The following is a 101,470-nucleotide window of genomic DNA, read 5'->3' as shown; positions in this document are numbered from 1 at the left end:
CGCCAAAAAGCCAGGGGCAACCCGAACATCAATGGGGCAGAGACGGCGGATACCAAGCTGCGCGCCTCGATGCGGGTGCGGATCACCGACCTGCACAAGCGCCTGAAGGCCGAGGGCCGCCCCTCCACGGTGGTCTATGTCACCCACGACCAGACCGAGGCGATGACCATGGGCGACCGCATCTGCGTGATGAAGGACGGCCACATCATGCAGGTCGCCACCCCCAAGGAGCTTTACGACCGCCCGGCCAATCTGTTCGTCGCGGGCTTCATCGGCTCGCCCGAGATGAACGTGATCGACGGCGAGATCGAGGGCACCGACTTCCGCCTTGGCGGGCAGGTGATCTCGCTCGACGAGGCGGTGCTGAACCGGATGCAAAGCAAACCGCAGGAGGCGGCGCTCGGCATCCGCCCGCAGCACATGAAGCTCTCGGCAGGCAACGGGCTGACCGCGCGCCTGCGCTCGGCAGAGTTCATGGGGCATGAGGTCTATCTGCACGCCATGCTCGAGGGCAAAGAGATCACCACCGTCGCCGGAGCCGCCGAATATGACGCGCTCGACCGGTCCGACGAACGCATCCGGCTGACGCCCGACCTTGGCCACGCCCATATCTTCGACCGCACCAGCGGCGCGAATGTATCCCTGCCCCTCGCGGGCTGAACCGAAAACTAGGAGGAGGAGTTTTCAAAATGAAATCAACGATCAAAAAGGCGCTGCTCGCCAGCGCACTGGTGCCTTGCGCGCTGTCGTCGGCAAACGCGGCAGACCTGCGGATGAGCTGGTGGGGCGGCGAGTCTCGCCACGTCGCCACCCAAGAGGCGCTCAAGCTCTGCGGCGAGAAATACGGCCACACCATCGCGCCTGAGTTCACCGGCTTCTCGGGCTATCTCGAAAAGCTCACCACGCAGATGGCGGGCGGCACCGAGGCCGACCTCATCCAAGTGAACTGGCCGTGGCTGCCGCTCTTCTCGCGCGATGGCACCGGCTTTGCTGATCTTGCCACGCTCGAAGCGGTGGACCTGTCGCAATACCCGCAGGCCGATCTTGATGGCGTCACCGTCAAGGGCCACGTGCAGGGCATCCCGGTCTCGACCACGGGCCGCGTGTTCTTCTTCAACACCACCACGCTGGCCGAGGCGGGCATCACCCCGCCGACCACATGGGAAGAATTCTTTGGTGCCGCCGAAGCCCTGCGCGACAAGGAGGGCGAGGATTATCGCCTGTTCAACGCCGTCGCCGAAAGCGCGCAGCTGCTGGTCTCGCTCGCCGTCACGCAAAAGACCGGCAAGGACCTCGTCGATCCGGAAACCAACCGCGTCGCGTGGACGCCCGAGGAGCTCGTCGAGGGCATCACCTTCTATCAGCGCATGGTCGACACCGGCGCCATCCAGTCGCGTCAGGACGAGGCCGCCGAGGGCAACGTGAAGCTCTACGAGAAACAGGCTTGGGCACAGGGCAAGATCGCTGGCTCTTATGAATGGGACAGCACCTACTTCAAGTTCTCGGACCCGCTGAACGAGGGCGAGGAATTGACCGCCGTGCCGATGATCACCTTCGAAGGGGCCAAGACCCAAGGCGTCTATCGCAAGCCCTCGATGCTGCTGGCGGTGTCGAAGAACTCGGACAATCCCGAAGCCGCGGCCGAGATCCTCAACTGCCTCGTCAACGAGCCCGAGGGCATCGACGCGCTTGGCGTGACCCGCGGCCTGCCCGCCTCGCAGGTGGCGCTCGAGCGGCTTGAGGGCGCGGGCGAGATCAAGCCCGAACTGCTCAAGGCGCATGAGATCATGATGGCCTCCGAAGGTCCCGCGGTCTCGCCGTTCAACGAGCATCCCGAACTGCGCGCCACCTTCGTCGATACGCTCGAAGAGTTCTCCTACGGCATGGTCAGCGCCGAGGAAGCCGCCGAATACATCATCGAGGGGGCCAACGACGTGCTGAGCCAGTTCGACTGACGCCAAAATTCCTCCCTGTGGGCGGCCCATCACTCGGGGCCGCCCGCGCCGACCCAAGACGAAAGCCCGACCCATGTCCCTGATCCGATGCGCCGCGGTGACCCCGCGCATGGCCGTGCTGTGCCTCGCGCCGCCCCCCGCCCGCTACACCCTGAGCCCGGCGCGCCCTTGGCGGCTGCGGCTGGATGGCCAGACCGTCGCGGAAGGCAGTGCCGCCACCGTGGTGCTGCCGCTGGGCCCGCTGCAGCCGGGCAGCGCCTATACGTTCGACTGCGGCGGCGAGACCCTGAGCTTCACCACCCCGCCCTGCCCCGGCGCGCTGGACGTCACCGACTTCGGTGCCCGTGACAGCCTGCCAGACACGCCCGAGGCCGCCGCGCAGAACGCCGCCGCCTTCGCCCGCGCCATCGCCGCGCTGCCCAAGGGCGGCACGCTGATCGTGCCTGCCGGACATTGGCTCTGCGGCCCCGTCGAGCTGCGCTCGGATATGATCCTGCACCTCTCGACAGGGGCCACGCTCGCCGCGCCTTCGGACCGCAGCGGCTGGCCGATCCTGCCCGCACATCGGCCCGACGGGACAATGCTCGGCTCGTGGGAGGGGCTGCCCGAGCCCTGTTTCCGCGCCCCGCTGCATGCCATCGCCACGCGCAATCTGACTATCGAAGGCTTCGGCACGCTCGACGGCGGCGGCGACCGCGGCGACTGGTGGACATGGGCCAAAGAGCGCCGCGATGGTGCCCGCCGCCCGCGCGGGCTGCATCTGATCGACGCCGAGGCCACGCGCCTCATCGGCTTCACCATCCGCAACGCGCCAAGCTGGACGATCCACCCGCAGGGCTGCCGCGATCTCTTTGCCGCCTGCCTGAGCATTCAGGCCCCGCACGACAGCCCCAACACCGACGGTTTCGATCCCGACATGTGCGAGGATGTCACCATCCTCGGCACGCATTTCTCGGTCGGCGACGATTGTATCGCGATCAAGGCGGGCAAGCGCGGCGATGCGGGCGAGGAGGGCCACCTGCGCCCCACCCGCCGCGTCACCGTGCAGCACTGCCTGATGGAGCGCGGCCACGGCGGCTGCGTCATCGGCTCGGAGATGTCCGGCGATGTGACCGACGTGACCATCTGCGATTGCGAGATGGTCGGCACGGACCGGGGTTTGCGCCTCAAGACACGTCGCGGACGCGGCGGACGGATCGAGCGTATCGCCATGCGCAATGTGACCATGGACGGCGTGCTCACCGCGTTTTCGGCCAATGCGCATTACTACTGCGACCACGATGGCCACGCCGATTGGGTGCAGTCCCGCGCGCCCGCCGCCGTGACCCATCTGACGCCGCATGTGGGCGAGATCACCGCAGAGGAGGTGGAGATCCGCAACCTCGCCCATGCGGTCGGCGCCTTTCTCGGCCTGCCCGAAGCGCCCATCGGCCCGATCCGCCTCTCACGCATCACGCTGCTGTCGCATGATGCCGCCGCCCGCCCCGAGCCGCCGCTGATGGCCGATGGCATCCGCCCGCTGCGCCACGCCGGCGTGCTGGCCGAACACGCAGAGATCAGCGGCGACCTTGCCGCCGATCCCGCCCCGCTCAGCATCGAAGACGTTCTAAACCGGAGCCCCGCCCTGCCATGACCCGTCCCACCGCCCTGGAGTATTTCGACGCCTTCGCCAGCCGCTACCGACATTACAAGGGCGGCAGCTGGTGCTACGAGGATGGCTGCATCTATCGCGGGCTCGCCCTGCTGCATCAGGCCACCGGCGAGGCGCGCTGGTTCGCGCATCTCAAGCGCCTGACCGACGCGCAGATCGCCCCGGACGGCAGCCTTGCAGGCTATCGCATCGACGAGTTCAACATCGACCACATCCTTGCCGGGCGCTGCCTGTTTCACCTCGCCGACGAGACCGGCGATCCGCGCTACATGAAGGCCGCCGACCTGCTGGCCGAACAGCTCTCGCGCCATCCGCGCACCAAGGCAGGCAACTACTGGCACAAGCAGCGCTACCCCGATCAGGTCTGGCTCGACGGGCTTTATATGGGGCTGCCGTTCCAGATCGAATACGGGCAGCGCAGCGACCGTCCCGACTTGGTGCAGGACGCGCTGACCCAATTGAGCCGCGCGCTGGAGCTGACGCGCGGGCCAGCCGGGCTTTACGTGCATGGCTATGATGCCGCCAAAGTGCAGGGCTGGGCCGATCCCGAGACCGGCAAATCGGCCTCGGTCTGGGCGCGCGCAGTCGGCTGGCTGGCGATGGCTTTGGTCGACATCTGCGCGCTGGAGCCTACGAGCGCGCCAAGCCGCAAGACGGTCGAGCTGTTGCAGGCGGTGGCAATGGAGCAACGCCGCTCGGGGCTCTGGCCGCAGGTGCTCGACGCGCCGGGGCTTGAGGGGAACTACGAGGAAAGCTCTGCCTCGGCGATGTTCGCCTATGCGCTGATGCGCGCCACCGAGCTTGGTCTTGGCGAGTGGTTCGACGCGGGCGAGCACGCCTATGACGCGCTCATCCGCACCCGGCTCGAAACCCACGGCGGGGTCACACGGTTGACCCGCATCTGCCATGTGGCGGGCCTTGGCGGGTTCGACGGCAAGATGCGCGACGGCTCGCAGGGCTATTATCTGACCGAGGATATCGTCGAGGATGATGCCAAGGGCGTCGGCCCGCTGATGATGGCGGCGGCCCAAAGGCTGTCGGCCCGCGCGCCGGCTGAATAATCAGAGACCCAGAAGCGCGCGCACCGGCTCTGCCAGTGCCGCGCCGATCGCCCGCGTGTTGGCCGCATCCAGATGCACCCCGTCGAGCGGCGAGGGCTGCGCCACCCGCCCCGCATCGAAGAAGGCCACGCCTTCCTCTTCGGCCAGATCGGCGTAGAGGCTGCCGAAGAGATGCGACTGCTCGACCCGGAACGGGCTGTCGAGATCCCCGCGCGAGGGCGAGATGCAATAGGGCGGCGCGACGATCAGCACCTGCGGCATCACCGAGGCGGGTTTGAACGGAAAGCCCCGCACCAGCTGAATGAGCCGCCGCATCCCGGCCTGCGCGCCGCTCGCCACCGCGCCATGTTTGGGCTTGAGGTCATTGGTGCCCAGCATGATCACCACCAGATCAAGCGGCATATGCGCCGCCAGCGCCACCGGCAGCGTGCGGGTGGCGTTGCGGTCGCAGGGCGCGGCGTGATCGTCAAACGACGTGCTGCGCCCGTTCACCCCATCGGCCAGCACCGTCGCCTCGGGGATCTGCGCCGCCAGCACCGAGGGCCAGAGATCCGCAATTGGGTGCCGCAATCCGCCGTTGGCGGGGTCATGCCCCCATGTGAGACTATCGCCGTAGCACAGGATCCGCGCCGTTTGCTCTGCCATGGTGTCTCTGCTCCTCCTCAGGTGATCTGCGGAAAACCATAGAGCGCCTGAGGGGTCTCCACCAGCGCCTGCCGCTGCGCCGCCTGATCCGGCAGCCAGCTCATCGCCAGATCCAGCAGATGCGCGTCATCGGGATAGTCTTCGGTGCGGCTGGCGTGGTTGTGCGGCCAGTTGGTGCCCCAGACGATGCGTTCGGGCGCATGCGCCCCGATCTCGCGGCTGAGCGCGGCGATGTCGGGATAGTCGGGGCCAGAGGTGGTGGTGGCCTCGTAGCAACCGGCAAACTTGAACCAGCACTTGCCGCCGTCGATCAACCGCTTGATGCTGGCCACATGCGCGGACGTGATGCCGCCGAAGATTTTGCCGTGGTGGTCGAGCACCCAGTTGGATTTGAGCTTTGCAAGACGCGGCTCCAGATCCGGCAGCGCGGTGCCGTCGAATTGCACCGCCATCATCCAGCCCGCCGCATGGGCGCGCGCATCCACCGCCTCGAGCTGATCCAGCCCCACCGCCCCGCCGGGCAGGTCCATGATCCGCGCCCCCACGATGCCGCCCTCGGAAAGCCGGAGCATCTCGGCATCAGGGGTCTCACCGGTGATCACCGCCACGCCGCGCGCGCAATCGCCCATCTCGGCCACGCAGGCGAGCAGGCTGGAATTGTCCATGTGATGCCCGTTGCCTTGGGTGATCACCACCCGGTCGATGCCGAGCCAATCCATGGCCTTGCGGTACATGTCGGGCGTCGGCAGGGGCTCGGCAGGCACACCCTTACCGTCCTCGCGCCACGCATAGCCGGGCAGATACATATGCATCTGCGTGTCGCAGGCCCCCTTGGGCATCTGCGTCTTTGGCTTGGGGCCGGTGAGTTTGCGGTCGATCATTGGAATCCTCCTGAAGACGGGCGGTTTGCCTCCCGCGCAGATCCGCCCGCAACAAAGGCGAAGCCGCCGGGCAAGCGGTCGTTCATCGTGGCGCCATCGGTTCGAGCCCGATGGACGACGCCGTCCCGGCGGGCTGGCGCTTTGGTTATGTTGCGCGGCGCTGGGATGTCGAAAGAGCGTGGCAGGCATAAAGCGCAGACCACAATCGTCGCAGCGCCACCCCACGGGCAGGCGCTCGCCCGGCTCCGCACGTCACCCCTTCGGCGCGAACTCCTTCAGCGCGTCCCGGTCAATCTCGATCCCCAGCCCCGGCGCATCGGGGATGCTGACCCAGCCATTCTCATGCTCGATGGGCTGTTTCACCACCGCTTGGCGGAAGGGGTTATGGGTGCGGTCGAACTCCATGATCGGCTCGATCGGCCCCCGCCTCACCGGATCGGGCACCATCGCCGCCATGAACTGCAGCGCCGCCGCGATCTGCACCGCCGTGCCCCAGACGTGCGGCACCACGCGCACCCCATGCAGCGTCGCAAGATCGGCCACCCGCTTGGCCTCGGTGAAGCCGCCCACCCCGCAAAGATCGGGCTGGGCGATGTCGATCACCCGCCGCCGCATCGGCTCGGCAAAGCCCCAGCGGGTATGCCACGTCTCGCCGCCCGCCACCGGGATCGGCTGGCGTGCACGGACCTCGGCATAGGCATCGAGCTGCTCGGGGATCACCGGCTCTTCGAACCAGTCGATGCCATATTCAGCCGCCGCATTGCCCACGCGCACCGCCTCGATCACGTCATAGCCGTGGTTGCCGTCGATCATCAGGCGGGTGTCCGGCCCGATGGCCTCGCGCACCGCCTTGATCACCTGCAGATCCTCCGAAGGATCGAACCCGATCTTGATCTTCACCGCGTGGAAGCCCGCCGCCGCGTGGCCGCGCATCTCTTCGGCATTGTCCGAGACCCGGTCGACCCCGTCACGCTTGAACGAGCCGGTGGCATAGCAGCGCACCTTCTCGCGGAACCGCCCGCCCAGCAGCGTGGAGACAGGAACCCCAAGCGCCTTGCCCTTGATGTCCCACAGCGCGATGTCGATACCGGAAAGCGCGCAGACCGAGATCCCCCGCTGACCCTGATCGCGCAGCGCGTTGTAGAGCACCGCCCAGTGTTTCTCGGTCTCCAGCGGGTCCTTGCCCAGAAGCCACGGCTTATAGGCCTCGACCATGGCGCGGTTCGGGCCCGCCGGGCCGAGGCATTCGCCCCAGCCCGTGGTGCCATCGTCGCAGATCACCTCGACCAGCAGATGCACCCGCCGGTCGAAGCGCATGGAGGCGCTCTCGAAGGCGGTCTCCAGCTTGTGTTCCAGAAGGTGGGTGCGGATCTCGGTGATCTTCATCTTGGGTCCTCGAACTTACTGATGCGCGTCGATCAGGGCTTTGAGGATTTCCTCCTCCTCGCCCGTCAGGTCCGACAGCGGCGCGCGCACCGGACCTGCATCAAAGCCAACCAGACGCACACCTGCCTTGATCGCCGACACGGCATAGCCCTTGCGGCGCGAGCGCAGGTCCATGAACGGGTAGAAGAAGCTCTTGAGGATGTCCTCGCAAGTGGCCCGATCCCCGGCGCGCAGCGCGGCATAGAACTTGTTGGCCAGAGCGGGCACGAAGTTGAACACCGCCGAGCTGTAGGTGGTGAAGCCCGCGCCAAGGTAGGCTTCGGCAAAAAGCTCCGCCGTCGGCATCCCGCCGAGGTAGATCAGCCGGTCGCCCATCTTGGCGGTGATCTGCCGCACGAGGCCAATATCGCCGGTGCCATCCTTGAAGCCCACGAGGTTCGGGCATTCGTCGCAGAGCCGCGCCAGCGTGTCGGGCTGCAGCACGGCGTTGTCGCGGTTGTAGACCATGACGCCCATGCCGGTGGCGTTGCAGACCGCTTTGACGTGCTCAAAGAGCCCTTCCTGCGGCGCGTCGATCAGATAGTGCGGCAGCAGCAGGATGCCGTCCCCGCCCGCCGCCTCGACCGAGCGCGCGATGCCCTTGGCGATCTCGGTGCCATAGCCGCAGCCCGACACGATCGCGGTCTTGCCCGCGCTTTCCTTCGCCGCCGTCACGATGGCCGGGATCTCCTCCGGGGTCAGCGAGAAAAACTCGCCCGTGCCGCCCGCCGCAAAAAGCACCGGCGCGTCAAAGCCCGACAGCCACTCGACGTGCTTCTGATAGGGATCGGCGGCAAACTTGTTGTCCGCGTCGAAGGGCGTGACGGGGAAGGAAAGCAGGCCGGAGCCGAGCGCTTCTTTGATCTGTTGCGGGTCCATGCGTGGGTCCTCTTGCTTGGGGCTATTAGGGGCGCGCGCGTGCGGGCCTATGGGAATGGAATGAAGGTCAGCTTTGGTGGATGGGCTCGTCGGTAAAGACGCCGCCCTGATATTTCGCCACCGAGTCCTCGGGGCCGGGGCGCGGCACGGTCCGGCGGATTTCCTCGGCGTAGTCCTGAGAATTGTCCTGCGGCACCCAGCCAAGGAAGGCGGCGTGAGAGTTGTCCCACCAGCCCATGTCATTGGCCGATTGCCCCCAGATCACGGTGCAGCCAAGGCGCGGCGCGGTGAAGGCGGCCATGATCAGCGCGGTGAAATCGCGCGGGCTAATCCAGGTCGACAGCATCCGCCAATTCTCGGGCTTCGGGGTGCAGGAACCGATGCGCACCAGCGCGCTCTCCTGCCCGAATTTGTCGTGGTAGAGGCTGGCCACTGCCTCGCCGAAGATTTTCGACACACCGTAGAGGCCATCGGGCTTGAACGGGTCGGTATGCTTCAGGCGCTGCTCCTGCTTGTAATAGCCGATCGTGTGGTTGGAACTGGCAAAGATGATCCGGGGCTGACCATGCAGCCGCGCCGCCTCATAGAGGTTGTAGACGCCGCGCAGGTTGGCCGCTTCGATCAGGTCGAAGGTCTTCTCGACCGAAATACCGCCCAGATGCACCACCCCGTCGCAGCCCTCGACCAGCGATTTCACCGCCTCGCCGTCGGCGATGTCGCAGGCTACGAAGCTCTCATTGGGGCCAAGGTCGGTGATCTCGGCGATGTCCGACAGGCGCAGTTCCTCGGCGTGGGGCTTCAGCGTCTCGCGCAGGATCTTGCCAAGCTGGCCCGCCGCGCCGGTGATCAGGATACGTTTCATCTTCATGTCTCTCACTCCATCAGGCTTGGCAGGAACATGGAGAAGGCCGGGACATATGTCACCAGCAGCAGCGCCACGAGGATCGCCGCGTAGAACGGCAGGATCGTCTTCACCGCATGTTCGATCCGCACGCCGCCCACGACGCAGCCCACGAAGAGGCAGGCGCCCACCGGCGGTGTGCAGAGGCCAAGGCCGAGGTTCATCATCATCACGACGCCAAACTGGATGGGGTCCATCCCCAGCCCCACCGCAACCGGCAGGAAGATCGGCGTACAGATCAGGATCAGCGCCGCCATGTCCATGATCATGCCAAGCACCAGCAGGATCAGATTGAGCAGCAGCAGGATCACAATCGGGTTGTCCGAGATGCCGGTCACCGCGTTCGCCAACAGATCCGGCACCCGGTAGAGGGTCAGCAGGTAGGAAAAGGCCGAGGCCGTCGCCACCAGCAGCATCACCAGCGCGGTTGTGCGCACCGAGCTGACGACGGCGGTCTTGAAGCCCTCCCAGCTGAGTTCGCGGTACACGAAGGTGGTCACGAGGATCGCCCAGATCGCCCCGAAGGCGCCGGACTCGGTGACAGTCATCACCCCCGACAGCACCCCGCCCACCACGATGATCGCGGTCATCAGGCCCGGCAGGGCGACGATGAACGACAGGCCAAGCGCTTTCCAGCCGGGAAAGGTTTCAGCCGGGTAACCGCGGCGCACGGCGACCGCATAGGCCACGATGCCAAGGCAGAGGCACATGAGGATGCCGGGGATCACGCCCGCGATGAACAGCTTCGACACCGACACGCCGCCCGCCGCAACGGCAAAGAGGATCATGTTGTGCGAGGGCGGGATCACCACGCCCGCGACCGAGGAGGTGACGGTGACATTCACCGCGTAATCAGGGTCATAGCCCTTTTCCTTCATCACCGGGATGAGGATCGAGCCAAGCGCCGAGGTGTCCGCCACCGCCGAGCCCGAGATACCGCCGAAGAGCATCGAGGAGGCCACATTGACCACGCCCAGCCCGCCGCGCATGGCGCCCACCGCCGAAGAGGCCAGCCGCACCAGCCGCCCGGCGATGCCGCCGTGCATCATCAGCTCACCGGCGAAGATGAAGAAGGGGATCGCCAGCAGCGAGAAGACCGAGATGCCCGACAGCACGCGCTGGAAGCCGATGAACAGCGGCAGCCCCTCGTAGACGAAGCCACCCACCGCCGCGAGACCGATGGCAAAGGCCACGGGCATGCCGCAGATAAGCCCGCCGGCGAAAACCCCGAAAAGAATGATCAAACCCATGTCAGTACCCGCGGCCCTTCGCCAGTTCGGCCATTTGATAGAGAGTGAAAAGCGCGCTCAGCGCGCCGCAGATCGCCATGGGCACGGCGCGCATGCCCTCGGAGATGCCGAGCATCGGCACGGTGCGCGCCCATGTGTTCTCGGCGAGGATGTAGCCCTGCCAGCCAAGGCAGAGGGCGAAGATCAGCACACCGAGGAGCGCCAGCCACTTCATCGCCATGGCGATGGGGCCGGGAAAGGCGTCGCGAATGAAGTCCACCGACAGGTGGGTGCGGCTCCAGACCCCGGCGGCCGCGCCGAGGAAGGTGATCCAGACCACGAGGATCAGCGCCAGCTGCTCGACCCATGTGGGGGTGTCGTTCATCACGTAGCGGCCCCAGACCAGCCAGCCGAAGATGGCGATCAGCAGCACCAGCCCGCTGCCCGCAACGAGCACGCACAGACGTGACAGAAGATTGAGCAGGCGATAGATGGCCCCTGCCCCGGCCGGTTGCGCGTGCGCCATGAACCCCTCCCGGACATGACGTGTCCCCGCGGGGACACGTCTTTTTCAGATCAAGCGATGGCCGATGATCACTGCACCGACTGGATATCGCGGATCAGGCTTTCCAGATCGGGATTGGCGGCGATGAAATCGGCATAGACCGGCTCCATGGCGTCCTGAAACGCCTGCCCGTCCTCGACCTCGTTCACCGCCACGCCGCTGTCGATCACCTTCTGCTTGGAGGCTTCCGAACGTTCGGCCCAAAGCTCGCGCTGCAGGTCTGCGGCTTTCACCGCCGCCTCGGTGACGATCGCCTTGTCCTCATCCGACACGCCGTCCCAGACCTTGGTCGAGACGCAGATGCACTCGGGGATGATCAGGTGGTTGGTGATCGAATAATACTTGGCCACCTCGTAGTGGTTCGAGCTTTCGAACGAGGGGTAGTTGTTCTCGGCCCCGTCGATCACGCCGGTCTTCAGCGACTGATAGACCTCGCCATAGGCCATCGGCGTGGCGTTGCCTCCCAGCTTGTCGACCATCTGCACGTAAAGATCGTTGTTCATCACGCGGAACTTCAGACCGTCCATGTCGGCGGGCGTCTCGATCGGATGCTTGGTGTTGTAGAAGGAGCGCGAGCCGCTATCCATCCACGACAGCGCCACGAGGCCTTCTTCCGACAGCGCGTCCGAGAAACGCTGACCGATCTCGCCGTCCATCGCCGCGTGCATGTGGTCCACGTCGCGGAAGATGAAGGGCAGCGACAGCACGTTGGTCGCCGGAACGATCTCGCCCATCGGGCCCATGTTGAAGTTGCCGACCGCGATGGCACCGGCACGCACCTGCTCGATGGCATCGGGCTGCGCGCCCAGCACGCCGTTGGCGTAGACGGTGGGCTCGATCCGGCCCTCGGTCTTTTCCGTCACCTCGTCGGCGAACTGCTGCATCGCGACGACGTTCGGATAATCCTCGGGGTGAATGGCCCAGGCGCGCCAGGTTTCGGCCTGCGCGGCACCGGCCAGAAGGCCGCAGAGCGCGACGGTGGCGGTAAGAGCCCCGGTCTTGGTGAATCGCATGATGATCTCCTCCCTGTAGATGCATATGACGTCACGCCGCGGTTATGACCGACTTGTATGATGACTGTCAATATTTTCGTATGACAGAACTGTGAGGGCGTTGGGCTGACGCTCTCGCCCCCGCGAAACGCTCGCCTATGGGTTGCAAGCCCTGCGCCCTTGGGGGGCGACACATTCGCGCAGAAGGCCCGCAAACGTGCTAGTGTATGGGCGGAACACCGCGACAAGATTGTATTAAAAATAGATTTTTCCCGTATTTGGTGTACGCTCTATGACATAGCTCCGTCCGTGAAAGGACCTTCGATATGTTGATTGGACTGCTTCGAAAGATTTCCACCGTATCTCTGTCCGCCGCTTTTCTGGCTTCCCCGACACTCACACTGGCTCAGGACGAGGCCGCACCCGGCCCCACCGCCTTGGTGCAGACCATCGCCACCCAGAGCATCCGCCCCTCGTTCACTCACCCGGCCCGCATCGAGGCGCTGAACACCGCCTCGATCCGGCCCACCGTGCAGGCGCAGATCACCGCCATGCACATCACCGCAGGGGCTTTCGTCGAAGAGGGCGAGTTGCTGGTGGAGATGGACGAGACGCATTACCGCATCGCCCTCGCCCAAGCCCATGCCGCGCTGAAACAGGCCGAAGCCGCAGCGATCAAGGCCGATCTCGATCTCGACCGGGCGACGCAGCTGTCGCAGAGCAACACCGTCTCGAAGCGCGAGGTGGAATACGCGCAGGCGCAGGCGGATGTGGCGCAGGCGCAGGTCGATGTGGCCAGCGCCCAGATCGCGCAGGCCGAAGAAGACCTCGCCGATACAAAGGTTTACGCCCCGTTCAGCGGCCGCATTTCGGCCCCGCAATATTCGGTGGGCGATCTTTTCACCGTCGGCGATCCGACGCAGATCGGCTATATCGCCACCATCGTTTCGCTCGATCCGATTTACGCGGTCGGGCTGGTGGATCAGTCCAATTATTTCGGCTTTCTGGCCAAGCGGCTGGAGATCGAAGAGGCGGGCGGCTCGATCCCTCCGCTGGAGCTTGAGGCGATCCTGCCCGGCGGCGAGGTCTACCCCGAGAAGGGCACCTTCGAGAATTGGGACAACACCGGCGTTGCCAGCACCGGTACCATTGCGGCGCGGGTTCTTTTTCCCAATCCCAACGGCCTGCTTTTGCCGGGCCAGAACGTGACGATCCGCGGTCAGGTGATCGAGCCGGTTCAGGCGCCCTTGGTGCCGCAGCGCGCGGTCAGTCTCGACCAGCAAGGGCATTTCGTCTGGGTGGTCGGCGACGGCGACGTGGTCGAGCGGCGCAACATCACCGTGGGCGTGCGCAATGGCGCCGACTGGACCGTCACCGAAGGGCTTGCAGATGGCGAGCGGGTGGTCGTGGAGGGGCTGCAGCGCATGCGTCCGGGCCTCGCCGTCACCCCGCAGCCCTACGACAGCTGATCCCCGGCAGCGGAGAATTTCATGGGACCCCTATTTTTCATCAGGCGACCCAAGTTCGCCTTCGTCATTTCCCTGCTCATCACGCTGTTCGGCCTGCTCACGCTTCAGGTGATGCCGATCGACCAGTATCCCGACATCGCCGCCCCCAAGGTGGTGGTCCGCGCCAATTATCCCGGCGCCGATGCGCAAACCGTGCTGCAGGCCGTCGCCACCCCCATCGAGGATGAGGTGAACGGTGCCGAGGGCATGGCCTATATGGAATCCAAGGCCGCCGCGGACGGAAGCTATACGCTGACGGTGACCTTCGAGACCGGCGTCGATGCCGATCTGGCGCAGGTCGACGTGCAGAACCGCGTGGCGCTGGCCGAGCCGGGGCTGCCCGCCGAGGTGCGCCAGCGCGGCATAAGGGTGCGTAAGCGCAACCCGGACATCCTGATGGTGGTGAACATCGTCTCGCCCGACGGGCGCTTCGACGGGCTGTTCTTGTCGAACTACGCCTCGATCAACGTCGAGGGCGAACTGGCCCGCCTGCCCGGCGTCGGTGCCGCCGAGAACATCGGCGCGCTGGATTACGGCATGCGCGCGTGGCTCGATCCGGTGCAGATGGCCAACCACAATATCACCGTGAACGAGATCGTTCTGGCGGTGAAAGAGCAGAACGCGCAGGCCGCCGTGGGGCAATTGGGGGCCGCTCCGGCTGCCGAAAACACGCAGTTCCAATACGTTCTGACCACGAAAGGCAGGCTGGAGACCGAAGAAGAGTTCGGCGACATCATCCTGTCGGCCAATGACGCGGGCTCGGTGATCCGGCTGCGCGACGTGGCGCGGATCGAGCTCGGCGCTTTTGCCTACAAGGGCTATGGCGAGTTCAACAACCAGCCCGGCGTGCTGATGGCGATCTACAAGCTGAGCGAAGCCAACTCGCTGGTGGTCGCCGAGGCGGTCCGCGAGAAGATGGAGGAACTCAAGGAGTATTTCCCCGAGGGCGTCGATTACGTCATCGGCCATGACACGACGCTGTTCATCGAAGCCTCGCTCGAAGAGACGGTGATCACCATGATCTTCACCATCCTGCTGGTGGTGGCGGTGACCTATATCTTCCTTGGCTCGATCCGGGCGACGCTGATCCCGACCATCGCCGTGCCGGTCTCGATCATCGGCACATTGGCGGTGCTCTACGCCTTTGGCATGACGATCAACACGGTGACGCTATTTGCGCTGATCCTTGCCATCGCGCTGGTGGTGGACGACGCGATCATCGTGGTCGAGAACGTCGAGCGCATCCTGCACGAGAACCCCGAACTGGACGCGCCCGAGGCCACCCGCCGCGCCATGGCAGAGGTGACCGGCCCCATCGTCGCCACCTCGCTGGTGCTGGCGGCGGTCTTTGGACCCACGCTGCTGCTGCCCGGCATCACCGGGCGGATGTTCAGCCAGTTCGGCGCGACGCTGACCGTCTCGGTGCTGATCTCTATGGTCAACGCGCTGACCCTCAGCCCGGCGCTGGCCTCTGTGCTGATGAAGCCGGGGATGCATCCCAATTTCGTCATCCGGGGGTTCAACAAAGGGTTCGACTGGGTGACGCGGGTCTATGCCGCCACGGTCGATTTCCTCGCCAAACACGCGCTCATCGCCATCGCCATCGTCGCGGCGCTGTTCTTTGGCATGTACACGCTCTTTACCACGGTCCCGACCAGCTTCATCCCGACCGAGGACAAGGGTTTCTTCATGGTCGATGTGCAGCTGCCCTCGGGCGCCTCGCTGAACCGGACCGAAGTGGTCATGGACGGGCTCACCGACGCGCTCGGCGAGGATGAGGCGGTGGAGAACGTGCTTCCAGTGAACGGCTACTCGATCCTCAACTCGGCGCTGCAGGCCAACTCGGGCATGATCATCGTCAAGCTCAAGGAATGGAGCGAGCGCACCACGGTCGAGAGCAGTCAGGCCTATCTGCAGCGCAAGTTCACACAGCAGTTTGCCGATCTGCCCGAGGCGCAGACGATCATCTTCGGCGCGCCCGCCCTGCCGGGCATCGGCGCGGTCGAGGGTCTGGCCTTCGTGCTCGAAGACACGCAGGGGCGCGGGCCGGAAGAGATGACCGCCGCGCTTCAGGGCTTTCTCGCCCCGGCCAACCAGCTTGACGAGATCGCGCTGGCCTATTCCACCTTCAAGGCCGATGCACCGCAGCTCAACCTCGAGATCGACCGGGTGCGGGCCAAGACGCTGGGCGTGCAGATCTCGGACATCTTCCTCACCCTGCAGGCGCAACTTGGGGCGCTTTACATCAACGACTTCAACGTCTTCGGTCAATCCTACCGGGTGATGGTGCAGGCGGACGCCCAGTTCCGCCAGAACGAGCGGGCGTTCGACACGCTCTACGTGCGCAACCGCGAGGGCGGCATGGTGCCGCTGTCGACGGTGATCACCCCGGTGCCCACCACCGGGCCGGACGTGCTCTATCGCTACAACACCTACAACTCGGCGACGATCACCGGCATTCCCAATGCCGCCGGTGGGTATAGCACGGGCAATGCGATGGATGCCTTTGAAGATCTGTCCGCCGAGGCGCTGCCTGCGGGCTTCCGCTACGACTGGACCGGCTCCTCGCGTGAGGAACGCTCTTCGGGCAACGCCGTGCCGATCGCACTGGGACTGAGCCTTGTGTTCACCTTCCTCTTCCTCGCGGCGCTCTATGAGAGTTTCCTGACGCCGGTGGCGGTGCTGCTGACGGTGCCTTTCGCGGTGCTGGGGGCGCTGATCTCGCTGCGCATCGCCGGGGAGCCGCTCAGTCTTTACGGGCAGATCGGCCTTCTGATGCTGATCGCGCTGGCGGCGAAGACGGCGATCCTGATCGTCGAGTTTGGCAAGCAGCAGCGCGAGGCGGCGGAACTGGACCTGCATGAGGCCGCCATGCAGGCGGCCAAGCTGCGCTTCCGCCCGGTGATGATGACGGTGCTGGCCTTCGCGGTGGGGGTCTACCCGCTGGTGATTGCCAGCGGCGCGGGCTCGGCGAGCCGGGTGTCGCTGGGGCTTGCGGTGTTCGGCGGGGCGATTGCCTCGGCGGTGCTCGGGGCGATCTTTGGCCCGGTGTTCTTCAAGCTGATCCAAGGGCTGCGCGAGAAGATCCACAAGGGCCGCACGCCCCCGGTGACCTGAGGCGCGGCGGAGACAAAGCGAAGGCCCGAGCGATGTGCCCGGGCCTTTTGCGCTTGCGGAGGCAGGGTGCCATGGCGCGGGGCGACCAGCCCCGGGCCGCGCCCGACCCTCCCCCAGGGAGGGCGCATTTGCGGTGCCGTGCCCACCACGCGCGTCGTTCGGGGTGAGGCGATAAAGCGCCCCGCTTCAACGCCGAGACGCGCCCACCCAGGGTCGGGCGCGTCCCTTTGCGCGCAACTCAGACCGCCACTTCCTGCGGCTCGGCGCTCAGCCTGCCCGAGGTCAGCGCGGCCAGCGCCACCATCAGCGCCGCCGTGCCCAGAACCAGCGGCAGCCCTCCGATCTGGTAAGTCAGACCCGACAGCAGCGTGCCGATCAGCCGCCCCGCAGCATTGGCCATGTAGTAAAAGCCCACGTCCATCGTCACCCGCTCGGATTTCGTGAAGGCGAGGATCAGGTAGGAATGCAGCGCGGAGTTCACCGCGAAGATCGCCCCAAAGACCAGCAGGCCGATCACCAGCACCCCCGTCAGCCACATCTGCGGCGCGGGCGACAGCAGCACCGCCACCGTCAGCGCCGCGGGCACCACGAAAAGCGCCGCGGCCCAATTGCGGGCGGCATGGATCAGCTCGCTTTCGGGCCGGGATTTGGCTTTCAGGATACGCGGCGCGCTGGCCTGCACCGCGCCATAAAGGATCACCCAGACCGCCATGAAACTGCCGATCATGAAGAAGGCCGCGCGGTTGCCCGCCTCGCTGCCGTCCGAGAGCACCGCGTAGAAGTAGATCGGGATGCCGACCACGAACCACACGTCGCGCGCGCCGAAGAGGAACACCCGCGCCGCCGACAACCAGTTGACGTTGGCCGATTTCGAGAAGACCTCGGAGAACTTCGCGCCCTTGCGGCCCTTGGGCAGACCGCCCGGCATCAGCAGCGCCACGGCGATCAGGATCACCGCCAGCACCAGCGCCATCGCCAGCACCGCCCATGTGAAACCAAGCGTCGCCAAAAGCGCCGCGCCAAGCAGAAAGCCGACGCCTTTGACCGCGTTCTTCGATCCGGTCAGCACCGCCACCCAGCGAAACAGCCCGCCACCCTCGGAAGGGGCCAGCAGCTTCACCGCTGATTTGGAGGACATTTTCGCCAGATCCTTAGCCACCCCCGACGCGCCCTGCACGCACATCACAAAGGCCACCGAGGTGCCGATCGCCCAAGACGGATCAAGCTGCGTCAGCGCCAGCAACGCCACCACTTGCAGCGACAGCCCCGCATAGAGCGTCGACGTCAGGCCAAAGCGCGCGGCGATCCAGCCCGCGCAAAGGTTGGTGACCATGCCGGCGATCTCGTAGAGCACGAAGAGATAGGCCAGTTGCACCGGGCTGAACCCGAGGCTGTGGAAGTGCAGAAGCACCAGCATCCGCAGCGCGCCATCGGTGAGCATGAAGGCCCAATAGGCCGCCGTCACCGCGATATAGGCCGACAGGCCCTCGGGCCTGTCCGGAGAGGGGTGGCTCACAGCTTGTCTCCGACCATGCGCGCCACATTCACCAGACGGTGGGCATAGCCCATCTCATTGTCGTACCACGCGTAGATCTTCACCTGCGTGCCGTTCACCACCATGGTCGAGGGCGCATCGACGATCGAAGAGCGGGTGTCGTTGGTGTAGTCGCACGACACCAGCGGGCGCTCTTCATAGCCAAGGATGCCCTTGAGCGCGCCCTTGGAGGCCGCCTCGAAGAGCGCGTTGACCTCCTCGGCGCTGGTCGCGCGCTCCACCTCGAAGACGCAGTCGGTGAGCGAGGCGTTGAGCAGCGGCACGCGCACCGCGTGGCCGTTCAACCGCCCCTTCAGTTCGGGGTAGATCAGCGTGATCGCCGTGGCAGAGCCCGTGGTGGTGGGGATCAGCGAGTTCAGCGCCGAGCGCGCGCGCCGCAGGTCCTTGGCGGGACGGTCGACGATGGTCTGCGTGTTGGTCACATCGTGGATTGTCGTGATCGACCCGTGCCTTATGCCAAGGTTCTCATGGATCACCTTGACCACCGGCGCGAGGCAGTTGGTGGTGCAGGAAGCAGCGGTGACGATGCTGTGCCGCGCCGGATCATAGGTGCCGTCGTTGACGCCGAAGACGATGTTTGCCGTGGGGCCATCCTTGACCGGGGCCGAGACCACCACCTTCTTCACCCCCGCCGCGAAATAGGGGGTGAGCGCGGCTTCGGATTTGAAGACGCCGGTGCAGTCGATCACCACGTCCACCCCCTTGAGCGGCAGCGCCGACAGATCACGCGTCCCGATGAAGGGCAGCCGGACACCATCCACCGTGACGCTGTCGTGGTCGTGGTGGAACTCGGCATTCCAGCGCCCGTGCACCGTGTCGAACTCCAGCAGATGCGCATGCATCGCCGGGTCGCCCACGGCATCGTTGATCCAGGCGATCTTGGCGCCGCTGTCCAGCAGCGGTTTCAGGGCGAGCTTTCCGATACGGCCAAGGCCGTTGAGGGCATAAGTGGTCATCTGGTCTCTTCCGGGGAGGTCTGGGTCGTGTCGATCTGGGCGATGTCATCCACCGCCGCCTGCAGCGAGATGCGGTCAAGCTGCGCGAAAGGCAGCGCGGTAAAGGCTTCGATCCGGTGCTTGAGCGCGCCATAGGCCTGCTGGAAGGCGAGCATCTTCTCGGCCTCGGTGCCGGTCGCCTTCACCGGGTCGGGCATGCCCCAGTGGCCGCTGATCGGCTGGCCTTCCCATGCCGGGCATTCCTCGTTCGCGGCCTGATTGCAGACGGTGAAGACGAAATCGAGGTCGGGCGCGCTCTCGCCGGAAAACTCCGAGACGTTCTTGGCACGCAGCGGGGTGATGTCATGGCCCTTCTGGTGCAGCAGCTCGACGGCAATCGGGTTCAGCTCGGAGCTGGGCTTGGTGCCCGCCGAATAGGCGTTGAACCTGTCGCCCGCGATCTCGCGCAGCAGCGTTTCGGCAAAGATCGACCGGGCCGAATTGCCGGTGCAGATGAACAGCACGTTGTATTTGCGGTCAGGCATCGGGGGCACTCCTGTCTCGGAGAGGAAGGGGGATGGCGCGCAGATCTCGGGGCGCCCGCGACAGCAGTCGCGCAGCAGGTAATCGAAGGTCTGTCGCACCTGGGTCATGTCGAGCGAGTAAAGAAGCGAGGTGCCGAGCCGCGTCTGGGTGACCAGATCGGAGCGCATCAGCGCCGCAAGATAGGCCGAAAGCGTGCTGGGCTTCACGCCGATGGTCTCGGCGATCTCCCCGGCGGGCAGCCGGTCAGGGAAGCGGCGCATCAGCAGCCGGAAGATGGCGAGCCTCTGCGGGTGGCCGAGGGTCATCAGACGGTCGGGAATCTCTTTTTCCATATTTCACGAATATTCGAAATATGTGCGCGCGGAAAGTGAAGCTTTCATGACGGCCCCCGGCCTCGACCGCTATGCACGCGAGCGTGAACGCAAGGCTCTTGCATCACTTCCGATATATCTTATTTTTCGATATATCGAAATGAGACACAGCAAACCGCGATGACCCGCCCTACCGCAGACCATTCCCCTCCCGGCCGCAAACGCGGCAAGCGGCTTTACGGCCACGGCGAGCTGCGGCTGCTGGTTCTGGCGCTGATCGCCGAGCACCCCCGGCACGGCTACGAACTGATCAAAGAGATCGAAGAGCGCACCGACGGCGCCTATTGCCCGAGCCCCGGCGTGATCTACCCAACGCTCTCATGGCTCGAAGACATGGGGCACGCGGTGATCGAAGCCGATGAGACCGGGCGCAAACGCTCGCGCATCACCGAGGCCGGGGCGGCGCATCTTTCCGCGCACCGCGCCGCCGCCGACGAATTGCTGACCCGCAAGCCGCCGCGCTGGCATCGTGGCAACGCTCCCAAAGAGATCGTCGCCGCCATGGACGAGATCAAATCTGCCCTGCGCCTGCGCCTCTCGGTGCCCGGCGCAGACGACACGCTCATCGCCACGCTTTCCGCGCAGCTACGAGACACCGCTCGGGACATCCGCGAGGCCATGCCCCGCGATGGCTCCGATGACTGACACATACGCAAGGACCTGACATGGAAAGCATCATCACCCGCCACCGCCACGAGTTGAAACGCCGGACCCTGACCGTACGCGAAAGCCAGCGCCTGACCCCGCACATGCTGCGCATCACGCTCGAGGGCGAGGATCTGGCCGATTTCACCAGCCTCGGCGCGGACGATCACGTGAAGCTGTTTCTGGACACCGACGGCGACGCGCCCGTTGCCCGCGACTATACTCCACGCGCCTTTGACGCGGAGGCCCGCACGCTGGTGCTAGATTTTGCGCTGCATGACGCTGGCCCTGCCACCGCATGGGCCGAGGCCGCGCAGCCCGGAGATACATTGCTGGTCGGCGGCCCGCGCGGCTCGGCGGTGGTCGCCCCGGTGTTCGACTGGTATCTTCTGATTGGCGACGAAACCGCCCTGCCCGCCATGGCGCGCCGCGTCGAGGAACTGCCCGAAGGCGTCGCCGCGATCACCCTTGCCGCCGTGCCCGGCCCTGAGGATCAGCAGGAGTGGCAGAGCGCAGCGGCGCAGACCGCGCTTTGGCTGCACCGTCCGGTCGAAGACGCGCATGATCCGGCGCCCCTGCTCGATGCGGCGAAGGCGCTCGATCTGCCCGAGGGCAAGGGGTTTGTCTGGATCGCCGCCGAGGCGCAGGTTGCACGGGCACTGAAGCTGCACTTCCTGCAGGATCGCGCGCATCCGGCACCGCACCTCAAGGCGGCAGGCTATTGGGTCAAAGGTGACGCGGGCAGCAGCGACAAAGCGCTGGACTGACCTGACTGGCCTGACCGACCGGCTCCAACCGCATCCGGTCACATAGTTCTCCGGTCACCTAGTGCGAAGGCACGAGAAAACCGGGCGCCCCCTCCAAGGCGCCCGGCTTTCCCGTTTCAACCGGTCAGGGCTTGGCCAAGCCCGCCGGGAACCCGCCGCCGCGAACCGGGGCACGCAGGCCGCCGCGCGGCGGTGTGCCAGCCTCTTTGCGGCGCGACATGATGCCCACAAACAGAACCAGCGCGATCACCGGCGACATAATGAGAAAGCCAATCAACAGGCCGACCAGAAAAAGATGCATATTCGTTCCTCCCTACTTAGGAGGCTATCACGGATCCGTGGCGACACAATGCCGCATTTCATTTTTCTGATCATGCCGCGACGCGGCGGAATTTACGCTGCGTCGCGGCGCGCCTTTGGTCTTCTGTCGCTGTGGCTTGCGGCTGTCCCGGCCTGAACGGGCCGACGCGCCCACAGATCCACCCGCAGTCAGGCCTGACAGTCGACCAGCACTTTCACCGCGTCGGAGGTCGGGTCGGTGACCAGATCGAACACATCTCCGGCCCCGCTCAGCGGCACCACCTGCGTCACCAGCCGCAGCAGCGGCTCTTCGAGCTTGGCGACCAGATCGACCGCGCGGCGGAACTCTTCGCGGGTGTAGACGCGCGAGCCGATGAGCCGCAGCTCCTTGAAGCTCATATCGAGCAGCGGCACCGGCACAGGCGCCTTGTAGAGCGACGCAAGACACAGCGTGCCCCCGGTGCGGACGAGCCGGGTCATCTCGAGCGCCACCGGCGCCGCGCCCGAACATTCCACCAGCACATCCGCGCCATCGCCGCCGGTGGCTTCGGCCACCGCACCGGCAAGACTCTGGCTGCTGACGTTCACCGTCTCCAACCCCAGATCGCGTGCCAGTTTCAGACGGCCCGGCGCGATGTCCGACACGAGGATGCGCCCCGCCCCGGCGTGGCGCAGCATCAGCGCGGTGATCAGCCCGATCGGCCCGGCACCGGTGACCACGCAGGTGTCGCCCATGGTGACGCCCGCCCGGTCCGCCACGCGCAGACAAACGGCCACAGGCTCGATCAGCGCCGCCAGTTGGTCGGACACGTGGTCCGGCACCGGCACCAGAAGCTCGGGCTGGACGATCATCTCTTCGGCCATGCCGCCGTCCTGATCGATGCCCAGAAGGCGCAGGCTGGCGCAGATATGCGGGCTGCCGGTGCGGCAGGGGTGGCAGCTGCCGCAGGACAGCAGCGGAAATGCGGTGACACGTTGCCCGGCGGTGAACCCGGCAGCATCCTCGATCACCTCACCGATGAACTCATGGCCCAGCACCAACGGCGCCTGCGCGCGCGGGTGACTGCCCGAATAGATGCCGATGTCGGTGCCGCAGACCCCGCAATAGCGCAGCCGCAGGCGAACGCCCTGCCCCTCTGGCGCTTTCATCTCGCGCACGGAAACCGTGCGCGGCCCTTCATAGACCAACGCCTTCATGTCGTCCTCCTGACTTGGATCAGTAAATGCGCGTCACGCGATGGCGTAGCCGCCATCAATGGGGATCACCGTGCCGGTCATGAAGCTCGCCAGCGGCGTGGCAAGGAACATGGCAGGGCCGGCAAGGTCTTCGGGCTCGCCCCAGCGGCCCATCGGCGTGCGCCCGAGGATGGTGGCCGCGCGGCCCTCGTCGCCCTGCAGATCGGCGGTCAGCGGCGTGCGGATCCAGCCCGGCGCGATGGCATTGACCCGAATGCCGTCTTTCGCCCAAGCGATGGCCAGCGATTTCGTCAGCTGCGCGATCCCGCCTTTCGAGGCCGAATAGCCTGGCACCAGCCCGCCGCCAAAGAACGACAGCATGGAGGCGGTGTTGATCACGCTGCCGCCGGTGCGCGCGAGCGCAGGCTTGGCGGCATGGGCGCAGCGCATGGAGCCGTTGAGGTTCACATCGACAACCTGTTCGAAGACCTCGGGCTCCAGTTCCGCGCCGCGGCGGATCAGACCGGCGCAGTTGACCAGCGTGTAAAGATCGCTCTGGCCGCCGATCACCCGGCTGACCGCCTCGGCGTCGCGCACATCGAGCACGTCAAAGCCAAGCAGATCGCTCAGCCCCAAATCCGCGGCCTTGGCCGTCGCGGCCTCTGCCTCGGCGTCCGTGAGGCCGGTCGCGGTGACCTTGGCCCCGGCCCGGGCAAAGCCGAGCGCGATGCCGAAACCGATCCCCGAGGTGCCGCCGGTCACAAGGACCGAGCGGCCTTCGAGGAAAGGTGCGGCCCATCCGCCCGTCATGGCGGAGATGTCGCTTCTTTCCATGACGGTCATCTGATGAACTGGTCGAGGTAGCTCGCGCCAAGCCCGACTTCCTCATAGTGCTTGCGGCACATGTCGATCTTGGTGAACACATCCTCGAAACCGGTGTGCTTGTTGTCCTCGTCGACGTAGTACATGCAACCTTGGATGTTGAAGAAGGTGATCATCTCTTCGCAATCCTCGGGGACCGTCAGCGTGTGAATCTCGCCCGGCGGCTCGAACACGAAAGACCCGGTCTCGGCGACCCAATCATGCTCGAGGTAGTGCCAGCGGCCCTTGATCACATAGCCGACCACGGGGGCGGGATGCAGGTGCTTGCTCAGCACGCCCGACTTGCGCACGCGCAGCAGGTTGCACCACTGCCCGGCCATCGTGTTGAGCAGCAGCGGGCGGAACCAGACGCCCGGAGCCTGCGGGACCCAGACCCGCTCGTCCTCGGGGATCGCCATTTCGGCGATCTCGGGCGGGGCGAGCGAATGGGTCGATCCAGTCATTGAATCGTACATTAGGATTTCCCTTCGTTTGCGAGAGAACTTTGGCGGCCACCGCTGCGCCCGGAGAGGCGGCGCAGCAGGGCCAGAGCTGGCGGCGCGAGCCAGACCAGCAGGGTAATCACGCCCAGCACCCCGGCGATGGGCCGTTCGAAGAAGGCGAGCAGATTGCCGTCCGCCTTGATCATGCTGGACATGAAATTCTCCTCCACGACGCGGCCAAGCACGAGGCCCAGCACCAGCGGCGCGGCGGGGTAGTCGTTTGCCTCCATGATCCAGACCAGCACGCCGACGGCGGCCAAGGTCCACAGATCAAAGAGCGAATTGTTGGTGGCGAAAGTGCCAAGCACGCAGAGCAGCAGGATCGACGGGTAGAGCTTGCCCATGCGCACGCCCAGCAGCTGCCGCCCGCCGATGATGGCCAAGAGGCCGAGCGGGATGATCAGCAAGTTCGCCAGCACGAAGACGATGTAGATCGCATTGACCAGATCGGGCGAGGTGATGAACACCATCGGCCCCGGCTGGATGCCCTTGAGCACCAGAACGCCCACGACGATGGCGGTGATCGAGTCTCCGGGGATGCCAAAGACCAGCGCCGGAACGTAGCTGCCCGACAGCGCCGCGTTGTTGGCCGAAGCCGCGCCCGCGATGGCCTCGGGCTCGCCCTTGCCGTAGTTGTCGGCCTTCTTCGAGAAGCGCTGGCTGACCGCATAGGCGATCCACGCCGCGATATCCGCCCCGGCCCCCGGCAGCGCGCCGATGAGCGTGCCAAGAATGCTGCCGCGCGCCACCGCGCCCTTATGGGTCCAGAGATTGCGGCCCTGCCCGCGCAGGATCGAGAGCCCGGCCTTGGCGGGTTTTTCGGGCGTCTCCAGCGGGTTCTGCGCCGAGCGCAGGATCTCGGCCACGGCGAAGGCACCGATCATCACGGCGATCAGCGAGATCCCCGCCTGCAGGTCGATCAGCCCGAAGGTGTAACGCGGCAGGCCAGTGGTGACGTCGAGGCCGATCATCGTCAGGAACAGCCCCAGCAGCAGCGACACCGTGCCCTTGAGCCGGTCGCGCCCCGCCACCAGCGTGGCGCAGGAGAGGCCCAGCAGCGCCAGCCAGAAGTATTCATAGGTCGAGAAGAGCAGTGCCACCTCGGCCAGTTGCGGCGCGGCGACGACAAGGATCGCGGTGCCGATGAGGCCGCCGATCACCGCGACCATCATCGAGGTGCCAAGCGCCAGATCGAGCCGCCCCATCTGGTTCAGCGCATCAAGCTCGCGCATATAGGCGGCAGAGGCGGGCGTGCCGGGAATACGCAGCAGCGCGCCGGGAATGTCGCCCGCAAAGATCGACATGGCCGAGCAGGAGACGATCGCGCCAATCGCCGCGACCGGGGACAGAAAGAAGGTCACCGGCACCAGCAGCGCCACCGCCATGGTCGCGCTAAGGCCCGGAGTCGCGCCGACGAAAAGGCCGAAGGCCGAGCCCAGCAGGATCACCCCCAGCACGTCGAAGGCGAACACCATGTGAAAGGCGGAAATCAGAACATCCATGCGGGTCTCCTCAGAACAGCGCGCCGGGGAACGGCCCGGTCGGCAGCGGCACGCGCATCACTTCGATGAAGAAGAGCGTCACGGCGAGACAGACGCCGACCGCCACAAGCGCCGCCGCAAGCGGGCGTTCGTCCCAGAGCAGCGCGCTGACGAAGACCAACACCACCGACACCGGCAGCGAGCCCAGCAGCGGCGCCAGCAGCCCGTAGAGCACGATCGCCAAGGGGATGAAGACGATCCGCGCCAGCCGCTTGGGGCTGCGCATCCAGTCTTCCATCTGCGGCACCAGCCGCACGTCGCCGCCCTGCAGACGCGCCGCAAGGCTGCGCCCCGCGATCATCAGGCCGAACAGCACGAAGGCGCCGCCGATGATGCGCGGGAAGAGCCGAGGCGACGCGGCCCCCGCAGGTTCGGGGAAGCCCTGCGCCTGCAGGACCACGAAGATCCCCAGCACCGCAAAACCCAGCCCGGTCCAGATATCCGGAAGCCGCATCGCCTCTCTCCTCAGCTGCCGCGCTGCGCGAGGCCGATGGCGTTCATCACCTCACCCACGCTGGTCTGCGTCTCATCGAGGAACTCGCCGAACCCGGCGGCATCCAGATAGCGGGCGCCAAAGCCCTGCTGCGACATGAAGTTCTGGAACTCCTCGCTGTCGAAGACGGTCTTCACCGCGGCTTCGAGCTTGGCGGCGGCCTCCGCATCCATGTCCTTGGGGCCGACCACGCCGCGCCATGTGCCGCCGGAATATGCCTCACCGGTCTGCTCTTCGGCGGTGGGCACATCGGGGAACGCCGGATTGCGCTCTTCGGCAAAGACCGCGAGCGCCTTGGAGCGGCCCGCGTCCATCATCGTTTTGCCCTCGGGCAGCGACGACGGGATGATCTGCACGCCGCCAGCGGCCAATTCTTGGAAGCCTGGAGCCGCGCCCTGCGAGGGCACCATGGTCACTTTCAGCGGATCGACGCCCTGCTGCTGCAGAAAGCCCGCGAAGGCGAGGTGATAGGCCGCGCCAACGGCGGTGCCGGACATCTTGAAGGTGCCTGCGGGCTCGGTCTTGATCGCCTCGACCGCGTCGCCCACGGTTTCCCAATCGCTGCCCGCCGCCACATGGAAGGCGCCGCTGTCGAAGTTCACCAGCCCGATGGGGGTGAAATCCTCGTCGGTGAACTCGGCGTTGCCGGTCCAATAATATGTGACCATCTCGGCGGTGGCGAAGCCGATGGTGTAGCCATCCGTCGGCGCGGTGACCATGGCGTTATGGCCGACCACACCGGCGCCGCCCGAGCGGTTCACCACGGCGACATTGGTGCCAAGCTCGGCCTCGAGGCCCTTGGCCAGCATCCGCGCCACGGCATCGGTGCCGCCACCGGCGTTCCACGGCACGATCATGGTGATCGGCTTTTCGGGGTATTCGGCCATAGCGGTGCCGGCCGCCGCGAGCAGTGCAATGCTCGCGAACGTCATTTTCTTCAGCATGGGGGTCTCCTCCGGTTAGCTGAATGTCTTGGTCAGTTTGTGCCTTTCCAGGTGCCGACGCGTGAACCAGATGGTTTCCAGCATCGCCTGTCGGGCAGCCGCCGCGTCCTTGCGCTCGATGGCGTCAAGCACGTTGCGGTGGTTGATCAGATTGTTGCGAAAATTTTCCATGTGCATTTCGATGGCGACCCGGAACAGCTGTCCCAGAACGGCATCGATGGCGGTGTCAAAGGCCTCGATGATCGGGTTGCCGGTCGCGGCCAGAATGGCGAGGTGAAACTCGCGGTCGGCGCGGATCGCGGCCACGGCGTCGCCGCTTTCGGCGGCGGCTTCCATCTTGTCGTAGGCGACGCGGATCGCGGTGATCGCGGCGCGGCTCGCCCGCTCGGCGGCAAAACCGGCGGCGGCGGGCTCAAAAACTTCGCGGGCCTCGTCGATCGAGCCCATCAATTCCACGTTGAACCCATCGAGCGGCATCATCCAGCGCAGCACGTCGCGGTTCAGAAGGTTCCAATGCTTGCGCGGCAGCACGCGGGTGCCGATCCGGGTGCGCACTTCGACGAGCCCAAGCGCAACGAGCGTGCGGATCGCTTCGCGCAGAGTGGTGCGGCTGACCCCCAGATCCTCCATGAGGCTGGCCTCGACCGGCAGGGTCTCCTCCACCGGATACTCGCCAGCGACGATGCGCCGGCCCAGCGTGTCAAGGGCCTCGGACGCCTTCACCGGGCGCGCGGCGGCGCCGTCATGTCCCAGATTTTCCGGCAGTTCGAAATCGCTCACGGGTCTCTCCTCCTCACCAACCTTGAGAGTTGGCCGATCGTAGCGCCTCCACACCACGATCCAACGTGAATCAGTCTTAAACCTTTTGATACGATGAATCAAATACAATGGTACGATCAAGTGATCGTGAGAATTTTAAAATTATAAAACAATGCATTACACCTCTCATCTCGACCAAAACTGAGCCGAGGCCACACGCGCAGGCTCCCCATCCCGGCAAAGACCACACGAAATCGGCCCCGGAAACCTCCGGGGCCGATCTCATGTCTAAGCCATGCCAGTGGCGGGTCCGCAGGTGGAGAAGAGGGCGCTTTCCTCCCCCTAGACCCCGATATCTAGGCGAGCGCCGCGACCTCCTCTGGCGCTGTCCCCACATCCGGCGCCGCCAGCCCAAGAAGCTCTGACCAGCCCCGGCGTACCGCATGTTCCGACCCCGCCGCCAGCACCTGCCGCGCGCTTGCCGGGAGCCCCGGAGCGTGCCCGCCGCGCAGCGCCTCGGTCAGTTCGGTCAGTGCAGCCGGTGAGACCTGCGTCACCCCCGCGCCCGCATGATCGCGCAGCCCGTCCGCGCCGCTGGTGATCAGCGGACGCCCCGCCACGCGCGCCTCGAGCGCGGCGATGCCATAGGCTTCCCAGCGCGACGGCATGGCGACCACATCGACCTCTGCCATGGCCCGCGCCGGGTCCGTCACATGGCCGAGAAAGCGGATGCGCGCGTCGCCCCCGGCCTGCGCCTGAAGCGCCGCCAGATCATCCCCGGCGCCGTAGATGTGCAGCGCCTTGTCGGCATCCGGCACCGCGCGGAAGGCAGAGATCAGCGTGTCGAACCCTTTCTGTCGGTCGAGCCGCCCGAAGGCCCCGATCACCCGCCCCTGCCCGCGCGGCGCGGGCAGCGCCGCAAAACCCGACAGGTCGACCACGGGCCGGATCACCGCGAGCCGCTCCCATGGCACCAGCCGCCGCGTCCGCAGCCAGTCGCCCTGCGCCGCGCTCACCGCCACCACCTTATCAAAGAGCGCATAGGCGCTGCGCAGAAGCGTGAAAAAGCGCGCCCGGCTCGGCACGTTCAGCGCGGCGAAACTGGCGGTATAGCTGTGCTCCACATGGATCAGACGGGCGGACGGATGCCGGGCGCGCAGCGCGATCAGCCCCGGCAGGGCGCGCCAGTTGATCGACAGATGCGAGACGATGATGCCCGCCGGAAGCGACAGCCGCCCCACGGCGCCGCGCGCCACCGGCAGCAGCACATGGTCTGCCTCTGCGGCCAAGGTGGCATCGCTGCGCAGAAACTCGAGGTACCGCATCACCCCTCCGGCAGTGGTGTCATCCACAAGATGAACCACGCGCGGGCGGTCGTGGTGGGACGCGGCGATGGCGCTGAAAAAGGTCATAGGGCGGGCTCCTCCAAGAGATTGCGAAATGCGTGCGTCAGGCCGAGGCGGGCCGGGTGGCAGCGCGGTGCAGCCTGCGGCCAAGCGGGCCATCGACGAGCAGCGCGGCGGCGATCGTGACCGCAGAGCGCAGCGGCTCTTCGATCAGCGGGCGGCGCGAGCAAAGCAGCGCGCGGCGCAGCAGCCTGCGCGCCTCGGCCCCGCGCCCGTCACTGATCGCCCGGCGCGCCAGATAGCGCAGTTGATAGGCGCGCGCGGCGGGCGCGTGGCGGGCGAAGAAATGCGGATCGAGCGGCGTCAGTTTCTCGACCATGCGCTCCCACGCCGCGTATTGCCGCTCGGTCGCCGCGCTGAGCCCGCCCGAGGTGATCCGGTAGCGGGTCAGCAGCCCCGGAATGCCCTCGATCTCCCAATCGGTGGTCAGCGCGAGCCGCAGCCAGCATTCGATGTCCTCGGACTGGCGGAAGGTCTCGTCAAAGACCCAGTCCCGTTCGCGCTCTTGCGCCGGACGCCACGCGATCGCGGCCAGCGCCTCGCGCCGCATCACCGGCACCGAGCCATTGCCCACCGGATTGCGCTTGAACACATGGGTGGCACCGATGGCCTTCAGCCGCGGCCGCTGCGCACGGCGCATGGGCGCGCCGCTCTCGGTCATCAACAGCGACCCGGCGAAGGACAGACCCACATGCGGGTTCGCCTCCAGATGCGCCACATGGGCCGCAAGCTTTCCCGGAGCCCAATGGTCGTCGGCATCGCAAAACCCGATGTAGCTGGCGCGCGCCGCCGCGATACCGCTGTTGCGCGCCCCGGCAAGGCCGCGATTGGCCTGCCGGATCAGACGCACGCGCGGGTCCGCCGCAGCGATCTTGGCGGCGATCTGCGGCGTCTGGTCCGTCGAGCCGTCGTCCACCACGATGATCTCGAGGTCCGGGAGGGTCTGCAGGCGCAGGCTGGCCAGCGTCTCGCCCAGCGTGGCCTCGGCATTGAAGGCGGGCACGATGATCGAGGCGGTGGGCGCGGCGTTGGTATGGGTCATGGGATGGGACATGGGAATGGCTCCTTGAAAGGGTCAGCGCGAGAACAGCGTGCGGCGCAGCGGTGCGGGAAGCAGCGGCGCGAGCGCCGCGCCCGCCAGCGTGCCGCCGCCCCGGTGCAGCGGCGTGAGAAAGCGCCCGGGGGCCAGCCTCAGCCCGTGCAGCGCCAGCCCCAATGCGGCCGTACCGCCCATGCCGACGCGCAGCGCCCGGCGCGCGAGATAGCGCAGATGCACGGCCTCATCGCCGGGCTGGGGCACAAACCCAAAGCGCGCCGCGCTTTCGAGCGCCACCGCACGCCCGGCCCGCATGGCCTCAAGATCAGCCGACAGACCGGAGGGCGAGACGCGGTAATGCACCAGCACGCGGTCGATGGGCTGCAGCCGCGCGCCCTGCCCCACCAGCCGGATCAGCCAGTCGAGATCCTCGTTGTGGATCATGTCGCGCCGCAGCCCGCCGCTGCGGGCAAAGACCTCGCGGCGCAGGGCGATGTTGGACATGGTGCACACCGGGTTCTCCCCCAGCAGCATCGGGATGGTCAGCGCGCTCTGCGGCACGCTCGAGAGGGTCATGGAATCCTCGGGGCGATGCTCGAAGAAGGCGATCCGCCCGAAGGCCCCATCGCAGTCCGGCGCGGCAAAGGCCCGGTCGAGGATCGTCAGTTTGTCCGCCGTCCACAGATCGTCGGCATCGCAAAAGGCGAGCACCTCGCCCACCGCTTCGGCGGCGCCATGGTTGCGCGCATCCGACGGCCCCTTGCCGGGATTGCGCAGCACCCTGATCCGCCGGTCTCCGGCAGCGGCGTAGCGCAGCAGATCGCGGGTGGCATCGCGGGAGCCGTCGTCGACGCAGAGCGCCTCCCAGTCCGAGAATTTCTGCGCCTGCAGGCTGGCAAGCGTCTGCGCGATGGTCGCCTCGGCCTGATAGCAGGGCAGGATGATCGAGAAACGGGGCATGGTTCAGCTCCTTTGCGGGCGCGGGCCGAAGCCCGCGACGAGGGCGGGAAGCGAGGCCGCGCCCATGGTGATGCAGGCGGTGGCGAGATAGCCCCAGGCCAGCGCCGTCAGTCCGAAGGGGGCCATCAGCGCGGTGTTCAGCAGCAGCGCGGCGGTGAGCAGCGCGGTCGCCTTCAGTTCCTGCCCGGTGCGCATCTCGGCGCGCAGCCAGCCCGCGGCGTTGGACCAGAGGCTCATGGGGATCGCGGCGAGGCACAGGATGCTGACCACCTCGGCGATGCCCTCCCAGCCCGCGCCGAAGAGCAGCGGCACATAGAGCGGGGCCAGCGCCGCCTGCAGCATCACCACGGGCGCAATCACCGCGAGGCTCAGCACGATGCCTTGGCGCAGCGCACCGGGGCGGTCCTCTGCGCGGCACAGATGCGGGAAGATCACCACCGACACCGCGACAGAGAAGGACGACGCGAGCCCGAGCCCGGCGTTGAAGGCCAGGAAGTAGAGCCCCAGCACTTCTGGCCCCATCAGCAGGCCGATAAGCAGCTTGTCGGCCTGCAGGCGCAGAGCCTTGACGATCTCGATCGCCAGCACCGTCACGCCAAAGCCGGTGAACTCCGACAGCGGCGCGCGGTCTGCGCGCGGCGCGGGGGGCCATGGGCGCAGGCGGCGCATGCAGATCAGCCAGATCGGCGCGGCAAGGATGCGCGGCAGCACCAGTGCGAGCGCGCCCGGCCAGAGCAGCGCCAGCGCCGCCGCCATGAGGTTCGCGCCCACCACCTGCCCGCCTGCGATGGCGGCGGTCTGCTGCATCTTGCCCTCGCGCATGGCCAGCGCCGCCTGCACCAGCCCCGCAGGCATAAAGAGATACTCCAGCGCCAGAAGCGCGATCAGCCCGGCGACCACGGCGCTGCCACCACAAAGGTACAGCCCCCCGGCGAGGGCGAGCTGCAACACGAAGAGCCCGCTGCACCATGCGGTGAAGATGCGCCGCGCGGTGGCGCAGGTGGCCTCGAGCCGATCCTCGGGCGCCGCGATGATGCGCTGGCCGACGCCGTTCTCGGTCAGCGCCTTGAGGATGTCCGCAGCGGCCAGCGCGGCGGCGGCGAGGCCGATGGCCTCTGCCTCCATGCTGCGCGCCACGGCGATCACCACCAGCAGGCGCGAGGCCTTCGCCGCCACCTCGGACGCGCCATAGGACAGCAGGTTCCGCGCAAAAGGCGCGCTGCGTGGCGCTCTGATGGGTTTGGGCAGGGACATCGGATCGGACCTTTGCTGTGTGGCCTGCCGACTGTGCCGCAAAGCCTGCCCCTGCGTCGCCTGCGCGGCGGGACAGTTGCATGCTGCCCACGGACAGCAACCAATCCGATGGGATATTCCTTTAACGCGAGCGGGAACGTGGATCCCTACGTTCAGATTGCCTAACACTTGGATCGGGCCCTGCCCGCCAGCCAGTCCTTACGGAGAGTTCGCGTGTTCCAGCCAAGTCTCAAGGCCGCCTCGATTTTCGCCCTCATGGCTGCCGCCGGCTGCGCCAGCTATGACCGGCCCGACAATCTGGCGCCGGTGGCCGAGGGGATGGACTATCAGGCGCAATGGCGCAGCCCGGAGGTCAGCCGCAGCAACGCGCAATATCTGCGCTCTCCGGCGATCAATGCGCAGGCCTGCCGCGCCCCGCTTGGCGGCGGCGGCCAAGACGGCGGCGGCAAATTCGGCGGCCTCGCCGCGGCGGCGCTGCGCGGCGAGCGGCTGACGCGCGGCGATCTTCTCGACATTCGGGTAGAGCAGGACGAGACGTTCAATGGGTCGTACGAGGTGTCGCGCGACGGAACGATCCGCCTGCCCTTCCTCGACGCGATCCGTGCGCAGGGACGCACCGTGGACGAGATCGAGGCCGAGTTGGACAGCGCCCTGCGCGCCGAGCAATTCTATGACGACAGCCCGCGCATCTCGGTGCGTATCCTCGACCTCGCGCCGGTCAGCGTGGGCGTGTCGGGCGCGGTGTTCGAGCCGCATCAGGTGGGCATCGGCGGCGTCAGCGCCGACCAGCGCGACAACGTGCGGATCACCGCGATGGGTGCCTCGACCGAAGCGCGCAACCTGTCGGCTGCGCTGCGCGCGGCGGGCGGCGTGCGCCCGGACGCCGACATCTCGGCGGTGGAATTGCGCCGCGGCGGGCAGCTTTACAAGCTCGACATGCGCGGCGTCTTCGAGGGCAGCAATGTAGTCGATGTGATGCTGATCACCGGCGACGAGATTCGCGTGCCGAGCCGCCAGTGCTTTCAGGAAGACCTCATGCGGCCCTCGCCGATCAGCCCGGCGGGCGTGTCGCTTTTCCTGTCGAACCTGACCCAGCCCGCCAGCGGCAACGCCGAATCCGCCGTCGGGCGCGACGTGCGCGAAGTGCCATGGGGCACGCGCTATTTGCAGGCGGTGGTCGATACCAATTGCGTCGGCGGGCCGCGCGCCACCAGCGCCGACCGCTCGGCGGTGCTGTTCAGCCGCAACCCGGTCACCGGCGTCTCGGCAGTGATCGAGCGCAATATCGAGGATCTGCTGCGCCGCGCCGACAGGGACGATTACGACCCCTATCTTCTGCCCGGCGATGCCATCGCCTGCTACGACAGCACGGTCACCAATATCACCGAGGTCGCGCGGCTTCTGGGGATCATCGGCGTCGTCTCTTTCCTGCGCTAAACGCTCGTCCGCCCTGCGGACTCACAAAGGCCCGGCGTGGGGGTGAACGCCGGGCCTTGCTTCCGTCGGGTGCGCGCCGCTCGGAATGCGGCGCCTTTGCTGGGGTCAATAGGCGCCGCGACCAGAAAGCACCGTCCGGAAGGTCAGAAAGATCAGCATCAGGTCGAGCAGCGTCGAGCGGCTGGCACCATAGGCAAGGTCCATGTCGATCATCTTGTCGAACGAGATGTCGGCGCGGCCCGACACCTGCCACAGCCCGGTGATACCCGGTTTCACCCGCAACCGCCCATGCGCATGCGCGGGATAGGCGGCGACCTCTTGCGGCAGCGCGGGACGCGGGCCGACGAGGGACATCTCACCGCGCAGCACGTTGAAGATCTGCGGCAGCTCGTCGACCGAGCTGCGCCGCAGCAGACGGCCCACCCGCGTCACCCGCGGGTCATTGCGCGCCTTGAAGCAGATGCCCGCCCGGTCCGACTTCGCCAGGAGCGCTGCGCGGCGTTCTTCTGCATCCATATACATCGAGCGGAACTTCAGGACCTCGAAGGGTTTGCCATCCTTGCCGACGCGGGTCTGCCGATAGAGCGCCGGACCGCGGCTGTCGAGGCGGATCGCCAGCGCCACCAGCAGCAGCACCGGCGCCAGCGCCAGCGCCGCAATCCCGGCGAGCGTGACATCCAGCAGGCGTTTGCGCAGGCCCACCGGGTCGGTGCGGCGCAGCGCATTCACCGCCGCACGCGCAAGGAAGGTGGCATTGCCGATCAGATAGCGCCCCGCCATGCGGCGCGGCTCCATGGCAAGCCGCCACACCCATTCGCAGCGTGCCCGGCGCAGCGGCTCGGGCGCCCGCCGGACGTTGCCCGCCAGAAAATCGAGCAGCGCGCCGACGCCGAGGTGAATGCGCGGCGCCAGACGCTCGGCATTGCGCGCCAGCCACAGGTCCTGCCGCGGCACGCCCATCGCCACCAGAAGGATATCCGCGCCCGAGGCATTGATCGCCGCGATCGCCTCATGTTCATGCGCGGCGCCAGCGAACCCGTCGCGGGTTCCGGCGATGCGCAGCCCCGGCAGGTCGCTGCAGAGCCGCTGCGCCGCGCGCTCTGCCGTGCCCGGCGTGCCGCCGAACAAAAAGACCGACATGCCGCGCTCGCGCGCCGCGCGCAGCAGCGCGGGCACAAAATCCGTGCCATTGAGGTTGGCCGCAAGCCCCTGCCCCCGCATCCGGGCCGCAAGCTCGACGCCGATGCCATCGGGCAGCACCATATCCGCGCGGCGCAGCGCATCGCCGTAGTCCGGGCAACGCGCCATGACATTCGCGCAATGGGCGTTGAGGAAGGCAATCGTGCGACGACCGGGCGCGAGCACGGCCTCGATCGCGCTTTGCACAGAGGCGTCGACCAGCGCAAGGTCCATCACTTCTCGGCGATCAATCGCCGGTGCATTGTCCTGAGGGGCATCGGTGGCCCGTTCGGCAAAAGCACCGAACTCTGTCTGTGCGGCATGTTTCATGGGGGCTCCTCCCTCGGCCAAAAAGCAAGTCTCGTCCGAAACTTGCCGAGTTGGCCGCGCGCATCAACGGAGCGTCGGGAGACCTGATAGCGCCTGACAGATGGAAAGCCATCAGCGCGGATCAAGAAACAATCCCACTGGATAGGTCGCCTGTTCTGGCGGATCGAAAGTCAACTTTGTGACAACCTTCGCGTGCTTTTGCGCTATCTTGTCGCGCGGTGGAGGGCCTGTTGAGAGGTTAGGGAGACCCTATGCGCATATTGATAGCCGACGATCACGACTTGCTGCGCGATACGCTGGTCATGTTTTTCGAGACCGCGAGCGACATCACCGTCGTGACCGCCGCGAGCTTTGGCGAGGCCGAGCAGATGATCAACCGCAAGGGGCCGTTCGACCTCGTGCTGCTGGATTTCAACATGCCGCAGATGGGCGGGCTGATGGGGCTTGAGACGCTGCTCAAACGGCCCGGCGCGAGGTGGCCGAAAAGGCACTGGCGCTTGGGGCCTCGGGCTTCATCCCCAAGACACTGACGGCGCGCAGCCTCGTCAACGCGGTGCGCTTCATGGCGATGGGCGAGGTCTATGCCCCGATCGACTTTCTCAACGGCACCGAAGACCAGGACCTGCATCCGCTCGCCGAGAAACTCTCGAAGCGCGAGCGTCAGGTGGCGAAAGGGCTCACCGAGGGCAAATCGAACAAAGAAATCGCCCGCGACCTCCACCTGCAGGAGCCGACCATCAAGCTGCATGTGAAGACGCTCTATCGTAAGATCGGGGCGGCCAATCGCACGCAAGCCGCGCTGATCGCACGGGATGCCGGGCTAGCTTGAAAGGGGCTAGCCCGAAGGAGCTGCCCTGAAAACCTCCGATCCCTTCGGATAGAAAATTGATGCCATCAGCGAGGCGCGGCCTCCTTCTCAGCCGCTCTCTATCCCCCCGCGAAAGCGACCGCGCCGCCACCCCAGACTAGACTGCCGGACAGAGGAGATTTTCCATGTCCGACATGACCGCCAGCGGGACCACCCGCCGCTCTGCCCCGATCCCCGGGATCCTGCGCACCCCGCCGCGCGAGCTGTCGCTCGGTCGGCTCTTTGGCGGCGGACGCCCCGGCGATATCGTCCGCCTGCCGCGCTATCTGATCCTCGCGACGCTGGGGGCGATCGCGATCTGGGGGCCGATCACCACCTACCTCAAGAAAGCGCCGCTCAGCTTCAGTTCCGAGATGTCGCTGATCCTGCCCGGCTCGGGCGCGGCGGCCTCGGTGAACCTTGCCGAGATCGGTCAGGCGTCCTCCTTCGCCAATTCCGCCTTCTCTTCCAATTCGATCAGCCCCACCGAGACTTACAAGCGCCTGCTGAGTGCGGACCGTATCCTCGACGCCGCCGCCGGTTCGCTGGGCGAGCAGATGCGCGACATTGGACGGCCAAAGGTCGAACTGGTGGATCAGACCGGTCTCATCCGGGTGCAGATGAAAGGCCCCACGCCCGTTGCCGCCCGCGCCCGGACCGAAGCGGTGCGACAGGCGTTCTTTACCGAGGTGGATGCCCTGCGCCATGACGAGCTTTCGGTGCGCGAGACCGGCGCGCTTGCCGCCATCGAGGATTACCGCGGCTCGGTCGCCGACACGCGCGAGACGATTGCGACGCTGCAGCGCGACACCGGGCTGGTGTCCTCGGCGCAATATGACCGGCTGGTGTCTGCCACCGATCGGCTGCGCGCCGATCTGGCCGCGCTCGCCTCTGACTTGGCCGAGAAGCAAGAGAGCGTTGCCGCCCTGTCGCGCAGCCTCGGCATCGCGCCGGATCAGGCGGCGGTCAGCCTCAAGCTTTATGCCGATGCCGATTACGTGGCGCTTCTGGATGAGGTCGCGCTGCAGACCGCCGCGCTGGCAGAGGCGAACGCGCGTTTCGGCACCCGTCACCCCGAGGTCACGGCGGCCCGTGACGCGCTTGCCAGCGCGCGCGAGATGGCGCGGCAGCGCGCCATGGCTCTGACCGGGCTGAGCGCCGAAGCGGTCGCGGCGCTCGATCTGGCGCAGCCCGGCGCGCGCGCCGAACTTCTGGCCGAACTGGTGCGCGAGGATGCTGCGCGCCGCGGCCTGACCTCCGAACATGAGACGATGGCCGCACGGCTGGACCGCGAGACCGCGCAACTTGCCGCGCTGGCCCCGGTGGCCGCGCGCCTTGAGGACATGCAGCGCGATTTCTCGGTCGCCGAGGCGGTCTTTGCCTCGGCCATCGCGCGCTCGCAATCGAGCAAGGCCGATATCTACGCCTCCTACCCGCTTGTGCAGGTGCTCGAGAACCCCTCGCTGCCCGACCGCCCAAGCTCGCCGAACCGCAAGCTCGCGCTCGCCGCCGGAGGGGCCGCGACCCTGATGATGCTCTTTGGCCTGCTGCTTGCATGGATCCGCCGCCCGCTGATCGGTCGCATCCTCGCCCGCCCGATGGGGGCCCCATGACCGGGCGCGCCCGACCCGAGGGCATGAGCCCGGCCGAGGCGCTGGCGTGGCGCGCCATGGTCATGACGTGGGTGTTCTATGGCCTCGGCGCGCTTTACGTCGTCGGCCCGGTGCTGGGCTGGGTGTTTGCCGGCATGGCGGCGCTGTCGCTCTACCTCGGCCCGGCGATGCGCAGCGACCTGCGGGCGACCGGTCCCGTGCCCGGTGTGGTCTGGCTGTGGATGGCCGGGATGCTGGTGATGCTGGTGGCGCTCTGGGGCGGCCATCTGGGCTGGGGGCTGGGCCTCAAGCAGACGATCAAATCCTCGATCGGATGGGCCAAGGGCTGGGCGCTGGTCGGGCTCTTCATCTTCGCGGGCGCGGTGCTGCCGATCCGGCGCGAGGTGCTGATCCGCGGCCAATGCGCCATCGGCTTCTGGACGCTCGCGCTTGCGCCGCTGCTGCTGGCTGCGCCCTATGTCGGCCTGCCCGAGCGCATCTTCACCTCGCCGCTGAAGGCCATCGGAGGACCGGGACCGGAGTATTTCTCGGTCTATTTCTTCACCTACGATCCGGCCTCATGGACGCCGCGCTGGCAGTTCTACCTGCCGTGGTCGCCCTTTGCAGCGCTGCTTGGCGTGGTCATGGTGATCTTTGCGCTCGAAGAGAAGCACCGTGGCTGGCGCGCCGCCGGGATCGCCGCCGGGCTGCTGATGATCCTCGCCTCGAAGTCGCGCATGGGGCTGGTCGGGCTGGTCGCCTGCACCGTCGCGCCGCGGATGCTGCCGCTGGTGCTGCGCAGTTCGGCTTGGCTCGCGCTGGCGGGGGTGACCGCCTCGCTTGCGGTGCTCGGCAGCTGGCTTTTGGCCAGTGCGCAGGCCGGGGTGGCCGCCTTCAAAGGGGCACGGGCCGACAGCACAAGGGTGCGCGAAACCCTGCAGCGGATCGCTTTTGAGCGCTGGCGCGAAGAGGCGGTCTGGTTCGGCCATGGCACCGTTCAGCCGGGCCCGCATCTGGTGGAATACATGCCCATTGGCAGCCACCACACATGGTACGGGCTGCTGTTCGTGAAGGGCATCGTAGGCTTTGGCGCGCTGCTGGTGCCGCTGGTGGCGCATCTGGCCGTGGCGCTTGTGGACGCCGCGCGCCATCCGCGCGGGCGGCTGCCGCTGGGCATCCTGATGACGCTGGTGCTGCTGTCCTTCGGCGAGAACCTCGAGATCGAGGCCTATATGTTCTGGCCCGCGCTGCTGTTGCTTGGGGTGCACCTTCGGGAAATGGCAACCGAGCCCCCCGGTCGTCCCACGAGGCGGCAGATTGTAATTCATGCCAAGCCTCAACAATCGACCATAACCGGCTGCAACTGAATTAAAACATGACTTCGGATACCATGGAGGTGCCTTCGAAACACTCTGTTCACCTGGGCAAAGCACTTCATTTATTCTTTGACTCGAGGCGATTTATTGCGGCTTCATACACGCTACGTCTGTGCGGTTCCGAGTAGGTTTTAGGAAATTCCACCGGAGAACGCGCATGTCTAACGTCGCCGGAAAAGCCTATGCGATGAACGTGGTAACCCCCAGTCGCCCCTATGTGACTTGGATAAACCGCCTGCTGTTCATGGCCGCCCGCGGATTGCCCTCGAACCTGATGGGGCTGCTGGGCCTCTCGCTCATCCACTTTGCCCGATGGGTCATCATCAAGCGCGATCAATGGCCCGATCTGGGTCAGGGAAAAGAGGATCCGCAGAACGATTACATGCTGTTCTGCTCGAATTTCAACGGCACATGGGACCAGTATATCGACGCTTTCTCGGACGGCATACCAAACGGTCTCAACCTGTTCTGGTATTCGGCCACGAAATACCCGCTGTCGATCCCGATCACGCCGTTCAAGAATTACATCACCTACAATCAGATCGGCACGGATTATTACTACAACGCCACCCCCGGCTCGGCGCAGCGCGACGTGAAATCCGCGCTGCGGGTCTATGACGCGGTGCTCGCGCTGGCCAAAGAGTATGGCTCCCCCGGTCCCGGCCATGTGTCTGCAAGCCCCACAGGCCCCAAAGGTCCCGGCCCTGCGCCTTCCGGGCCCGGCACGCCACAGCATTTCGCGCAGAAGTTCCGCGACACATACCTCAAGGTTCAGAACGATCTCGGCGACCCCGGCTTCGGCCCGGTCGCAAGTCTCGACACCGAGCGCGCCGATGTGAACCGTCTGGCCTATATCGCGGCGGCGCAGGCGCGGTTCAACACCGAGAGGAGCAGCTGACATGCCCGATCTCGACAGCGGACATCTGTTTCTGACCTATCTCATCCCGATCAAGCGCGGCGGCCCGAGAAACGACGTCTCGTTCAAGCAAAAGGTGCGGATCGAGCTTGCCCGTCTGCCCCCGGCACATCAGACGCCTGCCACGCAGAAGACCGAATATGCCGCGCCTTTCGCCCGCAATCTGCGCAACCATTTCGCGCGGATGTTCGTGCTGGACAATGTGGTCTACAACGGTCGCAACCGTCAGAATGCGCTCGGGGCGATCGTCAAAAAGGTGAACACCATCACACCAGAGCCGGTCGATGGTCTGCGCTCGGCCTATCTGGTGTTCACCGCCGATATCGACGCGATCGTGAAGGACGGCGATCCGCTGCCCTCGGAGCTGAGCGCGGACGCGCAGCGCCGGGTGCGCATGGCCTATGCGCAGACGCTCTGGGACACGATGGGCGAAGAGATCAAGGCGATCTTCGGCAATTGCCACGGGTTTGACGGCACCGACAGCGGGCAGGCCTTTGGCGCCTATCTGGAGCGGTGCCACGTCGAGACGACGATGCCCTATCACGACTATTACCTTGATCTGCCAGCCTTCAACGATCTGCCGCTGAAGGGCCTCATCGCAGCGGTGGGCGTTCCGGCGGTGATCGGTGTCGGCGCACTGCTGCTGCGGCTGCTGGGCCTGAGCTCACTCTTGGGGATGAACACGCTGCTGCTCGCCATCCTCGGTCTCGCGCTCACCTGCCTTGCCATTGTGCTTGCGGTGCGGTTTGCGATCGCCAACGGCGCCAAGCCGCTGCCCCCTGCCGCGCATGACGATCTGCCCACGGTGCTGAAAGCGCTCTACATCCAGCAGCGTTTTACCGATTTCATCGCCGAGCATCAGGGCGCGACCCCGGCGACGCTACACGCCGCCTTTGGCGATTTTCTCGCGCAGCATGCCCCGGCGGACATCACCGACCCGACGCAGCGCCCCGGGGTGATCTCGGACAGGGCACCGCAGCCCCGCGCCGGCGTGTGAGGAGGGCAACGAATGGCTTACGCACTGAACCTGCACGACATTCAGGGCAATGTGACGCGCGCCTACGGGCGCTTCTCCTTCCCCTTCGCGCGCTATTTCTTTTTCCAGATCCGCCATCCCGCCGCGGGCCGTGCTTTCGTCGATGCGGTGCGGCGCGAGGTCACCACTTCTGCGCGCTGGCCTGATGAGGCCGATAAACCCAACTGCACCGTCAACATCGCCTTCACCTTCATGGGGCTCTACTGGCTGGAGGTGCCGAACCGCACGCTGCAGGGCATGCCGGATGTGTTTATCTCGGGCATGCGCAGCCGCGCCTCCATGCTCGGCGACCGCGATCCCACGATAACCGCCGATGACGACCCGGACTGGGATCGCGACTGGGATCCGATCTGGCAGGGTAACCGAAAGGAGGGGCTCGGCGGCAGCGAGGACGTCCATATCCTCGTCACGCTGAATGCCCAGCCCGATCTGGCCGGGGCAGAGCCCGGCTCGCAGGACTTCCTCGCCCGTCTCAAAAATCCCCACCCCGACCTAGAGGCGAAAACCGATTGGCTACGGAGCCTCACCAGCGATGGCATTGTGTTGCTGGAGCGGAACGGCAAAGCTGGGGATGCGCCCTTCCAGTCGGCCTCGGCGGTGTTTGACGATTTCGGAGGGGTGACGCTGCCCACCGCGCGCGAGCATTTCGGCTTTACCGACGGCATCGGCGACCCGGTCTTCAAGGGCCAATATCCGCCCGCGCAGGAAAAGACCGCCGTGATCGGGCGCGGCAAGCGCATGGGCGGCGATTGGGAGGCGCTGGAAACCGGCGAGTTCATCCTTGGCCACACCGGCGAAAGTCAGGAATTGCCGCCGACCGCCATGCCGCCCGAGTTCATGCAGAACGGCACCTTCATGGCTTATCGCAAGCTGCACGAGAATGTTGCCAGTTTCCAATCGGTGGTGGACGAGGAGGCGCAAGGCTTTGCCACCAGCATGGCGGTCGGTGTGCCTCAGGCGCGCGAGACGCTGCTTGCCAAGATGTGCGGGCGCTGGTCGGACGGCGTGCCGCTGGCCGTGGTGCCCGACTATGACGACTGGATCGCCTTCGGCAAGGCGCGCGGCTGGCGGAACGAAAATGGGTCGATGCTCATGACTCCAGACGCGTGGAGCAAGCAGATCGCCTATATCCGCAGCGCCGAGGCATCGGACTTTCGCTACGCCGACGACATGGCGGGTTTCAAATGCCCCGGCGGCGCGCATATGCGGCGGATGAACACCCGCGACTACCTCGATCCGCTGAACGTTTTCGGCATCGACCCCAAAACCGGCAAGCAGTTCGAGAACGCCGGCGCCACCCACGCGCTGAACAAGCGCCGCCGCATCCTGCGGCGTGGCCTGCCTTACGGACCGCCGAATTTCGAGCCGCGCGACGACGCCTCCGAGCAAGGGGTGATCATGATGGCCATGGGCGTCGATCTGTTCCGGCAATTCGAGTTCGTCCAGCAGCAGTGGATCCAATACGGGCTCGATTTCCATCAGGGCAACAACACCTGCCCGATGCTGGGCCGCCACGATCACCACACCCGGCACATGATCCCCTCGGACCCGAAGAGCGGCAAGCCGCCCTACATGATGACCAAGCTGAAGACCTTCGTGGAATGCCGCGGCGGCGATTACTTCTTCGTGCCCTCGATGATCGCCCTTCGGATGATCGCCATGGGCATCGTGGACCCCACGTGAGGGCCGCGCCATGCTGGACCGGCTGACAGGAAGCATAGCCGCAGCGGGGCGCTGCGTGATGATGCTGGGCGACGGGATCGTCGCGCTTGGCTGGCTGATCGGCAAGGGCGGCTCGGCCTTCGCATCGGGCGGCAAGGCGGCGCTGCCGCCCCTGCTGACCGCGCCCGAGGCACAACAGAAGGTCTTTGCCGTGCTGCGCGCTTTCTGGCCCAACCTGTCGCTGAAGGCCGCCGTGGTGAAAGCCTATGACAACAGCGGCACCGTTGTCGTCACCCGGCACGAGGACTGCATCGACGTGCTGAACCGCGACGCCGACTTCGAGGTGGTCTATGGCCCGCGTATGCGCAAGCTGACCGCGGGCGAGAACTTCTTTCTCGGGATGCAACCGGGCTGGCCCTACACTCGCGACACCTCGGCGATGCGCCTCGCCGCGCGCGCCCCCGATGTCTCCGACGTCGTGCTGCCCCGCGCCGCATCGCTTGCCGAAGAGATCGTCGCCCGCTCCGAGGGCCGCATCGACGCGGTGCCGCAGCTTTTCCGGCATGTGCCGTGGGATATGACCGACAGCTATTTCGGCACCGGCGGCAACGCAGAGCAGATGCAAGACTGGGCGACGGTGCTCTTTTGGTATCTTTTCGAGGATCTGGCGGCAGACCCCGATCTCGACGCCAAGGCGATGCGCTACGCCGCCGAGCTGCGCGACTATCTCGACACCGCGATCGCCGCGCGCAAGGCCGCCCCCGACACGCGTCCGCAGATCCTCAATCGCTGCCTCGACCTGCAGGCCGCAGGCACGCCGGGGATGGATGATCTGGGCATCCGCAACAATATGCTGGGGCTGCTGATCGGGGCCATTCCGACCATCTCCAAGGCCTGCTGCCTCGCGCTCGACGAGTTGCTGAACCGCCCCGAGGATCTGCGCCGCGCGCAGCGTGCCGCCGCCGAACAGAGCCCGCAGTTCGAGCAGTTCGTCTGGGAGGCGCTGCGCTTCAACCCGCACAACCCGGTGATCTATCGCCGCGCGCTGCATGATACGGTGGTGGCGCGCTCGACCCTGCGACAGGCGCGCGTCCGCAAGGGGCAGATCGTCTTTGCGGCGACCGCCTCGGCGATGTTCGACCGTTACCGGATCGCGGCGCCGCATGACTTCCGCACCGATCGGTCGTGGGACAGCTACATCATCTGGGGCTATGGCATGCACACGTGCTTTGGCGCGGCGATCAACAAGGCGGTGATCCCGGCGATCCTGAGACCGCTGATCGCCCAGCCCAAGCTGCGCCGCGCCGAAGGTGCCGCCGGTCAGATCGACCGTGGCGGCACCCCTCATCCTCAGCATTTCCACCTGCGGTTCGACTAGGCCACCCGGCGCTGCACCGGCTGCCGCGCCGCCCCCTCGGCGATCCATGCCTGATTGGCCTTCATGTCGCGGTTCAGCTGCTTGTGCAGATCGGCAAGCTCGGCAAGCGACCACTCAAAGCTGGCGATCCGATCCGAGATCTCGAAGATCGGCCCCGACAGCGTATCGCGCCGCGCCTCGTATCGGTCCAAGCCTCCCGCCATCGCGGCCCCGGCCAGCAGCTCGGCATCGCGAAACGCATCGGTGATCCCATGCGCGGTGATCGGGTCGCGGAACCAGCTGGCATCGCCGACCAGCGCCCAGCCCGGCCCGGCGCAGCGCCGGAAATACCCCGGCAGCCCGGCAAAGACGACCGGCGCTTCGGCGGCGCGCGCGCCAGACATGTCCTCCGCCAGTTGCGGCAGGCACGTCGCGGCCAGCCTGGGCAGCGCGCTTTGGCGCAACTCGGCGGCGCGGGACTGCGGCAGCGCGAGAAAGGCGCAGGTTCCGCCACCGTTGGTGGGGATCAGCCCGCCCGCGGCCCCCTCCTCGAAGTGCCAGCGATAGCCGTCCTGCGGCAGGCCGGTGACATATTGGTAGGCGCAAGCCACGGTGCTGCGCGCCTGCCGCGTCACCTCGGCCCCTGCCAGCCGCGCGACCCGCGAACGTTTGCCGTCCGCGCCGATGACCAGCCCGGCTGAGACATCCTGCGCGGCGCCATCCTTTCCGACCAGCCGTGCCCCGCACACCCGGCCAGAGGCATCCCGCAGCAGCCCCGCGCAACTGGTTTCAAACCGCACCACGGCCCCCGCCCGCTCCGCCGCCGCCGCAAGCGCCGCGTCGAGCAGATAGCGGCGCGGTGCCATCAGCGCCTCGACGCCGTCTTCGGGTTTGATGTCGATGTCGAAGGAAGCCCGGCCATAGAGAAAGCTCGTCCGGCGCACCTGCGGCGTGCCCGCAGCCCGCAGTTCGTCCGCAAGGCCCCAGCGCTGCAGCAGCATCACCGCGCCGCGCATCAAAGCATGGGTGGACATCGTGTCCGAGCCGCGGCGGGCGCTGTCGATCAGCAGCACGCGGGCGCCCTGCCGGGCCATCAGCATGGCGGTGGCGGCACCGGCGCAGCGGGCACCGACGACAATCACGTCATAGGTCGAGGGGGTCATGGGTCATATCCTTTCGAGAATGAGGGGGTCAGGCCGCAAGGGACGCAGTGCGCCCAAGCGCGGCGGTGATCAGCGGCGCAAGCGCTTCGGCATCCTGCCCCGCGCCGTGGATGAAGCTGGACGCGCGGTGGCGCATGAACGGCAGGCCAAGCGCATAGAGCCCCGGCACAGCGGTCAGCCCGCCCTGCGTCTGCAGTTCTCCGGCGCTGTCCAGCACCGGCAGATGCAGCCATGGGTAGCTGCGGCGAAAGCCGGTCGCCCAGACCATGCTGCCGATGCCCTCACGCCTAAGATCGAGCAGCGCAGGGCCATGCTTGGGCAGATGCGGCGCAAGCCACGCCTCCAAGTCCGCAGGCAGGGCCATGCCACGCTGCGCCAGATCGGCGTCGAGATGCTCCAGCACCCGCTGGCGGCGGCGCTCGGCCGCGGCGATCTCGTGCCCCGGGTTCGGATCGAGCATAAGCGCGTTGCCCCGCACCCCGAGCGCGCGCCCGACAAGCCGCACGCCCATGGCGGCCAGCCGATCGAGCCCCAGCGCCGCCCCGCCCTCCGAACCGGTCAGCTGCAACGAAGGCAGCGACATCAGGTGCTGCGGGTCGGCATTCGCCGGGCGCGGCGCGGCGAGAAAGCCGCTGCCCGACAGCAGCGAGAAGATCTCGCGCCCCCGGTAGCTGCGCGGCATCCGCACGTGGCGGCCCACAGCCAGCGTCACCGGGCGACCCGACGCCTGTATCTCTGCGGCAAGCTGCACGCCGGTGGCCGAGGCGCCGACGACCAGCACTCCGCCCTTGGCAAGCTCCGCCGCGCCGCGATAGCGGGTGGGGCTGATCTGCGCGATCTCCTGCGGCAGCGCGGCGGCCCACTCCGGCACGGCGGGGCGGTCGCAGGCACCGGTCGCGATGACCACGGCGCGAGCCAGCCAGTGGCGCTCTCCGGCCTCGACACGGAACAGGCCGCTCTGCCGCCTCACCGAGCGCACCTCGCAACTGCCGACCACCGGCGCCGCGATTGCGGCGCGGTAGCCGATGAGCCTATGCGCAAAGCTTGCCGCCGACATAAAGCCGTTCGGGTCGCTCTCGGCCCAAGGGCCCGGCAGGCGGTTCATCCAGTTTGGCGTCAGCAGGTGCAGGCCCGGCCAGCGCTCGGACTGCCAGCGCTCCCCGACCCGTCCCCGCTCCAGCAGCAGATGATCTACGCCGCGCCGGGACAGCGCCCAACTCAGCGCGAGCCCGGCCTGACCGGCTCCGATGATCAGCACGCTTGTGACCTTCGTCATGTCTCGTCTCCATCTTGATCTGACAGAAGGATGCGGGCCGCGGGTTTCGGGCTCGCGTCGTGAAAGCCCATTCGAGGTTTCGACTGTTTCAATGCGGCGCGGCGCGCTGCCGGGCTTTCCGCACGAAAAGGCCCGCAGCGGGGTGCTGCGGGCCGGGAGGACGGGAGGATGCGCGTCAGGATCAGGCGGCGATCGGCAGGCTGTCCTCCTTTTGCGTGCGGGGCTGCCAAGGCACCTCGGCGGCAACAAGGCAGTTGCGGTCCCACCAGTTCCGGAAGTCGGCGAATGTGTCGCGCGTTGCGACCGTGTCAAAGCCCGAGCCATAGCTGTGGGCGGAAGCGGAGAAACGGGGCATGGGTCTGTCCTTTGGGTCTGGAATGTTCGGGAGAGTGGCCCGCGCCCCATCGGCGCGGGCTGTGTTTCAAGCGGCCATCTCGACCTTCACCGGCACACCGTTGCTCAGCACATCGAAGACGGCGGAGCGGGCGACCGATTGCGCCACGATCTCGCGCAGCATTTCCTGCGGGGCGTCACCGCGGATGGTCACCGCCATGCGGATCCCGGTGAAGCCGTTGCGGGCGCTCTTGTCCAAGCCGAGGATGCCGTTGAGGTTGATGTCGCCCTCGATGGCGGTCTCGACCGCGCTCAGCTTGACCTGACGGATCGAGGCGATGTTGCCGATCCCGGCGGTGATGCAGGCGGCAAGCCCCGCCAGCAGAAGCTCGACCGGGGTGACCCCGTTGTCGGCCCCGCAAAGCACCTGCGGGTGATCGCATTCGACGGCGTAGTCGCGGCGGTGCTCCATCTCCTGCATCGCGCCGTGGAACCCGGTAAAGGCGGTGCGGCTGTGGGTGCCCGAAAGCCATTCGCCATTGGCGCGGAAGGTGAATTTGGCGATGTCCGGGGTCTCGCCCACAACGCCGAGCGTGGCGAGGAAGGTGGGGACATCAACGCCGTTCATGGCGGATTTGGCGGGCTTTTCGAGGGTCTGGGTGGTCATTGTGAACTCCTGATGTTGCTTTGGTCTGTTGGCTCTGGTCGGGCACCGTGCCCTTCCGATGGACAGAAGTTCTGACGCCCCGGCGTTTCAGCGCGATTGCGCCGGGCGTTTCATTCGTTTCACCGCCCAGTTTCCTGAGCACGCCTGACGCGCCGTCAGCGCGGCAGCGCGAAAAAACTTGGAACCTTACCCCGGGGCATCCTCATTGTGCAGCCGAGACCCTGAGGGGAACCGCGCAACCAAGACGGAGGAGAAGCGCAATGACCAAACGCTTTCTGACCACCACCACCGCCGCGATCACCATGGTTCTGGCTGGCGCCATCGGCGCGCAGGCCAACAATGACGCCAGCGTCAAAGAGCAGGCCGCAGAGGCCGTCGACGCAATCGGCGATACCGCCTACGCCATCGGCGAGACCGCGACCGACACGGCGCAGGCCGGTGTCGAGGCTGTCGGCGCAGAAGAGGCCTATAGCGAAGCGTCGGACATCTCGGCGCAGCTTGATGCCGCACTGACCAATGACGCGATTGTGCGCTCGAGCGACGGCGAGATCATCGGCACCGTGCTTAAATCCGACACGAACCAAGGCCTCGTGGTCATCGACCTCGACGGCGAGATGGAAGGCGCGGACGAGCGTCCGATCGAGAACGCCGCCGTGCGCATGAGCCGCCTGTCGGCGAACGCCGATCAGGATCTGGTGCTGAACATGTCGAAGGCCGAATTCGCCAGCGCGCTGAACGCGGCGACCGAGGTCAACGTCAGCACTGACGGCTGAGGCAGAACACCACGGTGGGGCCTGCCCCCGCCCGCGTGACCAAGACCGAAAGGCCGTGACGCCAAGCGTCGCGGCCTTTCTTCTGCGCGTCGAGCCGCAGAGCCCGGCCCGACAATTGAGAAGGCTCTTGCACCAAGCCGCGGTTCCGTGAGTGATGACTGAAACAGTCGACGGCAAAAGCGGTGCACCCCCGGCTTTATAGACGGGTCACTTCATTATGCATGCAACTTTAAGAAGATAAAGACGATTCACTATCGCGCACTGTTTGTTTCCAAACCGCGACCAGTTTTGGAAGATGTGGCCGCCGCCAGACCCAAGGGCCAAGCCGCAGTGCGCCCGCCCCAAATCCCTCGCCAGCTCCCAACGGAGAACCCATGCGCTCGGCGCAGGGCAGCTTTGCGCTTGGCGAGCTTGTTCTGCGCCGCCGCATCCCCTATCTCAGGGTCACGGCACGGCGACGTGCCACGGAATTTGCCGGGCTCTCTCCTCCTCCCTGAGCCCTGCATTTCAGCGGCGGCCCCTCTCCTCCTCCCTGGGGTCGCCGCGCTCCTCCCCCCCACAAATGACGACCTGCCTGATCCGCAGAATTGCGCGCGCCTGTCAGTCTGCGCTCACGCAGTCTGCGCGCACAGGCGGCGCATCGCCTCGGGAGGCTATTTCCCCATCCACGCCACGATCCGCCCCGCTGCCAAAGCGACCAGCACGAGCAAGGGGCTCGACACCACCAGCGCCCAGACCGCGCCCTGCGTTTCGACCAGACCGCCAAGCAGCGGCGGCACGGCAAAGAGCGCCAGCAGCGAGGCCAGAGAATACGCCGCCATAGTCTTGGTCGCCGAACGGGTCGGATGGCGCATCGCCAATGAGGTCGCCACGGGCGCGCCAAGCGCCACCCCGCCGCCGACCAACGCAAAGCCGACCAAGAGGCCCGCAGCCCCAAGCCAGAGCGCGGGCGAGAAGATGCAAAGGCCAAGCCCCGCCAGAGTCGTCAGCGCCATGAGCCGCAAGAGCACGCGCACCCGCAGCCGCGCCCGCAGCATGTCGCCGCCCATCCGCGCGGCAAACATGCCGATGGTGAACGCCGCGTAGATGCGCGAGGCGCCGATTGCATCCAGACCCAGTTCTTCGCGCAGATAGAACATCGACCAGTCGTAGACGACGCCTTCGGTGATGCTGAACCCGGCGATCAGGACGAGCAGCCCCAGAACAAACGCATCGGGCCGTGCAAACCTTGGCCCGTCCACCGGCGCGGTCACGAGCGGCTCGGGATCACCCGCCCGTGCCGCCAACAGCACGACCAGCGGCAGGCTCGCGGCGCCGAGGAGCGTAAGTTCTGCCGCAGTGGAAACGCCTCGCGCGGCGGCCCAGCCGCCCAGCACCGCGCCGACGAACAGCCCCGCCGACCAGAAGCCATGGCATTTGGAGATGACATTGCGCCCGCTCTTTTCTTCGATCCGCGCGGCGATAAGGTTCTTGGCCACCTCAAGGATCGCCATGGCAAACCCATAGGCGAAAAGCGGCAGCGCCAGACCAAGCAGCCCGTCGGCCAGCCGTCCCGACGCGGCGAGCGGCAAGAGCACAAGCGCCGCCAGCAGCATCGCACCCGCCACGCGCCTTGCGCCGAACCTCTCGATCAGCCGGGCCGCGAGCGGAAAGCCAAGCAACGTTCCCAGCGTCTGCGCCAGCAGCGCGAGCCCCAGCGCCGAGGGGCTGATGCCCTGCGCCGCGGTCACGCCAGGAAGGCGCGAATAAAGCGTCACATAGAGCGTCGCATTGACGAAGAAGATCGACGCAGGGAGCGCATAGATGGGCAGAGGCAAGGTCATGGTCGGGCGAAGTCCTGAAGCAGCGCGCTCGCAGAACCACCATTCTATGGGCAAGTCCATGCGCAATTTGTTAGCGCCAGCAATCTTCATCCAGCCATCATCAAACCTTTGCAAAAGGTTAACACGGGCCGCCTATCTGCCCCGCCAGTGAGCTCGTCGACCTCCCCGGCGAGACGCCTCTGACCATTCAGGAGCCCCCCATGACCTCCCATTTCTCGCGCCGCGGTTTCCTCCGGACGGCGGCAGCTTCCGCCGCTGGCCTCGCCCTGCCCCGCATCGCATTCGCCGCCGACGGCTTTGTGAACGTCTACACCGGCTCGGACAGCAACATCTCTGATTTCTGGACCAATGTGATCCTGCCCGGCTTCAAGTCGGTGAACCCGGACGCCAAGGTCCGCGTTGTCGACGCCGGGGACGGCGCAGGACTGCGCGCCATGGCCGACCGCGCGCTGGCGGCGCTCGGCAGCGATGCCGATCCGCAGGTCGACCTCTTCGAAGCCTACACGCCCGATCAGACCGCTGGCTCCATCGACGCGGGCCTCTGGGTGAACTTCGCCGAGGCCGGGATCGAGAACCTCGACAAGGTGAACCCCGCCGCCAAACAGACCGACTTTGATCTGCCCTACCGCGGCAGTCAGGTGCTGCTGGCCTATGACGCCAGCCGCGTCGCCGCCGAGGACGCGCCGAAGACCTGGGACGAGATGACCGCCTGGATCCACGCCAACCCCGGCCAGTTCATCTACAACCGCCCCGACAAAGGCGGCTCGGGCGGCAACTTCGTGCGCCGTGCGATCCACGAGGCCAACGGCCGCGACCCGCAGAAATTCACCCTCGAGAACTTCTCCGAGGACTATGCCGCGCAGACCCTGCCGGGCGCGTGGGAGCTGCTGAACGGCCTTGCGCCGGACCTTTACGAGGGCGGCTCTTACTCTTCGGGCAACACCCAGTCGATCCAACTGCTGGCGCAGGGCGTCGTGACCATGACCCCGGTCTGGTCCGATCAGGTGCTGCAGGCGATCGCCATGGGCGTGCTGCCGGAAGACACCGGCCTTGTGCAGCTGCAGGACCTCGCGCTTTGCGGCGGCTTCAGCCGGATCACCGTGCCGACCAACGCGGCGAACCGCGATGTGGCGATGCAGCTGGTGGCCTATGTGCTGTCCGAAGACGTGCAGTCGAAGATCATCACCGAGCTTGGCGGCTTCCCCGGTGTGTCGTGGGATCACGTCGACGGCGCGCTGCGCGAGAAATACGCCGACGTCATCCCCGCCACGATCCCGACCTTCCCCGGCGGCGGCTGGGATGCGGCGATCAACGACGGCTGGTACCGCAACGTCGCGCCCGGCCTGACCCGGGGCTGATCGCGATGACCGACCTTTCGTCCTCCGGCACGCGCCGGACGGGCGGCACGGCACATAGCAACGGAAGGGGGCTCACGGGCCTCCTTCTCGTTTCCGCGCCGGTCGCCCTGCTTGGCTGGCTGATCATCTACCCGATCTTCAACGCCATCGCCCGCACGCTTGTCGCTCCGACCGAAACCGGCAGCGAGTTCAGTCTGGACACCTACGTCCGCTTCTTTTCCGACGGCTATTCGCTGGCGAACCTTTGGCTGACGCTCTGGGTGACAGCGGTCTGCGCGGCGCTGCTGCTGGCGATCTGTCTGCCGCTCGCGCTCTACCTGCGCTTTGCCAAGAGCCGCGTCGCGGGCGTGGTGCAGGGGCTGGCGCTGTTTCCGATGTTCGTGCCCTCGGTGATCCTCGCCTACGCGCTGATCCGCACCATCGGGCCGAACGGCGGCGTCGATCTGGTGCTGAACGCGCTTGGCCTGCCCAAGATCGCCTCGCCCTATCTGACCCCTTGGGGGCCGATCATCGGGCTGGTCTGGGACAATATCCCGCTCACCACGCTGATGCTGGTCGCGGGGCTTGGCGCCGTGTCCGACAACGCCGTCGAGGCCGCGCGCGATGCCGGAGCACGCCCGCTCGCCTTGCTGCGCCACATCATACTGCCGCAGATCGGCAACGCGATGCTGGTGGTGCTGTCGTTCACCGTGCTCAGCATCTTTTCCGCCTTCACACTGCCCTACGTGCTTGGCCCCGCCTCCCCCGAGATGATGGGTCCCTTCATGCAGCGCACCTTCTCGCAGGTGATGGACACCCGCATGGCGGTGACACAGGCGGTGATCACCTTCGGCATCTGCGCCGTCTTTGGCGCCTTCTACGTGCGCTCCATCGCCAAAAACCGCGAGGCCCGCCGATGACCGCCATCGACCCTTCGACCCTTTCCGCCGAGGTGCCCGTCCACCGCACCAAACGCCCCGACTGGCTGGGGCTCGCGCTGGCGCTGGCGCTTGGCATCGTGGTGGTGATCCCGCTGCTGGTGGTGGCGCTCTGGGCCTTTGCCGAGGTCTGGCGCTACCCCAGCCTCTTGCCGCAGGAGTTCGGCTTCCGCTTCTGGCAGGCGACGCTGGCCCGCCCCGACGTCTGGTCGGCCATGTCGCTGTCGCTGCGGCTGTCGGTGACGGTCACGCTGCTTTCGGCGCTGATCTGCCTGCCAGCCGCCTATGCCTTCGCGCGGCTCGATTTTCCCGGGCGCAATGTCCTTTTCCTGTCGTTCCTCGCCTCGCATGCCTTTCCGAAGTTCGGCCTGCTGGTGGCGATAGCGGGGATCTTCCTGAACCTCGGGCTGATCTCGACCTTCTGGGGCGTGGTGCTGATCCAGCTTGTCGGCACGCTGATGATGATGATCTGGATCCCCGTCGCCGCCTTTCAGAACGTCGACCGCGCCATGGAAGAGGCCGCACGCGACGCAGGCGCGGGCCCGATCCGGGTGTTCTGGTCGGTGAGCCTGCCGCAGGCCGCCCCCACCATCTTTGCCGCCGTGCTGCTGAGCTTTGTCGGCACCTTTTATGAGACAGAGGGCGCATGGCTGATCGGCGCCCCCGAGATCCGCACCATGCCGGTGCTGATGATCACCTACATCAACAACCAGATCGTCGTGCAATACGGCGCGGTGCTGTCGGTCCTTCTGTGGGTGCCGAGCTTTGTCGCGCTGATGTTCACCCGCCGCCTCGTCGGCTCGGCATCCTTTGCCAAGGGCTTCGGCGTCTGAGGAGACTGCAATGGCACAACTGACACTCAAAAATCTCGGCAAGTCCTTCGGCGACACCGATGTGATCGACAACCTCTCGCTCACCGTGGGCGATGGCGAACTGGTCTGCCTGCTCGGGCCGTCGGGCTCGGGCAAATCCACCGTGCTGCGTATGGTCGGCGGCTTCGAGACGCCGAACCGCGGCGCGATCCTGATCGACGGCGAGGATGTGACCCGCGTGCCGCCCGAAAAGCGGCCCACGGGCATGGTGTTCCAGAGCCACGCGCTCTGGTCGCATATGTCGGTCGCGGGCAATATCGCCTTCGGGCTCAAGCTGCGCCGCATGCCGAGCGCGCAGATCCGCGACAAGGTACGCGAGGCGCTGGCTCTCGTTGGCCTCGAGGGCTTCGGCGAACGCCGGGTCTGGCAGCTGTCGGGCGGCCAACAGCAGCGCGTCGCCATTGCCCGCGCGCTGGTGTTGGAACCGAAAATCCTGCTGCTCGACGAGCCCTTCGCCAGCCTCGACCAGCACCTTCGCGAGCGCCTGCGCGAAGAGCTGCGCGACATTCAGCGGCGGCTCGGCATCACCACGCTTTTCGTCACCCATGGACAGGATGAGGCGCTCGCGCTGGCTGACCGCATCGTGGTGCTGCGCGGCGGCGAGATCGAGCAGGTCGCCAGCCCCGACCGCATGTACCGCGCGCCACAGACGCGCTTTGTCGCCGGCTTCATCGGATCGATGAACTTCTTGCCCTGCGACATGCGCGGCGGCGTCTCGGATCACCCGCTCTTTCCGCTGCGCGCCACGGTGACCGACGGGCCGGTCGAACTGGCAATCCGCCCCGAGGCCCTGAGCCTGCGCCCGGCCCGCAACACCGGCGCTCGGGTCCACCGCGTCACCGACTATGGCACCCATCTGCTTGTGGATGTTGATCTGCCGGAGGGTGCCCGGATCAAGGCGATGTGCCCGCCGAGCGCGCGCTTCGAGGCCGGGCAAGAGGTTGCGCTGGAGGCCACTCACGTGGCGATTTTCCGGGGCAGCGCGAAACTGGCCGATGTGACGATAGACCGCCGGGAGATGGTTCATGTCTGAGCCGCGGCACGCCGCCACGATGGCCCCGCCCACCGTGCTCGAACACGCCGCAGGCCGGACATGGCTCAAGTGGCACCGGGGGCGTCGCCGGGTCGCGGATTTCGACTTCGACCCGCGACGGATCCGCGAGGGCATGCGCCTTGGCGCCTCGGTGGAGATTGATCTGCGGCGCCACGCGGATGGCGGCTTTGCGGTGCTGCACGACGAAACGCTCGCGCGTGCCACGACCGGCAGCGGCGCAGTGGCGCAGACCTCGGCCAGCGCGCTTCACGGCCTGATCCTGCGCGACAATGACGGCCTGCCGACGGGCGTTCCCGTGGCCCTGCTGAGCGCGCTTTGCCACGAGCTTGCCACCGCGACGGTTGGCGCGGGCGCGCTGCTGCAGCTCGATCTGAAGGAAGACAGCAGCACGCTCACGGAGGCGGATGTTGCCGCCTTCGCCCGCGATGTGGCCCCGGTGCAGCGGCACATGATCCTGTCGGGGGGCGACGCGGCGGCGGTCGCCCGCCTTGCCGCCGCGCTTCCCGATCTGCAGATCGGCCACGACCCCTGCCACTTCGGCGCTCGCGAGGCGCTGGCCCGGTCCGGCGACGACACCGGCTTTGTCTCGCGCGCGCTTGCCGAGGCCGGAGCCGCGCGGATGATCTATCTCGACATCCGCCTGATCCTGGACGCTCTGGGACGGGACTTTGACATGATCGGCGCGTTTCACGCAGCAGGACGCCGCGTCGATGCCTACACGGTGCAGGGTGTCTCGCCTGACATGGTGGCGCTGTGCGAACGGCTGATGTCGCTCGGGGTCGACCAGATCACCACGGACGACCCCGAGGGGCTGTTTGCCGCGCTGGCCTAGCCCGCCGCGAAGCCCTCGAGAAGCCAGGGATGCATCCCGGCGCTGCCCGCAAGGATGGCGCCGGGGCTGCGGATGTCGCCGCCGTCAAAGCCGGTGACCACGCCCCCCGCCTCGCGCAGGATCAGCACCGAGGCGCCGTAGTCGACCAGCGACAGCATGTCCTCGAAGAACCCGTCCAGCCGCCCCGCCGCCACATAGGCGATCGACAGCGCCGAGCTTCCCAGCCGCCGCACGCCCGACGTGTTGTCCATCGCGCGGCGCAGCGCGGCGTGATAGCACTCATCGGGCACGCTCTGCACCTGCCCGCGGATCGGCAGCCCCGCCCCGATCACCGAGTTCTCGACGTCGCCCGTCCCGGTCGCATCAAGCCGCTGCCCGTTGAGCCATGCACCCTGCCCTTTCTCGGCGGCGAACATCTCACCCATCATTGGATCATAGGTGATCCCGGCCACGACCTCTCCGCCTTCGAGCCGGGTGATCACCACGCCGAAATGCGGGATGCCCCACGCGTAATTGGTGGTGCCGTCGATCGGGTCGATGACAAAGGTCGGGCGGTCTGCCTCTGCCGTGCGGTCGCCCACCTGTTCTTCTCCGATGATACCGCAGCCTGGAAAGGCCGCCTGCAGTTCGGCGACGATCACCTCTTCGGTCTGCAAATCGCCCTGCGTCTGATAGTCGTGGCGCCCCTTGAAGATCATCTCACCGGCGTCTCGGCGGCGCAGGGTCTGGCGGGCAATCTCGCCCCCTGCAAGGGCCGCCTGCGCCATAGCGCGCAGCCCCTCGGAGGCGGTCTCGGGAAGGGCGGTATCTAGTGTCAGCGAAGCCATGGGAGTCTCTTTGTGATCGACGTGTCTGTCCGCCCTGCGATGCGTCTGCCTGAGCCCAGAGACAAGTGAAGCTTTCATGACGAGCCGGGGGCCGTTTCAGCCGTCACCTCGCGCGGTCACGCCACCGGCCAGCTGGGCAGGAACCCGGCGCGCTCGGCGGCGATGAAATCCCAGACGGTGCGCGCAGCGCCGGTGATGGGCATGTCGGCGCGATGCAGCAGGAACCAGTGGCGCATGATCGGCAGGCCGGGCAAATCCAGCGTGACCAGCCGCCCGCTGCGCAACTCCTCGGCGACCGTGTGATACGAGATGAGCGCGATCCCCAGCCCGGCGATCACCGCCTGTTTGATCGTCTCGTTGGAGTTCATCTCGGCGCGCGCATAGGGTTTGCCCTCGCCGATCCGGTCGAGAAAGCGGGTGGCGAGGATGCGCGTCCCTGACCCCGGCTCGCGCATCAGGATCATGTCGCTCAGCACCTCCTCGGCGGTGATCTCGGCGCGGCCCGCAAGCGGATGGTCGGGCGGTGCGATCAGCACATGCGGGTGATCGCCGATCGACAGCGCCTCGACCGCGGGCTCGCGCGGCGGACGCCCCATGATCGCCAGATCCAGCGCCCCGTCCTGCAGCGCCGCGATGATCCGGTCGCGGTTGCCCACCTCAAGGATGTTCTCAATCTCGGGGCAGGCCTTGCGCAGCCGCGCGACGATGCCGGGGGCGAAATACTTGCCGGTCGAGACCACCCCCAGAACCACGCTGCCCGCCATGCCCTTTTGCAGCGCGTCGATTCGCTGCAGCGCCCGGCGAAACCCCGCCTCTGCCGTCTCCCACGCCTGCAAAAGCGCCGCGCCCTCGGGCGTGGCATGGAATTTTCCCGCCCCTGCCCGCGTCAGCAGGACGCATCCGAAAGTCTGATCCAAGGCCTTCAACTGGCTGTGCACCGCCGGGGCGGTCAGCCCGAGCTCCTCGGCCGCGCGCGAAATAGACCCTGTTCTTTCAACAGCTTCCAAAGAGCGCAGTTGTTTCAGCGTCAGCGAGGCAAGTCGGCGCATTAAATTTCCTCTAATTTGAAGTCAGAAATTTTAAATTTTCTAACAAGCTCACATCGCCAAAATCAAGGCCACGTCACCCGTCGAGGAGGAGGAGGCCTTGATGACCGACACGAACGCATTCCCCGCGGAGGCGCCGATCCCGGATGCCCTGCGCCCGGCCCTCGAGGCCGTTGGCCGGGTCGCCCGCGACCTTGCCCACCGCATCGCCCGCGGCCCGCTCGACGGGCAGATGGCGGCGCATGTTGGCGACAACACCGATGGCGACGCGCAAAAGGCGCTCGACCTCATCGCCGACGAGGCCTTTGCCGAGGCGATGCGCGGCACCGGGGTGCGCTGGTACGCCTCGGAAGAGCGCGCCGATGTGCAGCTTATCGACCGCGAGGGCACGCTGGCGCTGGCCATCGACCCGCTCGACGGCTCGTCGAATATCGAAACCAACGTCTCGATCGGCACGATCTTCTCCCTCCGTGCCGCCCGCGAGACCGGGGCGGAGACCTTCCTCCGCCCCGGACACGAACAGTTGGCCGCGGGCTATGTGATCTACGGCCCGCAGGTGATGCTGATGCTGAGCTTCGGCGATGCGCTGCAGCACCATATCCTCGACCCCGAGACCGGGCGTTTCACCCTGCTCAGCGGTGCCGTCACCGTCGATGGCGGCAGCACCGAGTTTGCCATCAACGCCTCGAACTACCGTCACTGGTCGAAGCCGATCCGCGCCTATATCGACGATTGCCTCGCCGGAGCCGAGGGGCCGCGCGCCTGCAATTTCAACATGCGCTGGATCGCTTCGCTGGTGGCCGAGACGCACCGCATCCTGATGCGCGGCGGGCTGTTTCTTTACCCGGCCGACGCCCGCCCCGGCTATGAGGCCGGACGGTTGCGCATGGTCTATGAATGCGCCCCGATCGCCCTGCTGATCGAGGCCGCGCAGGGCCATGCCACCGATGGCACCACACGCATCCTCGACCTGATCCCCGACAGCCTGCACGCCCGCACGCCCTTCGTCTTCGGCTCGGCGGGCAAGGTGGATCACGTCGCCGCCTACCACGACCTGCCCGATCAGGAGGTCTCTGCCCTCTTCGGCAACCGCGGCCTGTTCCGCGCCTGAGCCGAAGCCTGAGCCCAAACCTGAGCCCAAATCTGAGCCTGCGTCCCAGACCCGAGATTCACGGAACCCAAAGACCCATGAGCAAGAAGCATCCCATCATCTCAGTCACCGGCTCTTCGGGCGCGGGCACGACCACGGTCAAGGCGACCTTCGACCAGATCTTCCGCCGCGAGGGGATCACCGCCGTCAGCATCGAGGGCGACGCCTTCCACCGCTACAACCGCGCCGACATGAAGGCCGAACTGGAGGCGCGGAAGTCTTCCGGAGATGAGACCTTCTCGCATTTTTCCTATGACGCCAATGAGCTGGGGGAGCTGGAAGAGATTTTCCGCACCTATGGCGAGACCGGCACCGGGCGCACCCGTCACTACGTGCACGACGAGGGCGAAGCCGCACGCTGGAACACCCCGCCGGGCAATTTCACCGACTGGGAAAGCTTCGACGAGGGCAGCGACCTGCTGTTCTACGAGGGGCTGCATGGCGCGGTGGCCAATGACGACGTGAACCTCGCGGCGCTGGCGGATCTCAAGATCGGCGTGGTGCCGGTGATCAACCTTGAATGGATCCAGAAGATCCACCGCGACAAGGCCAGCCGCGGCTACACCACCGAGGCGGTGACAGACACCATCCTGCGCCGGATGCACGCTTATGTGCACTGCATCTGCCCGCAGTTCATCCAGACCGACGTGAACTTCCAGCGCGTGCCGGTGGTCGACACCTCCGACCCGTTCATCGCGCGCTGGATCCCCACCGCCGACGAGAGCCTCGTGGTGATCCGCTTCCGCAACCCGCGGGGCATCGATTTCCCGTATCTCACCTCGATGATCCAGAACAGCTGGATGAGCCGCGCCAATTCCATCGTGATCCCCGGCGGCAAGATGGATCTGGCGATGCAACTCATCTTCACGCCCATGGTCCAGCGCCTCGTGACCGAGAGCAAGCGCGCCTGATTGGAGGAGACGACATGAACGTTCAGACCAAGGTCACCGCCACCGAAGACCTCATGGCCAATGCCATCCGCGCGCTGACCATGGACGCGGTGCAGCAGGCCAACTCGGGCCATCCCGGCGCGCCGATGGGCATGGCGGATGTGGCGACGGTGCTGTTCAACCGCTTCATCACGCTCGATCCGAAGAACCATCTCTGGCCCGACCGGGACCGTTTCGTGATGAGCGCCGGGCATGGCTCGATGCTGGTCTATGCGATCCACCATCTGCTCGGCTATGACGACATGCCGATCGAAGAAATCAAACGGTTCCGCCAGCTTGGCTCGCGCACCGCAGGCCATCCGGAATACGGCCACGCCAAGGGCATCGAGACCACCACCGGCCCGCTCGGTCAGGGTATCTCGACCGCCGTCGGCATGGCGCTGGCCGAGCGCATGCTGAACGCCCGTTTCGGCGATGCGCTGATGGACCATTACACCTATGTCATCGCCGGGGACGGCTGCCTGATGGAGGGCATCAGCCACGAGGCCATCGACCTTGCCGGCCACCTAAGCCTGTCGCGTCTGATCCTGCTCTGGGACGACAACCGCATCACCATCGACGGCGGCACCGAGCTTTCGACCTCGACCGACCAGCAGGCGCGCTTCCACGCCGCGGGCTGGCATGTGCAGGCGGTGGACGGCCACGACAAGGAGGCCATCGCCGCCGCCATCGAGATCGCCCGTGCCGACGACCGGCCCTCGATGATCGCCTGCCGCACGGTGATCGGCTATGGCGCGCCCACCAAGCAGGGCTCGCATGACGTGCATGGCGCCCCGCTGGGGGCCGAAGAAATCGCCGCCGCGCGTGAGGCGCTTGATTGGTCCCTCCCGGCCTTCGAGATCCCGCCCGAGGTTACGGACGCATGGCGCGCCGTGGCCGCGCGCGGCGGCGAGGCGCGGCGGGCCTGGACCCGCAGGCTCGCGGACGACCCGCAGGCCGAGGCCTTCCGCGCCGCGTTTGCCCCGGTGGATGCCAAGGCGCTCGACGCCGCCATCAACGCCTATAAGCACCGCCTGTCGCAGGACGCCCCCAAGGTGGCGACCCGCAGGGCCAGCGAAATGGCGTTGGAGGTGATCAACGGCACGCTGCCCAACACCGTCGGCGGCTCGGCGGATCTCACCGGCTCGAACAACACCCGCACCAAGGGCATGCGCCCGGTCAGCGCCGCCGATTACTCGGGCGATTACATCCACTATGGTATCCGCGAACATGGCATGGCCGCGGCGATGAACGGCATCGCCCTGCACGGCGGGCTGAAGCCCTACGGCGGCACCTTCCTCGCCTTCGCCGACTACTGCCGCCCGGCGATGCGGCTCTCTGCGCTGATGGGTGTGCCGGTCGCCTATGTGATGACCCATGACAGCATCGGCCTTGGCGAGGATGGCCCGACGCACCAGCCGGTCGAGACCATCGCCAGCCTGCGCGCCATGCCGAACATGCTGGTGTTCCGCCCCGCCGACGCGGTGGAGACCGCCGAGGCTTGGGCGCTGGCGATGGAGCAGAGCCGCACGCCCTCGGTGCTGTGCCTGTCGCGGCAGGGGCTGCCCACCGTGCGCAGCCGCCATGTAGAGACGAACCTCACCGCCCGCGGCGCCTATGTGCTGAAGGGCCCCGCCCAGCGCGACGTGACGCTCATCGCCACCGGCTCCGAGGTCGAACTGGCGCTCGCCGCCGCCGATCTGCTGGCCGAGGAGGGGCTCAGCGCCGCAGTGGTCTCGGCCCCCTGCTTCGAGCTTTTCGAGCAGCAGCCGCCCGAGTACCGCGCCGAGATCCTCGGCGACGCCCCGCGCATCGGTATCGAGGCTGCGGTCCGGCAGGGCTGGTGCCTCATGCTGCGCCCCGAGGACGGCTTTGTCGGCATGACCGGCTTTGGCGCCTCGGCCCCTGCACCGGACCTCTACCGCCATTTCGGCATCACCGCAGAGGCGGTCGCCCGCCTCGCCAAGAACCTGCAGTAAATCAGGAAAAGGATCAGGGATGACAGTCAGGGTTGCCATAAACGGCTTCGGCCGTATCGGGAGAAATGTGCTCCGCGCCATCGCGGAGTCGGGCCGCACCGACATTGAGGTGGTCGCGATCAACGATCTCGGCCCGGTGGAGACCAACGCCCATCTGCTGCGCTTCGACAGCGTGCACGGGCGCTTTCCCGGCGAGGTGACGGTGCGCGGCAGCACCATCGACCTTGGCCGCGGGCCGATCGAAGTGACCGCCCTGCGCAATCCCGCCGAGCTGCCGTGGGAGGGCGTCGACGTGGCGCTCGAATGCACCGGCATCTTCACCGACCGCGACAAGGCGGCGCTGCATCTGCAGAACGGGTCAAAGCGCGTGCTGGTCTCGGCCCCCGCCTCGGGTGTCGACAAGACCGTGGTCTTCGGCGTGAACCATCGCGAGCTGCGTCCCGAGCATGTGGTCGTCTCGAATGCCTCCTGCACCACCAATTGCCTCTCGCCGGTGGCCAAGGCGCTGAACGACGCCATCGGCATCGAAAAGGGCTTCATGACCACGATCCACAGCTACACCGGCGATCAGCCGACGCTGGACACGATGCATAAGGACCTCTACCGCGCCCGCGCCGCCGCGCAGTCGATGATCCCCACCAGCACCGGCGCCGCCAAGGCCGTGGGCCTCGTGCTGCCCGAGCTCAATGGCAAGCTCGACGGCGTGGCGATCCGCGTGCCGACGCCGAACGTGTCGGTGGTCGATCTGGTGTTCGAGGCGGCCCGCGACACCACGGTCGAAGAGGTCAACGCCGCGATCCGCGCCGCCGCCGACGGGCCGCTCAAGGGCGTGCTGGGCTACACCGATCAGCCCAATGTCTCGACCGATTTCAACCACGACCCGCACAGCTCGGTGTTCCACATGGACCAGACCAAGGTCATGGCCGGGCGGATGGTGCGGATCCTGTCTTGGTACGACAACGAATGGGGCTTTTCCAACCGCATGGCCGACACCGCCGTGGCGATGGGCAAGCTCATCGGCGCCGAGGCCCCCGCCTCGCTGCAAGACGCCTGATCCCCGAAGGGAGGAGACCCAATGCCACTTATCACCCTGAGACAGCTTCTGGATCACGCCGCCGAACAGGGCTACGGCGTGCCCGCCTTCAACATCAACAACATGGAGCAGGGTCTGGCGATCCTGCGCGCCGCCGAGGCTTGCGACGCGCCGGTGATCCTGCAGGCCAGCCGCGGCGCGCGCAGCTACGCTGGCGATATCATGCTGCGCCACATGGTCGAGGCGCTGGCGGAAATGTACCCGCGCAATCCGATCGTGCTGCATCAGGACCACGGCAACAACGACGCCACCTGCCTCTCGGCGATCCGCCACGGCTTCACCTCGGTGATGATGGACGGCTCCCTCGAAGAGGATATGAAGACCCCCGCGTCTTACGACTACAATGTCGAGATCACCGCGCGGGTCACCCGCGCCGCCCATGCCGTCGGCGCCAGCGTCGAAGGAGAGCTGGGCGTGCTGGGCTCGCTGGAAACCGGCGAGGCGGCGGCCGAGGATGGCTCGGGCGCGGAAGGCAAGCTCGACCACTCGCAGCTGCTCACCGATCCTGATCAGGCGGTGGACTTCGTGCTCGCCACCCAATGCGACGCGCTCGCCATCGCCTGCGGCACCAGCCATGGCGCCTATAAGTTCACCCGCGCCCCCGACGGCGACATCCTGTCGATGAAGACCATCGCCGCGATCCACGAAAAGCTGCCCGACACGCATCTTGTGATGCATGGCTCCAGCTCGGTGCCGCAGCATCTGCAGGACCTGATCAACGCAAGCGGCGGGCACATGCCGCAGACCTACGGCGTGCCGGTGGAGGAGATCGAGCGCGGCATCCGCATGGGCGTGCGCAAGGTCAACATCGACACCGACTGCCGCATGGCGATGACCGGCCAGTTCCGCAAGGTGGCGATGGACAAGCCCGAGGAGTTCGACCCGCGCAAGTTCATGATCCCCGCGATGAAGGAACTGGAAGCGCTCTGCACCGACCGTTTCGAGCGCTTCGGCACCGCCGGTCAGGCCGGAAAGATCACCCCGATCAGCCTCGACGACATGGCCCGCCGCTACGCCAGCGGCGCGCTCGCCCCCCGCATCGCCGCCGACCGCGCGGCCTGAGACATCCTGAGGAGGAGGACCACCCCATGAACGACATGTCCACAGTCACCGACGCCAAGAAGCGCTACTCCGCTGGCGTGATGAAATACGCCCAGATGGGCTATTGGGAGCCGGACTACACCCCCGCCGACACCGACATCATCGCGCTCTTCCGGATCACGCCCCAAGACGGCGTGGACCCGGTCGAAGCCGCCGCCGCCGTGGCTGGCGAAAGCTCCACCGCCACTTGGACCGTGGTCTGGACCGACCGGCTCACCAACTGCGAGAAATACCGCGCCAAGGCCTACCGCGTCGATCCGGTGCCCAATTCCGAAGGCGAGTTCTTTGCCTATATTGCCTATGACCTCGATCTCTTCGAGCCGGGCAGCATCGCCAATCTCACCGCCTCGATCATCGGCAACGTGTTTGGCTTCAAGCCCCTCAAGGCGCTGCGGCTCGAGGACATGCGCCTGCCGGTCGCCTATGTGAAGACCTTTCAGGGCCCCGCCACCGGCATCGTGGTCGAGCGCGAGCGGCTCAACGCCTATGGCCGCCCGCTGCTGGGCGCCACGGTGAAGCCCAAGCTCGGCCTCTCGGGCCGCAACTATGGCCGTGTGGTCTATGAGGCGCTGAAGGGCGGGCTCGACTTCACCAAGGACGACGAGAACATCAACTCCCAGCCCTTCATGCATTGGCGCGACCGCTTCCTCTACTGCATGGAAGCGGTGGCCCGCGCCTCTGCCGCCACCGGCGAGGTGAAAGGCACCTATCTCAACGTTACCGCCGGCACGATGGAAGAGATGTACGCCCGCGCCGAGTTCGCCAAGTCGCTCGGCTCGGTGATCATCATGATCGATCTGGTGATCGGCTACACCGCGATCCAGTCCATGGCGAAATGGGCGCGCGACAACGATATGATCCTGCACCTGCACCGCGCCGGGCATTCGACCTACACCCGCCAGCGCAGCCACGGCGTGTCGTTCCGCGTCATCGCCAAATGGATGCGCCTTGCCGGGGTCGATCACCTGCACGCGGGCACCGTGGTCGGCAAGCTCGAGGGCGATCCGGCCACCACCAAAGGGTACTACGACATCTTCCGCGAAGAGCGGAACCCGATGGCGCTCGAGAATGGCATCTTCTTCGATCAGGACTGGGCCTCGCTCAACAAGATGATGCCCGTTGCCTCGGGCGGCATCCACGCCGGGCAGATGCACCAGTTGCTGACCTATCTTGGCGAGGACGTGGTGCTGCAGTTCGGCGGCGGCACCATCGGCCACCCGCATGGCATCGAGGCCGGGGCGACGGCGAACCGCGTGGCGCTCGAGGCGATGGTCTTTGCCCGCAACGCCGGACGCGACATCTGGAACGAGGGGCCGGACATCCTGCGCGACGCCGCGCGCAGTTGCACCCCGCTCAAGCAGGCACTCGATACGTGGAAGGACGTCAGCTTCAACTACGCCTCCACCGACGCGCCCGACTTCGCGCCCACCCCCGAGGTCTCGGCATGAGCCACCTGCCCCTCGCCCCGGGCGCGGCGCCGCCCCTGCCGCTGGCGCATGCGCCCTCGGCCCCTCATCCCGCCACGCTGCCGTCCCGGCAGAGCCAGATCGCCAAAGGAGACCCCCGATGAAACTGAGACAAGGCCAGTTCAGCTTCCTGCCCGACCTGACGGATGACGACATCCACGCGCAGGCCCAATACGCCATCGACAACGGCTGGGCCGTATCGGTCGAATACACCGACGATCCGCACCCAAGAAACACGTACTGGGAGATGTGGGGCCACCCGATGTTCGACAATCCCGACGCCGCCGCCGTGGTCTTCGAGGTCAATGAATGCCGCAAGGAACATGGCGGGAAATACATCCGCGTCATCGCCTTCGACAGTTCCGCAGGATGGGAGTCGATCCGCATGAGCTTCATCGCGGGCCGTCCCGCCGAAGAGCCCGGCTTCCGCGTCGTCCGGCGAGAGGGCGAGGGCCGCAGCATCCGCTACACGATCGAAAGCTACGCCGTGCGCGAGCCCGAAGGCCGCCGCTACGCCTAGGCCCTTTCTACACCCGAGCCCTTCCCGCGCCCGAACCTCCTTGGGCGCGGGCAGCGGGGCGTCCTCTTCCAGTCCAAGCAGGACGCCCCACCCCAGCCCCCCGAGTTCGGAGCCCGAAATGACCGAGACCCCGCAGACTGACACCGAACCAGCCCCCGCAGAACACCCCGAGCGCCCCACCACCGTCGATCTCGCCGCCGCCTTCGAGGGCAGCGGCGTGCGCGAGGTGCTGGCCGAGCTTGACGAGACGATGATCGGCCTCGCCCCGGTCAAGGCCCGCATCCGCGAAACCGCCGCGCTGCTGCTGGTCGACAAGGCGCGCCGGCAGATGGGGCTCGCCACGGAAACGCCGACCCTGCACATGTCCTTCACCGGCAACCCCGGCACCGGCAAGACCACCGTGGCGCTGAAGATGGCCGACCTGCTGCACCGCTTGGGCTACGTGCGCAAAGGCCATCTCGTCACCGTCACCCGCGACGATCTCGTCGGCCAATACATCGGCCACACCGCCCCCAAGACCAAGGAGGTGCTGAAAAAGGCCATGGGCGGCGTGCTCTTCATCGACGAGGCCTATTACCTCTACCGCCCCGAGAACGAGCGCGACTACGGGCAGGAGGCGATCGAGATCCTGCTGCAGGTGATGGAGAACAACCGCGACGATCTGGTGGTGATCCTCGCCGGCTACGCCGATCGCATGGACCGCTTCTTCGAAAGCAACCCCGGCTTTCGCTCGCGCATCGCCCATCACATCGAGTTTCCCGACTACAGCGACGACGAGCTTCTGCAGATCTCGCAGACCATGCTGGGCGCGCAGAACTACGCGTTCGACGATGCGGCGCGCGCCGCCATGGCCGACTATATCACCGCCCGCCGCGGCCAGCCGCATTTCGCCAATGCCCGCTCGATCCGCAACGCGCTCGACCGCGCCCGGCTGCGACAGGCCAACCGGCTGTTCAACGAGGCAAAGGGCCCGCTCGGCGCCGAAGCGCTTTCGACCATCACCGAGGCCGATCTGCGCGCCTCGCGGGTCTTCCGCGGCGGCCTCGACGTGGATCGCCGCGTGCCGCAGGCCGCCGAATAGCCGCTTCGTCTAGACCGAAATATCCCGGGGGGCCCGCCGCAGGCGGGTGGGGGCAGCGCCCCCTCCCCCGCTCACCCCAAGGAGCCCGACCATGCCCTTCGACCGCAGCGTGAAAATCGCCCCCTCCATCCTCTCCGCCGATTTCGCCAACTTCGGGCAGGAGATCCGCGCCGTCGAAGCGCAGGGCGCCGACTGGATCCATGTGGATGTGATGGACGGGCACTTCGTGCCGAACCTCACGTTTGGCCCGCCGCTGGTGAAGGCGATCCGCCCGCATATCTCGACGGTGATGGACGTGCATCTGATGATCGCCCCGGTCGATCCCTACATCGAGGCCTTCGCCGAGGCTGGCGCGGATGTGATCACCGCCCATCTGGAGGCCGGGCCGCACAGCCACCGCACCCTTCAGGCGATCCGCGCCACCGGCGCCAAGGCGGGGCTCGCGCTCAACCCCGGCACCCCGGTCGAAGCCGCCGCGCCGCTGCTGGATCTGTGCGATCTCATCTGCCTGATGACCGTCAACCCCGGCTTCGGCGGCCAGAAATTCATCCACTCTCAGCTGGCGCAGATCGCCAAGCTGCGCGAGATGATCGGTGATCGCGAGATCCACATCCAGATCGACGGCGGTGTCGATCCGGAGACCGCCCCGCTGGTCACGAAGGCGGGAGCCGATGTGCTTGTGGCAGGCTCGGCGGTGTTCCGAGGTGGATCGGTCTCGGACCCCGCCCCATATGGAGAGAACATCCGGGCGATCCGCGCCGCCGCGACAGCCGCGACCGGGGCGCGCTCGGCGGCCTGACCAGAGGAGTCTTCCATGCCCGTCTCTCCCCCTGTCTGCGATTTCGGCTGGCCCGCGCCGGGCTTTTCCCTGCCCGCCACCGACGGCAAGACCTACAGCCTCGAAGAGCTTCGCGGCCCCAAGGGCACGCTGATTATGTTCATCTGCAACCACTGTCCCTATGTTTTGGCGGTGATCGACCGGATCATTCTCGACGCGACCGAATTGCGTGAGCATGGCATCCACACCGTTGCGATCAGCGCCAATGACGCTGCGAGCTACCCGGCGGACAGTTTCGAGAACATGAAAAAGCTGGCGCAGGACAAGGCCTTTCCCTTCCCCTACCTCTATGACGAGAGCCAGCAGGTCGCCCGCGCCTATGACGCCGCCTGCACGCCGGATTTCTTCGGTTTCGATGCGGCCCTTGGCCTGCAATACCGCGGCAGGCTCGACGCGTCGCGCAAGGAGGCCGCCCCCGAAGGCACCCGCCGCGATCTCTTCGAGGCGATGAAACAGGTCGCCGAATTTGGCAGCGGCCCGCTCGATCAGATCCCCTCAATGGGCTGCTCGATCAAATGGAAGGCTGCCTGACGGCCTCTCAAGCGCCGCGCTGAGCCGGAGCCGGTCCAAACCGGGGGCACACTGACCCAGCGCGCCCCCGGCACGGCTTGACAACCCCGCCCGCTCTGGATGACGGTCCCGCTCCGGAGGGAGGACGCGCCACAACAGCGGCGCGGCGGGACGGATGACAACTAGCTGGACAAGGTTTTCGCGGCAGAACCAGCCGCTGGTGGGCATTTTGCTCATGTTGCTCGCTTCGGCGTGCGGCGCGGTCGATTCCGTTCTGGTGCGGCAATTGGCGGGCGAGGTGCACCCTTTCGTCATGGGCTTCACCCGCGCGCTCTTTGGCCTGCTGGTGGTGCTGCCGTGGCTGCTGTCACGACCGGGCATCCTGCAGACCGAGTACCGGCTGCGCCACGTTTTGCGGGCGGCGCTGAAGCTGGCCTCGGTGATCGCCTTCTTCTTCGCCTTTGCCGCGGCGCCGCTGGCGGATGTGACGGCCATCGCCTTCGCCTCGCCGATTTTCGTCACGCTGGGGGCGTGGGTCTTTCTGGGCGAGCGCCCGCGCCCGGTGCGCATCCTTGCCGTGACGCTGGGTTTTGCCGGCGTGCTGATCGTGCTGCGCCCGGACGCGGGGGACATCCCCCTCGGGCTGGGCTACGCGCTGATCGGCGCGCTGCTGGTGGCGGTGATCCAGCTCATCCTCAAGGGCATGGTGGCACGCGACCGGACCGAGACGCTGGTGGCGTGGAACCTCATCGCCACGGTGCCGCTGGCGGCGATCCCGGCGCTGCTGGTCTGGCAGACGCCGACGCTGTCGCAATGGCTGCTGCTGGCGCTGCAGGGCGCGCTTGGCGCCGCGGCCATGACGCTGGCGACGCGGGCCTTTGCGCTGGCCGATGCCTCGCTGATCGTGCCCTTCGACTTCCTGCGCCTGCCCTTCGTGGCCGCCTTGGGCTATCTGTTCTTTGGGCAGGTGGTGACCGGCACCACATGGGCGGGCGGCATCGCCATCTTCGTCGCCACGCTGGTCATGGCCCATAGCGCAAGGCGTATCGGCGGGGCGCCCTAGGCCGCGCCCTGCCGCGCGGCGGCCTCGGATTGCAGCGCCGAGAGGATCGTGGCGCGCACCTTCTCGTTGAGCGGCGTGCCCCGGTTCGGCGCGATATTGAGATAGAGCGTCGAGTTGAACTCCTTGGGCGCATCAATCGCGCGGAAGACCACATTCTCCATCCGCATCGCCATGGCCGATTGCGGCACCAGCCCCACGCCGAGCCCCGCGTTCACCAGCGACACGATGGTCTGGGTCTGGCTCACCTCCTGCACCGTCTCGGGCGTCACCCCGACGGTGGCGAAAAGCGCCCGGTGAATGTCTTTCAGAAAGCCGCCCCGCTCCGAGGAATAGCCGACAAAATCCACCCCCTTGAGGTCGCGCACGCTGAGATCCCGCTTCTCGCAAAGCGGGTGATCCTGCGGCAACGCCAGCATGAAGGGCTCGCGCACCAGAAGGATGTTCTCGATCTCCTGACCATGTGCCGTCGAGCGGGTGAGCCCGAGATCGAGCTTGCCCGACTGCAGGCCCTCGGCGATCTCATAGCTCATCATCTCGATCGGCTCGAATTTCACCCCCGGCATCACCCGCTTCAGGGCGCAGGCGATCTGCGGCACGAAATGCAGGCTGGCCGAGGGCACAAAGCCCATCACTACATTGCCGACATCGCCGCGTTCGGCTTGCCGGGCGGTCAGCACCGCATATTCCGCGCGCTGCATCAGGTCGGTCGCGCTCTTGAGGAAACTCACCCCGGCAGGCGTCAGCCGCACCGACCGGTTCGACCGGTCAAAGAGTGTCAGTCCGATTCGATCCTCAAGCAGCTTGATCTGCCGCGACAAGGGCGGCTGCGTCATGTTGAGGCGCGCCGCGGCGCGGCGAAAGTTCAGCTCCTCCGCAACGGCGATGAAAAACCGAAGCTGGAAAAAATCGTATGATGCCTGAGCCATAGACAGTCCTCCCCGAAATGCCGCGCCTGCAATCAATTCAAGTATTGTATCATTTCAATCCAACTATGGAATATACAATCGCAACCTCAGGCGTATGGTTCTTTCACCTGCTCTCTCTCCATTGGGCGAGCGCGGGACAGTTTCAGCCGGTGCAGATCACCGGACAGACATGGTAATTTGGGAGGAGAACCATGACCTATCGGACCGGCCGCCTTGTCGCGGCCCTGCTCGCATCCACAATCGCCGGGCAGGCATTTGCGCAGGACGTCACCGTCGTTCTGTCGGAGGAACTCAACACCGTCGAGCCGTGCATGGCCACGCAGTCGAACGTCGGCCGCGTGCTGCTTCAGAACGTCTCGGAGACGCTGACCGAACTGGTGCCGGGCGAGGGTCTGCAGCCGCGTCTGGCCACCGAATGGGAGGACATGGGCAACGGCACGTGGCGCTTCAAACTGCGCGACGGGGTGAGCTTCTCGGACGGCACGAGCTTTGACGCCGAGGACGTCAAATTCTCGCTCGAGCGCAACCTCTCCGACAAATTCGTCTGCGAGACCGGTGCGAAATACTACGGCGGCATGGCGCTCAGCACCAATATCGTCGACGAGCACACCATCGAGATCACCAGCGATCCGGCGCAGCCGATCCTGCCGCTGCTGATGTCGACGCTGGCGGTGCTGCCGTCCGAGACCAACCCCGACGCCTTCACCGACACGCCGGTGGGCACTGGTCCCTATACGTTCGACGAATATGCCCGCGGCCAGCACATCAAACTCTCGGCGCGCGACGATTACTGGGGCGACGCGCCCGAGGTGAAATCCGCCACCTATCTCTTCCGCTCCGAAAGCGCCGTGCGGGCCGCAATGGTCGCGGCGGGCGAAGCGGACATCGCGCCGAATATCGCGCTGCAGGATGCCACCGACAAGAGCACCGACTATGCCTATCCGAACTCGGAAACCGTCTACATGCGGCTCGACCTTTCGGCGGCCCCGCTGGATGACGTGCGGGTGCGGCAGGCGCTGAACTACGCGGTCGACAAAGAAGCCTTTGTCGGCACGATCCTCGCTGATGGCACGCTGCTGGCGACCGGCATGACCCCGCCCTCGACCATCGGCTACAACCACGATCTCACCCCCTACCCGTTCGATCCCGACAAGGCCAAGGGCCTGCTGGAAGCGGCACAGAGCGACGGCGTCGACGTGGGGGCAGAGATCACCGTGATCGGCCGTCTCGAGAATTTCGCCAACGTGGTGGAGACGATGGAGGCGCTGACCTCGATGTGGCAGGACGTCGGCCTCAACGTCAAACTGCAGATGGTCGAAGTGGCCGAGTGGAACAAATACTACTCCAAGCCCTTCCCCGAGGACCTCGGCCCGACCATGGTCGAGGCGATGCACGACAACGCCAATGGCGATCCCGTCTTCTCGATGTTCAACAAATACGCCTCTGACGGCGTGCAGTCGGGCACCGCGGATCCGAAGCTGGACGAGATGATCACCAAGGCGACCACCGCAGCGGGCGACGAGCGCGAGGCGCTGTGGGAAGAGGTCTTTGCCTATATCCACGACGATCTCGTGGCGGATGTGTTCCTGTGGCACATGGTGGGCATGAGCCGCGTGAACGAGCGCCTCGACTTCACCCCGTCGATCCGCACGAACTCTGAACTGCAGCTCTCGCAGATCAGCTTCAAGTAAGGCCTCCGTGCCGGGGGCGGCGCGCCCGCCCCCGGCACGGCCCTGACGCCACCGGACAATCGAGGCAGACATGCAATCCTTCCTTGGCAAACGCGCCGTCGCCAGTGCCATCTCGCTGGTCGGCCTGATCATCCTGGTCTTCTTCCTGTCACGCCTGACCGGAGACCCCACCGACCTTTACCTTCCCGTCGACGCATCGCTGGAGAGCCGTGAGCGGTTCCGCGAGATCAACGGGCTGAACGATCCCCTGCTCATCCAGTTCTTCCACTACATGGGCGATCTGCTGCGCTTCGACTTCGGCGACTCCATCCGCCGCTCGGAACCGGCGCTCGAGGCCGTGCTGCGCGGCTTTGGCTGGACGCTGCAACTGGCCGTGATCACCATGTCTCTGGTCACCGTCAGCGCCATCGTGCTGGGCTCGCTGGCCGCCTTCCACGTCGGCGGCATCTTCGACCGGATCGCCACGTTCTTCTCGCTCATCGGTGCCAGCGCGCCGGACTTCTGGGTTGCCATCGTCGCCATCGTGATCTTCTCGGTGGGTCTGGGCTGGCTGCCGACCTCCGGCACCGGCACGCCGTGGCACTGGGTGCTGCCCGTGGCGGTGCTGTTCATCCGCCCCTTCGGCCTGATCCTGCAGGTGGTGCGCGGCGCGATGATCACCGCGCTGCATGCCCCCTACGTGAAAACCGCTCGCGCCAAAGGCGTGCGCAACCGGCCGATCATCTTCGTGCACGCGCTGCGCAACGCATTGCTGCCGGTCATCACGGTGATTGGCGATCAGACCACGGCGATCCTCAACGGCGCGGTGGTGGTCGAGACCATCTTCGGCTTTCCGGGCATCGGCAAGCTGATGATCGACTCGATCCTGCAGCGCGACTTCAACGTGATCCTCGCCGCGATCATGGTCACCGCCTTCGCCATCTTCCTTCTGAACCTGCTGATCGACATCCTCTATGCGGTGCTCGATCCCCGGATCCGGTACTGACCCATGGCCCTTGCAGAAACCGACACTCCGAAAATGACAAAGCCCACCCACCCCGCACTGACGATGGTGAGGATGCTCTGGCGGGACAAGTTCGCCTTCTTCTCGGCCCTCTTCCTGATCGTCATGGTGCTCTGCGCGCTGTTCGGCCCGATGTTCCTCGAAGACATCGCCACCAAGCAGAACCTGCGCGGACGCAACGCCCCGCCGTTCGATATCTCGAAGGCATGGGTCTACTGGCTGGGCGGCGACGCCCTTGGCCGCCCGCTGCTGGCGCGCATCATCGTCGCCGCGCAGAACACGCTCTTCGTCGCCACCGGCGCGGTGATCTGCTCGCTGACCATCGGCACCACGCTGGGGATGATCGCCGGCTACTCGCGCAAGGTGACCTCGCAGATCATCATGCGACTGGCCGATGTGATCATGGCCTTCCCCTCGCTGCTGCTGGCGGTGATCGTGCTCTACATGCTGCCGCCTTCGGTCGGGAACCTGATCGTCGTGCTGACCATCACCCGCATCCCTGTCTACCTGCGCACCGCGCGCGCCGAGGTGCTGGAGGTCCGCGGCCGGATGTTCGTGCAGGCGGCCACCGTCATGGGCGCCTCGACCCCGCGGATCGTGTTTCGCCACATCCTGCCGGTGATCCTGCCGACGCTGGTCACCATCGCCACGCTCGACTTCGCGCTGGTGGTGCTGGTGGAAAGCTCGCTCAGCTTCCTCGGCATCGGCATCCAGCCGCCCGAGATCACATGGGGCCTGATGGTCAGCCAAGGCCGCCCCTACCTGACCTCCGCATGGTGGCTCAGCTTCTGGCCCGGCCTCGTGATCATCCTCACCACCCTGTCCCTCAACCTGCTCTCGAACTGGATGCGCACCGCGCTTGACCCGGTGCAGCGCTGGCGGCTCGAAATCGCAAGGAAGAAGCAATGACCGAACATCTTCTCGAAGTCCGCAACCTGTCGGTCGACTTCCACACGGCAGGCGGCACGGTCCACGCGGTGCGCAACGTCAGCTGGCACCTCGACAAGGGCGAGACGCTTGCCATCCTCGGCGAGTCCGGCTCGGGCAAATCGGTCTCGGCCTCGGCCATCATGGACCTGATCGACATCCCCCCCGGCGAGATCGTCTCGGGCGAGATCCTGTTCAACGGCGAGAGCCTCTTTGCCATGACGCAGGAGCAGCGGCGCGAGATCAACGGGCGCCGCATCGCGATGATCTTTCAGGACCCGCTGAGCCATCTGAACCCGGTCTACACCGTTGGCTTCCAGATCGCCGAGGCGATGACCACCCACGGCATCTCCAAGGATGAGGCGCGCCGCACCACGCTTGATCTGATGAAGCGCGTCGGCATCCCGAGCGCCGAGGAAAAGATCGACGCCTACCCGCATCAGTTCTCGGGCGGGCAGCGCCAGCGCCTGATGATCGCCATGGCGCTTGCGGTGAAGCCCGACATCCTGATCGCCGACGAGCCGACCACGGCGCTCGACGTGACGGTGCAGGCGCAGATCCTCGCGCTGCTTGAGGATCTGCAGCGCGAAACCGGCATGGGGATGCTGCTGATCACTCACGACCTTGGCGTTGTCGCAGAGGTGGCCGACCGCGTGGTGGTGATGAATGCTGGCGAGATCGTCGAGAGCGGCAGCGCCGCGCAAGTCTACCGCAACCCGGTCCACCCCTACACCAAGAAGCTGATCGCCGCCGTCCCCGGCACCGGGGAGATGGCAGCGCCGCTCGCCACGGGGATCAAGCCGATCCTCGAGGTCAATCATGTGTCCAAGCATTACGGCGCCTTCGTCGCGCTCGAAGATGCCAGCCTGACGGTTCTGCCGGGCGAGACCGTGGCCATCGTCGGCGAAAGCGGCTCGGGCAAATCGACGCTGGCCAAGACGCTGCTGCGCCTCGAAGAGGCCACCGGCGGCGAGGCGCTCTATCAGGGGCGCGACCTGCTCACCATGCCCCCGCGCGAGCTGTTCGACATCCGCCGCGAGGTGCAGATGATCTTTCAGGATCCGACCCAGTCGCTCAACCCGCGCATGTCGGTCTTTCAGATCATCGCCGAGGCCTTTGTCATCCACCCCGGCATTCTGCCCAAGCCGCAATGGCGCGACCGGGTGCGCGAACTGCTCGAGCATGTCGGGCTCAACGCCTCGCATATGGACCGCTACCCGCACCAGTTCTCGGGCGGCCAGTGGCAGCGCATCGCCATCGCCCGCGCCTTGGCGCTGGAGCCGAAGCTGATCATCTGCGACGAGGCCGTCTCGGCGCTCGATGTGTCGATCCAGGCGCAGGTGATCCACCTGCTGGAGCAGCTGCAGCAGGACTTCGGCCTGTCCTATCTCTTTATCGCCCACGATCTGCCGCTAGTGCGCGACTTTGCCCACCGCGTCGTGGTGATGCAGGGCGGGCGCATCGTCGAACAAGGACCGGTGGCGCAGATTTTTGAAGCCCCACAACAGGATTATACCCGCAACCTCATGGCCGCGAGCCTGCATCCCGATCCCGAGATACAGGCTGACCGTCGCGCCGCGAGGCACCGCGCGCAGGAGGAAATGGCATGAAGAAACGTGATGTTCTGGTGGTCTACCCCGCCCGGCCCAAGGCCATGGCGCAGCTCGAAGAAAGCTACACCCTGCATCGCTACGACGAGGCAGACGACAAACAGGCCTTCCTTGCCGAATATGGCCCGCGCTGCGAGGCCATCGTCACCAACGGCCACGCTGCGCTGACCCGCGCGCATCTCGACCATCTGCCCAATCTGAAGATCGTCTGCTGCTCTTCCGCCGGGTTCGAACCCATCGACGTGGACGCGCTGCAGGAGCGCGGCATCTGGCTGACCAACAGTTCGGTCGCGCTCTGCGACGACGTGGCGGATATGGCGCTGCTGCTGACGCTGGCGACCCGGCGGCAGCTGGTGGCGGCGCATGAGTATGTGCGCTCGGGCGACTGGGGCCGCAAAGGCATGTACCCGCTGCTCTCTTCGATGAGCGGCAAGCGGGTGGGCATCGCCGGGATCGGCACCATCGGTCAGGCCATCGCGCGGCGGTTCGAGCCGCTGGGACTGGAGATCGGCTATACCGCCCGCAGCGCCCGCGATCTGCCGTGGAGCTATTTCCCCGATGTGCAGGCGCTGGCGGAATGGGCCGACATCCTCGTCGCCATCGTGCCCGGCGGTGCTGCCACACAGGGCATGTTCAACAAGCCGGTGCTCGAAGCGCTTGGCCCCACGGGCAGCTTCATCAACGTGGCGCGCGGCAGCGTGGTGGATGAGCCCGCGCTGATCGAGGCGCTCTCCACCGGCAAGCTCGGCAGCGCCGCGCTTGACGTCTATCTCAACGAGCCCAATCCCAACCCGGCGCTGACGCAACTGCCCAATGTGACGCTCTATCCGCATCACGCCAGCGGCACGGTCGAGACCCGCGACGCCATGGCACAGACCGTGGTCGACAATCTCGCCGCCTTCTTTGCGGGCAAGCCCCTGTTCACCCCTGTCTTCGATCTGCCAGAAACCGCGGTAAGCCTATGAAACCGACGCTCAGCTACTTCCGCTGGCCGCTGACCTTCACAGCGGCCGGTCTGGCCCTGTCGTTCTGGCTGGGGCAGGCCACCACCGGCACGCTTTCGGGCGCGGTCACCTTTCTCGCCGTCGGCGCGGTGCTGGCGGTGCTGGAGATCTCGCTCAGCTTCGACAACGCCATCGTCAATGCCAACAAGCTCAAGGACATGACCCCGATCTGGCGGCAGCGCTTCCTGACGTGGGGCATTCTGATCGCCGTCTTCGGGATGCGCATCGTCTTTCCGCTGGCGGTGGTATCGGTCGCGGCCCGCATCGACCCGTGGTCGGCGCTGAAGCTCGCCGCCGCCGAGCCCGAGCAATACGCCCATGTCATGCATGAGGCGCACATCTCGATCGCGGCCTTCGGCGGCACCTTCCTGATGCTGGTGGCGCTGAGCTACTTCATCGATCAGGAGAAAGAGATCGACTGGGTGCGCGCGCTCGAGACCCGCCTGCGCGCCTGCGGCTCCATCCGTGGGCTCGAGATCGCCGCGGTGCTCATGCTGGCGCTGGCCTTCTCTGCGGCGCTGCCGCAGGGCAAAAGCGCGGATTTCCTCTTCGCGGCGGTCTGCGGCATGGTCACCTTCGTCGGCGTCGACCTGCTGGGACAGGTGCTCGACCGCGCCGAGGACACCCGCAACCTCGCGGCGGGCGGCGGCTTCGGGGCGTTCATGTATCTCGAGGTGCTGGACGCTTCGTTCAGCTTCGACGGGGTGATCGGGGCCTTCGCGCTGACGCAGAACCTCTTCCTCATCGCCATCGGACTTGGCATCGGCGCGTTCTACGTGCGGGGGATGACCATCATGCTGGTCGAGAAAGGCACGCTGGCCGAGTTCCGCTACCTCGAACACGGCGCCTTTTACTCGATCCTCGTGCTGTCGGTCATCATGTACACGCAGTCGCTGCTGCATGTGCCCGAACTGCTCACCGGCCTCATCGGCGCGGTGCTGATCGGCCTCGCCCTCTGGTCCTCGATCCGCCACAACCGGCTCGAGGCCCGGGGCTGACAGCCGCACCCGCGCCCGCCGCAGGGCGCGCCCCAACCGACTTTTGGAAGGACCATCATGCCCCTGATCCCTCACGACCGTCTTCAGGCTTTCGCGACCGATATTCTGGCTGCGGCAGGGATGGAGGCCGACAAGGCTCAGACCACCGCGAGCGTGTTGCTCGAAGGCGATATGATCGGCCATGACACCCATGGTGTCTCGCTGATCCCAATGTATCTCAAGGCGCTATCTTCGGGCGAGATGTCCGGTAGCGGCGCCCCTGAGGTTGTGTCGGACCGCGGCGCCTGTTTCGTATGGGACGGACGTCTGCTGCCCGGCGCATGGCTGGTGACCCGGGCGCTGGAGCGGGCCTGCGACCGGGTCACCACGCATGGAGTCGTCACCGCCGCGATCCGCTCCTCGCATCACACCTGCGCGCTCGCGGCCTTCATGCGCCCGGTCACCGAACGCGGCTTCATCGCCCGGCTCAGCTGTTCCAATCCGGCGGCCAACCGCATGGCCCCCTATGGCGGCACCCGCCCGCTGCTGACCCCCAACCCCATCGCCTATGGCTTTCCCACGCGCGGCACGCCGATCGTGGTGGATGTCTCCTGCTCGATCACCACCACCACGATGACGCAGACCTTGGCGCGCAGCGGTGGCCGCTTCCCCGAGCCTTGGGCGCAGACCGCCGACGGCACGCCCACCGACGATCCGCGAGAGGTGACAGAGCATGGCGGCTCACTGCTGCCGCTCGGCGGCGCGCTCAAAGGGCACAAGGGCTATGGGCTCGCGCTATCGGAAGAGTTGCTGACCCAAGGCCTCTCGGGCAAGGGCCGCGCCAACACCGACGCGCCGGGACCGCTGGCGCAAAGCGTCTTCCTGCAGGTGATGGACCCCGAAGCCTTCGCCGGGCTCGACCCGTTTCTCGACCAATCCGACCATCTGGCCGGGGCCTGCCGCAGCAATCCGCCCGCAGCGGGCGCGACGGGCGCGGTGCGCGTCCCCGGAGATTCCGCCGCCGCCAAACGCGCGCGGGCGCTGGCCGAGGGCGTGCCGGTCGCGGCTTCGGTGCTGGAGGCGCTGAACGAGGCCGCCATGCGCCTTAACGCGGGCGCGCTGGAGGTCGCGTGATGGCGCAAGGCACGATCATCATCACCGGCGCGTCCTCGGGCATCGGTCGCCAGACCGCGCGGCACTTTCTCGCAAAGGGCTGGCGTGTGGGCCTCATTGGCCGCCGCGAAAGCCTGCTGACCGAGATGGCGCAGGATGCGCCCAGCGCGCTGCCCCTGCCTTGCGATGTCACCGACGAGGCCTCGGTCGAGGCCGCTTTCGATCGGGCGCTGGCGCATTGGGGCCGGATCGACGTGCTGTTCAACAACGCCGGTCAGGGGCTGAAATCGGTGCCGGTGGATGAGGTCTCGCTCGAAGACTGGCGCCGGGTCACCGATGTGAACATCACCGGAATGTTTCTCTGCGCCCGCGCCGCCTTTGCCCGGATGCGCGCGCAGGATCCGCAAGGCGGGCGGATCATCAACAACGGCTCGGTCTCGGCGCATGTCCCGCGCCCCGGCTCGATCGCCTATACCGCCTCGAAACATGCGGTCACCGGGATGACCCGCGCGCTTTCCCTAGATGGCCGCCCTTATGGCATCGCCTGCGGTCAGATCGACATCGGCAATGCGCTGACCGAAATGTCCGCCGGGCAGCAGAAGGGCGTTCCGCAGGCGGATGGCTCCATCGCGGTGGAGCCCATGTTCGACGCGGGCGAGGTCGCGCGCGCCGTGCACCATATGGCCAGCCTGCCGCCCGAGGCGAACATCCAGTTCGTCACGCTGATGGCGACGGCGATGCCCTATATCGGGCGCGGCTAGGCGCTGCGGGCAGCGCCCGGATCACTCGACACCGCGCCGCGCAGCACCTCGAACGCCGCGACGTCTCAAAAGGCCGCCACCCGCTCGATCACCCAAAAGGCGGCAAGGCTGCCGATGCCGTAGCCCGCCACGCGGATAAGCCGCGCCTGCCCGCGCTCCAGCAGCGGAAACAGACGGTGCACCAGCAGGCCAAGGATCAGCACGCCGCAGATAAACAGGATCTGCCCCGCCTCGACCCCGATGTTGAACGACAGCAGCGCCAGCGGGATGTCATCCTGCGGCAGGCCGATCTCGCGCAGCGCCCCGGCGAAGCCGAGCCCGTGGATCAGCCCGAAGGCAAAGGAAATCACCCATGGGAACCGCTGCGCCAGCTGGTCGCGCGCCTCGGGCGGCAAGGTCAGCTCATAGCCCAGAAAGACGATCGACAGGGCGATCACCGCCTCGACAGGCGGTGGCGGCAGGGTCAGCCAGCCCAGCGTGGCGGCGGCCAGCGTGATGCTATGCGCGGCGGTAAAGGCGGTGATCGCCCACAGCAGCCGCCCGCGCCCGCGGATCAGCAGAAGCAGCGCGAAGACGAAGAGCAGATGGTCCACCCCTTCGAGGATATGCGTCACCCCAAGCCCGACGTAGCTGGTGAACACCCCCAAACTGTCCAGATCCGCCGGCACGGTGAAGGCGGGCGCGCCATTGGTCAGCCGCTGGGTCTGCATCTTCCCCGGCGCAAGCTCGTAGCGCACCAGCGTCTCGGTGCGGGTGCGCTCCAGCCCGTCGATGGCGATTGTGCCCCCGGCAAGCCCCTGCGGGCAGGTGGCGATCCAGCCGCTCACCCAGCCGCGCCCGTCAAAGCTTGGCGGCGGCGGCTCCGAAGCGGTGCAGCCCTCGGGCAGCACCGGGCTGATCGCCATGGGTTTGCCGCTGACGTCGGGCATCCGCCAGCTGACCCGCCACTGCCCTTCGCGCAGCGCCGTCAGTTCCAGATAGCCCGGATCGAGCGCATGCGCCGCTCCGCGTCCCGGCAGCACGCTCAGACACAAAAGCAGCACGCAAAGCAGCCGGATCATTGCGCCAGAACCTCTTCGCTGGAGGGCAGCGTGATCTCATAGCGCTCCATCAGCGCCTCCGAGAAGGCCGCGCCCATCTCCTTGGCCTTGGCCGCGCGCCATTCCGCCTCGACCCGGTCGCGGATCGCCTCCAGCGGCGGCAGTTCCGGCGCGGCGCTGTCGGTGATGCGGATGAGATGCAGCCCATAGGCGCTCTGCACCGGCCCCTGCCATTGCCCCTTTGGCAGTTCCGCCAGCGCGCTGTGAAAGCCGCTGCCAAAGCTGCGGTCGATGGCGGGCGCGCCGGTCAGCGGCAGCGCCGGAGGCAGCATGGCGCCGCGCCCGATCAGCATCGGATCCGCGCCCTCCTGCAGCTTCACGCGCAGCGCCTCGATCTCGCCGGGGTCCTGCTCGTCCAGCAGCACTTGCTCGAAGGCATAGCGCGCGGGCAGCGCAAAGCGCTCGCGGTGGGTCTCGACAAATGCCGCCAGCGCCGCCTCGTCCGGCTCCAGCACCGCCGCCCCCGACTCGCCAATGAATTCCATCTTCTGCGCCAGCCGCTGGCGGATCGCCGCATCGCCGCTGTCGAGCCCGAGGCGCAGCGCCTCGCGCACCATCGCTTCCTCGCGCGCCCAGTTGCTGAGCAGACCGTCCATCTCCGCCGGCGTGGGCTGGCGGTTCCAGACAGCCGCAAAGCGCTCGCGCATGTTCTGCGCCTCCGCGACGCTGAGGGTGATCGCGTCCGGCGGCGGCGCTTCGGGAGTGTCATCGAGCAGCGCGTAGATGCCAAAGATCGCCCCCGCGATGACGAAGAAATGCAGAAGCGGGGATCTCAAAATGCGTTGCATGGCCAAAAATCTTCAAATCAGTCGCAAAATGGACGGCCCAAAACAGGGGCCATCCGCATCCTAGCACAGCGCGCCGCGCCTTACTCCGCCGGAGTGTACCAGATCGGCGAGGTATAGGCGCGCTGCTGGTTGGTCATCGGCACGTCCTCGGGCAGTTCGAGGTCGAATTTCACCGCGTCATAGGCCGTCCAGCGCGGTGTCGGGATCTCGATCACCCGCGCGTAGTAGAAGGCCTTGAGCGCAGGGTCGAAGTCGGGATCGGTCCAGACCGTGCCCAGTTCCGCCGCGCCGATGGTGTTGGTCCACGAGGGGATCGACAGATCGACGGTGCTGCCCACCGGCGGCACGGTGCCATCCTCGGCGGGCGTGCGATCATCCGACCACGCCACGTCATAGACCTTCTCTTGCGGGGTGCCCTCGGCGTCGATCCAGCCCTTCACCACCTGCACGCGGTCGAGGTTCGCCCCCGAGGAATCGCGCAGCGCGTAGACCAAAAAGCTCGGCGCTTCGGCCCCTTCGGGCGCGGGCGGCATGTCCGATCCCATGGGCACGCCCTTGGTGTAGCCCACCAGCGCCAGATCCCGGCGCAGCGCGTCGTCTTCGGCGTAGTCCCAGCCGCCGAAGAAGCGCACGCGGATGCGGGTGCCGGTGGTGGCATAGACCTCGCGCCGCTGCATCGCGTCGAACAGCGCTCCACGGGTGTTCTCCTGCGCCCAGACCGCGGTAAGGCCAGAGGTGATATATTCGTAGCTGTAGAGGGTCAGCCCCAGATCCTCGTTTGCCAGCGCCACATGCAGCTCGCTATCCTCGATGATCCGATGCGCCGAAGGCTCGTAAGTGGCGTATTTGCCAAAGAAGTTGTCGTTGTCCGGGCTCGGCACCGCGACGTGGTTGTCACCGGCCCCCACCATTCCAAACTTGAACGGGTTGGTGCCCAGTTCCTCCTCCAGCACCATCCCGCGCAGCAGGCCCGAGCGGGCGTATTCGCCGGGCAGCATCTCTTCGGTCTTGGCGGCGGTGGCGTCGAGGTTGCCGTAATCCCACGTCTCGAAATCGGCAAAAGCGTCATCGGGGGACAGGAAGGGATGCGCCTCGCCGTCGCCCTTCATCTGCGTCGCCTCATAGAGCCGCTCCCATTTCTGGCGCTGCTCGGCATAACCGGGATCGTAAGGCGCGCCACCATCGAAATCATCCTGCATGGCGAACATCATGCCGTTCGACAGGTTGCCATTGTGCGGGATGGCCAGCACGTCGCCGCCGGTGGTTTCCTCGTAGTTCTGCATCCATTTCCACAGATCGCGCGGGTTGTTCGAGCCCATGGGCGGCTGCGTGGTATAGGCGATCACCTGCTTCGCCCGCTCGCCCCCGTCGCGCAGGATCACGTTGCGGTGCAGGTTGTTGCCCTTCTCCAGCGAGGTCCACTCAAAGGCGATGAACGTGGTGAACGTGCCGGGATCGTTGAACTCTTCGGCGGCGTCGACGATGTCGTACCAGACCGCGTCAAAGGCTGGCAGGCCGGGCTGGTAGTTCAGCGCCTCGGGCAGCTCTCCTTGGCCGAACTGTTCGATCAGCCGCCACATGGCATCCCCGGCCACCTGCCCGCCCGCGTTGAAATCCTCGTGGTATTTCTTCCCGTCCGGATCGGCGAGGATCTCGGGCGTGCCCATCATGATGTCTTGGATCACGCCCATGGCGTCCGAGTGGTCGGTGATCATGAAAAAGTCGTAGGGCACGCGCACCTTGTTGGGCTGGCCGGTGCTGGTGGTCACCTGATCGCCGCGCGCGTAGCGATAGGCATCGCGCGGCCCCAGCGTGGTGCCCGCGCCGCCCGCATCGGGCGAGAGCGCGGTGTGCACATGGGTGTCGCCAAAGAACACATCGGTCGGAAAGGCGCGGTTGGCATAGGGCGAATAAGGCCGCCCCTTCATTACGTCGATCGGCCCGGAGAGGCCCGCGATATAGGCCCCGCCCTCCTGCGAGCTCTCCTGAGCAAAAACCGCGCTTGGGCTGAGGAAAAGCCCGATCGCGGTCAGCGCCGCACCGAAAGCCTTGGTTTTCGTCCTGGGGTGCATCCTGAGTTGCATCTTGGGTCGCATGAGGTGCTCCTGCGTAAATGCCGCAGCCACGCGCCGATCATCTCGGGCACCCGCGCCGCCACGACCTAAAAATCCCTGTGTGGCATGATGAGAGCCCAGCGACTCCCCGCCCTAATCGCCTGTAATACCGGCACGATAGACGCTGCCCCTGCGTGAAGCTAGGGAATTTTCACGCCATGGTTGAATTGAGCATGGACCCGCGCCGCTACCCCGTCGCGCGGCCCAAACGCCGCGACACCCAGATGCAAAAACGGCCGCGATGCGCTGCATCGCGGCCGTTCCCATCAGCGCGCCGACATGCGCGCCTGAAGGTCTGTCAGTCTGCGCTCAGACCGCCATCTTCATGCTTTCTTCGAGGTAGATCTCGCGCAGGCGCGTCGCCACCGGGCCGGGCGTGCCCGCACCGACCGCAGCACCATCGACCTCGACCACCGGCATCACGAAGCTGGACGCCGAGGTCACAAAGGCCTCATCCGCGTCTTTCGCCTCGTCGATGGTGAAGCTGCGCTCTTCCACGACCATCTGCGCTTCCTTGGCGAACCGCAGCACCGCGGCGCGGGTGATGCCATGCAGGATGTCGGTCGACAGCTCGCGGGTGATGATCTTGCCGCCCTTGACGATATAGGCGTTGTTCGACGAACCCTCGGTCACCTTGCCGTCCTCGACGAACCACGCATCGTCGCAGCCGGCTTTCTTGGCGGCCATCTTGGCCATCGACGGATACAGCAGCTGCACCGTCTTGATGTCGCGGCGGCCCCAGCGGATGTCCTCCAGCGAGATCACCTTGATGCCCTTCTTGGCTGCCGGGTTGTCGGCAAGGCCGGGCTTGTTCTGGGTGAACAGCACCAGCGTCGGCTCGGTGGTCTCGGGGTCGGGGAAGGCGAAATCACGGTCGCCAGCCGAGCCACGGGTGACCTGCAGGTAGACGAGCCCATCGGTGATCTCGTTGAGCTTGACCAGCTCGCGGTGGATCGCCAGCAGCTCTTCCTCGGTGCAGGGCGCCTTCATGTCCAGCTCTTTCAGCGAGCGGGCGAGCCGCTTGGCGTGGCCGTCGAAATCGATCAGCTTGCCGCCAAGAACCGAGGTCACCTCATAGACCCCGTCGGCCATCAGGAACGCCCGGTCGAAGATCGACACTTTGGCCTCGGTCTCGGGCAGGTACTCGCCATTGACGTAAACGGTGCGCATTGCAGCTTTCTCCATAATTCTCTGTCGCTCAGTTCCGCCAAAGCGGACCCGGGGTCAAGCCCATCGAAATCATCCGGCGCCGGGGCTCAGCCCCAGAGCGCCGCCTCGGGCGCATGCACACCCGCGTCGTCGTAAAGCAGAGCCGCCTCGCGGTCCTCGCCCAGCAGCAGCGGCGCGTCGAGATCGACGTATTGCGCGCCCTGCGCCACGATCACCGCCGGAGCCATGGCCAGCGAGCTGCCCACCATGCAGCCGACGAAGATGCCGTAGCCTTCGGCCTTGGCCGCGTCGAGCAGCGCCAGCGCCTCGGTCAGACCGCCGGTCTTGTCGAGCTTGATGTTGACGATGTCGTATTTGCCCTTGAGGCTCGGCAGCGAGGCGCGGTCGTGGCAGCTCTCATCGGCGCAGATCGGCACCGGGCGCTCCATGCCCAGCAGCGCGTCATCCTCGCCCGCGGGCAGCGGCTGCTCGACCATGGCAACACCCAGACGCTGCAGATGCGGCGCAAGCTCGGCATAGACCTCGGGCGTCCAGCCTTCATTGGCATCGACGATGATGGTGCTTTCGGGCGCCCCGGCGCGCACGGCTTCGAGCCGCGGCAGATCCTCGGGCGTGCCCAGCTTCACCTTCAGCAGCGGGCGGAAGGCGTTCTTGGCGGCCTGCGCCTGCATCTCTTCGGGGGCGGCGAGCGAGAGCGTATAGGCGGTCACCTCGGGCTGCGGCGCGGGCAGATCCAGCAGATCCCACACGCGCTTGCCTGCGGTCTTGGCCTCCAGATCCCACAGCGCACAATCCACCGCGTTGCGCGCGGCGCCTGCGGGCAGAAGATCCTGCAGCGCCTCGCGGCTCACATCCTGCGGCAGCGATTGGATCTGCGCCTCGACGCTGTCCAGCGTTTCGTCATAGCGCGCATAGGGCACACATTCGCCCCAGCCGGTGATGCCGCCGCGGGTGATCTTCACGGTGATCACCTTGGATTCGGTGCGGCTGCCGCGCGAGATGGTGAAGACCTGCGCCAGCTTGAAGGTGTCGCGGGTGATCTCGATGCTCAAACCCTGCCCCTTTCATTGTTCCTTAAATACGCAAACCCCGGCGCCGGAAGCGCCGCCGCCGGGGGTGATGTGGTCACTGTGCCAGATGGCTCAGAGCGCCGCCACCGCATCCGCGAGGCGCTCGGCGCCGTGACGGTAGGGGTCGACGCAGGGCAGACCAAGGCTTTCCTCGACCTCGGCGCAATAGGCTTTGGCCTCTTCCTCGCCCATGTGCTGGGTGTTGATCGACACGCCGATCACCTTGCAGTCGGGGTTGGCGACCTTGGCCAGTTCCAGCGCCACGTCGCGCACCGCTTCCAGCGTCGGCAGCTTGTAGCCCGGCAGGCCGCGCATATGGGTGCGGGTCGGCTCGTGGCAGAGCACCAGCGCGTCGGGCTGACCGCCATGCACCAGTGCAAGCGTCACGCCGGAATAGGAGACGTGGAACAGCGAGCCCTGACCCTCGATGATGTCCCAGTGATCGGGCTCATTGTCGGGGGTGAGATATTCGATCGAGCCGGCCATGAAGTCGGCGATCACCGCGTCGAGCGGCACACCGTCGCCGGTGATCAGGATGCCGGTCTGGCCGGTGGCGCGGAAGGTGGACTTCATGCCCTTTTCGCGCATCGCCGCGTCCAGAGCCAGCGCGGTATACATCTTGCCGACCGAGCAATCGGTGCCCACGGCCAGCAGGCGCTTGCCGGTGCGCTTCTCGCCGTTGGCGATCGGATATTGCACCGAAGGAATGCGCACGTCGTGCAGCGTCTGGCCGGTGGCCTTGGCGACGGCTTTGAGGTCTTCCTCGTTGCGCAGCAGGTTGTGCAGGCCCGAGGCAAGGTCAAAGCCTTCCTCAAGTGCTTCCACCAGAACCTTTTTCCAGGTCTGCGAGATCACGCCGCCACGGTTGGCGACGCCGATCACCAGCGTTTTGGCACCAGCGGCCTTGGCTTCGGCAAGGGTCATGTCCTTGAGGCCCAGATCGGCCTTGCAGCCTTCAAGGCGGAACTGACCAACGCAGTTCTCGGGGCGCCAGTCCTTGATGCCCTGTGCCACCTTGGCGGCCAGACCGTCGGGGGCGTCACCGAGGAAGAGGAGATACGGCGTCTCGATCATGGTATTCTATTCCCTGTGTTTGTGTCTGCTATCGTGTCGGCGGCTGCGCGTGTGGTGTTTGGGAGGCGCACAGGCCCGCGACCGGTTTCGACGCTGAGTTTGCCCTGCATCCCACGCAAATCCGTCTCGATTTGCACGTTCGCGCGCGCAGCAACGCCAAATTTCCACGCATTTCGGCACCAACGCCGAAGAATCGTGCACGGTATCGCGGCAGGAGGCGACAGAGTTTGCGCCGCAACGCGGCAAATTTCGCTTGCGCAGCATCACGCAATTTAATAACCCATGTGCCAGCCTGAACGTAACTTCATTACCCACCCGAGGTGATCAAATGAGCTTTCGCATCCAGCCCGCCGCGCCCGCCCGCCCGAACCGCTGCCAGCTTTTCGGCCCCGGCTCGCGTCCGGCGATCTTCGAGAAGATGGCCGCCAGCGCCGCGGACGTGATCAACCTCGACCTCGAGGACTCGGTCGCCCCCGACGACAAGGATAGTGCGCGCGCCAATATCATCGAGGCCATCGGCGATATCGACTGGGGCAAGAAGACGCTTTCGGTGCGGATCAACGGGCTCGACACGCCCTATTGGTACCGCGACGTGGTCGATCTGCTGGAGCAGGCCAGCGACCGGCTCGACCAGATCATGATCCCGAAAGTGGGCTGCGCGGGGGATCTTTATGCCGTGGATGCGCTGGTCACCGCCGTCGAGCGCGCCAAGGGCCGGAGCAAGCCGATCGCCTTTGAGGTGATCATCGAGTCTGCCGCCGGTATCGCCCATGTGGAAGAGATCGCCGCCGCCTCGCCCCGGCTCGAGGCGATGAGCCTTGGCGCCGCCGATTTCGCCGCCTCCATGGGCATGGCGACCACCGGCATCGGCGGCACGCAAGAGAATTACTACATGCTGCACGCGGGCGCCAAACACTGGTCCGATCCGTGGCACTGGGCGCAGGCCGCCATCGTCGCCGCCTGCCGCACCCATGGCGTGCTGCCGGTCGATGGCCCCTTCGGCGATTTCTCGGATGACGAGGGCTATCGCGCGCAGGCGCTGCGCTCGGCGACGCTGGGCATGGTCGGCAAATGGGCCATCCACCCCAAGCAGGTGGCGCTGGCCAATGAGGTCTTTACCCCTTCCGAGGGTGCGGTGACCGAGGCGCGCGAGATCCTCGCCGCCATGGAAGCGGCCAAGGCCAAGGGCGAAGGCGCCACGGTCTACAAGGGCCGTCTGGTGGACATCGCCTCGATCAAACAGGCCGAGGTGATCGTGCGCCAGTCCGAGATGATCGCCAGCGCCTGAGCCGCAAAACCGCTGTCCCCGCGGGGACAGGGGCCGCGATCCAGCATTGCACCGTCTCTGATGAAAGACCGTCCCCGCGGGGACGGCCTTTTTATTGCGGCCTCCGCCCTGCCCTTAGCGGCCTTGACCCGAGCGCCGCCTGCCGCCTAGCCTGCCCTCATATCAAAGACGTTATTTCACCCATCCCATTTCCCTGCACGGAGCCGTGCCATGAGCCTCGCGCACCGCCGCCTTCGCTTTTGCCTGCCTGTTGCCCAGCCGTTCCCTAAAGGTCTGTTAATATTTGCGCTGACCCTCTTTGCCCTGCCCCTCGTTGCCCTACTCCCAGCGCCCGCCCGCGCCGATGTCACGCCGTTCAAGACTCCCTCCGGCAACATCGAATGTTATATCGGCGACAGCGGCACCGCGACGGACCTGCAATGCGCGATCTTCGAGTTCAGCGCCGCGCCCGCCCTGCCGCGCCCGGCGTCCTGCGGGGCTCCGTGGGGCCACAGTTACATCCTGCTCGAACAAGGCCCGGTGACCATGGTCTGCGGCGGGCCGGGCCCCAAGAACACCGCGCCGGGGGTCGATATCGCGCCCTATGGCGTCTCGGCCCGATGGGGCGGCATTTCCTGCCTGTCACAAAAGACCGGGCTGCAATGCCAGAACGCCGATGGCCACGGCTTTTTGCTGTCGCGCCGCGTGCTCAAGGTCTGGTAGCCGGGCCGCGAAGACTGGACAGGCCCGGCCCGCACCCCAGCTTCAGCCCCGCGAGGAGACGGAAAATGCGCGGGACGCACGGGCCGTGTTGCGCCTGTTACCGTGCGCAGCTAGAGCGCGCCGGACGAGTTCCGCAATTCATGCGCGCCAAGGAGGTTGTTGATGACGCAGTTCACGCTCGGATGGGAAGAATGGCTGGCCTTGCCCGGCCTCGGCCTGCCCGCGATCCGCGCCAAGGTTGATACCGGCGCGCGGACCTCGGCCCTGCACGCCTTCGCCATCGAGCCCTTCGGCTCGGCTGACAAGCCGATGGTCCGCTTCGCCATCCACCCCGACCCCGCCGACCATGATCTCGAGATCATCTGCTCGGCACCGCTCAAGGACCGCCGCGAAGTGACCTCGTCGAACGGCGAGACCGAGCTGCGCTTCGTGATCGAGGCAGAGGTGGTGATGGGCGAGCGCCGCTGGCCGATCGAGATCACCCTCACCGACAGGGGCAGCATGGCCTATCGCATGCTGCTGGGCCGCAGCGCGCTGCTCGACGACATGATCGTCTCGCCGACCCAGCGCATGCAGCAGCCCGAGCTGTCGTTCGATGTCTACCGCGCCCTGCCCCGCCGCCACCGCGCGCAGCGGGCACTGCGCCTCGCGGTGCTGACCCGCGAGCCCAACAACTACTCCACCCAGCGGCTGATCGAAGCCGCCGAAACCCGTGGCCACACGATGGAGGTGATCGACACCTCGCGCTGCTATATGAACATCCGCGCCGTTGGCGGCGAAGTGCATTACGACGGCCGCCGCCTGCCGCATTACGACGCGGTGATCCCGCGCATCGGAGCCTCGATCACCAGCTACGGCACCGCCGTGGTGCGCCAGTTCGAGAGCATGGGCACCTATTGCCTTTCGGGCTCGGAAGGCATCAGCGTCTCGCGCGACAAGCTGCACGCGCATCAGGTGCTGGCGCGTCACCGCATCGGCATGCCGACCACCGCCTTTGCCCGCAGCCCCAAGGATTCGGGCAATCTGGTGGAACTGGTGGGCGGTGCGCCGCTGGTGCTGAAGCTGCTGGAAAGCAGTCAGGGCAAGGGCGTGGTGCTGGCCGAAACCCCCAAGGCCGCCGAAAGCGTGATCAGCGCCTTTCAGGGGCTGAAGGCGGATTTCCTCGTGCAGAGCTTCGTCAAGGAAGCCGCCGGTGAGGACATCCGCTGCCTCGTGGTCGGCGGCAAGGTGGTGGCCACCATGCGCCGCCGCGGCAAGCCCGACGACTTCCGCTCGAACCTGCATCAGGGCGGCACTGCCGAGAAGGTGCGGATCTCGCGCGAGGAGCGTGAGGTGGCGATCAAGGCGGCACGGGCGATGAAGCTCGACGTGGCGGGGGTGGACCTGCTGCGCGGCGCCGACGGTCCCAAGGTGCTGGAGGTGAACAGCTCGCCGGGCCTCGAGGGCATCGAGAAGACCTCGGGCAAGGACATCGCCGGGCTGATCATGGAGCACATCGAGACCAAGGTGGCTCCGAAGCCGCCGCGCTCGAAAAGCCGGACGAAGCGCAGCGCGGGGTAACCCGCCGCTGCGCAGGCGGGGCGGGGCTGGCGGAAGGGCATTGTCGGCGCACGAAAAATTGCGCCCCTACAGAGGTTCATGGGAACTTTAGAACGCGGTAGCCCCCGCAAGGCGCAACCTTCTTGCGCCGTGCCGCGCTGCGGCATCGCCTTGCCCTTGCCGCTGCCCCCTATGGGCGTTAAACACCCCCGGTAATCCAAACTCCGAGGGGATGCCCCATGCCTGCCTATCGCTCCCGCACCACCACCCACGGCCGCAACATGGCCGGCGCCCGCGGCCTGTGGCGCGCCACTGGCATGACGGACGGCGACTGGAACAAGCCGATCATTGCGATCGTGAACTCCTTCACCCAATTCGTGCCCGGCCACGTGCACCTCAAGGATCTGGGCCAGATGGTCGCCCGCGAGGTCGAGAAGGCCGGCGGCGTCGCCAAGGAGTTCAACACCATCGCGGTCGACGACGGCATCGCCATGGGCCACGACGGCATGCTTTACTCCCTGCCCTCGCGCGAGATCATCGCCGACTCGGTGGAATATATGGTCAACGCGCATTGCGCCGACGCCATGGTCTGCATCTCCAACTGCGACAAGATCACCCCCGGCATGCTGATGGCCGCCATGCGCCTCAACATCCCCGTGGTCTTTGTTTCGGGTGGCCCGATGGAAGCGGGCAAGGTCAACTGGGAAGGCACCGAAAAGGCGCTGGATCTGGTCGACGCCATGGTCGCCGCCGCCGATGACAAATACACCGACGCGCAGGTTCAGGCGATCGAAGAAGCCGCCTGCCCGACCTGCGGCTCCTGCTCGGGCATGTTCACCGCCAACTCGATGAACTGCCTGACCGAGGCGCTTGGCCTGTCGCTGCCCGGCAACGGCTCGACGCTGGCCACCCACTCGGACCGCCAGCGGCTGTTCGTCGAGGCCGGTCACCTGATCGTCGACCTCGCCAAGCGTTACTACGAGCAGAACGACGCCAGCGTGCTGCCGCGCTCGATCGCCACGGTGAAGGCCTTCGAGAACGCCATGACGCTGGACATCGCCATGGGCGGCTCGACCAACACCGTGCTGCACCTGCTGGCCGCCGCCAACGAAGGCGAAGTGCCCTTCGAGATGTCTGACATCGACCGGCTGTCGCGCAACGTGCCGGTGCTGTGCAAGGTCGCGCCCGCCAAGGACGACGTCCACATGGAAGACGTGCACCGCGCGGGCGGCATCATGTCGATCCTCGGCCAGCTCGACCGTGCCGGCCTGCTCGACACCTCGGTGCACACGGTGCACGCCGAGACCATGGCGCATGCGCTCGACCGCTGGGACGTGACGCGCACCAACTCGGAATCGGTGCATGATTTCTTCCGCGCCGCGCCGGGCGGCGTGCGCTCGACCACCGCCTTCTCGCAGTCCATGCGCTATGACACGCTTGATCTCGACCGTCAGGCCGGGGTGATCCGCGACGCCGAGCACGCGTTTTCCAAGGATGGCGGGCTTGCGGTGCTCTACGGCAACCTCGCCGAGGATGGCTGTATCGTGAAGACCGCGGGCGTGGACGAGTCGATCCTGAAATTCACCGGCCCCGCGCGAATCTTTGAATCGCAGGACACCGCGGTGAGCGCGATCCTGACCGGCAAGGTGCACAAGGGCGACGTGGTGCTGATCCGCTACGAAGGCCCGCGCGGCGGTCCGGGCATGCAGGAAATGCTCTACCCGACCTCCTACCTCAAATCGAAGGGCCTTGGAAAAGACTGCGCGCTGGTCACCGACGGGCGCTTCTCGGGCGGCTCCTCGGGCCTGTCGATCGGCCACGTCTCGCCGGAAGCGGCAGAGGGCGGCACCATCGGCCTCGTGGAAGAGGGCGACATGATCGAGATCGACATCCCGAACCGCAAGATCAACCTCGCCGTCGATGACGCGGTGATCGCCGAGCGCCGCGCCGCGCGTGAGGAAAAGGGCTGGCAGCCGGACGAGCAGCGCAAGCGCAAGGTCTCCAAGGCGCTGAAGGCCTATGCCGCGCTGACCACCTCGGCCGCTAAAGGCGCCGTGCGGCAGATCTGAGCCGCCTCGGGCATGTAGAACGAAATTGGCCGTCCCCGCGGGGACGGCCGTTTCTTTTTTGGGGGCGCTGCCCCCGGGCCCCGCGGGGACGGCCGTTTCTTTTGGGGGCGCTGCCCCCGGGCCGCGCCTGCGCGCGGCCTCCCCCGGGATATTTTTGTCTAAGCGAAGACGCGGGACGCGGCGCCGGGGCTAGCTGGCGCGGGTTTCGCGTGCCTCTGTTGTGGCGGCTTCGACGGGCGCGGCGGCATCTGGCTCGGGTTCTGCGTCGGAGTCTAGCTGCGTCTCGGTTTCTTCCCGGGCCGCATCGCGCCCGGCGGCATCCGCGAGGATAAGCTCGGCGGCGCGCAGCGCGGCGGCCATCACCGGCGCCAGCGTGCCCCCTGCGGGCATCTCGGGGAAGATCGAGGCGTCGCAGACCCGCAGCCGTTCGATGCCGCGCACCCGCAGCCGCGCATCGAGCGGCATGGTCTCTTCGACGCCCATGGCGCAGCTGCCCACCGCATGGCAGGCGGAGCGGCTGTAGCGGCGATAAAGATCGAGAATGTCATCGTCGGTCTTGGCCCATGCCGAGATCACCGTCTCGCCCTCGATGAACTCCGACAGCGCCGGACGCCGCGCCAGTTTGCGCAGCAGCCGCACCGCCTCAACCGCGCGCAGACGGTCGCGCTCGTTCGACAGGTAATTGGCTTCGATCTGCGGCGGCAGGTCCGGATCGGGCCCGGAGGCAAAGACATAGCCGGTGCTGTCGGGCCGCAGCGTGTGACAGGTGAGCCGCATGCCCGGCTCGGCCTCGCAGCCGCTGACCCCCTGCGCCGGATCGAAGGAATGCGCAGCGGCAGAGATCATCGTGTCGGGACGCTCGGCGTCCTTGAGCGCCGCGACGAAGCCGACCAGTTCCGCGCCGCCCCGGCTCAGCACGCCTTCGCTCGAAAACAAAAAGCGCAGCACGTTCAGCCACAGCCGCATGCCGGTGAGCGCCCGGTTGTCGCTGTCGCGCCAGTGCCGCAGCCGCCAGTTGGTGGCCAGCGTCAGCTGATCGCGCAGCCCCCAGCCGATGTTGGGGCTGTGGTGCTTCGCCTCGATCCCGGCGCGGCGCAGCGCCATGCCGTCGCCGATGCCGGACAGCATCAGCAGCTTTGGGGTGACGATGGCCCCGGCGCAGAGGATCACCTCGCCGCGCGCGTCGAACAGCAACTGCGCGGTGCCGCGGCGCCCCTCGACGCCGCGCGCGCGGCCCTCGTCCAGCAGCACCCGGTCGACACGCACGCCGGTTTCGATGCGCAGGTTCGGACGGTCGCGCGCGCGGCGCACAAAGGCCGTCCACGCCGTGGTCCGCCGCCCCTTCTCGTCGATCGTCCACGCCGCCGGGCCGAGCCCCTCGGGGTCTTCCTCGTTGGGATCGTAGCGCTGGCGCCAGCCGCTTTCGGCCCCGGCCTGCATCACCGCCTGCATCAGCGGCGACAGCGGCTGGCCGAGCTTGATCTCCAGCGGGCCGCCGCGACCGCGGGTGTCGCTGGCGCCAAAGGCGTGATGCTCGATCTGGCGCAGGCAGCGCGACATCTCGGCCCAGCCCCAATCCTCGCTGCCCATGGCGCGCGCCATGCGGGTCCAATCCGCCTCGCCGCCGCGCAGCCAGAGCGCATTGCCCACCGCGCTGGTGCCGCCGGGCATCCGCCCGCGCAGCCAGCGCTCTGCCGGGCCGCGCGGGCCGGGCTCGACGTGATAGCTGTAGCGGCGCGTCGGGTCCTCGAGCAGCCGCTGCTGCGCCCGTGGCACCTGACTGAGCCAGTGACCGCCGGTGCCCTTGCCCTCCTCGAGCAGCAGCACCCGATTGTCGGGGTCCGCCGAGAGCCGTTCGGCCAGCACACAGCCCGCCGATCCTGCCCCCACGATGATGTAATCGAACTCCCCCGCCTGCGCGTCGGTCATATTCCCGTCAAAATCTTCCATCTTCGCCGCCACCCCCGCAGAGATCGCCACCTGCCCGAATCGGACCCGCTCAGGCTCTTTCGTCCTTGGGCGAACCCATGACCACATAAGAGGTTATGGCGCTTACCTGCGGTAACATGCCAAGAACCTCCGTGTGGAACTCCTTGTAGGCAGCAAGATCGGCCACCTCGATCCTGAGAAGATATTCGAGGTTCCCGGTAATATTGTGGCACTCCTTGACGCCGGGAGAGCGGGTGATGACGCGCTCGAACGCCTGCTGCGCCTCTTTGGTGTGGCGGCTGAGGCCGACGGTGACATAGGCGACAAAGCCGATGCCGGTCTTCTCGGGGCTGAGCACCGCGCGATATCCGCGGATCACGCCGGATTTCTCCAGAGTGGCGACACGGCGCAGGCAGGCCGAGGGCGACAGGCCCACGGTTTCGGCCAGCGCGAGGTTGCTGATCCGGCCATCGGCCTTCAATACGCGCAATATCCTGCGGTCGATATCATCCAAATCGCTCATAAGTTTCATTAGAGCAGGCAATCCGCTGCAGATTGCAACCTTTCTCCGCGCAGGCCGCGCAACTATTGCGTCATGACACAGGACCTCATGCTCGCGCTTGCGACCTTCGCCCTCGTCACGGTGATCTCGCCGGGGCCGAACAACCTCATGCTGCTGACCTCGGGGGCCAACTTCGGCCTCGCGCGGAGCCTGCCGCATATGCTGGGCGTGGCCTTGGGCTTTCGGGTGATGGTGCTGCTGGTCGGGCTGGGCGTGATGCGGCTTTTCGAGGCCTATCCGCTGGTACGAGACGCGCTGACGGTGGTGTCGGTGCTCTATATGGGCTGGCTGGCGTGGAAGATCGCCCATGCCTCGGCGCCCGGTGCGGCGGGTAACGCCGCGGGCCCGAGCGGCGCGCGACCGCTGAGCTTTTTGCAGGCCGCCGCCTTTCAATGGGTGAACCCCAAGGCGTGGTCGATGGCATTGGGGGCGATCACCCTCTACGCCGCCGGGGGCGATCTTGCCGCCGTGCTGCTGGTCGCGGGCACCTATGTGGCGATGGGCGCGATCTCGACCACCACCTGGACGGTGCTGGGCGGCGGGCTGCGGCGGGTGCTGACGAATCCGGCGCGGCTGCGGCTCTTCAACTGGAGCATGGCGGCGCTGCTGATCGCCTCAATGCTGCCGGTGCTGCTGGCCTGAAAGGGGCCTGATAGGAGCCCGCACCACCTTTGCAAACCCCGCCGAACCGTCCCGTTCAGCTTGCTTTGTTGCATCCGGGCCGCTTCGAGGCCATATAGGCCGCGACCAACAAGAGTGCCCGAGCATGACGCATTATCTCGACTTTGAAAAACCCCTCGCCGAGATCGAAGGCAAGGCGGAAGAACTGCGCGCCATGGCGCGGAAGAACGAAGAGATGCATGTGGAGGACGAGGCCGCGGCCCTTGACCGCAAGGCCGACGACCTGCTCAAGGATCTGTATAAGAAGCTGACGCCCTGGCGGAAATGTCAGGTGGCGCGGCATCCGGACCGTCCCCACTGCAAGGATTACATCGAAGCCCTGTTCACCGAGTTCACCCCGCTGGCCGGGGATCGCGGCTTTGCCGACGACCACGCGGTGATGGGCGGTCTGGCGCGGTTCAACGACCGTCCGGTGATGGTGATCGGCCACGAAAAGGGCAATGACACCCAGTCGCGCATCGAGCGCAACTTCGGCATGGCCCGCCCCGAGGGCTACCGCAAGGCGATCCGCCTGATGGAAATGGCCGACAAGTTCGGCCTGCCGGTGATCACGCTGGTGGACACCCCCGGCGCCTACCCCGGCAAGGGCGCGGAAGAGCGCGGCCAGTCCGAGGCGATCGCCCGCTCGACCGAGAAATGCCTGCAGATCGGCGTGCCGCTGGTGACGGTGATCATCGGCGAGGGCGGATCCGGCGGGGCCGTGGCCTTCGCCACCGCCAACCGCGTCGCGATGCTGGAGCATTCGGTTTATTCGGTGATCTCGCCCGAAGGCTGCGCCTCGATCCTGTGGAAGGATGCCGAGAAGATGCGTGAGGCCGCCGAGGCGCTGCGCCTGACCGCGCAGGATCTGCTGAAACTGGGCGTGGCCGACAAGGTGATCCCCGAACCGCTGGGCGGCGCGCATCGCGCAGCGGAAACCGCGATCGAGGCGGTGGGCAAGAACATCGCGGCGATGCTTGAGGAAATGGACGGGATGAAACCGGCCGAGTTGATCAAGGCGCGCCGTCAGAAGTTCCTCTCGATGGGTGCCAAAGGCCTCGCCGCCTGAGCCTTTCGCCCGGCCCCGAGCCGAGCGCTGATATCCAAAGCCCCGGAGCGCGGTTAATGCCGCATTCCGGGGCTTTCTTCATGTTCTGCCAGAAGATGAGGAATTCACCGCAATAGTCTGGGATCAAAAATTTATTCGCCTTTGCGTGGGGCGAAATTCCCTTCTGGGCGAGAGATGTTTTTGATCTGCGCGGCTGCCCAATTTGGGGCATATTTTAACGCCGAAGCCAGACTCCCGGAAGAAGCGGGATTGAACGGAAGCCCATTCATTTAGAATGGGCCTCTAATTAAGACAATATCAAGGAATTTCTCCGCAGAATAGGCAGCACATCCCCCGCCGGATCAAAAAAGTCACCGCTGCGGATCCGCTTCGAGTTTGGAGGAGCGTCCATCCTGCCGCGATGATGATCGAACGCCATTCGGGACCGACCTCGACGCGCTGAAGGGTACTGCGTCGCACTTTAGTTGATTTCGACGCAGTTTCAGTGATCTAGCAAAGTTCACTTTCGCTGCACCCGAAGATAGAGGGCGCGAGCATCGCACCCCAGAAGGCAAGAATAGGGCTTCGCGTCGCAAGGGATCGCGGCTGCTCAATGAGCTGAAATATATTTACCTTTTACCGGACATAGAAGTATCCGAGCCTTGATGCTGTCACCTTTAACCTTCCTCGACATTTTATGGCCTCATCTCTCCACACCACAGACATGGCTCCACAGTAAGGCCCCTATTAAGAACTTGCGGCAGTCATAAACGCCAAATTCCGCACCTCACAAAGAAAAGACGCGCTCACCTCATTGCGAAGCGAGCGCGCCTATCTTGTTCACTTGCCACGGCTTTCCGAACTCCTAATGCAGAGCATTAGCCGTGGCGGCGCCACCGGTCAGCGCCCTGCCCTTAGGATGTCGCATTCTCAGCCTTGGCGCGCAGGCTTGCACCGAGGGACTCGATCCCGCGGTCCGCGGCCTTGGGAATGATCCGGTACGCTGCGTTCACGAAGCAGAACAGCGCGAACCCCAGCAGGCCGAGGCACAGCAGCCCCACCAGCACGCGGCCATAAACCTGCCCCTGCAGCCAGTCGAAGGCCGAGCCAAGCCCACCCGCCTCGGAGGCGTTGGCGTGCAGCGCGGCGTAGCAGATCAGCATGCCGATGATGCCGATCACCACGCCCTGCGCGGCGAGGCCCGCTTTCAGCGCGCCGTTCCAATGGGTGGTGAAATGGTTGGCCTTGAGGTGGTTGCGGTATTTCTCTTTGACCGCCTTCATCAGATAAAAGCCGCCCGCCGCAACGGTGAGGACGCCCGCGATGCCAACGGCGATCTGTCCGGCGGGGTTCTGCAGCACGCTATCGAGCATTTGCTTGCCGCTGCTGCCGCCGCTGCGACCGATCAGCAGCGTCGCCGCCAGAATACCAATGCCGAGGTGTGCGCCGCCGGTCACCAGCATCCCTGCCCGCGCGATCAGCCCCTTGGCGCCGCGGCCATAGGCTTCGAGATCCCAGATACAGTCCACAAGGCGCCAGACCGCATAAGCGAGCATCCCCAGCGCGATCAGCACGATCACCGCCGTGCCCCAACCGCCCTGCAGGCTCTGCATTGCCTCGGAGGTGCCCTCGGCCTGTCCGCCATGCAGGATCGACCAGAGCGAGACGCCCGCGACCACGAGATAGACCAGTCCCCGGCCCGAATAGCCGGCCCGCATGATCGGGATCGCCCAAGCGAAGTCTTCGGGGTTCACATCCTCAAGCCGCTTGGCGCGGCGCGAGTCCGGCTTGATGGAAAGGGATTCAGCGAGGGACATGGCAGGGCTCCGGTCTGGCAAAAGGGCTAGAGGACTTGCCCTTTCAATGCCGCTGGTGCCCTGCGGGTTCCCTGCCGGTTGATTGCCCTGTGCGCTCAGGTGGCCAGCATCCGCAGGCCCTGCGTCACATCCGAGCGCACCGCGAGCCGCAGCCCGGGCTCGTCGCCCGCCTTCAGCGCAGCGATGATCAGCCGGTGGTAATGCGGCGCTTCGGTGCGGCGCAGACGCCCGTAAAGCTTGCGCATGGTCGGCCCGAGTTGCAGCCAGACGGTCTCGGTCATCGCCAGCATCGCGGGGGCCTGCGCCCGCAGATAAAGTGTGCGGTGAAACTCGAGATTGGTGCGGATGTAGCCCACCGCATCGCGCGCCTGAATCATCTCGGCGATGGTGCCGTTGATTGCCTGCAGCCGGTCGATCAGTGCCATATGCGCCCGCGGCAGCGCGCGCGAGGCCAGTTCCACCTCGATCAGCGCCCGCAGCGCGGCCAGTTCCTCGATCCGCTCGTTCGACAGTTCCGGCGTCGACACCCGCCCCGAGGAGGACATCGACAGCGCGCCCTCGGCCACCAGCCGGTTGATCGCCTCGCGCGCGGGGGTCATCGAGACGTCGAACTCGCGCCCGATGCCGCGCAGGGTGAGCGACTCGCCGGGCGGGATCTGGCCCAGCATGATACGCTGGCGCAGGCCGCGATAGACGCGTTCATGCGCGGACAGGACGACTTCGGACGGGCGGGGCTGAGGCTGGATCATGATCTGGGCAATCTCCGATGCGGCGCGGGCGGCGTCAATCGCCGAAACGATAGCGGTGCAGCGAGGCGCCCTCGACCTGCAGCCAGCGCCGCGCCGGGCGCCAGTCGCCGTAAAGCTGCTCGACCACCGCCCAGAAGGCCGGCGAGTGGTTCATCTGCGCCAGATGTGCCACCTCATGCGCGGCGACGTAATCGAGCACTTCGGGCGGTGCCATCACCAGCCGCCACGAGTACATCAGCCCGCCGTCGGCGGTACACGACCCCCAGCGCGAGCGCGTGTCGCGCAGCGTCAGGCGGCTGTAAGGCAGCCCCAGCGCGGCAGAGTGGCGATCCGACGCCTCGGCCAGCCGGTTGCGCGCCTCGGCCTTCAGCCAGCCCAAGAGCCGCGCGGCACAGCGCTCTTCCGGGCCGGGCACCTCGATCACCCCGTCGCCGAGGCGCAGGCTGCGCCCCTGCCCCGGCACGATGCGCCGCAGTTCTCCGCCGATCGGAAGTCGCGCGCCCGCAGCGATCCAGACATCCGCGCCGCGCTGCTCGAGATGGCCGCGCAGCCAGCCTTCCTTCTCGCGCAGAAAGCCGATGGCCTCGGCCTCGGGGAGCCGCCGCGGCAGGGTCAGCGTGACCCGCCCATCAAGCTGCGACAGCCGCAGCGACAGCCGCCGGGCCTGCGCCGAACGGCGCAGGGTGACGGCGATCGGCGGGTTGCCGGGAAGGGTGAACTGCCCCATTTTTATTGCCTCTGGACTGCACGGGCCAAAAGTTTTGACACTGCTCTTCTGTTATGGCAGACGCTGCAGATTGTCGACCGTACAAGCCAGCTGAAGGGGACCACCCATGCCCAAAGAAGAATGGGGCACGAAGCGCGTCTGCCCGACCACCGGGAAGCGTTTCTACGACCTGAACAAGGATCCGATCGTCTCGCCCTATACGGGTGAGGTGCTGCAACTCGACACCGGCAAGCGCACCATGCTGTCGGCCGACCAGGCAGACGGCGCACCGCGTCGCTCGCAGACCGAGGACTCCGAAGAGGCAGATCTGCTCGAAGACGACGTCGAGGTCGAACTCGATGACGATGATGTTCTCGATGATGACGACGACGACAATGTCTCGCTCGACGAGATCACCGACGTCGCCGGAGAGGACGAAGAGTAAGCTTCGAACTTTTTTCTGCGGGCGGTGATTTTTTCGCTTGAACCCGCCCGCAGCATCCCATAGATCACGCCGCACAGCGTCGGAGACGACGCGGCGGACACCGCTCCGGACCGAAGCCGAGACGCCCGAAAGGGCCTGACGGACAAGGTAAAGAGCACCGCGATTGGGGCCTTAGCTCAGCTGGGAGAGCGCTTGCATGGCATGCAAGAGGTCAGGGGTTCGATCCCCCTAGGCTCCACCAATCCTCCTTGAATAGCACCAGATAGTTCTGCCTTTCTCGTCAGAGGATTTGCCTCTGCCGCGCAGACGGGTGCTGTTTTCCCTACGAAAATCCATGCTGCCTTGATCCGCGCCTTTCGGCGCGTCGATCGCGTTGCAGCGCTTTCCCCTGTCAAACCCGAGGATGGCCCATGAGCGACCATTTCTTCTTCGTGACGGGCGGCCTTGGGTCGCGGGCAAAACCAGCCTGAACACCGAGCTTGCCCGCCGTGGCTTTCAGAACATTCGCGAATCCGGCCGCGCGATTATTCGCAAGGAGATGGCGCGCGGCGGAGACGCCCTCCGCTGGGCGGACCGCATGGCCTATGCCGAACGGATGCTGGAGCGCGACCTGCGCGCCTACAGCGCCGCACGGGCTCTGTCTGCCCCCGTGATCTTCGACCGCGGCATTCCCGACATAATGGGCTACCTGATCCTCTGCAGCCTCCCCGTGCCGCCCCACATCGCTGCAGCGGCCAAGGAAACGCGCTACAACGCCCGCATCTTCCTAGCGCCGTTCTGGGACGATATCTTCACGCAGGACGCCGAGCGCAAGCAGACCCGCGCCGAGGCCGAAGCGACAGGTGCCGTCATGCGCGACACCTACACCGCGCTCGGTTACGAGATCACGGAGCTGCCGCGCACCGACATCGTAACACGCGCCGACTTTGTTTGTGCGCAGCGGGTCAACTGACCGTAATCGCGAGATGCCCTGGCAAAACTGCTGAACCGGACAAACCGCATGGTCCCTCCGGCCTCCCGCTGCCTGACACTCACGGCCCGGAGCCGTCATTCGAAAGTGTGCCGGCGCCGCGGCGCGGCCATTCATGCCCTGGCGCAGCAAAATCCACAGACGAATGTCTCCGGCGCGGACGAAGCCGCCATTCGCTACCTCAACTGCAGCATCAGGCCACATTCGCAGAGAGATCAAAGCCAGCCCGCCCTCACACCGGCCTCGGTTTCGGGAGCGTCGCAGTTCACTCTCACATTGCCGCCCCGCCGGGTGAAGGCGGAGCGACAATACCAGAGCGGTGTCAGGGCAGAACGACGATCTGAGCCAGCCCCTTTGAAGTGGTCCACCCACGAAGCCGGAAATCCGATAGGAT

The 101,470-nt window shown here is 66.3% G+C and carries 91 protein-coding genes, 1 tRNA gene and 1 pseudogene; 50 read left to right on the top strand and 43 right to left on the bottom strand.

Translation table 11 applies throughout. From position 1 onward, the window contains the following. From G0A00_RS16555 to G0A00_RS16540, 4 genes are all read left to right on the top strand, one after another. Positions 1-660 (top strand): ABC transporter ATP-binding protein (locus G0A00_RS16555; RefSeq protein WP_164183072.1); only part of this gene is annotated, 660 nt, incomplete at its 5' end. Between the two features lie 29 nt (positions 661-689). After that, complete coding sequence (locus tag G0A00_RS16550) at positions 690-1,955, top strand: ABC transporter substrate-binding protein (RefSeq protein WP_164183073.1); 1,266 nt, start codon at positions 690-692, stop codon at positions 1,953-1,955. 73 nt (positions 1,956-2,028) lie between these two features. Next, complete coding sequence (locus G0A00_RS16545; RefSeq protein WP_164183074.1) at positions 2,029-3,588, top strand: glycoside hydrolase family 28 protein; 1,560 nt, start codon at positions 2,029-2,031, stop codon at positions 3,586-3,588. Beyond that, positions 3,585-4,667 (top strand): glycoside hydrolase family 105 protein, encoded by a 1,083-nt coding sequence (locus G0A00_RS16540; RefSeq protein WP_164183075.1) that lies wholly within the window; start codon positions 3,585-3,587, stop codon positions 4,665-4,667. Before G0A00_RS16545 ends, G0A00_RS16540 begins: the two co-directional genes overlap by 4 nt. On the opposite strand, the gene G0A00_RS16535 is transcribed toward G0A00_RS16540, so the two are convergent. The 8 genes from G0A00_RS16535 to G0A00_RS16500 all read right to left on the bottom strand — a co-directional run bounded on the left by G0A00_RS16535 (position 4,668) and on the right by G0A00_RS16500 (position 12,205). Next, on the bottom strand, positions 4,668-5,312 hold the full coding sequence (locus G0A00_RS16535) for an SGNH/GDSL hydrolase family protein (protein ID WP_164183076.1): 645 nt from the start codon (positions 5,310-5,312) through the stop codon (positions 4,668-4,670). Positions 5,313-5,329: 17 nt separating this feature from the next. Further along, positions 5,330-6,193 (bottom strand): amidohydrolase family protein, encoded by an 864-nt coding sequence (locus G0A00_RS16530; RefSeq protein WP_164183077.1) that lies wholly within the window; start codon positions 6,191-6,193, stop codon positions 5,330-5,332. A 252-nt stretch (positions 6,194-6,445) separates the two neighbouring features. Next, positions 6,446-7,579 (bottom strand): mandelate racemase/muconate lactonizing enzyme family protein, encoded by a 1,134-nt coding sequence (locus G0A00_RS16525; protein ID WP_164183079.1) that lies wholly within the window; start codon positions 7,577-7,579, stop codon positions 6,446-6,448. Positions 7,580-7,594: 15 nt separating this feature from the next. After that, positions 7,595-8,497 carry a 5-dehydro-4-deoxyglucarate dehydratase gene (gene kdgD, locus G0A00_RS16520; RefSeq protein WP_164183080.1) on the bottom strand — a complete coding sequence of 301 codons (903 nt, stop codon included), beginning with the start codon at positions 8,495-8,497 and terminating at the stop codon, positions 7,595-7,597. 67 nt (positions 8,498-8,564) lie between these two features. Then, positions 8,565-9,365, bottom strand: coding sequence for an NAD(P)-dependent oxidoreductase (locus G0A00_RS16515; RefSeq protein WP_235953152.1), 801 nt, complete (start codon positions 9,363-9,365; stop codon positions 8,565-8,567). Between the two features lie 5 nt (positions 9,366-9,370). After that, positions 9,371-10,648 carry a TRAP transporter large permease gene (locus G0A00_RS16510; RefSeq protein ID WP_164183081.1) on the bottom strand — a complete coding sequence of 426 codons (1,278 nt, stop codon included), beginning with the start codon at positions 10,646-10,648 and terminating at the stop codon, positions 9,371-9,373. A 1-nt stretch (position 10,649) separates the two neighbouring features. Beyond that, the gene (locus tag G0A00_RS16505; protein WP_164183082.1) at positions 10,650-11,153 is read right to left on the bottom strand and encodes a TRAP transporter small permease; all 504 of its coding nucleotides are present in this window, start codon (positions 11,151-11,153) and stop codon (positions 10,650-10,652) included. 68 nt (positions 11,154-11,221) lie between these two features. Further along, positions 11,222-12,205 carry a TRAP transporter substrate-binding protein gene (locus G0A00_RS16500; RefSeq protein ID WP_164183083.1) on the bottom strand — a complete coding sequence of 328 codons (984 nt, stop codon included), beginning with the start codon at positions 12,203-12,205 and terminating at the stop codon, positions 11,222-11,224. A 305-nt stretch (positions 12,206-12,510) separates the two neighbouring features. Between G0A00_RS16500 and G0A00_RS16495 the strand changes: the two genes are divergently transcribed. After that, the gene (locus tag G0A00_RS16495; protein WP_164183084.1) at positions 12,511-13,653 is read left to right on the top strand and encodes an efflux RND transporter periplasmic adaptor subunit; all 1,143 of its coding nucleotides are present in this window, start codon (positions 12,511-12,513) and stop codon (positions 13,651-13,653) included. Positions 13,654-13,674: 21 nt separating this feature from the next. Further along, positions 13,675-16,809 (top strand): efflux RND transporter permease subunit, encoded by a 3,135-nt coding sequence (locus tag G0A00_RS16490; protein WP_164183085.1) that lies wholly within the window; start codon positions 13,675-13,677, stop codon positions 16,807-16,809. A 238-nt stretch (positions 16,810-17,047) separates the two neighbouring features. Here the strand turns inward: G0A00_RS16490 and arsJ are convergent, their stop codons facing one another. The 3 genes from arsJ to G0A00_RS16475 are packed head-to-tail and all read right to left on the bottom strand — an operon-like array spanning position 17,048 to position 20,177. Continuing rightward, complete coding sequence (arsJ, locus tag G0A00_RS16485) at positions 17,048-18,325, bottom strand: organoarsenical effux MFS transporter ArsJ (protein WP_368667710.1); 1,278 nt, start codon at positions 18,323-18,325, stop codon at positions 17,048-17,050. Further along, entirely contained in the window at positions 18,322-19,320 is a 999-nt protein-coding gene (locus G0A00_RS16480) for an ArsJ-associated glyceraldehyde-3-phosphate dehydrogenase (RefSeq protein ID WP_164183086.1), read from the bottom strand. Before G0A00_RS16480 ends, arsJ begins: the two co-directional genes overlap by 4 nt. Next, positions 19,317-20,177 (bottom strand): helix-turn-helix domain-containing protein, encoded by an 861-nt coding sequence (locus G0A00_RS16475; RefSeq protein WP_164183087.1) that lies wholly within the window; start codon positions 20,175-20,177, stop codon positions 19,317-19,319. The genes G0A00_RS16480 and G0A00_RS16475 overlap by 4 nt, the downstream gene beginning before the upstream one ends. Positions 20,178-20,336: 159 nt before the next feature. Between G0A00_RS16475 and G0A00_RS16470 the strand changes: the two genes are divergently transcribed. Together G0A00_RS16470 and G0A00_RS16465 are read left to right on the top strand one after the other, a co-directional pair. After that, positions 20,337-20,861, top strand: a complete 525-nt coding sequence (locus tag G0A00_RS16470) for a PadR family transcriptional regulator (RefSeq protein ID WP_164183089.1) — start codon at positions 20,337-20,339, stop codon at positions 20,859-20,861. Positions 20,862-20,881: 20 nt separating this feature from the next. Then, positions 20,882-21,628, top strand: a complete 747-nt coding sequence (locus tag G0A00_RS16465) for a siderophore-interacting protein (RefSeq protein ID WP_164183092.1) — start codon at positions 20,882-20,884, stop codon at positions 21,626-21,628. Between the two features lie 124 nt (positions 21,629-21,752). Here the strand turns inward: G0A00_RS16465 and G0A00_RS16460 are convergent, their stop codons facing one another. From G0A00_RS16460 to G0A00_RS16405, 12 genes are all read right to left on the bottom strand, one after another. After that, the gene (locus tag G0A00_RS16460) at positions 21,753-21,929 is read right to left on the bottom strand and encodes a hypothetical protein (RefSeq protein ID WP_157374261.1); all 177 of its coding nucleotides are present in this window, start codon (positions 21,927-21,929) and stop codon (positions 21,753-21,755) included. A gap of 188 nt (positions 21,930-22,117) precedes the next feature. Further along, a complete protein-coding gene (locus tag G0A00_RS16455) occupies positions 22,118-23,125 on the bottom strand; it encodes a zinc-binding dehydrogenase (protein WP_164183094.1) in 1,008 nt (335 codons plus the stop codon). A gap of 33 nt (positions 23,126-23,158) precedes the next feature. Further along, the gene (locus G0A00_RS16450) at positions 23,159-23,938 is read right to left on the bottom strand and encodes an SDR family NAD(P)-dependent oxidoreductase (protein WP_164183096.1); all 780 of its coding nucleotides are present in this window, start codon (positions 23,936-23,938) and stop codon (positions 23,159-23,161) included. A 5-nt stretch (positions 23,939-23,943) separates the two neighbouring features. Further along, complete coding sequence (locus G0A00_RS16445) at positions 23,944-24,441, bottom strand: 2,4'-dihydroxyacetophenone dioxygenase family protein (RefSeq protein WP_066109472.1); 498 nt, start codon at positions 24,439-24,441, stop codon at positions 23,944-23,946. Beyond that, on the bottom strand, positions 24,441-25,970 hold the full coding sequence (locus tag G0A00_RS16440) for a tripartite tricarboxylate transporter permease (RefSeq protein ID WP_164183098.1): 1,530 nt from the start codon (positions 25,968-25,970) through the stop codon (positions 24,441-24,443). Before G0A00_RS16440 ends, G0A00_RS16445 begins: the two co-directional genes overlap by 1 nt. Before the next feature lie 10 nt (positions 25,971-25,980). Continuing rightward, entirely contained in the window at positions 25,981-26,463 is a 483-nt protein-coding gene (locus G0A00_RS16435; RefSeq protein ID WP_164183100.1) for a tripartite tricarboxylate transporter TctB family protein, read from the bottom strand. 11 nt (positions 26,464-26,474) lie between these two features. Next, positions 26,475-27,446 (bottom strand): tripartite tricarboxylate transporter substrate binding protein, encoded by a 972-nt coding sequence (locus G0A00_RS16430; RefSeq protein ID WP_164183102.1) that lies wholly within the window; start codon positions 27,444-27,446, stop codon positions 26,475-26,477. Between the two features lie 15 nt (positions 27,447-27,461). Beyond that, positions 27,462-28,226 carry a FadR/GntR family transcriptional regulator gene (locus G0A00_RS16425; protein WP_164183104.1) on the bottom strand — a complete coding sequence of 255 codons (765 nt, stop codon included), beginning with the start codon at positions 28,224-28,226 and terminating at the stop codon, positions 27,462-27,464. Between the two features lie 335 nt (positions 28,227-28,561). Further along, a complete protein-coding gene (locus G0A00_RS16420; protein ID WP_164183106.1) occupies positions 28,562-29,617 on the bottom strand; it encodes a glycosyltransferase in 1,056 nt (351 codons plus the stop codon). Positions 29,618-29,654: 37 nt separating this feature from the next. Beyond that, positions 29,655-30,665: a glycosyltransferase family 2 protein gene (locus G0A00_RS16415; RefSeq protein WP_164183108.1), complete on the bottom strand. Its 1,011-nt coding sequence runs from the start codon at positions 30,663-30,665 to the stop codon at positions 29,655-29,657. Positions 30,666-30,686: 21 nt separating this feature from the next. Beyond that, complete coding sequence (locus G0A00_RS16410) at positions 30,687-31,607, bottom strand: glycosyltransferase family 2 protein (protein ID WP_164183110.1); 921 nt, start codon at positions 31,605-31,607, stop codon at positions 30,687-30,689. Positions 31,608-31,610: 3 nt separating this feature from the next. Next, positions 31,611-32,861, bottom strand: coding sequence for an oligosaccharide flippase family protein (locus G0A00_RS16405; RefSeq protein ID WP_164183112.1), 1,251 nt, complete (start codon positions 32,859-32,861; stop codon positions 31,611-31,613). Between the two features lie 255 nt (positions 32,862-33,116). Between G0A00_RS16405 and G0A00_RS16400 the strand changes: the two genes are divergently transcribed. After that, complete coding sequence (locus G0A00_RS16400; protein WP_164183205.1) at positions 33,117-34,298, top strand: polysaccharide biosynthesis/export family protein; 1,182 nt, start codon at positions 33,117-33,119, stop codon at positions 34,296-34,298. 105 nt (positions 34,299-34,403) lie between these two features. On the opposite strand, the gene G0A00_RS16395 is transcribed toward G0A00_RS16400, so the two are convergent. Then, entirely contained in the window at positions 34,404-35,807 is a 1,404-nt protein-coding gene (locus G0A00_RS16395; RefSeq protein ID WP_164183114.1) for a WecB/TagA/CpsF family glycosyltransferase, read from the bottom strand. Between the two features lie 251 nt (positions 35,808-36,058). Between G0A00_RS16395 and G0A00_RS16390 the strand changes: the two are divergent. The 7 genes and pseudogenes from G0A00_RS16390 to G0A00_RS16360 all read left to right on the top strand — a co-directional run bounded on the left by G0A00_RS16390 (position 36,059) and on the right by G0A00_RS16360 (position 44,614). Beyond that, positions 36,059-36,636: pseudogene (locus G0A00_RS16390) on the top strand (response regulator transcription factor). 164 nt (positions 36,637-36,800) lie between these two features. Then, positions 36,801-38,267, top strand: a complete 1,467-nt coding sequence (locus G0A00_RS16385) for a hypothetical protein (protein ID WP_235953153.1) — start codon at positions 36,801-36,803, stop codon at positions 38,265-38,267. Continuing rightward, positions 38,264-39,613 carry an O-antigen ligase domain-containing protein gene (locus G0A00_RS16380; RefSeq protein WP_235953154.1) on the top strand — a complete coding sequence of 450 codons (1,350 nt, stop codon included), beginning with the start codon at positions 38,264-38,266 and terminating at the stop codon, positions 39,611-39,613. The genes G0A00_RS16385 and G0A00_RS16380 overlap by 4 nt, the downstream gene beginning before the upstream one ends. A gap of 166 nt (positions 39,614-39,779) precedes the next feature. Continuing rightward, complete coding sequence (locus tag G0A00_RS16375; protein WP_164183116.1) at positions 39,780-40,520, top strand: hypothetical protein; 741 nt, start codon at positions 39,780-39,782, stop codon at positions 40,518-40,520. Between the two features lies 1 nt (position 40,521). Beyond that, positions 40,522-41,535, top strand: a complete 1,014-nt coding sequence (locus tag G0A00_RS16370) for a hypothetical protein (RefSeq protein WP_164183118.1) — start codon at positions 40,522-40,524, stop codon at positions 41,533-41,535. A gap of 12 nt (positions 41,536-41,547) precedes the next feature. Continuing rightward, complete coding sequence (locus tag G0A00_RS16365; RefSeq protein WP_164183119.1) at positions 41,548-43,257, top strand: peroxidase; 1,710 nt, start codon at positions 41,548-41,550, stop codon at positions 43,255-43,257. Between the two features lie 10 nt (positions 43,258-43,267). After that, entirely contained in the window at positions 43,268-44,614 is a 1,347-nt protein-coding gene (locus G0A00_RS16360) for a cytochrome P450 (protein ID WP_235953155.1), read from the top strand. On the opposite strand, the gene G0A00_RS16355 is transcribed toward G0A00_RS16360, so the two are convergent. From G0A00_RS16355 to G0A00_RS16340, 4 genes are all read right to left on the bottom strand, one after another. Beyond that, positions 44,611-45,756, bottom strand: coding sequence for an NAD(P)/FAD-dependent oxidoreductase (locus G0A00_RS16355; RefSeq protein WP_164183121.1), 1,146 nt, complete (start codon positions 45,754-45,756; stop codon positions 44,611-44,613). The two genes, G0A00_RS16360 and G0A00_RS16355, sit on opposite strands and share 4 nt — an antisense overlap. Positions 45,757-45,784: 28 nt before the next feature. Continuing rightward, entirely contained in the window at positions 45,785-47,032 is a 1,248-nt protein-coding gene (locus tag G0A00_RS16350) for an NAD(P)/FAD-dependent oxidoreductase (protein ID WP_164183123.1), read from the bottom strand. Positions 47,033-47,213: 181 nt separating this feature from the next. Beyond that, positions 47,214-47,387 (bottom strand): hypothetical protein, encoded by a 174-nt coding sequence (locus G0A00_RS16345; RefSeq protein ID WP_164183125.1) that lies wholly within the window; start codon positions 47,385-47,387, stop codon positions 47,214-47,216. A gap of 66 nt (positions 47,388-47,453) precedes the next feature. Next, positions 47,454-48,032 (bottom strand): OsmC family protein, encoded by a 579-nt coding sequence (locus G0A00_RS16340; RefSeq protein ID WP_164183127.1) that lies wholly within the window; start codon positions 48,030-48,032, stop codon positions 47,454-47,456. Between the two features lie 260 nt (positions 48,033-48,292). Between G0A00_RS16340 and G0A00_RS16335 the strand changes: the two genes are divergently transcribed. Continuing rightward, positions 48,293-48,805 (top strand): hypothetical protein, encoded by a 513-nt coding sequence (locus G0A00_RS16335; RefSeq protein WP_164183129.1) that lies wholly within the window; start codon positions 48,293-48,295, stop codon positions 48,803-48,805. 653 nt (positions 48,806-49,458) lie between these two features. Here the strand turns inward: G0A00_RS16335 and G0A00_RS16330 are convergent. Next, positions 49,459-50,628, bottom strand: a complete 1,170-nt coding sequence (locus G0A00_RS16330; protein ID WP_164183131.1) for an MFS transporter — start codon at positions 50,626-50,628, stop codon at positions 49,459-49,461. Positions 50,629-50,828: 200 nt separating this feature from the next. Between G0A00_RS16330 and G0A00_RS16325 the strand changes: the two genes are divergently transcribed. From G0A00_RS16325 to G0A00_RS16305, 5 genes are read left to right on the top strand one after another with little or no spacing between them, the layout of a single operon-like run. After that, positions 50,829-51,986 carry an extracellular solute-binding protein gene (locus G0A00_RS16325; RefSeq protein ID WP_164183133.1) on the top strand — a complete coding sequence of 386 codons (1,158 nt, stop codon included), beginning with the start codon at positions 50,829-50,831 and terminating at the stop codon, positions 51,984-51,986. A 5-nt stretch (positions 51,987-51,991) separates the two neighbouring features. After that, positions 51,992-52,885: an ABC transporter permease gene (locus tag G0A00_RS16320; RefSeq protein ID WP_164183135.1), complete on the top strand. Its 894-nt coding sequence runs from the start codon at positions 51,992-51,994 to the stop codon at positions 52,883-52,885. Next, positions 52,882-53,736, top strand: a complete 855-nt coding sequence (locus G0A00_RS16315; RefSeq protein ID WP_164183136.1) for an ABC transporter permease — start codon at positions 52,882-52,884, stop codon at positions 53,734-53,736. Before G0A00_RS16320 ends, G0A00_RS16315 begins: the two co-directional genes overlap by 4 nt. Before the next feature lie 10 nt (positions 53,737-53,746). Further along, positions 53,747-54,808 (top strand): ABC transporter ATP-binding protein, encoded by a 1,062-nt coding sequence (locus G0A00_RS16310; protein WP_164183138.1) that lies wholly within the window; start codon positions 53,747-53,749, stop codon positions 54,806-54,808. Continuing rightward, positions 54,801-55,661, top strand: a complete 861-nt coding sequence (locus G0A00_RS16305) for a glycerophosphodiester phosphodiesterase family protein (protein ID WP_235953156.1) — start codon at positions 54,801-54,803, stop codon at positions 55,659-55,661. Before G0A00_RS16310 ends, G0A00_RS16305 begins: the two co-directional genes overlap by 8 nt. On the opposite strand, the gene G0A00_RS16300 is transcribed toward G0A00_RS16305, so the two are convergent. Both G0A00_RS16300 and cbbR read right to left on the bottom strand, forming a co-directional pair. Continuing rightward, positions 55,658-56,488 carry an inositol monophosphatase family protein gene (locus tag G0A00_RS16300; protein ID WP_164183140.1) on the bottom strand — a complete coding sequence of 277 codons (831 nt, stop codon included), beginning with the start codon at positions 56,486-56,488 and terminating at the stop codon, positions 55,658-55,660. The two genes, G0A00_RS16305 and G0A00_RS16300, sit on opposite strands and share 4 nt — an antisense overlap. Before the next feature lie 116 nt (positions 56,489-56,604). After that, positions 56,605-57,537: a LysR family regulator CbbR gene (cbbR, locus tag G0A00_RS16295; RefSeq protein ID WP_164183141.1), complete on the bottom strand. Its 933-nt coding sequence runs from the start codon at positions 57,535-57,537 to the stop codon at positions 56,605-56,607. 100 nt (positions 57,538-57,637) lie between these two features. Here cbbR and G0A00_RS16290 point away from each other — a divergent pair, with 100 nt between their 5' ends. From G0A00_RS16290 to G0A00_RS16240, 11 genes are all read left to right on the top strand, one after another. Continuing rightward, the gene (locus G0A00_RS16290; protein ID WP_164183142.1) at positions 57,638-58,645 is read left to right on the top strand and encodes a class 1 fructose-bisphosphatase; all 1,008 of its coding nucleotides are present in this window, start codon (positions 57,638-57,640) and stop codon (positions 58,643-58,645) included. Between the two features lie 77 nt (positions 58,646-58,722). After that, positions 58,723-59,595 (top strand): phosphoribulokinase, encoded by an 873-nt coding sequence (locus tag G0A00_RS16285; protein WP_164183143.1) that lies wholly within the window; start codon positions 58,723-58,725, stop codon positions 59,593-59,595. Between the two features lie 14 nt (positions 59,596-59,609). Continuing rightward, a complete protein-coding gene (tkt, locus tag G0A00_RS16280; protein ID WP_164183144.1) occupies positions 59,610-61,592 on the top strand; it encodes a transketolase in 1,983 nt (660 codons plus the stop codon). A gap of 19 nt (positions 61,593-61,611) precedes the next feature. Continuing rightward, on the top strand, positions 61,612-62,646 hold the full coding sequence (gene gap / locus G0A00_RS16275) for a type I glyceraldehyde-3-phosphate dehydrogenase (RefSeq protein WP_164183145.1): 1,035 nt from the start codon (positions 61,612-61,614) through the stop codon (positions 62,644-62,646). 21 nt (positions 62,647-62,667) lie between these two features. After that, positions 62,668-63,747, top strand: coding sequence for a class II fructose-bisphosphate aldolase (fba, locus tag G0A00_RS16270; protein ID WP_164183146.1), 1,080 nt, complete (start codon positions 62,668-62,670; stop codon positions 63,745-63,747). A 26-nt stretch (positions 63,748-63,773) separates the two neighbouring features. Beyond that, positions 63,774-65,234 (top strand): form I ribulose bisphosphate carboxylase large subunit, encoded by a 1,461-nt coding sequence (locus tag G0A00_RS16265; protein ID WP_066109366.1) that lies wholly within the window; start codon positions 63,774-63,776, stop codon positions 65,232-65,234. Between the two features lie 118 nt (positions 65,235-65,352). After that, a complete protein-coding gene (locus G0A00_RS16260) occupies positions 65,353-65,772 on the top strand; it encodes a ribulose bisphosphate carboxylase small subunit (protein ID WP_164183147.1) in 420 nt (139 codons plus the stop codon). 118 nt (positions 65,773-65,890) lie between these two features. Next, positions 65,891-66,853, top strand: a complete 963-nt coding sequence (cbbX, locus tag G0A00_RS16255; protein ID WP_164183148.1) for a CbbX protein — start codon at positions 65,891-65,893, stop codon at positions 66,851-66,853. A 91-nt stretch (positions 66,854-66,944) separates the two neighbouring features. Continuing rightward, positions 66,945-67,652 (top strand): ribulose-phosphate 3-epimerase, encoded by a 708-nt coding sequence (gene rpe, locus G0A00_RS16250; RefSeq protein WP_164183150.1) that lies wholly within the window; start codon positions 66,945-66,947, stop codon positions 67,650-67,652. 15 nt (positions 67,653-67,667) lie between these two features. Beyond that, positions 67,668-68,222 (top strand): thioredoxin family protein, encoded by a 555-nt coding sequence (locus tag G0A00_RS16245; RefSeq protein WP_164183152.1) that lies wholly within the window; start codon positions 67,668-67,670, stop codon positions 68,220-68,222. Between the two features lie 154 nt (positions 68,223-68,376). After that, a complete protein-coding gene (locus G0A00_RS16240; RefSeq protein WP_235953157.1) occupies positions 68,377-69,264 on the top strand; it encodes a DMT family transporter in 888 nt (295 codons plus the stop codon). Here the strand turns inward: G0A00_RS16240 and G0A00_RS16235 are convergent. Beyond that, entirely contained in the window at positions 69,261-70,190 is a 930-nt protein-coding gene (locus G0A00_RS16235; RefSeq protein WP_164183154.1) for a LysR substrate-binding domain-containing protein, read from the bottom strand. The two genes, G0A00_RS16240 and G0A00_RS16235, sit on opposite strands and share 4 nt — an antisense overlap. Before the next feature lie 191 nt (positions 70,191-70,381). Between G0A00_RS16235 and G0A00_RS16230 the strand changes: the two genes are divergently transcribed. The 8 genes from G0A00_RS16230 to G0A00_RS16195 all read left to right on the top strand — a co-directional run bounded on the left by G0A00_RS16230 (position 70,382) and on the right by G0A00_RS16195 (position 79,276). Then, positions 70,382-71,881, top strand: a complete 1,500-nt coding sequence (locus G0A00_RS16230) for an ABC transporter substrate-binding protein (protein ID WP_164183156.1) — start codon at positions 70,382-70,384, stop codon at positions 71,879-71,881. Positions 71,882-71,951: 70 nt separating this feature from the next. After that, a complete protein-coding gene (locus tag G0A00_RS16225) occupies positions 71,952-72,866 on the top strand; it encodes an ABC transporter permease (RefSeq protein ID WP_164183158.1) in 915 nt (304 codons plus the stop codon). A gap of 33 nt (positions 72,867-72,899) precedes the next feature. Beyond that, a complete protein-coding gene (locus G0A00_RS16220; RefSeq protein WP_203595408.1) occupies positions 72,900-73,793 on the top strand; it encodes an ABC transporter permease in 894 nt (297 codons plus the stop codon). Then, a complete protein-coding gene (locus G0A00_RS16215; RefSeq protein WP_164183162.1) occupies positions 73,790-75,421 on the top strand; it encodes an ABC transporter ATP-binding protein in 1,632 nt (543 codons plus the stop codon). Before G0A00_RS16220 ends, G0A00_RS16215 begins: the two co-directional genes overlap by 4 nt. After that, positions 75,418-76,386 carry a 2-hydroxyacid dehydrogenase gene (locus G0A00_RS16210; protein WP_164183164.1) on the top strand — a complete coding sequence of 323 codons (969 nt, stop codon included), beginning with the start codon at positions 75,418-75,420 and terminating at the stop codon, positions 76,384-76,386. Before G0A00_RS16215 ends, G0A00_RS16210 begins: the two co-directional genes overlap by 4 nt. Then, the gene (locus G0A00_RS16205) at positions 76,383-77,423 is read left to right on the top strand and encodes a DUF475 domain-containing protein (RefSeq protein WP_066109329.1); all 1,041 of its coding nucleotides are present in this window, start codon (positions 76,383-76,385) and stop codon (positions 77,421-77,423) included. Before G0A00_RS16210 ends, G0A00_RS16205 begins: the two co-directional genes overlap by 4 nt. A gap of 57 nt (positions 77,424-77,480) precedes the next feature. Continuing rightward, positions 77,481-78,536: an Ldh family oxidoreductase gene (locus G0A00_RS16200; protein WP_164183166.1), complete on the top strand. Its 1,056-nt coding sequence runs from the start codon at positions 77,481-77,483 to the stop codon at positions 78,534-78,536. Then, positions 78,536-79,276: an SDR family oxidoreductase gene (locus G0A00_RS16195; RefSeq protein ID WP_164183168.1), complete on the top strand. Its 741-nt coding sequence runs from the start codon at positions 78,536-78,538 to the stop codon at positions 79,274-79,276. The genes G0A00_RS16200 and G0A00_RS16195 overlap by 1 nt, the downstream gene beginning before the upstream one ends. Before the next feature lie 65 nt (positions 79,277-79,341). On the opposite strand, the gene G0A00_RS16190 is transcribed toward G0A00_RS16195, so the two are convergent. The 6 genes from G0A00_RS16190 to dgcN all read right to left on the bottom strand — a co-directional run bounded on the left by G0A00_RS16190 (position 79,342) and on the right by dgcN (position 86,592). Beyond that, on the bottom strand, positions 79,342-80,337 hold the full coding sequence (locus G0A00_RS16190) for a HupE/UreJ family protein (protein WP_164183171.1): 996 nt from the start codon (positions 80,335-80,337) through the stop codon (positions 79,342-79,344). Beyond that, complete coding sequence (locus G0A00_RS16185) at positions 80,334-81,164, bottom strand: peptidyl-prolyl cis-trans isomerase (RefSeq protein ID WP_164183173.1); 831 nt, start codon at positions 81,162-81,164, stop codon at positions 80,334-80,336. Before G0A00_RS16185 ends, G0A00_RS16190 begins: the two co-directional genes overlap by 4 nt. Positions 81,165-81,244: 80 nt before the next feature. Then, a complete protein-coding gene (locus G0A00_RS16180) occupies positions 81,245-83,260 on the bottom strand; it encodes a DUF3604 domain-containing protein (RefSeq protein WP_235953160.1) in 2,016 nt (671 codons plus the stop codon). A gap of 327 nt (positions 83,261-83,587) precedes the next feature. Next, positions 83,588-84,448, bottom strand: a complete 861-nt coding sequence (locus G0A00_RS16175; protein WP_164183175.1) for a D-amino-acid transaminase — start codon at positions 84,446-84,448, stop codon at positions 83,588-83,590. Positions 84,449-84,534: 86 nt separating this feature from the next. Next, complete coding sequence (dgcA, locus tag G0A00_RS16170) at positions 84,535-85,500, bottom strand: N-acetyl-D-Glu racemase DgcA (protein ID WP_164183177.1); 966 nt, start codon at positions 85,498-85,500, stop codon at positions 84,535-84,537. A gap of 90 nt (positions 85,501-85,590) precedes the next feature. Beyond that, a complete protein-coding gene (dgcN, locus tag G0A00_RS16165; RefSeq protein ID WP_164183179.1) occupies positions 85,591-86,592 on the bottom strand; it encodes an N-acetyltransferase DgcN in 1,002 nt (333 codons plus the stop codon). Between the two features lie 328 nt (positions 86,593-86,920). On the opposite strand from dgcN, the gene G0A00_RS16160 reads away from it, so the two are divergent. From G0A00_RS16160 to ilvD, 4 genes are all read left to right on the top strand, one after another. Further along, positions 86,921-87,880: an L-malyl-CoA/beta-methylmalyl-CoA lyase gene (locus tag G0A00_RS16160; RefSeq protein WP_164183181.1), complete on the top strand. Its 960-nt coding sequence runs from the start codon at positions 86,921-86,923 to the stop codon at positions 87,878-87,880. Positions 87,881-88,090: 210 nt separating this feature from the next. Next, positions 88,091-88,582 carry a DUF6636 domain-containing protein gene (locus tag G0A00_RS16155; protein WP_235953161.1) on the top strand — a complete coding sequence of 164 codons (492 nt, stop codon included), beginning with the start codon at positions 88,091-88,093 and terminating at the stop codon, positions 88,580-88,582. Between the two features lie 162 nt (positions 88,583-88,744). After that, positions 88,745-90,142 (top strand): 30S ribosomal protein S6--L-glutamate ligase, encoded by a 1,398-nt coding sequence (rimK, locus tag G0A00_RS16150; RefSeq protein ID WP_164183183.1) that lies wholly within the window; start codon positions 88,745-88,747, stop codon positions 90,140-90,142. Between the two features lie 218 nt (positions 90,143-90,360). Beyond that, positions 90,361-92,190 carry a dihydroxy-acid dehydratase gene (ilvD, locus tag G0A00_RS16145; RefSeq protein WP_164183185.1) on the top strand — a complete coding sequence of 610 codons (1,830 nt, stop codon included), beginning with the start codon at positions 90,361-90,363 and terminating at the stop codon, positions 92,188-92,190. A 189-nt stretch (positions 92,191-92,379) separates the two neighbouring features. Here ilvD and G0A00_RS16140 read toward each other — a convergent pair whose 3' ends face one another. Together G0A00_RS16140 and G0A00_RS16135 are read right to left on the bottom strand one after the other, a co-directional pair. Next, the gene (locus G0A00_RS16140) at positions 92,380-94,140 is read right to left on the bottom strand and encodes a GMC family oxidoreductase (protein ID WP_164183187.1); all 1,761 of its coding nucleotides are present in this window, start codon (positions 94,138-94,140) and stop codon (positions 92,380-92,382) included. A 49-nt stretch (positions 94,141-94,189) separates the two neighbouring features. Further along, on the bottom strand, positions 94,190-94,642 hold the full coding sequence (locus G0A00_RS16135; protein ID WP_164183189.1) for an Lrp/AsnC family transcriptional regulator: 453 nt from the start codon (positions 94,640-94,642) through the stop codon (positions 94,190-94,192). Between the two features lie 72 nt (positions 94,643-94,714). On the opposite strand from G0A00_RS16135, the gene G0A00_RS16130 reads away from it, so the two are divergent. Together G0A00_RS16130 and G0A00_RS16125 are read left to right on the top strand one after the other, a co-directional pair. Beyond that, positions 94,715-95,323: a LysE family translocator gene (locus G0A00_RS16130; RefSeq protein ID WP_164183191.1), complete on the top strand. Its 609-nt coding sequence runs from the start codon at positions 94,715-94,717 to the stop codon at positions 95,321-95,323. A 124-nt stretch (positions 95,324-95,447) separates the two neighbouring features. Beyond that, positions 95,448-96,410 (top strand): acetyl-CoA carboxylase carboxyltransferase subunit alpha, encoded by a 963-nt coding sequence (locus G0A00_RS16125; protein ID WP_164183193.1) that lies wholly within the window; start codon positions 95,448-95,450, stop codon positions 96,408-96,410. An 893-nt stretch (positions 96,411-97,303) separates the two neighbouring features. On the opposite strand, the gene G0A00_RS16120 is transcribed toward G0A00_RS16125, so the two are convergent. The 3 genes from G0A00_RS16120 to G0A00_RS16110 all read right to left on the bottom strand — a co-directional run bounded on the left by G0A00_RS16120 (position 97,304) and on the right by G0A00_RS16110 (position 99,682). Next, positions 97,304-98,206, bottom strand: coding sequence for a DUF1206 domain-containing protein (locus G0A00_RS16120; RefSeq protein WP_164183195.1), 903 nt, complete (start codon positions 98,204-98,206; stop codon positions 97,304-97,306). Positions 98,207-98,301: 95 nt separating this feature from the next. After that, positions 98,302-98,955: a GntR family transcriptional regulator gene (locus G0A00_RS16115; protein ID WP_066109277.1), complete on the bottom strand. Its 654-nt coding sequence runs from the start codon at positions 98,953-98,955 to the stop codon at positions 98,302-98,304. 34 nt (positions 98,956-98,989) lie between these two features. Continuing rightward, positions 98,990-99,682 carry a M48 family metallopeptidase gene (locus G0A00_RS16110; RefSeq protein ID WP_164183197.1) on the bottom strand — a complete coding sequence of 231 codons (693 nt, stop codon included), beginning with the start codon at positions 99,680-99,682 and terminating at the stop codon, positions 98,990-98,992. Between the two features lie 106 nt (positions 99,683-99,788). On the opposite strand from G0A00_RS16110, the gene G0A00_RS16105 reads away from it, so the two are divergent. The 3 genes from G0A00_RS16105 to G0A00_RS16095 all read left to right on the top strand — a co-directional run bounded on the left by G0A00_RS16105 (position 99,789) and on the right by G0A00_RS16095 (position 101,058). Continuing rightward, the gene (locus tag G0A00_RS16105; RefSeq protein WP_164183199.1) at positions 99,789-100,106 is read left to right on the top strand and encodes a TIGR02300 family protein; all 318 of its coding nucleotides are present in this window, start codon (positions 99,789-99,791) and stop codon (positions 100,104-100,106) included. 165 nt (positions 100,107-100,271) lie between these two features. Then, positions 100,272-100,347, top strand: a tRNA-Ala gene (locus tag G0A00_RS16100). 132 nt (positions 100,348-100,479) lie between these two features. After that, positions 100,480-101,058, top strand: a complete 579-nt coding sequence (locus tag G0A00_RS16095; protein WP_235956748.1) for an AAA family ATPase — start codon at positions 100,480-100,482, stop codon at positions 101,056-101,058. Positions 101,059-101,470 lie beyond the last annotated feature (412 nt).

It is taken from the genome of Salipiger sp. PrR002, from assembly GCF_010500775.1.
In the GTDB taxonomy this organism is placed as follows: domain Bacteria; phylum Pseudomonadota; class Alphaproteobacteria; order Rhodobacterales; family Rhodobacteraceae; genus Salipiger.
The sequence above is the reverse complement of the archived record's forward strand: the minus strand, read 5'-3'. Positions and strand labels throughout refer to the sequence as shown.

Excerpts from the sequence above, each read along its gene's own strand:
- G0A00_RS16550 (WP_164183073.1), top strand. The coding sequence starts at position 690 with ATGAAATCAACGATCAAAAAGGCGCTGCTCGCCAGCGCACTGGTGCCT.
- G0A00_RS16545 (WP_164183074.1), top strand. The coding sequence starts at position 2,029 with ATGTCCCTGATCCGATGCGCCGCGGTGACCCCGCGCATGGCCGTGCTG.
- G0A00_RS16540 (WP_164183075.1), top strand. The coding sequence starts at position 3,585 with ATGACCCGTCCCACCGCCCTGGAGTATTTCGACGCCTTCGCCAGCCGC.
- G0A00_RS16535 (WP_164183076.1), bottom strand. The coding sequence starts at position 5,312 with ATGGCAGAGCAAACGGCGCGGATCCTGTGCTACGGCGATAGTCTCACA.
- G0A00_RS16530 (WP_164183077.1), bottom strand. The coding sequence starts at position 6,193 with ATGATCGACCGCAAACTCACCGGCCCCAAGCCAAAGACGCAGATGCCC.
- G0A00_RS16525 (WP_164183079.1), bottom strand. The coding sequence starts at position 7,579 with ATGAAGATCACCGAGATCCGCACCCACCTTCTGGAACACAAGCTGGAG.
- kdgD (WP_164183080.1), bottom strand. The coding sequence starts at position 8,497 with ATGGACCCGCAACAGATCAAAGAAGCGCTCGGCTCCGGCCTGCTTTCC.
- G0A00_RS16515 (WP_235953152.1), bottom strand. The coding sequence starts at position 9,365 with ATGAAGATGAAACGTATCCTGATCACCGGCGCGGCGGGCCAGCTTGGC.
- G0A00_RS16510 (WP_164183081.1), bottom strand. The coding sequence starts at position 10,648 with ATGGGTTTGATCATTCTTTTCGGGGTTTTCGCCGGCGGGCTTATCTGC.
- G0A00_RS16505 (WP_164183082.1), bottom strand. The coding sequence starts at position 11,153 with ATGGCGCACGCGCAACCGGCCGGGGCAGGGGCCATCTATCGCCTGCTC.
- G0A00_RS16500 (WP_164183083.1), bottom strand. The coding sequence starts at position 12,205 with ATGCGATTCACCAAGACCGGGGCTCTTACCGCCACCGTCGCGCTCTGC.
- G0A00_RS16495 (WP_164183084.1), top strand. The coding sequence starts at position 12,511 with ATGTTGATTGGACTGCTTCGAAAGATTTCCACCGTATCTCTGTCCGCC.
- G0A00_RS16490 (WP_164183085.1), top strand. The coding sequence starts at position 13,675 with ATGGGACCCCTATTTTTCATCAGGCGACCCAAGTTCGCCTTCGTCATT.
- G0A00_RS16480 (WP_164183086.1), bottom strand. The coding sequence starts at position 19,320 with ATGACCACTTATGCCCTCAACGGCCTTGGCCGTATCGGAAAGCTCGCC.
- G0A00_RS16475 (WP_164183087.1), bottom strand. The coding sequence starts at position 20,177 with ATGGAAAAAGAGATTCCCGACCGTCTGATGACCCTCGGCCACCCGCAG.
- G0A00_RS16470 (WP_164183089.1), top strand. The coding sequence starts at position 20,337 with ATGACCCGCCCTACCGCAGACCATTCCCCTCCCGGCCGCAAACGCGGC.
- G0A00_RS16465 (WP_164183092.1), top strand. The coding sequence starts at position 20,882 with ATGGAAAGCATCATCACCCGCCACCGCCACGAGTTGAAACGCCGGACC.
- G0A00_RS16460 (WP_157374261.1), bottom strand. The coding sequence starts at position 21,929 with ATGCATCTTTTTCTGGTCGGCCTGTTGATTGGCTTTCTCATTATGTCG.
- G0A00_RS16455 (WP_164183094.1), bottom strand. The coding sequence starts at position 23,125 with ATGAAGGCGTTGGTCTATGAAGGGCCGCGCACGGTTTCCGTGCGCGAG.
- G0A00_RS16450 (WP_164183096.1), bottom strand. The coding sequence starts at position 23,938 with ATGGAAAGAAGCGACATCTCCGCCATGACGGGCGGATGGGCCGCACCT.
- G0A00_RS16445 (WP_066109472.1), bottom strand. The coding sequence starts at position 24,441 with ATGTACGATTCAATGACTGGATCGACCCATTCGCTCGCCCCGCCCGAG.
- G0A00_RS16440 (WP_164183098.1), bottom strand. The coding sequence starts at position 25,970 with ATGGATGTTCTGATTTCCGCCTTTCACATGGTGTTCGCCTTCGACGTG.
- G0A00_RS16435 (WP_164183100.1), bottom strand. The coding sequence starts at position 26,463 with ATGCGGCTTCCGGATATCTGGACCGGGCTGGGTTTTGCGGTGCTGGGG.
- G0A00_RS16430 (WP_164183102.1), bottom strand. The coding sequence starts at position 27,446 with ATGCTGAAGAAAATGACGTTCGCGAGCATTGCACTGCTCGCGGCGGCC.
- G0A00_RS16420 (WP_164183106.1), bottom strand. The coding sequence starts at position 29,617 with ATGACCTTTTTCAGCGCCATCGCCGCGTCCCACCACGACCGCCCGCGC.
- G0A00_RS16415 (WP_164183108.1), bottom strand. The coding sequence starts at position 30,665 with ATGTCCCATCCCATGACCCATACCAACGCCGCGCCCACCGCCTCGATC.
- G0A00_RS16410 (WP_164183110.1), bottom strand. The coding sequence starts at position 31,607 with ATGCCCCGTTTCTCGATCATCCTGCCCTGCTATCAGGCCGAGGCGACC.
- G0A00_RS16405 (WP_164183112.1), bottom strand. The coding sequence starts at position 32,861 with ATGTCCCTGCCCAAACCCATCAGAGCGCCACGCAGCGCGCCTTTTGCG.
- G0A00_RS16400 (WP_164183205.1), top strand. The coding sequence starts at position 33,117 with ATGGCTGCCGCCGGCTGCGCCAGCTATGACCGGCCCGACAATCTGGCG.
- G0A00_RS16395 (WP_164183114.1), bottom strand. The coding sequence starts at position 35,807 with ATGAAACATGCCGCACAGACAGAGTTCGGTGCTTTTGCCGAACGGGCC.
- G0A00_RS16385 (WP_235953153.1), top strand. The coding sequence starts at position 36,801 with ATGTCCGACATGACCGCCAGCGGGACCACCCGCCGCTCTGCCCCGATC.
- G0A00_RS16380 (WP_235953154.1), top strand. The coding sequence starts at position 38,264 with ATGACCGGGCGCGCCCGACCCGAGGGCATGAGCCCGGCCGAGGCGCTG.
- G0A00_RS16375 (WP_164183116.1), top strand. The coding sequence starts at position 39,780 with ATGTCTAACGTCGCCGGAAAAGCCTATGCGATGAACGTGGTAACCCCC.
- G0A00_RS16370 (WP_164183118.1), top strand. The coding sequence starts at position 40,522 with ATGCCCGATCTCGACAGCGGACATCTGTTTCTGACCTATCTCATCCCG.
- G0A00_RS16365 (WP_164183119.1), top strand. The coding sequence starts at position 41,548 with ATGGCTTACGCACTGAACCTGCACGACATTCAGGGCAATGTGACGCGC.
- G0A00_RS16360 (WP_235953155.1), top strand. The coding sequence starts at position 43,268 with ATGCTGGACCGGCTGACAGGAAGCATAGCCGCAGCGGGGCGCTGCGTG.
- G0A00_RS16355 (WP_164183121.1), bottom strand. The coding sequence starts at position 45,756 with ATGACCCCCTCGACCTATGACGTGATTGTCGTCGGTGCCCGCTGCGCC.
- G0A00_RS16350 (WP_164183123.1), bottom strand. The coding sequence starts at position 47,032 with ATGACGAAGGTCACAAGCGTGCTGATCATCGGAGCCGGTCAGGCCGGG.
- G0A00_RS16345 (WP_164183125.1), bottom strand. The coding sequence starts at position 47,387 with ATGCCCCGTTTCTCCGCTTCCGCCCACAGCTATGGCTCGGGCTTTGAC.
- G0A00_RS16340 (WP_164183127.1), bottom strand. The coding sequence starts at position 48,032 with ATGACCACCCAGACCCTCGAAAAGCCCGCCAAATCCGCCATGAACGGC.
- G0A00_RS16335 (WP_164183129.1), top strand. The coding sequence starts at position 48,293 with ATGACCAAACGCTTTCTGACCACCACCACCGCCGCGATCACCATGGTT.
- G0A00_RS16330 (WP_164183131.1), bottom strand. The coding sequence starts at position 50,628 with ATGACCTTGCCTCTGCCCATCTATGCGCTCCCTGCGTCGATCTTCTTC.
- G0A00_RS16325 (WP_164183133.1), top strand. The coding sequence starts at position 50,829 with ATGACCTCCCATTTCTCGCGCCGCGGTTTCCTCCGGACGGCGGCAGCT.
- G0A00_RS16320 (WP_164183135.1), top strand. The coding sequence starts at position 51,992 with ATGACCGACCTTTCGTCCTCCGGCACGCGCCGGACGGGCGGCACGGCA.
- G0A00_RS16315 (WP_164183136.1), top strand. The coding sequence starts at position 52,882 with ATGACCGCCATCGACCCTTCGACCCTTTCCGCCGAGGTGCCCGTCCAC.
- G0A00_RS16310 (WP_164183138.1), top strand. The coding sequence starts at position 53,747 with ATGGCACAACTGACACTCAAAAATCTCGGCAAGTCCTTCGGCGACACC.
- G0A00_RS16305 (WP_235953156.1), top strand. The coding sequence starts at position 54,801 with ATGTCTGAGCCGCGGCACGCCGCCACGATGGCCCCGCCCACCGTGCTC.
- G0A00_RS16300 (WP_164183140.1), bottom strand. The coding sequence starts at position 56,488 with ATGGCTTCGCTGACACTAGATACCGCCCTTCCCGAGACCGCCTCCGAG.
- cbbR (WP_164183141.1), bottom strand. The coding sequence starts at position 57,537 with ATGCGCCGACTTGCCTCGCTGACGCTGAAACAACTGCGCTCTTTGGAA.
- G0A00_RS16290 (WP_164183142.1), top strand. The coding sequence starts at position 57,638 with ATGACCGACACGAACGCATTCCCCGCGGAGGCGCCGATCCCGGATGCC.
- G0A00_RS16285 (WP_164183143.1), top strand. The coding sequence starts at position 58,723 with ATGAGCAAGAAGCATCCCATCATCTCAGTCACCGGCTCTTCGGGCGCG.
- tkt (WP_164183144.1), top strand. The coding sequence starts at position 59,610 with ATGAACGTTCAGACCAAGGTCACCGCCACCGAAGACCTCATGGCCAAT.
- gap (WP_164183145.1), top strand. The coding sequence starts at position 61,612 with ATGACAGTCAGGGTTGCCATAAACGGCTTCGGCCGTATCGGGAGAAAT.
- fba (WP_164183146.1), top strand. The coding sequence starts at position 62,668 with ATGCCACTTATCACCCTGAGACAGCTTCTGGATCACGCCGCCGAACAG.
- G0A00_RS16265 (WP_066109366.1), top strand. The coding sequence starts at position 63,774 with ATGAACGACATGTCCACAGTCACCGACGCCAAGAAGCGCTACTCCGCT.
- G0A00_RS16260 (WP_164183147.1), top strand. The coding sequence starts at position 65,353 with ATGAAACTGAGACAAGGCCAGTTCAGCTTCCTGCCCGACCTGACGGAT.
- cbbX (WP_164183148.1), top strand. The coding sequence starts at position 65,891 with ATGACCGAGACCCCGCAGACTGACACCGAACCAGCCCCCGCAGAACAC.
- rpe (WP_164183150.1), top strand. The coding sequence starts at position 66,945 with ATGCCCTTCGACCGCAGCGTGAAAATCGCCCCCTCCATCCTCTCCGCC.
- G0A00_RS16245 (WP_164183152.1), top strand. The coding sequence starts at position 67,668 with ATGCCCGTCTCTCCCCCTGTCTGCGATTTCGGCTGGCCCGCGCCGGGC.
- G0A00_RS16240 (WP_235953157.1), top strand. The coding sequence starts at position 68,377 with ATGACAACTAGCTGGACAAGGTTTTCGCGGCAGAACCAGCCGCTGGTG.
- G0A00_RS16235 (WP_164183154.1), bottom strand. The coding sequence starts at position 70,190 with ATGGCTCAGGCATCATACGATTTTTTCCAGCTTCGGTTTTTCATCGCC.
- G0A00_RS16230 (WP_164183156.1), top strand. The coding sequence starts at position 70,382 with ATGACCTATCGGACCGGCCGCCTTGTCGCGGCCCTGCTCGCATCCACA.
- G0A00_RS16225 (WP_164183158.1), top strand. The coding sequence starts at position 71,952 with ATGCAATCCTTCCTTGGCAAACGCGCCGTCGCCAGTGCCATCTCGCTG.
- G0A00_RS16220 (WP_203595408.1), top strand. The coding sequence starts at position 72,900 with ATGACAAAGCCCACCCACCCCGCACTGACGATGGTGAGGATGCTCTGG.
- G0A00_RS16215 (WP_164183162.1), top strand. The coding sequence starts at position 73,790 with ATGACCGAACATCTTCTCGAAGTCCGCAACCTGTCGGTCGACTTCCAC.
- G0A00_RS16210 (WP_164183164.1), top strand. The coding sequence starts at position 75,418 with ATGAAGAAACGTGATGTTCTGGTGGTCTACCCCGCCCGGCCCAAGGCC.
- G0A00_RS16205 (WP_066109329.1), top strand. The coding sequence starts at position 76,383 with ATGAAACCGACGCTCAGCTACTTCCGCTGGCCGCTGACCTTCACAGCG.
- G0A00_RS16200 (WP_164183166.1), top strand. The coding sequence starts at position 77,481 with ATGCCCCTGATCCCTCACGACCGTCTTCAGGCTTTCGCGACCGATATT.
- G0A00_RS16195 (WP_164183168.1), top strand. The coding sequence starts at position 78,536 with ATGGCGCAAGGCACGATCATCATCACCGGCGCGTCCTCGGGCATCGGT.
- G0A00_RS16190 (WP_164183171.1), bottom strand. The coding sequence starts at position 80,337 with ATGATCCGGCTGCTTTGCGTGCTGCTTTTGTGTCTGAGCGTGCTGCCG.
- G0A00_RS16185 (WP_164183173.1), bottom strand. The coding sequence starts at position 81,164 with ATGCAACGCATTTTGAGATCCCCGCTTCTGCATTTCTTCGTCATCGCG.
- G0A00_RS16180 (WP_235953160.1), bottom strand. The coding sequence starts at position 83,260 with ATGCGACCCAAGATGCAACTCAGGATGCACCCCAGGACGAAAACCAAG.
- G0A00_RS16175 (WP_164183175.1), bottom strand. The coding sequence starts at position 84,448 with ATGCGCACCGTTTACGTCAATGGCGAGTACCTGCCCGAGACCGAGGCC.
- dgcN (WP_164183179.1), bottom strand. The coding sequence starts at position 86,592 with ATGATCGAGACGCCGTATCTCCTCTTCCTCGGTGACGCCCCCGACGGT.
- G0A00_RS16160 (WP_164183181.1), top strand. The coding sequence starts at position 86,921 with ATGAGCTTTCGCATCCAGCCCGCCGCGCCCGCCCGCCCGAACCGCTGC.
- G0A00_RS16155 (WP_235953161.1), top strand. The coding sequence starts at position 88,091 with ATGAGCCTCGCGCACCGCCGCCTTCGCTTTTGCCTGCCTGTTGCCCAG.
- rimK (WP_164183183.1), top strand. The coding sequence starts at position 88,745 with ATGACGCAGTTCACGCTCGGATGGGAAGAATGGCTGGCCTTGCCCGGC.
- ilvD (WP_164183185.1), top strand. The coding sequence starts at position 90,361 with ATGCCTGCCTATCGCTCCCGCACCACCACCCACGGCCGCAACATGGCC.
- G0A00_RS16140 (WP_164183187.1), bottom strand. The coding sequence starts at position 94,140 with ATGGAAGATTTTGACGGGAATATGACCGACGCGCAGGCGGGGGAGTTC.
- G0A00_RS16135 (WP_164183189.1), bottom strand. The coding sequence starts at position 94,642 with ATGAGCGATTTGGATGATATCGACCGCAGGATATTGCGCGTATTGAAG.
- G0A00_RS16130 (WP_164183191.1), top strand. The coding sequence starts at position 94,715 with ATGACACAGGACCTCATGCTCGCGCTTGCGACCTTCGCCCTCGTCACG.
- G0A00_RS16125 (WP_164183193.1), top strand. The coding sequence starts at position 95,448 with ATGACGCATTATCTCGACTTTGAAAAACCCCTCGCCGAGATCGAAGGC.
- G0A00_RS16120 (WP_164183195.1), bottom strand. The coding sequence starts at position 98,206 with ATGTCCCTCGCTGAATCCCTTTCCATCAAGCCGGACTCGCGCCGCGCC.
- G0A00_RS16115 (WP_066109277.1), bottom strand. The coding sequence starts at position 98,955 with ATGATCCAGCCTCAGCCCCGCCCGTCCGAAGTCGTCCTGTCCGCGCAT.
- G0A00_RS16110 (WP_164183197.1), bottom strand. The coding sequence starts at position 99,682 with ATGGGGCAGTTCACCCTTCCCGGCAACCCGCCGATCGCCGTCACCCTG.
- G0A00_RS16105 (WP_164183199.1), top strand. The coding sequence starts at position 99,789 with ATGCCCAAAGAAGAATGGGGCACGAAGCGCGTCTGCCCGACCACCGGG.